At 70.2% G+C, this 113,030-nt stretch carries 100 protein-coding genes and 1 riboswitch (2 of these 101 cut by a window edge); of the genes, 39 read left to right on the top strand and 61 right to left on the bottom strand.

Features of this window, described 5'->3' with window-relative positions; genetic code table 11:
• The 5 genes from G8A07_RS03645 to G8A07_RS03625 all read right to left on the bottom strand — a co-directional run.
• Positions 1-311: the 5' portion of a helix-turn-helix transcriptional regulator gene (locus G8A07_RS03645; protein ID WP_213086227.1), read on the bottom strand. The gene continues 1 nt to the left of window position 1, outside the view; 311 of the gene's 312 nt are visible here — the first part of the coding sequence; the start codon lies at positions 309-311; the stop codon is cut by the window's left edge — 2 of its three bases fall inside, at positions 1-2.
• Between the two features lie 315 nt (positions 312-626).
• Entirely contained in the window at positions 627-1,007 is a 381-nt protein-coding gene (locus G8A07_RS03640; protein WP_195795760.1) for a hypothetical protein, read from the bottom strand.
• Between the two features lie 37 nt (positions 1,008-1,044).
• Complete coding sequence (locus G8A07_RS03635; protein ID WP_195795759.1) at positions 1,045-4,260, bottom strand: winged helix-turn-helix domain-containing protein; 3,216 nt, start codon at positions 4,258-4,260, stop codon at positions 1,045-1,047.
• An 11-nt stretch (positions 4,261-4,271) separates the two neighbouring features.
• A complete protein-coding gene (gene rpe, locus G8A07_RS03630) occupies positions 4,272-4,955 on the bottom strand; it encodes a ribulose-phosphate 3-epimerase (protein WP_195795758.1) in 684 nt (227 codons plus the stop codon).
• Positions 4,956-4,995: 40 nt separating this feature from the next.
• The gene (locus G8A07_RS03625; protein ID WP_195795757.1) at positions 4,996-5,616 is read right to left on the bottom strand and encodes a DNA-3-methyladenine glycosylase I; all 621 of its coding nucleotides are present in this window, start codon (positions 5,614-5,616) and stop codon (positions 4,996-4,998) included.
• Between the two features lie 88 nt (positions 5,617-5,704).
• On the opposite strand from G8A07_RS03625, the gene apaG reads away from it, so the two are divergent.
• Positions 5,705-6,079 (top strand): Co2+/Mg2+ efflux protein ApaG, encoded by a 375-nt coding sequence (gene apaG, locus G8A07_RS03620; RefSeq protein ID WP_195795756.1) that lies wholly within the window; start codon positions 5,705-5,707, stop codon positions 6,077-6,079.
• A gap of 10 nt (positions 6,080-6,089) precedes the next feature.
• Positions 6,090-8,123 (top strand): site-specific recombinase, encoded by a 2,034-nt coding sequence (locus G8A07_RS03615; protein WP_195795755.1) that lies wholly within the window; start codon positions 6,090-6,092, stop codon positions 8,121-8,123.
• Here the strand turns inward: G8A07_RS03615 and G8A07_RS03610 are convergent.
• Positions 8,113-8,250: a hypothetical protein gene (locus G8A07_RS03610; protein WP_195795754.1), complete on the bottom strand. Its 138-nt coding sequence runs from the start codon at positions 8,248-8,250 to the stop codon at positions 8,113-8,115. The two genes, G8A07_RS03615 and G8A07_RS03610, sit on opposite strands and share 11 nt — an antisense overlap.
• On the opposite strand from G8A07_RS03610, the gene G8A07_RS03605 reads away from it, so the two are divergent.
• From G8A07_RS03605 to G8A07_RS03595, 3 genes are read left to right on the top strand one after another with little or no spacing between them, the layout of a single operon-like run.
• The gene (locus G8A07_RS03605; protein WP_249937211.1) at positions 8,249-9,412 is read left to right on the top strand and encodes a murein transglycosylase A; all 1,164 of its coding nucleotides are present in this window, start codon (positions 8,249-8,251) and stop codon (positions 9,410-9,412) included. The genes G8A07_RS03610 and G8A07_RS03605 overlap by 2 nt on opposite strands.
• A 39-nt stretch (positions 9,413-9,451) precedes the next feature.
• On the top strand, positions 9,452-10,060 hold the full coding sequence (locus tag G8A07_RS03600) for a LysE family translocator (RefSeq protein ID WP_195795752.1): 609 nt from the start codon (positions 9,452-9,454) through the stop codon (positions 10,058-10,060).
• A 47-nt stretch (positions 10,061-10,107) separates the two neighbouring features.
• Positions 10,108-10,377: a hypothetical protein gene (locus G8A07_RS03595; RefSeq protein ID WP_195795751.1), complete on the top strand. Its 270-nt coding sequence runs from the start codon at positions 10,108-10,110 to the stop codon at positions 10,375-10,377.
• Here G8A07_RS03595 and G8A07_RS03590 read toward each other — a convergent pair.
• The 4 genes from G8A07_RS03590 to G8A07_RS03575 all read right to left on the bottom strand — a co-directional run bounded on the left by G8A07_RS03590 (position 10,313) and on the right by G8A07_RS03575 (position 16,681).
• Positions 10,313-13,390, bottom strand: a complete 3,078-nt coding sequence (locus G8A07_RS03590; RefSeq protein WP_195795750.1) for an EAL domain-containing protein — start codon at positions 13,388-13,390, stop codon at positions 10,313-10,315. The genes G8A07_RS03595 and G8A07_RS03590 overlap by 65 nt on opposite strands.
• Positions 13,391-13,544: 154 nt before the next feature.
• Positions 13,545-13,647: riboswitch (cyclic di-GMP riboswitch) on the bottom strand.
• A 104-nt stretch (positions 13,648-13,751) separates the two neighbouring features.
• Positions 13,752-15,410: a GDYXXLXY domain-containing protein gene (locus G8A07_RS03585; RefSeq protein ID WP_195795749.1), complete on the bottom strand. Its 1,659-nt coding sequence runs from the start codon at positions 15,408-15,410 to the stop codon at positions 13,752-13,754.
• Positions 15,407-16,396: a DUF2157 domain-containing protein gene (locus G8A07_RS03580; protein WP_249937210.1), complete on the bottom strand. Its 990-nt coding sequence runs from the start codon at positions 16,394-16,396 to the stop codon at positions 15,407-15,409. The genes G8A07_RS03585 and G8A07_RS03580 overlap by 4 nt, the downstream gene beginning before the upstream one ends.
• Positions 16,397-16,501: 105 nt before the next feature.
• Positions 16,502-16,681, bottom strand: a complete 180-nt coding sequence (locus tag G8A07_RS03575) for a hypothetical protein (protein ID WP_195795748.1) — start codon at positions 16,679-16,681, stop codon at positions 16,502-16,504.
• A 168-nt stretch (positions 16,682-16,849) separates the two neighbouring features.
• Between G8A07_RS03575 and G8A07_RS03570 the strand changes: the two genes are divergently transcribed.
• Positions 16,850-17,311: a GNAT family N-acetyltransferase gene (locus G8A07_RS03570; protein ID WP_195795747.1), complete on the top strand. Its 462-nt coding sequence runs from the start codon at positions 16,850-16,852 to the stop codon at positions 17,309-17,311.
• A 74-nt stretch (positions 17,312-17,385) separates the two neighbouring features.
• Entirely contained in the window at positions 17,386-17,946 is a 561-nt protein-coding gene (gene sodC, locus G8A07_RS03565) for a superoxide dismutase family protein (RefSeq protein WP_195795746.1), read from the top strand.
• Between the two features lie 39 nt (positions 17,947-17,985).
• Here sodC and G8A07_RS03560 read toward each other — a convergent pair whose 3' ends face one another.
• Positions 17,986-18,126 (bottom strand): hypothetical protein, encoded by a 141-nt coding sequence (locus G8A07_RS03560; RefSeq protein ID WP_195795745.1) that lies wholly within the window; start codon positions 18,124-18,126, stop codon positions 17,986-17,988.
• Between the two features lie 101 nt (positions 18,127-18,227).
• Here G8A07_RS03560 and G8A07_RS03555 point away from each other — a divergent pair, with 101 nt between their 5' ends.
• Together G8A07_RS03555 and G8A07_RS03550 are read left to right on the top strand one after the other, a co-directional pair.
• Positions 18,228-18,470, top strand: a complete 243-nt coding sequence (locus G8A07_RS03555) for a SlyX family protein (RefSeq protein ID WP_195795744.1) — start codon at positions 18,228-18,230, stop codon at positions 18,468-18,470.
• Positions 18,471-18,628: 158 nt separating this feature from the next.
• The gene (locus G8A07_RS03550; protein ID WP_195797996.1) at positions 18,629-18,826 is read left to right on the top strand and encodes a hypothetical protein; all 198 of its coding nucleotides are present in this window, start codon (positions 18,629-18,631) and stop codon (positions 18,824-18,826) included.
• Positions 18,827-18,892: 66 nt separating this feature from the next.
• On the opposite strand, the gene G8A07_RS03545 is transcribed toward G8A07_RS03550, so the two are convergent.
• Positions 18,893-19,900, bottom strand: coding sequence for an aldo/keto reductase (locus G8A07_RS03545; protein ID WP_195795743.1), 1,008 nt, complete (start codon positions 19,898-19,900; stop codon positions 18,893-18,895).
• Positions 19,901-19,965: 65 nt separating this feature from the next.
• On the opposite strand from G8A07_RS03545, the gene G8A07_RS03540 reads away from it, so the two are divergent.
• Both G8A07_RS03540 and G8A07_RS03535 read left to right on the top strand, forming a co-directional pair.
• Complete coding sequence (locus tag G8A07_RS03540) at positions 19,966-20,571, top strand: glutathione S-transferase family protein (RefSeq protein ID WP_195795742.1); 606 nt, start codon at positions 19,966-19,968, stop codon at positions 20,569-20,571.
• Positions 20,572-20,648: 77 nt separating this feature from the next.
• Positions 20,649-22,574, top strand: a complete 1,926-nt coding sequence (locus G8A07_RS03535) for a radical SAM protein (protein WP_195795741.1) — start codon at positions 20,649-20,651, stop codon at positions 22,572-22,574.
• A gap of 261 nt (positions 22,575-22,835) precedes the next feature.
• On the opposite strand, the gene G8A07_RS03530 is transcribed toward G8A07_RS03535, so the two are convergent.
• Both G8A07_RS03530 and G8A07_RS03525 read right to left on the bottom strand, forming a co-directional pair.
• Entirely contained in the window at positions 22,836-23,210 is a 375-nt protein-coding gene (locus tag G8A07_RS03530; protein ID WP_371816425.1) for a methylglyoxal synthase, read from the bottom strand.
• Between the two features lie 58 nt (positions 23,211-23,268).
• A complete protein-coding gene (locus G8A07_RS03525) occupies positions 23,269-24,144 on the bottom strand; it encodes a LysR family transcriptional regulator (protein WP_371816424.1) in 876 nt (291 codons plus the stop codon).
• Between the two features lie 115 nt (positions 24,145-24,259).
• On the opposite strand from G8A07_RS03525, the gene G8A07_RS03520 reads away from it, so the two are divergent.
• The gene (locus tag G8A07_RS03520; RefSeq protein WP_195795738.1) at positions 24,260-24,988 is read left to right on the top strand and encodes an SDR family oxidoreductase; all 729 of its coding nucleotides are present in this window, start codon (positions 24,260-24,262) and stop codon (positions 24,986-24,988) included.
• Positions 24,989-25,093: 105 nt separating this feature from the next.
• A complete protein-coding gene (locus G8A07_RS03515; RefSeq protein WP_195795737.1) occupies positions 25,094-26,446 on the top strand; it encodes a TAXI family TRAP transporter solute-binding subunit in 1,353 nt (450 codons plus the stop codon).
• A 357-nt stretch (positions 26,447-26,803) separates the two neighbouring features.
• On the opposite strand, the gene G8A07_RS03510 is transcribed toward G8A07_RS03515, so the two are convergent.
• Genes G8A07_RS03510 through G8A07_RS03490 form a run of 5 tightly spaced genes read right to left on the bottom strand, consistent with a single transcriptional unit; the run spans position 26,804 to position 31,967 of the window.
• On the bottom strand, positions 26,804-27,568 hold the full coding sequence (locus G8A07_RS03510) for an ABC transporter ATP-binding protein (RefSeq protein WP_195795736.1): 765 nt from the start codon (positions 27,566-27,568) through the stop codon (positions 26,804-26,806).
• Positions 27,565-28,413 carry an ABC transporter ATP-binding protein gene (locus tag G8A07_RS03505; protein WP_195795735.1) on the bottom strand — a complete coding sequence of 283 codons (849 nt, stop codon included), beginning with the start codon at positions 28,411-28,413 and terminating at the stop codon, positions 27,565-27,567. The genes G8A07_RS03510 and G8A07_RS03505 overlap by 4 nt, the downstream gene beginning before the upstream one ends.
• Positions 28,414-29,316: a nickel transporter permease gene (nikC, locus tag G8A07_RS03500; RefSeq protein ID WP_195795734.1), complete on the bottom strand. Its 903-nt coding sequence runs from the start codon at positions 29,314-29,316 to the stop codon at positions 28,414-28,416.
• The gene (locus tag G8A07_RS03495; RefSeq protein ID WP_195795733.1) at positions 29,313-30,356 is read right to left on the bottom strand and encodes an ABC transporter permease; all 1,044 of its coding nucleotides are present in this window, start codon (positions 30,354-30,356) and stop codon (positions 29,313-29,315) included. The genes nikC and G8A07_RS03495 overlap by 4 nt, the downstream gene beginning before the upstream one ends.
• Positions 30,357-30,383: 27 nt before the next feature.
• On the bottom strand, positions 30,384-31,967 hold the full coding sequence (locus tag G8A07_RS03490; RefSeq protein ID WP_195797574.1) for an ABC transporter substrate-binding protein: 1,584 nt from the start codon (positions 31,965-31,967) through the stop codon (positions 30,384-30,386).
• A 261-nt stretch (positions 31,968-32,228) separates the two neighbouring features.
• On the opposite strand from G8A07_RS03490, the gene G8A07_RS03485 reads away from it, so the two are divergent.
• From G8A07_RS03485 to G8A07_RS03475, 3 genes are read left to right on the top strand one after another with little or no spacing between them, the layout of a single operon-like run.
• A complete protein-coding gene (locus G8A07_RS03485) occupies positions 32,229-32,510 on the top strand; it encodes a DUF2164 domain-containing protein (RefSeq protein ID WP_195795732.1) in 282 nt (93 codons plus the stop codon).
• Between the two features lie 15 nt (positions 32,511-32,525).
• Positions 32,526-32,723 carry a hypothetical protein gene (locus G8A07_RS03480; protein WP_195795731.1) on the top strand — a complete coding sequence of 66 codons (198 nt, stop codon included), beginning with the start codon at positions 32,526-32,528 and terminating at the stop codon, positions 32,721-32,723.
• Between the two features lies 1 nt (position 32,724).
• Positions 32,725-33,282, top strand: a complete 558-nt coding sequence (locus tag G8A07_RS03475; RefSeq protein ID WP_195795730.1) for a GNAT family N-acetyltransferase — start codon at positions 32,725-32,727, stop codon at positions 33,280-33,282.
• A 129-nt stretch (positions 33,283-33,411) separates the two neighbouring features.
• Here G8A07_RS03475 and G8A07_RS03470 read toward each other — a convergent pair whose 3' ends face one another.
• Complete coding sequence (locus G8A07_RS03470) at positions 33,412-34,665, bottom strand: glycoside hydrolase family 18 protein (RefSeq protein WP_195795729.1); 1,254 nt, start codon at positions 34,663-34,665, stop codon at positions 33,412-33,414.
• A 53-nt stretch (positions 34,666-34,718) separates the two neighbouring features.
• Positions 34,719-35,387 (bottom strand): hypothetical protein, encoded by a 669-nt coding sequence (locus tag G8A07_RS03465; protein ID WP_195795728.1) that lies wholly within the window; start codon positions 35,385-35,387, stop codon positions 34,719-34,721.
• A 30-nt stretch (positions 35,388-35,417) separates the two neighbouring features.
• Here G8A07_RS03465 and G8A07_RS03460 point away from each other — a divergent pair, with 30 nt between their 5' ends.
• Both G8A07_RS03460 and G8A07_RS03455 read left to right on the top strand, forming a co-directional pair.
• Positions 35,418-36,353, top strand: coding sequence for an AraC family transcriptional regulator (locus G8A07_RS03460; protein WP_195795727.1), 936 nt, complete (start codon positions 35,418-35,420; stop codon positions 36,351-36,353).
• 79 nt (positions 36,354-36,432) lie between these two features.
• On the top strand, positions 36,433-37,221 hold the full coding sequence (locus tag G8A07_RS03455) for a fumarylacetoacetate hydrolase family protein (protein WP_195795726.1): 789 nt from the start codon (positions 36,433-36,435) through the stop codon (positions 37,219-37,221).
• A 71-nt stretch (positions 37,222-37,292) separates the two neighbouring features.
• Here G8A07_RS03455 and G8A07_RS03450 read toward each other — a convergent pair whose 3' ends face one another.
• The 6 genes from G8A07_RS03450 to G8A07_RS03425 all read right to left on the bottom strand — a co-directional run bounded on the left by G8A07_RS03450 (position 37,293) and on the right by G8A07_RS03425 (position 42,386).
• The gene (locus G8A07_RS03450; protein ID WP_195795725.1) at positions 37,293-37,970 is read right to left on the bottom strand and encodes a hypothetical protein; all 678 of its coding nucleotides are present in this window, start codon (positions 37,968-37,970) and stop codon (positions 37,293-37,295) included.
• Positions 37,967-38,842: an EamA family transporter gene (locus G8A07_RS03445; RefSeq protein ID WP_213086226.1), complete on the bottom strand. Its 876-nt coding sequence runs from the start codon at positions 38,840-38,842 to the stop codon at positions 37,967-37,969. Before G8A07_RS03445 ends, G8A07_RS03450 begins: the two co-directional genes overlap by 4 nt.
• A 116-nt stretch (positions 38,843-38,958) precedes the next feature.
• Entirely contained in the window at positions 38,959-39,615 is a 657-nt protein-coding gene (locus G8A07_RS03440; RefSeq protein WP_195795723.1) for a hypothetical protein, read from the bottom strand.
• 246 nt (positions 39,616-39,861) lie between these two features.
• On the bottom strand, positions 39,862-40,680 hold the full coding sequence (locus G8A07_RS03435) for a hypothetical protein (protein ID WP_195795722.1): 819 nt from the start codon (positions 40,678-40,680) through the stop codon (positions 39,862-39,864).
• The gene (locus G8A07_RS03430; RefSeq protein WP_195795721.1) at positions 40,677-41,735 is read right to left on the bottom strand and encodes a hypothetical protein; all 1,059 of its coding nucleotides are present in this window, start codon (positions 41,733-41,735) and stop codon (positions 40,677-40,679) included. Before G8A07_RS03430 ends, G8A07_RS03435 begins: the two co-directional genes overlap by 4 nt.
• Before the next feature lie 129 nt (positions 41,736-41,864).
• Complete coding sequence (locus G8A07_RS03425) at positions 41,865-42,386, bottom strand: Lrp/AsnC family transcriptional regulator (protein WP_195797573.1); 522 nt, start codon at positions 42,384-42,386, stop codon at positions 41,865-41,867.
• Between the two features lie 317 nt (positions 42,387-42,703).
• Here G8A07_RS03425 and G8A07_RS03420 point away from each other — a divergent pair, with 317 nt between their 5' ends.
• The 3 genes from G8A07_RS03420 to G8A07_RS03410 all read left to right on the top strand — a co-directional run bounded on the left by G8A07_RS03420 (position 42,704) and on the right by G8A07_RS03410 (position 48,991).
• Entirely contained in the window at positions 42,704-46,264 is a 3,561-nt protein-coding gene (locus G8A07_RS03420; protein ID WP_195795720.1) for an indolepyruvate ferredoxin oxidoreductase family protein, read from the top strand.
• Positions 46,265-46,421: 157 nt separating this feature from the next.
• Positions 46,422-47,312: a DUF2167 domain-containing protein gene (locus G8A07_RS03415; protein WP_371816423.1), complete on the top strand. Its 891-nt coding sequence runs from the start codon at positions 46,422-46,424 to the stop codon at positions 47,310-47,312.
• A gap of 128 nt (positions 47,313-47,440) precedes the next feature.
• Positions 47,441-48,991, top strand: coding sequence for a methyl-accepting chemotaxis protein (locus tag G8A07_RS03410; protein WP_195795719.1), 1,551 nt, complete (start codon positions 47,441-47,443; stop codon positions 48,989-48,991).
• On the opposite strand, the gene G8A07_RS27695 is transcribed toward G8A07_RS03410, so the two are convergent.
• From G8A07_RS27695 to G8A07_RS03360, 10 genes are all read right to left on the bottom strand, one after another.
• Positions 48,988-49,275 carry a hypothetical protein gene (locus G8A07_RS27695; RefSeq protein WP_213086225.1) on the bottom strand — a complete coding sequence of 96 codons (288 nt, stop codon included), beginning with the start codon at positions 49,273-49,275 and terminating at the stop codon, positions 48,988-48,990. The genes G8A07_RS03410 and G8A07_RS27695 overlap by 4 nt on opposite strands.
• 32 nt (positions 49,276-49,307) lie before the next feature.
• Positions 49,308-50,078: a DUF2189 domain-containing protein gene (locus G8A07_RS03400; RefSeq protein ID WP_195795718.1), complete on the bottom strand. Its 771-nt coding sequence runs from the start codon at positions 50,076-50,078 to the stop codon at positions 49,308-49,310.
• A gap of 67 nt (positions 50,079-50,145) precedes the next feature.
• Positions 50,146-52,044, bottom strand: a complete 1,899-nt coding sequence (locus G8A07_RS03395; protein WP_195797571.1) for a TRAP transporter large permease subunit — start codon at positions 52,042-52,044, stop codon at positions 50,146-50,148.
• A gap of 41 nt (positions 52,045-52,085) precedes the next feature.
• Complete coding sequence (locus tag G8A07_RS03390) at positions 52,086-52,709, bottom strand: TRAP transporter small permease subunit (protein WP_195797570.1); 624 nt, start codon at positions 52,707-52,709, stop codon at positions 52,086-52,088.
• 57 nt (positions 52,710-52,766) lie between these two features.
• Positions 52,767-53,894 (bottom strand): TRAP transporter substrate-binding protein, encoded by a 1,128-nt coding sequence (locus tag G8A07_RS03385; protein ID WP_195795717.1) that lies wholly within the window; start codon positions 53,892-53,894, stop codon positions 52,767-52,769.
• 200 nt (positions 53,895-54,094) lie between these two features.
• Positions 54,095-55,429 carry a hypothetical protein gene (locus tag G8A07_RS03380; RefSeq protein ID WP_195795716.1) on the bottom strand — a complete coding sequence of 445 codons (1,335 nt, stop codon included), beginning with the start codon at positions 55,427-55,429 and terminating at the stop codon, positions 54,095-54,097.
• Positions 55,430-55,439: 10 nt separating this feature from the next.
• The gene (locus tag G8A07_RS03375; RefSeq protein WP_249937208.1) at positions 55,440-56,045 is read right to left on the bottom strand and encodes a restriction endonuclease; all 606 of its coding nucleotides are present in this window, start codon (positions 56,043-56,045) and stop codon (positions 55,440-55,442) included.
• 37 nt (positions 56,046-56,082) lie between these two features.
• Complete coding sequence (locus tag G8A07_RS03370) at positions 56,083-56,484, bottom strand: GFA family protein (RefSeq protein WP_195795715.1); 402 nt, start codon at positions 56,482-56,484, stop codon at positions 56,083-56,085.
• A 399-nt stretch (positions 56,485-56,883) separates the two neighbouring features.
• Positions 56,884-58,887 (bottom strand): PAS domain S-box protein, encoded by a 2,004-nt coding sequence (locus tag G8A07_RS03365; RefSeq protein ID WP_256441099.1) that lies wholly within the window; start codon positions 58,885-58,887, stop codon positions 56,884-56,886.
• A complete protein-coding gene (locus G8A07_RS03360) occupies positions 58,884-59,195 on the bottom strand; it encodes a hypothetical protein (protein WP_195795713.1) in 312 nt (103 codons plus the stop codon). Before G8A07_RS03360 ends, G8A07_RS03365 begins: the two co-directional genes overlap by 4 nt.
• Before the next feature lie 46 nt (positions 59,196-59,241).
• On the opposite strand from G8A07_RS03360, the gene G8A07_RS03355 reads away from it, so the two are divergent.
• Together G8A07_RS03355 and G8A07_RS03350 are read left to right on the top strand one after the other, a co-directional pair.
• Entirely contained in the window at positions 59,242-61,962 is a 2,721-nt protein-coding gene (locus G8A07_RS03355) for a pitrilysin family protein (RefSeq protein ID WP_195795712.1), read from the top strand.
• Between the two features lie 208 nt (positions 61,963-62,170).
• Positions 62,171-64,774: an EAL domain-containing protein gene (locus G8A07_RS03350; RefSeq protein WP_195795711.1), complete on the top strand. Its 2,604-nt coding sequence runs from the start codon at positions 62,171-62,173 to the stop codon at positions 64,772-64,774.
• A gap of 39 nt (positions 64,775-64,813) precedes the next feature.
• On the opposite strand, the gene G8A07_RS03345 is transcribed toward G8A07_RS03350, so the two are convergent.
• Both G8A07_RS03345 and G8A07_RS03340 read right to left on the bottom strand, forming a co-directional pair.
• Positions 64,814-65,068, bottom strand: coding sequence for a hypothetical protein (locus G8A07_RS03345; protein ID WP_195795710.1), 255 nt, complete (start codon positions 65,066-65,068; stop codon positions 64,814-64,816).
• A 102-nt stretch (positions 65,069-65,170) separates the two neighbouring features.
• Positions 65,171-66,088: a LysR family transcriptional regulator gene (locus tag G8A07_RS03340; RefSeq protein WP_195795709.1), complete on the bottom strand. Its 918-nt coding sequence runs from the start codon at positions 66,086-66,088 to the stop codon at positions 65,171-65,173.
• Between the two features lie 179 nt (positions 66,089-66,267).
• Between G8A07_RS03340 and G8A07_RS03335 the strand changes: the two genes are divergently transcribed.
• From G8A07_RS03335 to G8A07_RS03325, 3 genes are read left to right on the top strand one after another with little or no spacing between them, the layout of a single operon-like run.
• Positions 66,268-67,119 carry an MBL fold metallo-hydrolase gene (locus tag G8A07_RS03335; RefSeq protein ID WP_213086285.1) on the top strand — a complete coding sequence of 284 codons (852 nt, stop codon included), beginning with the start codon at positions 66,268-66,270 and terminating at the stop codon, positions 67,117-67,119.
• Entirely contained in the window at positions 67,113-67,787 is a 675-nt protein-coding gene (locus G8A07_RS03330; RefSeq protein WP_195795707.1) for a DsbA family protein, read from the top strand. The genes G8A07_RS03335 and G8A07_RS03330 overlap by 7 nt, the downstream gene beginning before the upstream one ends.
• A gap of 24 nt (positions 67,788-67,811) precedes the next feature.
• Complete coding sequence (locus G8A07_RS03325; RefSeq protein WP_195795706.1) at positions 67,812-68,324, top strand: GNAT family N-acetyltransferase; 513 nt, start codon at positions 67,812-67,814, stop codon at positions 68,322-68,324.
• Here the strand turns inward: G8A07_RS03325 and G8A07_RS03320 are convergent.
• The 9 genes from G8A07_RS03320 to G8A07_RS03280 all read right to left on the bottom strand — a co-directional run bounded on the left by G8A07_RS03320 (position 68,288) and on the right by G8A07_RS03280 (position 82,959).
• Positions 68,288-68,746, bottom strand: a complete 459-nt coding sequence (locus G8A07_RS03320; protein WP_195795705.1) for a co-chaperone YbbN — start codon at positions 68,744-68,746, stop codon at positions 68,288-68,290. The genes G8A07_RS03325 and G8A07_RS03320 overlap by 37 nt on opposite strands.
• A gap of 66 nt (positions 68,747-68,812) precedes the next feature.
• Positions 68,813-69,685 (bottom strand): alpha/beta hydrolase, encoded by an 873-nt coding sequence (locus G8A07_RS03315; RefSeq protein ID WP_195795704.1) that lies wholly within the window; start codon positions 69,683-69,685, stop codon positions 68,813-68,815.
• Entirely contained in the window at positions 69,672-70,220 is a 549-nt protein-coding gene (locus tag G8A07_RS03310) for a GNAT family N-acetyltransferase (protein WP_195795703.1), read from the bottom strand. The genes G8A07_RS03315 and G8A07_RS03310 overlap by 14 nt, the downstream gene beginning before the upstream one ends.
• Entirely contained in the window at positions 70,217-71,902 is a 1,686-nt protein-coding gene (locus G8A07_RS03305; RefSeq protein ID WP_195795702.1) for an alkaline phosphatase D family protein, read from the bottom strand. Before G8A07_RS03305 ends, G8A07_RS03310 begins: the two co-directional genes overlap by 4 nt.
• Positions 71,899-75,978, bottom strand: coding sequence for an alpha/beta fold hydrolase (locus G8A07_RS03300; RefSeq protein WP_195795701.1), 4,080 nt, complete (start codon positions 75,976-75,978; stop codon positions 71,899-71,901). Before G8A07_RS03300 ends, G8A07_RS03305 begins: the two co-directional genes overlap by 4 nt.
• Positions 75,944-77,728 (bottom strand): hybrid sensor histidine kinase/response regulator, encoded by a 1,785-nt coding sequence (locus G8A07_RS03295; RefSeq protein WP_195795700.1) that lies wholly within the window; start codon positions 77,726-77,728, stop codon positions 75,944-75,946. Before G8A07_RS03295 ends, G8A07_RS03300 begins: the two co-directional genes overlap by 35 nt.
• 161 nt (positions 77,729-77,889) lie before the next feature.
• Positions 77,890-80,286: an EAL domain-containing protein gene (locus tag G8A07_RS03290; RefSeq protein ID WP_195795699.1), complete on the bottom strand. Its 2,397-nt coding sequence runs from the start codon at positions 80,284-80,286 to the stop codon at positions 77,890-77,892.
• Complete coding sequence (locus G8A07_RS03285; protein ID WP_195795698.1) at positions 80,279-82,096, bottom strand: PAS domain-containing protein; 1,818 nt, start codon at positions 82,094-82,096, stop codon at positions 80,279-80,281. The genes G8A07_RS03290 and G8A07_RS03285 overlap by 8 nt, the downstream gene beginning before the upstream one ends.
• 287 nt (positions 82,097-82,383) lie before the next feature.
• Positions 82,384-82,959 (bottom strand): HD domain-containing protein, encoded by a 576-nt coding sequence (locus tag G8A07_RS03280; RefSeq protein ID WP_195795697.1) that lies wholly within the window; start codon positions 82,957-82,959, stop codon positions 82,384-82,386.
• A 210-nt stretch (positions 82,960-83,169) separates the two neighbouring features.
• On the opposite strand from G8A07_RS03280, the gene G8A07_RS03275 reads away from it, so the two are divergent.
• The 9 genes from G8A07_RS03275 (at position 83,170) to G8A07_RS03235 (ending at position 90,104) form a co-directional block, all read left to right on the top strand.
• Positions 83,170-83,712, top strand: coding sequence for a cytochrome b (locus tag G8A07_RS03275; protein ID WP_195795696.1), 543 nt, complete (start codon positions 83,170-83,172; stop codon positions 83,710-83,712).
• A gap of 41 nt (positions 83,713-83,753) precedes the next feature.
• The gene (locus tag G8A07_RS03270; RefSeq protein WP_195795695.1) at positions 83,754-84,320 is read left to right on the top strand and encodes a YceI family protein; all 567 of its coding nucleotides are present in this window, start codon (positions 83,754-83,756) and stop codon (positions 84,318-84,320) included.
• A gap of 56 nt (positions 84,321-84,376) precedes the next feature.
• Complete coding sequence (locus tag G8A07_RS03265; RefSeq protein WP_371816421.1) at positions 84,377-84,955, top strand: YceI family protein; 579 nt, start codon at positions 84,377-84,379, stop codon at positions 84,953-84,955.
• 386 nt (positions 84,956-85,341) lie between these two features.
• Positions 85,342-86,787 (top strand): histidine kinase, encoded by a 1,446-nt coding sequence (locus tag G8A07_RS03260; RefSeq protein WP_195795694.1) that lies wholly within the window; start codon positions 85,342-85,344, stop codon positions 86,785-86,787.
• Positions 86,784-87,200: a hypothetical protein gene (locus tag G8A07_RS03255; RefSeq protein ID WP_195795693.1), complete on the top strand. Its 417-nt coding sequence runs from the start codon at positions 86,784-86,786 to the stop codon at positions 87,198-87,200. The genes G8A07_RS03260 and G8A07_RS03255 overlap by 4 nt, the downstream gene beginning before the upstream one ends.
• 22 nt (positions 87,201-87,222) lie before the next feature.
• On the top strand, positions 87,223-88,092 hold the full coding sequence (locus G8A07_RS03250; RefSeq protein WP_195795692.1) for a LytTR family DNA-binding domain-containing protein: 870 nt from the start codon (positions 87,223-87,225) through the stop codon (positions 88,090-88,092).
• A 108-nt stretch (positions 88,093-88,200) separates the two neighbouring features.
• On the top strand, positions 88,201-88,368 hold the full coding sequence (locus G8A07_RS03245; protein ID WP_195795691.1) for a hypothetical protein: 168 nt from the start codon (positions 88,201-88,203) through the stop codon (positions 88,366-88,368).
• Between the two features lie 124 nt (positions 88,369-88,492).
• Complete coding sequence (locus tag G8A07_RS03240; protein ID WP_195795690.1) at positions 88,493-88,972, top strand: ASCH domain-containing protein; 480 nt, start codon at positions 88,493-88,495, stop codon at positions 88,970-88,972.
• Positions 88,973-89,117: 145 nt separating this feature from the next.
• Entirely contained in the window at positions 89,118-90,104 is a 987-nt protein-coding gene (locus G8A07_RS03235) for a questin oxidase family protein (protein WP_195795689.1), read from the top strand.
• Between the two features lie 34 nt (positions 90,105-90,138).
• Here the strand turns inward: G8A07_RS03235 and G8A07_RS03230 are convergent, their stop codons facing one another.
• From G8A07_RS03230 to G8A07_RS03195, 8 genes are all read right to left on the bottom strand, one after another.
• Entirely contained in the window at positions 90,139-90,657 is a 519-nt protein-coding gene (locus tag G8A07_RS03230; protein ID WP_195795688.1) for a hypothetical protein, read from the bottom strand.
• Positions 90,614-91,324, bottom strand: coding sequence for a Rhs element Vgr protein (locus G8A07_RS03225; protein WP_249937206.1), 711 nt, complete (start codon positions 91,322-91,324; stop codon positions 90,614-90,616). Before G8A07_RS03225 ends, G8A07_RS03230 begins: the two co-directional genes overlap by 44 nt.
• A 102-nt stretch (positions 91,325-91,426) precedes the next feature.
• The gene (locus G8A07_RS03220) at positions 91,427-92,125 is read right to left on the bottom strand and encodes a lysoplasmalogenase (protein ID WP_195795687.1); all 699 of its coding nucleotides are present in this window, start codon (positions 92,123-92,125) and stop codon (positions 91,427-91,429) included.
• Between the two features lie 65 nt (positions 92,126-92,190).
• Positions 92,191-93,783, bottom strand: a complete 1,593-nt coding sequence (locus G8A07_RS03215; protein WP_195795686.1) for an ABC transporter substrate-binding protein — start codon at positions 93,781-93,783, stop codon at positions 92,191-92,193.
• A 123-nt stretch (positions 93,784-93,906) separates the two neighbouring features.
• The gene (gene alaC, locus G8A07_RS03210; protein WP_195795685.1) at positions 93,907-95,118 is read right to left on the bottom strand and encodes an alanine transaminase; all 1,212 of its coding nucleotides are present in this window, start codon (positions 95,116-95,118) and stop codon (positions 93,907-93,909) included.
• Positions 95,119-95,250: 132 nt separating this feature from the next.
• Positions 95,251-95,736, bottom strand: coding sequence for a hypothetical protein (locus G8A07_RS03205; protein WP_195795684.1), 486 nt, complete (start codon positions 95,734-95,736; stop codon positions 95,251-95,253).
• 100 nt (positions 95,737-95,836) lie between these two features.
• A complete protein-coding gene (locus tag G8A07_RS03200) occupies positions 95,837-97,930 on the bottom strand; it encodes an ATP-dependent helicase (RefSeq protein ID WP_195795683.1) in 2,094 nt (697 codons plus the stop codon).
• Between the two features lie 37 nt (positions 97,931-97,967).
• Complete coding sequence (locus G8A07_RS03195; RefSeq protein WP_195795682.1) at positions 97,968-100,244, bottom strand: VanZ family protein; 2,277 nt, start codon at positions 100,242-100,244, stop codon at positions 97,968-97,970.
• Positions 100,245-100,365: 121 nt separating this feature from the next.
• Between G8A07_RS03195 and G8A07_RS03190 the strand changes: the two genes are divergently transcribed.
• Together G8A07_RS03190 and G8A07_RS03185 are read left to right on the top strand one after the other, a co-directional pair.
• Positions 100,366-101,118 (top strand): ABC transporter substrate-binding protein, encoded by a 753-nt coding sequence (locus G8A07_RS03190; protein WP_195795681.1) that lies wholly within the window; start codon positions 100,366-100,368, stop codon positions 101,116-101,118.
• A 9-nt stretch (positions 101,119-101,127) separates the two neighbouring features.
• The gene (locus G8A07_RS03185; RefSeq protein WP_195795680.1) at positions 101,128-102,693 is read left to right on the top strand and encodes an alkaline phosphatase; all 1,566 of its coding nucleotides are present in this window, start codon (positions 101,128-101,130) and stop codon (positions 102,691-102,693) included.
• Positions 102,694-102,964: 271 nt separating this feature from the next.
• Here the strand turns inward: G8A07_RS03185 and G8A07_RS03180 are convergent, their stop codons facing one another.
• Positions 102,965-104,032, bottom strand: coding sequence for a hypothetical protein (locus G8A07_RS03180; protein WP_195795679.1), 1,068 nt, complete (start codon positions 104,030-104,032; stop codon positions 102,965-102,967).
• Between the two features lie 163 nt (positions 104,033-104,195).
• Here G8A07_RS03180 and G8A07_RS03175 point away from each other — a divergent pair, with 163 nt between their 5' ends.
• Together G8A07_RS03175 and G8A07_RS03170 are read left to right on the top strand one after the other, a co-directional pair.
• Positions 104,196-105,167 (top strand): AEC family transporter, encoded by a 972-nt coding sequence (locus tag G8A07_RS03175; RefSeq protein WP_195795678.1) that lies wholly within the window; start codon positions 104,196-104,198, stop codon positions 105,165-105,167.
• A gap of 39 nt (positions 105,168-105,206) precedes the next feature.
• Entirely contained in the window at positions 105,207-107,645 is a 2,439-nt protein-coding gene (locus G8A07_RS03170; RefSeq protein ID WP_195795677.1) for a S9 family peptidase, read from the top strand.
• Here the strand turns inward: G8A07_RS03170 and G8A07_RS03165 are convergent.
• The 4 genes from G8A07_RS03165 to hemE all read right to left on the bottom strand — a co-directional run.
• Complete coding sequence (locus G8A07_RS03165; protein WP_249937205.1) at positions 107,642-108,292, bottom strand: penicillin-insensitive murein endopeptidase; 651 nt, start codon at positions 108,290-108,292, stop codon at positions 107,642-107,644. The genes G8A07_RS03170 and G8A07_RS03165 overlap by 4 nt on opposite strands.
• Before the next feature lie 35 nt (positions 108,293-108,327).
• Positions 108,328-109,782 carry a dihydrolipoyl dehydrogenase gene (locus G8A07_RS03160; protein ID WP_195795675.1) on the bottom strand — a complete coding sequence of 485 codons (1,455 nt, stop codon included), beginning with the start codon at positions 109,780-109,782 and terminating at the stop codon, positions 108,328-108,330.
• Between the two features lie 177 nt (positions 109,783-109,959).
• A complete protein-coding gene (locus G8A07_RS03155) occupies positions 109,960-112,062 on the bottom strand; it encodes a primosomal protein N' (protein ID WP_195795674.1) in 2,103 nt (700 codons plus the stop codon).
• A 311-nt stretch (positions 112,063-112,373) separates the two neighbouring features.
• On the bottom strand, positions 112,374-113,030 hold the 3' portion of the coding sequence (hemE, locus tag G8A07_RS03150; protein ID WP_195795673.1) for a uroporphyrinogen decarboxylase. The gene runs 447 nt beyond the window's last position; only the last 657 of its 1,104 coding nucleotides appear in the window; the start codon falls outside the window, past its right edge — the gene reads right to left on this strand; it ends in the stop codon at positions 112,374-112,376.

The following is a 113,030-nucleotide window of genomic DNA, read 5'->3' as shown; positions in this document are numbered from 1 at the left end:
CAGTTAACCGATTCCGGCACCACCATCGCGGATTTTTCTTCGGGCCGGATCAGGGTTTGAACCGGCACATTGAAATAGCGGGCCAATTCCCGGGCCACGCGATAGATGACGGGTTTTCCGGTCTCGGCGCGCTTGATCGACGCGATCGAGACGCGGATTTTCTGATCGCTGCAGGCAAATGCCATTTCTTCCTGGCTCTGCAGTTTCCCGCCGCGCAGATCCTTCAATATCTCGGAAACCAGGAACACCCGCCCGGTTGCCGTCTTGCCGCCCGCCAGCATTGGCTGTGGCGGCTGCTGCTGCTCCTGCATGTCAATCGCCCCTCTTCTTTCCCTGTTCCGATCCTCGTGGGCGGGCACCTTGCGGCCCGCGCTGGTCCCGGCGCATCCGTCGGGTTGGGGAAAATGTAAGAAGAAGTGGCAAAAACAACCTTCCGGAAACCTTCCGGCGGGGCTGAAGGGGTCAAACCTAGCGCAAACCCCGAGATATGCCGGCAGCCATGGCCAGCCGGCATTGTGACCAGAACCGGTCAAGCGCATGGATGCACAACGGAAGCAGAACGGGATCAAGTGAGCCCGTAAAAATGCCCGCCGAAGAGCGGGCAGCACGGCGAATTCCGTGAGGGATCAGGTTTCGTCGTTCTTGACCTCGGGATCGGTGGTCGGGTACAGCGACTCGACCGCGCCGGGGCTCGAGAACATCAGCACCACACCCTTGGTGACCACGGTTGCCGTGGGCATCGGCACGGCCACGGTGTATTCGTCGTTCGCCGCGGCGAAGTTCTGGCTGTTCAGGGTCGGCGGCTGGCCCAGGGTCTTGAACACCGTACCGACCAGCACCAGGTCGGAATCGCTCACCTGCACGAAGCGGCAGACGCCGGCCGTCTTGCTGATCCGCAGCGGCTGGCTGGCAGGCTGGGTGCAGGCCGGATCCTTGAAATAGCTGGCATCGGCGTAATTGCCGGTCGTGTCGATCTTGGCCTTTACATAGAAGGTATCGATGGTCATGTTTTCATCCCTTTCCAACGGTTGGTCTTGATATGGATCAGGGTTTAAAAACCAGACGCTCGGCCATCCATCGACGCTCCGCTTCTATTTGGCTCTCCCTGTCCAGACACGAATATGCCTGGACCCAGGATTCGGTTATCTCGTAATGAACCATGAACAAGGGCCGCAGTTTCTCCAGCTCGGTGAGCACGGTCTCGCAATGCCGCCGGGCGAGCGGCCCGCGCGGCTGGGGGCCGGCCAGGGCCAGCCGGACCTTGGCGCGCTCGGCATGCAGGCGGAAATCATCGGGTTGCGCCTGCAGTGCAGCGGACAGGGTCGCCAGCAACGGGGTCCACAGGGTTTCGGCCTCGGCGGCACGCCCTTGCGCCCAGAGGTCGCGCCCCAGGGCCAGACTGAGCTGCACCTGCGTCGGCAGGCGGCGCGCGGCCGCGGTGAGGCTGGCGCCGCTGTTCAGGCGCTGCAACTCGCCCAGCAGCTCCTGCAAACGCCCCCCTGCCCCGCTGCCGGGCGGGCGCAGCCCCAGTTCCAGCGCCTCGACCCGCAGGCGGCCATGACGCCATTTGCGGTTGTCCGGTTCCTGGCGCAGCAGTTGCTGGAACAGGGCCAAAGCGGCGCGGAATTCGGCACGCGCCGATTCCTGCTGCCCCAGGCGCTGCCAGGCCAGGCCCAGCCAGCTGCGCGCCATCGCCTCGCTGTCCAGCCATTCCAGATCGTTGGGCGCCTTGGCGCGTGCCTGCTCGATGGCCGGCAAACCCTCGGCGAACAGCGCGCGCGCGGCCGCGAACTCGCCCTGCTGCAACAAGGCGGTGCCCAGCCAGGTCAGGCTGTTGGCCCACCAGGCCTTCAGCGCCATGTCCTCGGGTTTCAGCGCCATCGCGCGCTGCTTCAGCTCGATCGAGGCACGGAACTGCCGCACCGCAGCGGGCAGGTCGCCGGAGTCCAACATCAAGGTGCCCAGGCTGTTCTCCGCAAAGGACAGCTCGGCCATCGCATCGGGCTCGCCGGGCGCGCTCTCCAGCCATTGCGCCGCATGTTCGCGATAGGCCAGCCAGGCCTGGCGGGCCGGCCCGAACTGGCGCTTGGTGTAATGGGCATGGCCCAGCCAGAAGTCCGCCGTGCCCTGGGCCTTGCGCCAGCGCGGCAGCAGCGCCACATCGGGACGGCCTTCGGCCAGCAACGCCCGCGCATGCTCCAGCGGCTCGATCGCCGCATCCAGCTCGCGCTTGGAGACGCGCACTTCGCCGATCACCGTCAGGGCCTGGGCGCGCTGCAGGCGCGCCTGCGGCGAGGCGTCGACCGCTCCCTCGGCCAGATGGCTTAGCGCCTTGCCGCCCACGCTGTCCAGCAGTTCCAGCCGCCCGATCGGCCGCAGCTTGTCCGCGAAGTCGCCCAGCATGTAGCCCAGCAGGTCGTCGGCCTCGGCGCTGCGGCGGGTGGCGAGCTGCTCGGCGCGCTCGGCACGCCAGGTCTGGCCGACGCTCAGCAGCAGCAGCAGCGACAGGCCGGCCAACGCGGCGACCCGCAGCCGGTTGCCGCGGGCGGCGCGGCGCTGCGAGGCCGCGACGAAAGCCTGCTCGTCGGCGCTGAAGCCGAACTCGCTGCGCCCCAGAAGCTCGCCGGCCTCGACCAGCTGCTTGCCCTTGGGCAGCAGGTATTCGGCGGCACGCCCCTCGGCCAGCCAGCGGGCGACCTGCTGGCGCAGCCGGCTGCGCAGCTGCAGGGCCTGCTGGTGCGCGGCGATCCATTCGGTGACGCGCGGCCAGCGGCGCAGGATCGCCTCGTGCGCGACCCGGAAACCCGCCTGCTCGCCCTCGCCCAGGTCGCTGACCAGCAGCCGCGCATCGACCAGGGCCTGCACCAGCTCGCGCTCGGCCGGCGCATCCAGCTCGTCCCACAGCGCGCGGCGCCCGGTCGTGCCCTGGCCCTCGCCGGGCAGCATCACCAGCAGCGCCAGCACATGCGGCAGGGCCTGCTGCTGGATCGGCAGCAACGCCGCGATCTCGCTCTCGGCGCGGCGGCCAATCGCGCCGTCCAGCCCGCCCAGCTCGCGGTAGGCCTCGAAGCGCAGCTCGCCATGCGGGCCGCGGCGGCGGTACAGCTCCTCCAGCGTGTACTGCAGCAGCGGCAGCGCATCCGGGCTGGCGGCCGCGTCGTCGCAGAGCTGGTCGTCCAGCCGCGTGCGGGTCTCGGGATCGAGGCCGAAGCTCAGGCCGGCGGCGCGCGCCGGCAGCCGGATCATCTGCGCGATCTCGGCGCGCGTCGGCGGCACCAGGTCGAAATGCCCGCCCTGCGCCTTGTCGCGCATCAGGAGGCCATGCTCGGACAGGCGCGGGTAGAAATCGTTGCGGCAGGCCGCGACCACCAGCACATCGCCGCCATCGGCCAGCGCCTGCAGGGTGTCGAGGAAGAGCCGGCGCGCGAAGGCGTCGACATGGGGCGCGACGAACAGCGCCTCCAGCCGGTCGACGAAGAGCAGCAGCGGCGCCTCGTGGCCGGCGCGCGCGGCCGCGATCTCGGCCAGCACGGTGTCCGGCTGCAGCGCCAGGTCCTGCGCCAGGGTGTCGGCGCTGGCGCCGGGGAAGAGGCCGCGGCCGGCCGGGCCGATCTCCCAGTCCAGCAGCGCCGCCGCCAGCGCGGCCAGCGGCAGGTGCGCGCCGATGTCGCCCAGGTCCAGCTGGGTCGCGCCCAGGCCGCGCAGCGCCGGGAACAGCCCGGCCAGCACCAGCGAGGTCTTGCCCGAACCGCTGGGCCCCAGCAGCAGGGTGAAGGCGCGACGCTGCCGCCATTGCCCCTGCACCGCGGCCAGCAGCTGCTGCAGCGCCAGCTCGCGGCCGAAGAAAACCTCGGCATGGGCCGCGTCGAAGGCGCGCAGGCCGCGAAAGGGCGAACCGCCGCGCCAGCCGCCCTCGCGCGAGCGCGGTGCGGCGCCCGGCGCATCGGAGCGCACCGGCGCGACCACGCGGTAGCCGCGCTTGCGGATGGTCTCGATATAGCGCGGCTCGGTCGCGCTGTCTTCCAGCGCCCGGCGCAGCTGGGCCACGGTCTTGTGCACCGGGTTGTCGCCCAGTGCCGGGCCCTGCTCCTCCGGCCAGCAGCGCTGCAGCAGCTGCTCGGCGCTGAACACCTCGCCGGGGCGCTCGCTGAGCGCCTGCAGCACCTGCATCGCGCGCGGCTCGACCTGGCGGCGCTCCCCGGCCCGGCTCAGGCTGTTGCTGCCCGGGTCGACCGCCCAATCGCCGAGCAGGAAGCGCATCGAAGCGCCGCCTAGCGGGCCAGTTCGGCGCGCATCGCGTCGATCACGCTCTTGTAGTCGGGCTTGCCGAAGATCGCGGAGCCGGCCACGAAGGTGTCGGCGCCGGCGTCGGCAATCTGGCGGATGTTGTCGACCTTGACGCCGCCGTCGATCTCCAGGCGGATGTCGCGGCCGCTGGCGTCGATGATCTTGCGCGCGCGCTCCAGCTTCTTCAGCGCGCTGGGGATAAAGCTCTGGCCGCCGAAGCCGGGGTTGACGCTCATGATCAGCACCAGGTCGACCTTGTCGATCACCCATTCCAGCACATCCAGCGGCGTGCCCGGGTTGAACACCAGACCGGCCTGCTTGCCCTCGCCCTTGATCAGCTGCAGGGTGCGGTCCACATGGGCGCTGGCCTCGGGATGGAAGCTGACCAGGTCGGCGCCGGCCTTGCAGAAGGCCTGGGCCAGCGCGTCGACCGGCTGCACCATCAGATGCACGTCGATGGCGCACGGCGTGCCGTCGGGCTTGACGGCATGCTTCTTCAGCGCCTCGCAGACCATCGGCCCGAAGGTCAGGTTGGGCACGTAATGGTTGTCCATCACGTCGAAATGGACCCAGTCGGCGCCGGCCGCGAGCACGTGGCGGACCTCCTCGCCCAGGCGGGCGAAATCGGCGGACAGGATGCTGGGGGCGATGCGGTAGGTGGTGCTCATGATGCGGCGGCTCGGAAGAAGACGCGATTTTAGGGATTCGCTAGCGGGGCCGGACGAAATCGCGGCGCTGTGCGGCCACCTCGGCATGGGTCACGCAGATCGCCGCATGGTCGTTGATCAGGCCCATCGACTGCATGAAGGCATGCATGGTGGTCGGCCCGACGAACTTCCAGCCGCGCTTCTTCAGGTCCTTGGACAGCGCGCGCGAGGCCGGCGACTCGGTCTGGTTCAGATGCGCGGCCTCCTCGCCCGGGCCCGGCTCGAAGCGCCAGATATAGGCCGACAGCGAGCCCTGCTCGCGGATCAGCTCCAGCGCGCGCTGCGCGTTGTTGATCGCCGCCTCGATCTTGCCGCGATGCCGCACGATGCCGGCGTCCTGCAGCAGGCGCTCGACATCGGCCGCGCCAAAGGCCGCGACGCGCGCGATCTCGAAGTTGGCGAAGCCGGCGCGGAAGGCCTCGCGCTTGGCCAGGATGGTGCGCCAGGACAGGCCGCTCTGGAAGCCCTCCAGGCACAGCTTCTCGAACAGGCGCCGGTCGTTGGCGACCGGGAAGCCCCATTCGGTGTCATGGTAGTGCAGATAGGGCGGCCAGTCGGCGCCGGCGGCGCACCAGCGGCAGCGCGGCCGGCCGTCGGCGGCCAGGTAATGTGAGTCCGTCATCGTCGCGTCCAGGGTTGTCGGCCGGCGCGCCCCGCGGGGTCATGCCTTGCCCAGGCGGCGCAGCATAGCGCGGTGACTAGAATGCGCCATGGCACATCCGCGATTCACTTGCAGTGTGCAGGTCCAGCCCCTGCCCGAGCAAACCCAGGCCGATCAGGGCCTGTACGCCTTCAGCTACACCGTGACGATCGAGAACAGCGGCGACATCACCGCCCAGCTCGTCGCGCGCCACTGGCATATCGTCGATACCCAGGGCCAGGAGCAGGAGGTCAAGGGCCTGGCCGTGGTCGGCCACCAGCCGCTGCTGGCGCCGGGCCAGAAGTTCCAGTACAGCTCCTGGGCCCAGATCGGCACGCCGCAGGGCAGCATGCGCGGCCGCTACCTGTGTGTCACCGAGCAGGCCGAGGTCTTCTACGCCGAGGTGCCCGAGTTCACCCTGGCCGACAGCGGCACGCTGCATTGACGCTCACTTGATGGCGAAGAAGAACGCAGTACCCCGGGGCTGGGACCTGACCGCCCTGCTCAACGCCGCCGATCCCAAGGCCGAACTGGCGGCCCGCAACCTCTGGCTGGTGCGTCTGCTGGAATGGCTGCGCCACCCCAGCCCGCGCGGCGGCGAGGCGCCGCCGAACGCCGAGCCCGGCCGGCCGCTGCCGCTGCTGCGCCTGAAGCACCTGCTGAACGTGCTGGAGCGCAACCCCGAGCATGCGCAGGCCTTCGCCGAGGTGCTGGGCTCGGTCTGGCGCGACATCCAGGCCGAGGGCCTGTTCGCCGATGTCGGCTTCGCGCCGCGCATGGCGCTGTGGAGCGAGCTGCTGCACCGGCTGCGCCAGCGTGCGCTGCCCGACACGGTCGACACGCGCGAGCTGGGCGACCTGTTCGGCCTGCTGTTCCCGACCCCGGAGGACGAGCAATGGCTGGCCGCGCTGGACGATGAGTTGCTGGCGCGCCTGGCCACCCTGTTTGCCCAGGCCCTGCCCAGCGCCGACGCCTGGCGCGCGCCGATGCTCGACGGCCTGACCGTGCTGGTCAGCGCGGTGCATGCGGCCGGCCTGTCCGGCCCCTTGCGCCAGCGCATGGACCCCGGGCTGCTGGCGCACCGCCCCTTTGCCCAGCTGGCGCGCGCGGCCGAGCAGGTCGGCGACGCGCTGCAGGCCGGCGACGCCGCCGCGCTGAAGCCGGCGCTGCAGTACCTGCGCGTGCTGCTGGACAGCTGCCGCCGCGCGGTCGACAGCGTACCGGCCCATCTGGAGGAATACGGCGTCTCGGTCGACATCATGTTCGAGGTCGAGCAGCTGCGCGAGCGGCTGCGCCGCATCGAGGCCCTGCTGGACTGCCTGGTGACCGAGCATCCGCAGCGCGAGCTGGCGCGGCTGGCGGCCAGCCTGGTCGGCGTGGTGCAGGCGCGGCGCAGCGTGCGCACCCTGTTCGCGCGCCACTACTCGCTGCTGGCGCGCAAGGTGGCCGAGCGCAGCGCCGAGACCGGCGAGCACTACATCACCCGCGACGCCTCGGCCTACCGCGACATGCTGCGCCGCGCCGCCGGCGGCGGCATGGTGATCGCCGGCACCACCTTCGCGAAGTTCGCGGTGATGGCGCTGGCGCTGTCGGCCTTCTGGGCCGGCTTCTGGTCCGGCGTCAACTATGCGCTGAGCTTCGTGCTGATCCACCTGCTGCACTGGACCGTCGCGACCAAGCAGCCGGCGATGACCGCGCCGGCGATGGCCAGCAAGCTCGGCGACATCGGCGACGACGCGGGCCTGGAGGGCTTCGTCGACGAGGTCGCGCATCTGCTGCGCTCGCAGATGGCCGGCATCGTCGGCAACCTGGCGCTGGTGACGCCGCTGGTGCTGGGCGTGCAGCTGCTGGCCTGGGGCGTGTTCGGCGCGCCGCTGGTCGGCGCGAAGGAGGCGCAGTATGTGCTGCATTCGCTGACCCTGCTCGGCCCGACCCTGCTGTTCGCCGCCTTCACCGGCGTGCTGCTGTTCGCCTCCAGCCTGATCGCCGGCTGGGTCGAGAACTGGTTCGTGTTCTACCGGCTGGAGGCCGCGATCGCCTGGAACCCGCGCATCGTCGCGCGCCTGGGGCCGCAGCGCGCGCAGCGCTGGGCCGCCTGGTGGCGCGCCAACATCTCGGGCCTGACCGCCAACACCTCGCTGGGCATGATGCTGGGCCTGGTGCCGGCGCTGCTGGGCTTCTTCGCGCTGCCGATCGAGGTGCGCCACGTCACCCTGTCGACCGGCCAGCTGGCCGCGGCGGCCGGCGCCCTGGGCTGGGACGTGCTGCACAACAGCGCCTTCTGGTGGTGCCTGGCCGCGATCCCGCTGACCGGCCTGCTGAACCTGACGGTCAGCTTCACCCTGGCCTTCAAGGTGGCGCTGCGCTCGCGCGGCATCCAGCTGGCGGACCGCGCCCGCCTCAGCCGCGCGATCCTGCGCCGCCTGCGCGAGCAGCCGCGCAGCTTCTTCCTGCCGCCGCGCGACGGCGGCGGCGAACTCAGGCCTTAGGATCCTGGTCCGCGTCCCGATCCGCATCGGGACGCTCGCCGCCCTTGCGGCCCGAGAACATCGTCCACCAGACAATGAAGACCAGCAAGGCCAGCGCGCCCAGGGCTTCCAGCAACAAAATTCCCATGATCCTGCGTTCCTCGCTCGGCTTCTTTCTGGCGGCCGCGATTCTAGGGCTGCTGGCGGCCTGCTCGAGCACGCCGCTGCCGCCCGATCCGGCTCCCTCCCCGGCCCCGCGCGCCCTGCCGCCCGGGGCGGCCAACCCTTCCGTGTCGCTGCCATCGATGCCCGCGCGCGGCCGCGCGGTGCTGCAGCGCGAGCGCTCGCGCTGGGTCGCGGCCGACTGGGACGAGCTGCCCGGCTGGGGCGAGGACCGCGCGGCCGAGCTCTGGCCGGCCCTGCTGCGCGGCTGCGCAAGACCTGCCCCCGGCTGGGCCGAGCTGTGCGCGCGCGCCGCGCTGCAGCCGCCCACCGACGATCTCGAGGCCCATCTGTGGCTGATCAAGCATCTGCAGCCCTACCGGGTCGAAAGCCCCGACGGCGAGGCCCAGGGCCTGCTGACCGGCTATTTCGAGCCGCTGCTGGACGCGCAGCGCCGCCCGCTGGGCAGCTACCGCGTGCCGCTGCATGCCGCGCCGCCGGACCTGGCGCGGCGCCGCCCCTATTTCAGCCGCCAGCAGATCGAGACCGAACAGCGCGAGCGCCTGCGCGCCCAGGAGCTGCTCTATATCGAGGACCCGCTGGACGCGCTGGTGCTGCAGATCCAGGGCTCCGGCAGGGTGCGGGTGCGCGAGAGCGAGCACGCCGCGCCGGTGCTCAAGCGCCTGGCCTTCGCCGGCCACAACGAGCTGCCCTACCAGTCGATCGGCAAGCTCCTGATCGAGCGCGGCGAACTGCGCGCCGGCGAGGCCTCCTGGCCCGCGATCAAGGACTGGGCGCGCCGCAACCCGGCGCGGCTGCAGGAGCTGATGTGGCAGAACCCGCGCTATGTGTTCTTCCGCGAGGAGCCGCTGCCCGACCCCGAGCTGGGGCCGCGCGGCGCGCAGGGCGTGCCGCTGACGCCGGGCCGCTCGATCGCGGTGGACCGCGCCAGCATCCCCTACGGCACGCCGGTCTGGCTGGACGGCGGCAGCGGCGCGCTGCGCCGTATCGCGATGGCGCAGGACACCGGCAGCGCCATCGTCGGCGCGGTGCGGGCCGACTATTTCTGGGGCTGGGGTGCCGAGGCCGAGGCCCAGGCCGGCCGGCTGAAGGCGCCGCTGCGGCTGTGGGCGCTGTGGCCACGTTGATGCCACGCTGAAACCGCGCCGGGTGCATACTCGGCCGCCATGAGTACCAGCACCTTCGTCCTGTACCTGCTCGCCTGCCTGGCCGTCTGCCTGACGCCGGGCCCCACCACCCTGCTGGCGATGGCCAACGGCACACGCCGGCGCTGGGACCTGGCGGCGGCCGGCATCGGCGGCGCGGTGCTGTCGGACCTGATCCTGATCGGCGCGGTGGCGCTGGGCCTGGGCGCGCTGCTGGCGGCCTCCGAGACCCTGTTCGTGCTGCTCAAGTGGTGCGGCGTCGCCTACCTGGCCTGGCTGGGCCTGCAGCTCTGGCGCGCCGGCCCGGCCACCGCCGGCGCGGGCGCGCCGACGCCGCGCCAGGCCTTCACCCAATGCCTGGCGGTGGCGCTGACCAATCCCAAGGGCGTGCTGTTCTTCTCGGCCTTTTTGCCGCAGTTCATCGACACCTCGGCCGCGCAGGCGCCGCAGTACCTGCAGCTGGCGCTGGCCACCGCGCTGCTGGACCTGATGGTGCTGGCGCTCTACGCGGCCGGCGGCGCGCGCCTGGCCGCGCTGCTCGGCGGCGCCGCGCTGCGCAGGGTGAACAAGGCCTGCGCCGCGGCGATGTTCGCGCTGGCCGGCCTGCTGGCGCTGACGCGGCGGGCCTGAGCCCGCGCAGCCGCGACAATGGGCGCTTTGCACGCCCACCCCGCCTCGTGAAACGCTACCACTCCCATCTCGGCCGCGACATCTTCGTCACCGCCGGCACCGCCCGCGACCTGGCGCCGGGCAGCTTCGGCATCTGCGCGATCGGCGGCGGCGCCGAGGGCTGGTCGGTCGTGCATGTGGGGCCGGAGGGCGACGTGGCCGACCTGGGCGGCGAGTACTACTTCGCCGCGCCCGAGGAGGCGCTCGCCTTCGTCAAGGAGCTGATCGAGCTGATGCCGGCAGACGCTCAAACTCCCCCAGCGGCAGGGGTTGGCTGAACAGGAAGCCCTGGTGCGCGGCGCAGCCCTGGCTCAGCAGGAAGTCGCGCTGCGCCTCGGTCTCGACGCCCTCGGCCAGCACCTCCAGGCCCAGGCTCTGCGCCAGCGCGACGATGGTGCGCACGATCGCGGCGTCGTGCTTCTCGGTCAGCACATTGCGCACGAAGCTCTGGTCGATCTTCAGCTGCTCCAGCGGCAGGCGGCGCAGGTAGTTCAGCGATGAGTAGCCGATGCCGAAGTCGTCCAGCGCGAAGCCGACGCCGCAGGCCTGCAGCGCGTTCATCTTCGCGATCACGCCCTCGACATCCTCCATCAAGAGGCTCTCGGTCAGCTCCAGCTTCAGGCGCTGCGAGGGCGCGCCGCTGCGGTCCAGCGCGCGCTGCACCTGGGTGACGAAATCGGCCTGCTGGAACTGGCGCGCCGAGACATTGATCGACAGGTTCAGCCGCGCCATATCCGGCTGCACCGACCATTCGGCCAGCTGGCGGCAGGCCTCGTCCAGCACCCATTGGCCCAGCGGCAGGATCAGCCCGCTCTGCTCGGCCGCGGCGATGAACTCCAGCGGCGGCACCAGGCCGCGCTGCGGATGCTGCCAGCGCAGCAACGCCTCGGCGCCGGTCAGCGCGCCATGCTCGTCGACCTGGGCCTGGTAGAACAGGCGGAACTCGCCGCGCTGCAGGCCGCGGCGGATCTCGGCGTCCAGCCGCGCGCGCTCGCTGGCGGCGCTCTGCATCGCCGGGTCGAAGAAGCGGATCGCGTTGCGGCCCGCGGCCTTGCTCTGGTACATCGCCAGGTCGGCCTGCTTCATCACATCGTCCAGGCCCAGCGAGCCGGGGCCGAACAGCGCGATGCCGATGCTGGCGGTGCTGTGGTGCTCCAGGCCCGGCAGCTCGTAGGGCTGGGTCAGCTTCTTCAGCAGCTTGACGCCCACCGCCTCGGCCTCGGCCGCGGCGCAGGGACCGGCCTCGCTGAGCTCGTCCAGGATGATCACGAACTCGTCGCCGCCCAGGCGCGCCACCGTGTCGCTCTTGCGCACGCAGGGCAGCAGCCGGCCCGCCACCTGCTTGAGCAGCAGGTCGCCGAGGTCATGGCCCTGGGTGTCGTTGAGGGTCTTGAAATTGTCCAGGTCGATCAGCAGCAGCGCGCCATGGCGCTGGCCGCGCTGCGCCGCCGCCAGCGCGCGCTGCAGCCGGTCCAGCAGCAGGCGGCGGTTCGGCAGGCCGGTCAGCGGGTCGTAGAAGGCCAGGCGCTCGATCTCGGCCTCGGCCGCCTTGCGCTCGGTGATGTCGCTGAACAGGCCCACGCAATGGCTCAGCTCGCCCTGCGCATCGCGCACCGCCGACAGGGTCAGCCATTGCGGATAGATCTCGCCGTTCTTGCGCCGGCTCAGGATCTCGCCCTGCCAGCGGCCCTGGCGCGCCACCAGCGCGGCGATCTCCTCGATGTACTCGGGCGCATAGCGGCCGGAGCTGAGCAGGCGCGGCGTGTTGCCCAGCGCCTCCTCGGCCGAGAAGCCGGTGATCAGGCTGAAGGCCTTGTTGACGCGCAGGATGCGGCGCTCGGCATCGGTGATGAACATGCCCTCCTGCGCCTCGAAGGCGGTGGCCGCCAGGCGCAGCTCCAGCTCGGTGGCCTTGCGCGCGCTGATGTTGCTGCCGGTGCCGCGGTAGCCCTGGAAGGCGCCGTCCTCGTCGAACAGCGGCAGGCCGCTGATCTGGATCCAGCGCCGCTCGCCGTCCGGCAGGCTCAGGTCGAACTCGAACTGGCGGATCGGGCGGCGTCGCTCCAGGTCCTGCAGATGGGCGGCCCAGGCGGGATCGCTCTCGTGCTCCGGCAGCAGCTCGCACGTCGTGCGGCCCAGCAGGGATGCCGGCGCGCGGCCGGTCACATGCTCGACATTGGGAGAGACATAGCTGAAGCGCAGCCGCTCATCCAGCTCCCAGAACCACCAATCGCCGGCCGCGGTGGCGAAGTCGTGAAAGCGCTGCTCGTTGGCGCGCAGCGCGCGGTCGGCGCGCGACAGGGTGCGCGCCACATGGCGCACGCGCCAGTACAGGCCGGCGAACAGCGCCAGCCCCAGCACGCCGCACAGACCGCCGATCCAGCCCCAGCGCCGCGTCGCCGCGGCGCGGCTGGCGCTGATGTCGTCCAGGAGGGCCAGCGAGGCCAGCGCGCGGCCCTGGCGGTCGTGCACGGTCATCAGGCTGGCCAGCCAGCTGCGCTCGTCGCGCCGGTCGCCGGTGAGCTCCAGCACGCCGGGATCCTCGCCGCCGCCGGCCAGCTCCTGCCAGGGCTCCAGCAGGCCGCTCGGCAGCGCCGGCAGGCTGTTGTGCAGCAGGGCCAGTTGCGCATGCTCGTCCCATTGCCCGGCCAGGCCCAGCAGCTGCTTGCCGCGCGCAAAGTCGCGCTCCTTGCCATGGCGCTTGTGCACCGCGGCCACCACCTCCAGCGACAGCAGGTCGCCCAGGCGGCGCGCGAACCAGCCGAGCTCGGTGCCCAGCTCCAGATAGCCGATCAGCTGGCCGTCGACCCGCCAGGGCGAGACATGGCGCAGCACCGGCACGCCGGTGCTCGCCATCTCCCAGCCCTCGGCAGGCGCATCCAGCCGCGCCGCCTCGGCCAGCACCGGGCGCAGCACCAGCTCGCCGCCCCCGGCCTCGGGGTCGAGCAGTTGCAGCAGCGTGCGCTGCTGCGGCGTGATGAAGGCGACATGGCTGATGCCCGACTCGCGCCGCATCGCGCCGTACTCGCCGCGCGCCGCGAGCAGCAGGGCCGCGCGGTCGCCGGCGCGCATCGCGCGCTGCAGCGCCGGGTTCTCGCGCGCCTGCTGGGCCAGCCAGCGCAGGCGGCGCGCCTCGTCGTCGGCCAGGCGCAGCCACAGGCTCTGGGCCTGGCGCCGGATCTCGTTGCCCTGCTGCTGCTCGCTGCGCTGCTGCTGCTGGCGCGCCGACAGGCCCAGCAGCAGCGCGATCGCCAGCAGCACCAGCAGCACCGGCGCCAGGATCTGGCGCATCAGGTGGCGGCCGCTGAAACGCCGCGGCCGCGCCGTTGCCGGCTGCGGGGCGGGGAGCGAAAACGTCGGGGATCCGTTCATGGGCGGCCGGGCGGCACGGACGAACGGAAAAGGCGGGGTGGCGCATGCGGCAGGCGACCGGCCGATGCCGGAAGCTGGCAACCCCGCTGTCATGGCCGCGCGCTTTGAAAAAACGCGGGCGTTAGACCGGTGGCTTTGCGACCCCGCTTTTCAGACCGGGTGTGCCGAGTAGGTTCTTTGTTCTACATCGAGGCGCGGATACTACCCGTTACAGACTCGGCCGGTTCGGCGCCAGGCGCGCCTTTACATGTGCGCGCCGGCCGCCGCCAAGAATTCACGTTCAGGGCCGAATAGGGTGCAGGCTCGAATCGGCCATGCCGACCAGCAGCGCGCGGCCGTCGGGCAGCACGCGGAACTCGCCGAACTTCGCGGCCTCGAAGGCGGCGGCCTGCCCCTCCTCGAAGAACCAGGCATCGCTGACCAGCACCCAGCGCCCGTCCTTGGGCGTCAACTCCAGCAGCAGCTCGCCCTCGGCCAGCGGCTGGCCCGGCGCCTGCAGACGCATGCCGGTGGCGACGCCGCGCGGGTCCAGCCGCGCGGCTAGCAGCGGGCGCTGTGCGCCCGGCAGGCGCAGCAGCTCCTCGCCCTCCAGCCGGCCGGGCAGCGCGAAGTTCAGACGCATGAAGTCGCCCTGCATCAGCGAGCGCGGATCCACCGGCGCCAGCGAAACGAACACCGGCCGGCCGTCGCGGATCAGCGTCTCCTTCTGCCAGATCGCGCCGTTGGCCACCGCCAGCACCAGCAGCGCGCCGCCGCCCAGCAGCCAGCGTGCGGCGCCGGGGGCGGGGTCGGGTCTTGCCGCCGCCTCGGCCGGTCGGCGCGCCAGCCAGGCCAGCAGGCCCAGCAGCGCGCCGAGGCCGACCAGCAGCAGCGCCTTCTGCCCCAGGGTCCAGTCCAGCTGGTAGTAGAAGCCGCCGATGATCCAGGCCGCCGCGACGCCGGCCGCCGCCGCCAGGCGCCAGCGCTGGGTGGTCGCCAGCAGAGCCAGCGCGAACAGGGTGGCGCCCAAGCCGGGCAGCAGGAAGGCCAGCGCCGCCAGCGCGGCGGCCAGGCCCAGCAGCATCGGCCGCCGGCAGCCCGGCCAGCGCCGCCACAGCAGCCAGGCCGCCGCCAGGGCCAGCGCCAGCGAGCAGCCATGCAGCAGCAGCGGCGCCAGCATTTCACTGCGCGTCAGCGCGCTGCCGATCGCCAGCAGCAGCGAGCCGGTGCCGCCCTGCCCGCCGGCGAAGCCGCCGACCAGGAAGCTCATGCCGGACATCGCGCACAGCGCCGCCAGGCAGGCCAGCAGCCAGCCGGCCGCGAACTGCTCCAGCGGCGCGGCCCAGCGCAGCCACGGGCCGGCCAGTGCATGGCGCTGCTGCCAGGTCAGCGCCGCGGCCCACAGGCCCAGCAGCAGCTGCGGCGTCAGCCAGAAGAACAGGAAGCGGATCAGGTCGGCGATGGAATGCCGCCATTCCAGCGGCAGCAGCAGGAAGCCCGTCAGCCCCGCCGCGCTCGCGCCCAGCAGCACGCGCAGCCAGGGCCGCTCCAGCCAGCGCGCCAGCACCAGGGTCAGGACCAGCAGCGGCAGGGCCGCCAGCCGCCCCGGCAGATCGCGGAACGCGGCGAAAGCCAGCAGGCCCGCGCCCAGCAGCAGCAGCGGCAACACCAGCTGCTCGACGAAGACCGGCAGGTCGCGCCGGCGCAGCGCCAGCACGCCGCCGACCAGCAGGACCGTGCCGACCAGATAGCTGCCCGGCCCGCGATCCAGCCAGGCATAGCCGACCAGCGCCAGCAGCAGACCCAGCAGCGGCAGCGCCGCGATCCAGGCGCCGCAGGCGATCAGCAGCAGCACCGGCCAGGGCCGATGCTGGCCGGCCTCGTCCGTGGCCAGGCGGGTATCGGCCGGCAGCAGGCCCTCGGCCGCCGCGGCGCGCAGCCAGTCCGATGCGGGCCTCATGCCTGGACCTCCGCGCGACGCGCCAGCTTCAGGATCAGGGTCACCGAACCCGCCAGCAGGCCGGCGGCGAACAGGCTCAGCAGCAGGAACTCGCCGATCGGGTCGCCTCCTCCGCTGCGCCCATGGAAGAACAGCAGCCGCGTCAAGCCCGCGACCAGCAGCGCGTCCAGGCCCAGGGCCACCGCGCTGAGCCCGAACACGTCGAAGCCGCGCCGCGTCGCCAGGCCCGCCGCGGCCAGCGCCAGGAACAGCAGGCCCAGGCCGTACTGCGGCGCGATGCGCACATGGAACAGCCCGCCCACCGCGGCCAGCGACAGCGCGATCACCGCGAACAGCGCCACCAGGCGCAGCGACCACAGGCCCGCGCCGGTGAAGCGCCGCAGCGGCGCGGCCAGCGCGGCGCCCAGGGCCAGCATCGCGCCGAAGCCCAGCAGGTGCACGCGCAGATCGCCCGGCTCGACGCGCCAGCTGCGGCCGGTGTGGGTCTGGGTCCAGAGCGTGATCGCCAGCAGCGCCACCAGGGCCCAGGGCGCCCACAGCAGGTCGGAGCGCACGGCCAAGGCCAGCGGCAGACCCAGCGCCGCCCACAGCGCGAACAGCTGCCAGGCATCGGCGCCGGTCTGGTAGGTCTGGCCGAAATAGGCGAACAGCGCGCCGGTCGCGATGAAGGCCAGCAGGGCCAGCGGTGCGCGCGCCGCCGGACGCAGCGCCGCGGCCAGGCACAGCAGCAGGATCAGCCCCTGCAGCAGGCCAAAGCGCGCGAAGCGCCCCAGCTCGGCCCAATTGGCCGCCACCCACATCACCAACCCGAGCCCGCCCAGCGCCGCGGCCAGCACCGCCACCAGGCGCGGCAGCCAGCGCCGCAGGCCGGGCGGCTCCTCGTGCAGGCCGGCCAGCTGCTGCAGGCGCAGCGCCGCGGCGGGCGAAAGTTGATGACGGGCGCTGAGCTCGAACAGGTGATAACGCAGATCCATGGTGGACATCATGCCGTGGCTTCCTGGGCAAACAATGAGGCACACCCGCACCCAAGCCTCCCTCCGACGGGGGACCGGCGCGCGGTGGCCAGGATGTGGGGGCTAGGGGAGAAGGGCTCAGAGCAGCGCGAAGGCGAAGCCCAGCAGCGCGGTGCACAGCGGCAGCAGGCCCAGCAGCGCCTCGACGCGGCGGCCGCTCAGCCAGCCGGGCGTGGCGGCCGGCTCCAGCAGGAACTGCAGATCCTCGGCGAAGGCTTCGCTGCGGTAGGGCGGCTCGGGCGTTGGCTGCTGGGTCATGGCGGGCTCCTGGGAGGGCGGTCTGTGCTGCTACTGCTTCATCACGGCATGGCGCAACTGTCGCGGCCCGCCGTCGCAGCCGCATTTCCGGCCTGTCAGGCCTTTGTTTCGTTTGTTAAAGATGACGGGCGGCCCAGGGCTGGCATGCCCCTTGCCTACACTGCCGCCATGCAGATCCGACTCGAATCGCCCGCCCAGCCCGACATCGCCCAGTTGATCGCCGAGCTCGACGCCTACCAGCACGAGCTCTACCCGCCCGAGAGCGTCTACGCGCTGGACCTGAACGCGCTGCAGGCCGAGCGGGTGCGCTTCGCGGTGGTGCGCGATGCGGCCGGCCGCGCGCTGGGCTGCGGCGCGGTCGTGCTGGGCCAGGACTTTGCCGAGATCAAGCGCATGTATGTGCATCCCGACGCCCGCGGGCAAGGCCTGGCACGCCGGCTGCTGGCGCGGCTGGAGGACGAGGCGCAGGCGGCCGGCAGCCCCGCGCTGATGTTGGAGACCGGCCCCTACCAGACCGAGGCCCTGGCCCTGTACGAGGCCTGCGGCTTCGCGCGCCGCGGCCCCTTCGGCGACTACCGCGACGATCCCTACAGCGTCTTCATGCACAAGCCGCTGGCGTCCCACGCCTGAGGGACGGCCGGGCGCGGCGGCCCCGTCCAGAATGGTGCGCTCGTCATCGAGCAATCTTTCTGGAGTACCCCACCATGACCCGTCGTCGCCATCCTCATCTCCTCGCCGCCCTGCTGGCCACCGCCGCGGTGAGCACCCTCGCCTGCCTGCCGGCGCGGGCCGCGGAGGAGCGCAGCGTCACCTTGCGCGTCGTCACCGCGGACGGCGAGGGTGCCAGCATCGGCACGGTGCGCCTGGTCGAGACGCCCTATGGCCTGGCCTTCTACCCGGCGCTGCAGGGCCTGGCGCTGGGCCTGCATGGCTTTCATGTGCATGAGAAGCCCTCCTGCGCCAGCGCCGAACAGAACGGCGCGCGCGTGCCGGCGCTCGCGGCCGGCGGCCACCTGGACCCGGCCGGCAGCAAGAAGCATGGCGAGCCGTGGGCCGACGACGTCCACCTGGGCGACCTGCCGCCGCTCTATGTGGCGGCCGACGGCAGCGCGCGCCAGCCGGTGCTGGCGCCGCGCCTGAAGAAGCTGGCCGAGGTGCGCCAGCGCTCCCTGATGGTGCACGCCGGCGGCGACAACCATGCCGACCATCCGGCGCCGCTGGGCGGTGGCGGGGCGCGTGTCGCCTGCGGGGTGATCGGCGACTGAACCAGAAGCCCTGGCCGCCGCCGCCCGCTTGTCTGTTTGCTAACCGATCAAGCGGAAGATGCCGTAGAGAGACAAGGCCCCGGTGGCGACCAGCAGGGTGGTTTTCAGGGCGCGGCCGGCCACCAGGGCACCGACCAGGCTGCAAGCCAGGATGGCCGCGAGGACGTAGATCATTTTCATGGCGCGGATGCTAGAGGCCGCGCCGCCGCCCGCCGGCGAGCGGGCGTGGATTCCGTCACGCACGCAGCCCGTTGCGTGCTCTGCTGTTGTCCAATACGCCCATGGACGACATCGCCAACCCACCACATCAGCAGCAGCTGCTGGAGCAGCGCATCACCGAGCTGGAGATCAAGGCCAGCTTCGCCGAGGACCTGGTCGACCACCTGAACGAGATCGTGGCCCGCCAGCAGCAGCAGATCGAACTGCTGGCCAGGCAGTTGCAGGAACTCAAGCAGCAGGGCGGCTCGGGCGACGGCGGGGTGACGGTGCGGAGCTTGAGGGATGAGCTGCCGCCGCATTACTGATGGGGCCGGTGATGCAAAGCGCCAGAACGCGACTCGGCCCCAACCTTCACCCCGACCGACGCATCTGATCCGCTCCGTTTCGACGGGATCTGAGCCTGGGCAATGCGGCCAGGATTTGGCACAGTTCAATCCGCCAGCAAAGCGCTGCTCATTCATTCATGAGTCCGAGCCGGTCCGTGCGAATGGCGTCGACATTGGAGCTGGCGAGCCTCACGACAGGAAGTACTCAGAAGATGGATTGGATTCCCCTCGTCCTCGTCACGTTCAAGCTGCTCGTGTTCGGCACGGGCATGTTCTTCGCCATCAAGTGGCATTACGACAAAGAAAAAGAGAAGAACAAGGACAAGAAGAAGTAACGAGGCAAGCGGCGGCGCGCGCGCATCGACATGCGCGTCACGCAACGAGCCTCACACCCCGCCCCCTCAGCCGCGCCGTCCCTCGATCGGATAGGCCGGGTCCAGATAACCCGGCGTCGAGGGATGCCCGGGCGGCACCAGGCTGTCGACCAGGGCCTCGTCCTCGGCGCCGACCTCCAGGTCCAGCGCGCCGAAATAGTCGACCCATTGCGTCAGGGTGCGCGGCCCGGCGATCACCGAGCTGACCGCGCGGTGCGCCAGCACCCAGGCGGTGGCGAAATGGGCCAGGCTCCGGCCACCTGTTGCCTCGCAATGCTGCTTCAGGGTCTGCGCGATCACGAGCGACTCCTCGCGGAACTCGGTCTCCAGGATGCGCTTGTCGCCGCGGCCGGCGCGCGTGCCCTCGGCCGGGCGGCTGCCCGGTGCGTACTTGCCCGAGAGCACGCCGCGCGCGATCGGGCTGTAGGGCACGACGCCCAGGCCCAGCCGGGCGCAGGCGGCCAGGATCTCGACCTCGGGCTGGCGGTTCAGCAGGTTGTAATAGGGCTGGCAGGCCACCGGCGCCGGCATGTTCAGCGCGCGGGCCAGATGCACCGCCTCGGCGATGCGAAAGCCACGGAAGTTGGACAGCCCCCAGTAGCGGATCTTGCCCTGGTCGATCAGCGCCTTGAGCGCGCGCAGCGGCTCCTCCAGGTCCAGGCCCAGTTCGTCGCGGTGCAGGTAGTAGAGGTCGATGCGATCGGTCTGCAGGCGCCTCAGGCTGGCCTCGCACTCGCGCTGCACCCAGCTGCGCGAGTAGCCGCGCTCGTTGGGCCGCTCGGACATCTTGTTGCCGATCTTGGTGGCCAGCACCCAGTCGTCGCGCCGGCCCTTGAGCAGCTCGCCGACCATGCTCTCGCTGCGACCCAGCGAATAAACATCGGCGGTGTCGATGAAATTCACGCCATGCTCGGCCGCATGGTCGACGATGGAGCGCGCCTCGGCCAGCTCGGTCTGATCGGCGAACATCATCGTGCCCAGGCACAGGGCGGAGACTTGCAGCGGGCTCTTGCTGCCCAGCGAACGGTATTGCATCGGGAGGCCCCTTTCATCATGGCGACCTCGCTATCCTATGGCCTCCCCTATCTCGGAGTGCCCCCATGGAATTGATCGGCATGCTCGACTCGCCCTATGTGCGCCGCGTCGCGATCGCGCTGCAGCGCCTGGGCCTCCCCTTCACCCATCGCTCGGTCTCGGTGTTCCGCGGCATCGCGGAGTTTCGCCAGATCAATCCGGTGGTCAAGGCCCCGACCCTGGTCTGCGACGACGGCACGGTGCTGATGGATTCCACCCTGATCCTGCAGTATGCGGAAACGCTGGCGGGCCGGCGCCTGCAGCCGGCCGATGCGCGCTCGATCCGCCTGACCGGGCTGGCGCTGGCGGCCTGCGAGAAGAGCGTGCAGATCGTCTACGAGCACCATGTGCGCCCGCCCGAGAAGCTGCACGAGCCCTGGCTGGCGCGGGTCACCGAGCAGATGCGCACCGCCTACCGCCTGCTGGACGCCGAGCTGAAGGGCCGGCCGCCACAGCTGGACGATGTCGGCCTCACGGCCGCCACGGCCTGGTTCTTCAGCCAGCAGATGCATAGTCCGGAGCTGCTGCCGGCCGCCGAGCACCCGGCCCTGGCCGCGCTGTCCGCCTGGGCCGAGGCCCAGCCGGAGTTCCGCGCCGCACCGCATGGCGAGGGGGTCTACCCCAGCGCCTGAGCGGCAAAGCCCGCGCGGCGCGCGGCTGGCAAAATAGCGGGTGCTTCTCCCGCGCTTCGCGCTCCTCCCTGCCTGCCATGTCGTCCGCCGCCGTCACGCCGCTGCGCGTGCTCAGCGTCATCCCGCCGATGACGCAGCTGAACACGCCCTACCCCTCCACCGCCTACCTGACCGGCTTCCTGCGCTCGCGCGGCGTGCCCGCGGTGCAGGAGGACCTGGCGCTGGCGCTGATGCTGCGCCTGTTCTCGCGCGAGGGCCTGGCCCAGCTGCACGCGGCGGTGGAGGCCCTGCCGGAGGGCGCGCGCTCGGCGCGGGTGCGCAGCTTCGCCGCCCAGTACGAGCGCTATGCCGCGACCATCACGCCCGCGATCGCCTTCCTGCAGGGCCGCGACTCGACCCTGGCGCATCGGATCAACACCCGCGGCTTCCTGCCCGAGGGCCCGCGCTTCGAGACGCTGGAAGCCTATGTCGATGAGGACGGCGGCGGCGACCCGCTGGCCTGGGCCTTTGGCGCCCTGGGCCTGCAGGACCGCGCGCGGCATCTGGCCACGCTCTACCTGAACGACCTCGCCGACGTGCTGCGCGATGCGGTGGACGAGCGCTTCGAGTTCGTTCGCTATGCCGAGCAGCTGGCCACCGCCCAGCCCACCTTCGAGCCGCTGGCCGCCGCGCTGGCCGCCGCGCCGAACCTGGTGGACCGCATCCTGCAAGACCTGACCCTGGCCGCGCTGCAGCGGCACCTGCCGCAGGTCGTGCTGCTGTCGGTGCCCTTCCCCGGCGCGGTCTATGCGGCGCTGCGCATCGCCCAGGCGGTCAAGGCGCATGACCCGAGCATCCGGACCGTGCTGGGCGGCGGCTTCGTCAACACCGAGCTGCGCGAGCTGCGCGAGCCGCGCCTGTTCGACCATATCGACTACATCACCCTGGACGCCGGCGAGCGCCCGCTGCTGGCGCTGCTGGAGCATCTGGCGGGAAAACGCTCGCGGCAGCGCCTGGTGCGCACCTTCGTGCGCGACGAGGATGGGGCGGTGAAGTATGTGAACTTCGTCGAACCCGAGATCCCCTTCGACGAGGTCGGCACGCCGACCTGGGACGGCCTGCCGCTGGATCGCTACCTGTCCCTGCTGGACATGCTGAACCCGATGAACCGGCTGTGGAGCGACGGGCGCTGGAACAAGCTGACCGTGGCCCATGGCTGCTACTGGAAGAAGTGCAGCTTCTGCGACGTGTCGCTGGACTACATCTCGCGCTACGAGGCCGCCTCGGCCACCACCCTGGTGGACCGCATCGACGCGATCGTCGCCGAGACCGGCCAGACCGGCTTTCATTTCGTCGACGAGGCGGCGCCGCCGAAGGCGCTGAAGGCCCTGGCGATCGAACTGGAGAAGCGCGGCACCGCAATCAGCTGGTGGGGCAATATCCGCTTCGAGAAGACCTTCACGCCCGAGCTGTGCCAGCAGCTGGCCGACAGCGGCTGCATCGCGATCTCCGGCGGGCTGGAGGTGGCCTCGGACCGGCTGCTGCAGCTGATGAAGAAAGGCGTCTCGGTGGACCAGGTGGCGCGCGTCACCAAGGGCTTTGCCGATGCCGGCATCCTGGTGCATGCCTACCTGATGTACGGCTTCCCGACGCAGACGGTGCAGGACACGGTGGACGCGCTGGAGTATGTGCGCCAGCTGTTCGCCAACGGCTGCATCCACAGCGGCTTCTTCCACCGCTTTGCCTGCACTGTGCATTCACCGGTGGGCCAGAACCCCGATGACTACGGCGTGCAGCTGCTGCCGCTGCCGGACAGCCCCTTCGCCAAGAACGACGTCGGCTTCATCGACCCGACCGGGGTTGACCATGACCAGCTGGGCCGCGCGCTGAAGAAGGCGATCTACAACTACATGCACGGCATCGGGCTGGACGAGGATGTGCGCGCCTGGTTCGGCGGGCGGGTGCCGAAGACGACGGTGGGCCGGCATCGGATTGCGAAGGCGCTGGCTGCTAGCAGCGTCTGAACAGCGCGGTGCGACTTCATAGGCCCAGGCCGGGAGTTCGCCCCGGCGGGCGACCTACTTTCTTGCTGGTGCAAGAAAGTAGGCAAAGAAGCACCTTGAACTGCATTCGGCCGTTCTTCCATGCTCGCTGACGCTCGGTCACGGCCTCTGCAGCGATGCGGCAGCGCCCTTGATCCACGGATCGGCCATCGAGTCGCTCGCCGGGTACGGCTCGACTCCGCAGCCCTGAGCCTGCGAGCGCCGTGCAGCGTTTCCCTTGGTTCAGCCTGGGAAGGCCCAGGCTTCGAGCATCACCCGGGCGCCTGCGGCATTGGTGGCGCAGGGGATGTTGTGCACATCGCAGGCGCGCACCAGGGCGTTGATGTCGGGTTCGTGCGGCTGCGGGGTCATCGGGTCGCGCAGGAAGATCACGCCGTCAACCTCGCCCATCGCCAGGCGCGCGCCGATCTGCAGGTCGCCGCCCAAGGGGCCGCTCAGCAGGCACTCGACATGCTCAAGGCCCGCCTCGCTGCGTAGGCGGCCGCCGGTGGTGCCGGTGGCCATCAGGGTGCAGGTCTTCAGGAAGGGCGCGAACTCGGTGGCGAGTTCCACCATCGCGTCCTTCTTGTGGTCGTGGGCGATCAGGGCAAGTTTCATGGGCCGCATCTTAGGGCGACGCCGGTTACAGGCGAGCGTCGGTATGCGACTTGACCGATCAGCGTCCCAAGGTCTCCTCCAAAAATGAGATAAAGCTCTCCAGCTTGGGGGTGATCCTGGCGTCGGGCAGGCGCATCACATGAACCGGCCAGGTGGGAGCCTGCCAGTTGGCAAACAGGCGCACGAGCCGGCCGCTCTCGATGTCGTCCTTCAGCATCAACTCGGGTTGCAGGATCACGCCCAGCCCGGCCAGTGCGGCCTCGCGCAGCGCCATGCCGCCGTTCACATCAAGTCGTCCTCGCACGACGACGCGCTCGACACCTGGACCGTCGGGCCGAGAAAAGCGCCATTCGCGCTCGGGCCCGGCGGCGAACAGAAAAGCCAGGCAGTTGTGCTGCGCCAGGTCGGCGGGCACTTGCGGGGTGCCGTGGCGGGCGAGGTAGGCGGGGGAAGCGCAGGCGACGCGGGGCGATGGCCGCAGCGGTCGGGCGATCAGACCGGAGTCGGGCAGCTCGCCGACGCGGATCGCCGCATCGAAACCATCTGCCGCGAGGTCGACAAAACGGTCGTTGAGTGACAGCTCGACCTGCACATCGGGGTATCGATCCAGATAACTCGCCAGCACCGGCACCAGCGCCCGCGTCCCATAGGTGACCGGACAGCTGACGCGCAACTGGCCGCGCGGGCTGGCCTGCATCTCGCGCGCGTCGAGTTCGGCCGCCTCAAGCAGCCCCAGGATCTCGACGCACCGGGCGTGATAGCGCCTGCCCAGCTCGGTCAGGCTCTGGCGCCGCGTGGTGCGATTCAACAGCCGGCCATTGAGGCGCCGCTCGAGCTCGCGGATGTGGTTGCCAACCATGGTGGGCGTCATCGCGCTGCCTTCGGCCGCGGCGGCAAAGCTGCCACGCTCAACCACCCGCGCGAACATCGCCATGCTTGTGAAGCGATCCATTCGAAAATTTTGCTAATGAGTGATGGAAGCAGAAGGCCATTTATCAGTATTCATTAGCGAATGATAGTTGCGACCTTGTTCGACTCACCGCATCCTCATGAGCATCACAACTCTCCAGCATCAACGCGTCGTCCTGCTGGGCGGCACCTCGGGCATTGGCCTGGCAAGCGCCCAGGCGGTGCAGGCCGCGGGCGGCTCGGCGGTGGTGGTCTCCTCACGCGCCTCCAGCGTTGCCAAGGCCCTGGCCGCGCTCGGCGGGCGCGCCGAGGGGCATGCCGTCGATCTGACCGATGAGGCCGCCGTGCAACAGCTGTTCGAGCGACTTGGCCACTTCGATCACCTCGTCTACAGCGCAGGCGACTCGCTGCCGATGGGCCTGCTGGCCGAGACCGGCATCGACGCCATGCGCAAGGCCTTCGATGTGCGTGTCTTTGGCGCGATCGCCGCCGTCAGGCATGCGGTGCCTCACCTGCGTCCCGGCGGCTCGGTGGTGCTGACCGGTGGCGTGGCGAGCCTGCGGCCGCAGAAGGGCTGGACGGCGGCCGCCAGCGTCTGCGGCGCGATGGACGCCTTCACACGGGCCTTGGCCGTGGAACTGGCGCCGGTCCGCGTCAACCTCGTGAGCCCTGGCTTCGTGCGCACCCCGCTATGGGACAACATCGCCGAAGCCCAGCGCGAAGCCATGTACGCCGGCGTCGGCGCGGCCCTGCCGGTTGGCCGCGTGGGTGAGGCGCAAGACATTGCGCAGACCTATGTCTACCTGATGAGCAACCCGTATGCCACGGGCCAGGTCGTCGTCGTGGATGGGGGCGGCGTGCTGGTCTAGGGGACGACACCGGCTTACATCCGCCGCTCAAGCGCTGCGCCAAGCCGCCCTTATCCTTGCGGCCACGCACCCGAGATTCGGCGAGACGGAAGGAAAGCCCCGAACATGACCCCCATCCAGCAATGGCATGCCACCCGCCGCCTGCGGCTGCTGGTGCAGACGCTGCGCGACCTGGTGCTCTCGATGGGCCCGCTGCTGCTGCTGGGCGGAGGACTGCTGGTGGCCGCCTACTGGTGGCTGGACCCGCAGCCGCCGCGCCAGGTCCGGCTGGCCACCGGCCCGGCCGGCAGCGCCTATGCCACCTTTGGCGAGGGCTATGCCAAGGCCCTGGCCCGCGACCGCATCACCGTGGAGCTGATCGCCAGCGAGGGCGCGCAGGACGATCTGGCCCATCTGCGCTCCGGCACGGCCGATGTCGGCTTCGTGCGCGGCGGCATGGCCGATCCGCAGGCCGACACCGAGGCCGGCATCGTCTCGCTGGGCAGCCTGTTCTACGAGCCGGTCTGGATCTTCTACCGCCGCGACCTGGCGCGCCGCCAGCCGGGCGGAGAACTGCGGCGCATGGCCCAGCTGCGCGGCCTGCGCGTCAATGTGGACCAGGACGGCAGCGGCGTGCCGCAGATCATGGAGAAGCTGCTGGCGCTGAACGGGCTGAAGCCCGCCGACTTCCGGCTGAGCACCCTGGCGCCGGATGCCGCCGGCGCCGCGCTGCGCCAGGGCCGGCTCGATGCCGCGGTGCTGATCTCGGCGCCGCAGTCGGGCCTGATCCGCGAGCTGCTGCGCGACCCGGCGATCGCCCTGATGGCCTTCGAGCAGAACGAGGCCTATTCGCGGCACCTGCCCTTTCTCTCCACCGTGACCCTGCCGCGCGGCGTGGTGGATCTGGCCGCCGACCTGCCGCCGCGCGACGTGCCGCTGCTGGCCACCACCACCGCGCTGCTGGCGCGCGACAAGACCCACCCGGCGCTGCGCCAGCTGTTCGCCCAGGCCGCGCTGGGCCAGCACAGCGAGGCGGGTTGGTTCAACGGCGCGCGCGACTTCCCCAACACCCGCACCAGCGAGCTGCCGGTCAGCGCCGAGGGCGACCGGGCGATCAACGGCACCCCGCCGGCCTGGGCGCGCTACCTGCCCTTCTGGGCCGGCAATCTGCTGGAGCGCATGTGGCTGGTGGTCGGCGGCCTGCTGGTGCTGATGCTGCCACTGTCGCGCGTGATCCCGCCGCTCTACACCTTCCGCGTGCGCTCGCGCGTGTTCCGCTGGTATGCGCGGCTGCGCGAGGTCGAGGCCAAGCTGGAGACCGGCACCGGCGAGCGCGAGGTGTTGCTCAACGAGCTGGACGAACTGGACCGCGTGACGCATGGCATCGCGGTGCCGCTGTCCCATGCCGAGGAGCTCTACGCGCTGCGCAACAACATCTACGCCGTGCGCAAGCGGCTGTTGGCGCAGTCCGCGAAGTAGCGATACGCATCTGAGACGGCAGTGATGCGCGGGGGCGCAGGCTCGGCATGCGCCAAATCACGCTCGAGCGGCACGAGTCGCGCGGTGAGCCGGGCAGTTGCCGGGCGAATGCCAGGGGCTGAGCAGCACAGCGGCGCGGGGCAGCGCACGCCGGACGGCGTGCGCCTCCACAACTGACCGGGCGCGTCTGTCCGAGCGCAACGAGCACCGCGAGTGGAGCGAGTTCAGCGCCCGCCCCGCGACGCGAGCAGCGCAAGGCAGGCGGCCCGCTGGGCCGGCCCCCTGGCCTTGAGCCCCGCGGCTGCCCGGCTCGCCGTGCGACGCTCGGGGCAGTCGTCTGCCGGAACAACGGGCCGCTCAGGCCGCGCGGCGAAACCCCACCGAGGCCTGCATCAGCTTCTTCGTGTAGTCCTCGCGCACGCGGTGCGCGGCCAGCTCGGCGCTCTCCAGCTGCTCCACCATGCGGCCCTGCTGCATCACCAGCAGGCGCTCGCACATATGGGTGACGACGCCCAGGTCGTGGCTGACCATCAGGAAGGAGAGGCCGCGCTCGCGGCGCAGCGCCTCCAGCAGGTTCAGCACCTCGGCCTGCACCGAGGCGTCGAGCGCCGAGGTCGGCTCGTCCAGCAGCAGGATCTGCGGCTCCAGGATCAGCGCGCGCGCGATCGCGATGCGCTGGCGCTGTCCGCCGCTGAGCTGGTGCGGGTAGCGGAAGCGGAAACCCTGGCCCAGGCCCACCTCGTCGAGCGCGCGGCGGATACGCGCCTCGGCATCGGGCAGGCCATGGATGGCCAGCGGCTCGGCCAGGATGCGGTCCACCGTGTGGCGCGGGTGCAGCGAGCCATAGGGATCCTGGAACACCATCTGCACGCGGCGGCGGAAGGCCGCGCTGCCGGGCTCGGGCAGGCTGCCTTCGCCCGTCAGCCGGACCGTGCCGGCGCTGCGCGGCGCCAGGCCGCAGATCGCGCGCAGGATGGTCGACTTGCCGGAACCCGATTCGCCGACCAGGCCGAAGCTCTCGCCCGGCGCGAGCGTGAACGTGGCCTCGTGCACCGCGGTGAACTCGCCGAAGCGCACCTGCAGGCCCTGGACCTCGATGCCTAGACGACTGTTGCTGCTCATAGCTTCCAGCTCTCCTGGCGGTTCAGGGTCGGCAGCGGATGGCGCGACTCGCCCAGCCGCGGCAGGCAGTTCAAGAGGCCCTGCGTGTAGGGATGCTGCGCCTCGTGCAGCGCGCCGGAGCGCACCTCCTCGACCACCTTGCCGGCATACATCACCAGCACGCGGTCGCAGAAGCTCGACACCAGGCGCAGGTCATGCGAGACGAAGATCAGGCCCATGCCACGCTCTTTCACGAGCTTGTCGAGGATGGACAGCACCTGCAGCTGCACCGTGACGTCCAGCGCCGAGGTCGGCTCGTCGGCGATCAAGAGCTGCGGCTCGGCGATCAGCATCATCGCGATCATCACGCGCTGGCCCATGCCGCCCGAGACCTCGTGCGGGTAGAGCTTGTAGACGCGCTCCGGGTCGTTGATCGCCACATCGGCCAGGGCCTGCAGCACGCGCTGCTTCGCCGCCTTGGCCGACAGCCTGGTGTGCACGCTCAAGGTCTCCTCGATCTGCGCGCCGATGCGCATCACCGGGTTCAGCGAGTATTTCGGGTCCTGCAACACCATCGCGATGCTGCCGCCGCGCAGGCGCCGGCGCTCGGCCTTGCTGGCGCCCAGCAGGTCGCGGCCCTTGAAGGCCAGGCGCTTGGCGGTGATCTGCGCCTCGGGGGCGGACAGGCCCAGGATCGCGCGGCCGGTCTGCGACTTGCCGGAGCCGGACTCGCCGACGATGCCCAGCCGCTCCTGGCCCAGGGTGAAGGAGACGCCGCGCACGGCCTCGAAGACGCCGCCGTCGCGGGTCGGGAAGCTGACGCGCAGGTCGTCGACTTCCAGCAGAGGGGAAGTAGCGTCGCTCATTTATTTCTTGGGATCCAGCGCGTCGCGCAGGCCGTCGCCCAGCAGGTTGAAGGCCAGGCTGACGATGAAGATGGCAAGACCCGGCCCCGCGGCGACCCACCATTGGTCCAGCACATATTGCCGGCCGGCCGCGATCATCGCACCCCATTCGGGCAGCGGCGGCTGCGCGCCCAGGCCCAGGAAGCCCAGGCCCGCAGCGGTCAGGATGATGCCGGCCATGTCCAGCGTGACGCGCACGATCACCGAGGGCAGGCACAGCGGCATGATGTGGCGCAGCACGATGCGGCTGTGCGAGGCGCCGACCAGCTGCACCGCCGAGATGTAGTCGGCCTGGCGGATCGTCAGGGTCTCGGCGCGCGCGATGCGGGCATAGGGCGGCCAGGAGGTCAGCGCGATCGCCAGCACCGCGTTCTCGATGCCGGGGCCGAGCGCGGCGACGAAGGCCAGCGCCAGGATCAGGCGCGGGAAGGCCAGGAAGATGTCGGTGATGCGCATCAAGGCGCCGTCGATCCAGCCGCCGCGGTAGCCGGCCACGGTGCCGACGATCAGGCCGATCGGCGCGGCCAGCAGGGCCACCAGCACCACGACGAAGAGCGTGATGCGCGAGCCGTGGATGATGCGCGAGAGGATGTCGCGGCCCTGGTCGTCGGTGCCGAACCAATGCGCAGCCGAGGGCGGCAGCAGCCGCGTGGTGCTGAGGTCGCCGACATGCGGGTGGTAGGGCGCGAGCTGCGGCGCGAAGGCGGCCAGCAGCACCAGACCCAGCACGATGATCAGCCCGGCCAGCGCCAGGCGGTTGCGGGCGAAGGTGCGCCAGCCGGCATAGGCGCGGCCCAGCGCGGCCTGGCGGCGCGACTCGGGCCGCTCCGACATCAGCCAGTCGTGGAGACTTTGGGCACTCATCGCGCGCGGGTCCTCGGGTCAAGCAATCGGTACAACAAGTCGGACAGCAGGTTGAGCGCAATGAAGATCGAGCCCACCACCAGGGTGCCGCCCAGCACCGCGTTCATGTCGGCGTTCTGCAGCGAGTTGGTGATGTACAGGCCCAGGCCCGGCCAGGCGAACACGGTCTCGGTCAGCACCGAGCCCTCGAGCAGGCCGGCATAGGACAGCGCGATCACGGTGACCAGCGGCACCATCGCGTTGCGCAAGGCATGGCGCCAGACGATGCGCGCTTCCGAGAGGCCCTTGGCGCGCGCCGCGATCACGTATTCCTGGCTCAGCTCGTTGAGCATGAAGGAACGCGTCATGCGGCTGATATAGGCCAGCGAGAAATAGCCCAGCAGCGCACCCGGCAGGGCCAGATGGGCAAAAGCGTTGCGGAAGGCGTCCCAGCCATTGCCGTCCAGCGCGGACAGCGCGGTATCGACCAGCATCAGCCCGGTCACCGGGGTGATGCTGTACTCGAACGCGACGTCGATGCGCCCCGGCCCGGCGACCCAGTCCAGCTTGGCGTAGAACACCACCAGGGCCATCAGGCCGAGCCAGAAGATCGGCACCGAATAGCCGACCAGGCCCATCACCCGCACCGCCTGGTCCGCCAGGCCGCCGCGCCGCACCGCGGCCCAGACGCCCAGCGGCACGCCCAGGCCGGCGCCCAGGATGATGCCGACCGTGGCCAACTCCAGGGTGGCGGGGAAGACGCGGCCGATGTCCTGGATCACCGGGTTGGCGGTCAGGATCGAGGTGCCCAGGTCACCGCGGGCGACCTGGGTCAGGTAGATCCAGAACTGCTCCCAGAGCGGCTTGTTGAAGCCCATCTCCTCGCGCACGCGCTGGATCACATGCTCGGGCGCGCGGTCGCCGACGATGGCCAGCACCGGGTCGACCGGGATCACCCGGCCGATGAAGAAGGTGACGGCCAGCAGCCCCAGATAGGTCAGCGCGATCGTCAGCAGGAAGCTGCCCAGCGCCTTCGCGCCGGGCTTGAAACGCAACAACATCGAAACAGGTCCCCGCTCAGCTCGTCATCACTTCTTGCTGATGGTGAACATGTAGTTGCTGGAGAAGGTCGGGCCGAGCTTCAGGTTCTCCACATTGTTGCGATAGGCCGCCACCTCGGTCTGCTGGAACAGCAGCACGAAGGGGCTGGTCTTGCGCACCTCGGCCTGGATCTCCTGGTACAGCGCGGCACGCTTCTTGGCGTCGCGCTCCAGCGCGGCGGCGTCGCTCTTCTTGGTCAGCTCGGGGATCTCCCAGGCATTGCGCCAGGCCAGCGGCTTGTTGGTCGCGCCGTCGCTGTTGTCGGTGTTGCGCGCGAAGGTGTCGGCATTGGTGTGCGGATCCCAGTAGTCGGTGCCCCACTGGCCGATGTAGATGTCGTGCGTGCGGGCGCGGTACTTGGTCAGGGTCTGCTTGCCGTCGCCGGGGATGATCTCGATGTCGATGCCGGCGCGCTTGGCGGTCTGCTGGAAGTTCTCGGCGATGCCCTGCACCGGCTGCACCGTGCGCATGTCGATCGTCACCTTGAAGCCGTTCGGCAGGCCGGCCTTGGCCAGCAGGCCCTTGGCCTTGTCCACGTCCAGCTTGAAGGGGTTCTCGGTGCTGGCGCCCAGCAGGCCCACCGGCAGGAAGTTCTGGTGGATGCGGCCGATATGCTGGATCAGGGTCTTGCCGATGCCCTCATAGTCGACCAGATACTTCATGGCCTCGCGCACCTCGGGCTTGGCGAGGTTGGCGTTCTTCATGTTGAAGCTCATGTAGTAGACCGTGCCCTTGGGCTGGGTCGTGATCTTCACGTCCTTGCTGGCCGACAGCGCGGTCACGTCCTGCGGCGAGAGATTGCGCGCGATGTCGATGTCGCCCTTCTCCAGCAGCAGGCGCTGGGTGGCGGCCTCCTTCACATGGCGGTAGATCACGCGCGCCAGCGGCGCCTTGGCGCCCAGCGTGTAGTTGGCGTTGCGCTCCAGCGCGACGATCTCGTTGGCGCGCCATTCGCGCAGCTTGTAGGGGCCGGAGCCGGCGTAGTTGGTCTTGAGCCAGGCGTAGCCCATGTCGCCATTGGCCTCCTTGCTCTGCACCAGCTTCTTGTCCAGCACCGAGGCGACGTCGGCGGTCAGCGCGTTCAGCACCAGGGTGGTCGCGTAGGCCTTGTCGGTCTCGATCGTCAGCGAGAGCGGGCCGGTCTGCTTGATGCGGTCCTTGACCACGTCCTTCTTCAGGCCGAACTGGGTCAGGATGAAGGCGGGGGTCTTGTCCAGCAGCACCGCGCGCTGCAGCGAATAGACCACGTCCTCGGCGCTCAGCGGGTTGCCGGAGGCGAACTTCAGGTTGGGCTTGAGCTCGAAGCTGAAGGTCTTGCCGTCGGCCGAGACGGTCCAGCTCTTGGCGAGGTCGCCGACCTGTTGCGAGGGATCCTTGATGTCCAGGCGCACCAGGCGGTCATAGGTGTTGCCCATGATCTCGCCGGCGGACAGCTCGAAGGACTCGGCCGGGTCCATCGTGATGATGTCGTCGAAGGCGAAGGCCTGCACCAGGGTGTCCTTGGGCGTGGCGGCCTGGGCGCCGTTCAGGCCGTAGGCCAGCGCCAGGCTGGCGGCCAGCAGGCCATGCATCGCACGGCGGCTGACGGTGATCTTGTTCTGGATCGGCAGGACTTGTCTCATACGCTCCTCGACTGACAGAAAAAACGGTGGGGCATCTTAGCCCGCGGATTCTTGCCCGCCGCGGCGCCGCCGCCCTGGGTGGAAACCAGCAGCCGCAGCGATCCGGAGATAGCGCTTCGGGGGTCGGCCATAGCTGCAGGGTATGGCGCGTGCGCAGCTGGGTGCCGCTGCACAATGGCGGCGCAGCCCCACTCTCCACAAGCACCAGCGATGAGCATCGAACTCTCCAAGGAAGCCCGCCAGCGCGCGATCGATTCGATCCAGCGCTACTTCGACACCCAGATGGACGAGCCGATCGGCAACATCGCCGCCGGCGCGCTGCTCGGCTTCCTGCTGGAAGAGATCGGGCCCAGCATCTACAACCAGGCGGTGGCCGATGTGCAGGAGCGGCTGCAGCAGCGCGTCGCCGAGCTGGACCTGGAGGTGCACGAGGACGAGTTCGGCTACTGGCGCAAGCACGATGCGGCGCAGCGCAAGAAGAGCGCGCGCTGAGCTGAAGGGCCCACCATGCTGAAACTGCTGCTCTGGTGTCTGCTGTTCCTGCTGTGCTGGCCGCTGGCGCTGCTGGCCCTGCTGCTGTGGCCGCTGCTCTGGCTGGTCTCGCTGCCCCTGCGGCTGATCGGCGTCAGCGTCGAGGCGCTGTTCGCGCTGCTGCGCGCCCTGCTGATGCTGCCGGCGCGTCTGCTGGGCGGCAAGCCGCGCTGAGATGGCGGCCATCGAATTCGACACCGCACGGCTGCGCCTGCGCAACTGGCGGGAGAGCGATCGCGCGCCCTTTGCCGCGCTGAATGCCGACCCGGTCGTGATGGAGTTTTTCGCCAGCCGGCCGGACCGCGAGCAGAGCGACGCCAGCATCGATGCCTGGACGGAACAGATCGCCACGCGCGGCTGGGGCCTGTGGGCCGCCGAGACCCTGGAGGGCGGCGACTTCATCGGCTTCGTCGGCCTGGCGGTGCCGCGCTGGCCCCTGCCCTTCTCGCCCTGCGTGGAGATCGGCTGGCGCCTGGCCCGCCCCTTCTGGGGCCGCGGCCTTGCCAGCGAGGCCGCGAGCGCCGTGCTGGCCCTGGGCTTCGAGCGCCTGGAGCTGCCTGAGATCGTGTCCTTCACGACCCTGCAGAACCAGCGCTCGCGCGCGGTGATGGAGCGCATCGGCCTGCGCCTCGACCCGGCCGGCGAATTCGAGCATCCGGCCCTGCCCGAGGGTCATGTCTTGCGCCGGCATTGCCTGTACCGGCTGGCACGGGCCGACTGGCGGGCGGCCTGATCAACCACGGCCGGGGCGCCCGGGAAGAAGGAACGACCGCCACATCGGGTTGCCACCCTGATCAGATTGATGCGGCGGCCGCTCGGGTGACATAGTCGCCGCCGCGGCCCGGTGGCGGCTTGATCTGGCTCAGCGTTTGGGCTTGGCCGGTGCGATCAGCAGATTGCCCACGCCGGCGTTCATCGCGTTCAGGATGTCGCCGTTGTCCTGGCTCAGCTCCCAGGCGAACACGCCGGCCAGGCCGGCCTGCACCGCATAACGGCCCTTGGCCTGCACCGCGCGCGGATCGTCGTAGCCGATCCAGAGCTTGAGCTTGGGGTGGTAGAGGCTCCAGGCCTCGGTGGTGCTGTCGAAGCGGGCCTCGAAGCCGCGCTGGCCGCGGCCGCGCCGGTCCAGGTAGCGCGCGGCGATCTCGCGGTAGCTCAGCGCGCCCTCGCCGCCCGGATAGGCGCCGGTCTTGGCCGCGCCGGTGCTCGAGCCCGCCGCGCCGGCAAAGCCGCGGCCGTAGATCGCGACGCCGGCCACCAGCTTGGACGCCGGCACGCCGGCCGCCGTCATGTTGCGCACCGAGCGCTCCAGGCTGTCGTCGGCCTGCGGGGCGCTGCTCTTCAGGGTGGTGTGATGGCCGACGCTGTCGGACCAGCCGCCGTAGAAGTCGTAGGTCATCATGAACACCAGGTCCAGCGCACCGGCCGCCTGCTTGAAGTTGATGCGGTCGACGATGGCGCTGGTGCTGTTGATCGCGGTGCTCAGCTGGTAGAGCCGGCCGGTCTCGGCGGTCAGCGCGTTCAGCCCGGCGCGCAGCTCGGTCATCAGGTCCGCATAGCCCTGGCCGTCGGCCGGGGCGCCGAGCTGCACGCCATTGACCGCGCCGTTGCCGCCCGGATGCTCCCAGTCGATGTCGATGCCGTCGAAGCCCGGATGCTCGCGCAGGAAGCGCTGCGCCGAGGCGATGAAGACGGCGCGCCGCGCCGGATCATTGGCCAGGTGGAAGAAGGGGTCGGAGCCGCCCCAGCCGCCGACCGAGGCCAGCACCTTCAGATGCGGCTGGCGCGCCTTCAGCCGCGCGAAGGCCGCGTCGAAGCGCTGGTCCACCGGCCCGGTGCCGAGCTCGAAATCCTTCTTGCCCTGGCACTTGGGCGCGTCCACCGCCAGCTGGCCCGGGCCGCAGATGCGCAAGAAAGCATAGAGCAGATGGGTCAGGCTGCCGGGCTGGATGCGGTCCACCACCGCCTCGCTCTCCCAGTTCGGCACATAGGCACCGACCACCTTGCCGCCGCTGCGCTCCACCTCCAGCGGCCCGGCGCCGAACAGGGCCGGCGACTGGGCGTTGGCGAGCAGCGGGGACAGGGCAAGGGCGGCGCTCAGCAGCAGGGATCGCATCGGGGTTCGGCTCCAGGTTCGGAGCGCGAAGCCTAACACCAATCAAATACCAATCAAGGGGCAGGCTGCACCCGGATCTGCAGTTCGCGCATGCTCTGCGTCTCGGCGTCGCTGCTGCTGATCACGCCCGGCTGCGGGCTGCGGGCCACGCCGCCGCGGCGCGCCACCGTCATCCATTCGCCCAGCGCCACCTGCACGGTGGACAGGATCTCGGCCTCGCCCGCCGCGCCGGCCGGGGCCAGCGCGCGCAGCTCCACCCGCACCGGCTGGCGCCCGCCGGGCCAGGAGGGCGTCAGCGCGAAGCCGCGCCGGCGCTCGATGGGCAGGCTGCGCGACTGCGCATAGACCTGCGCCCGCGGCGGCGCCTGGCCCGGGCCACCGCCACCACGCAGGGCCACGCCATAGTCCAGCCATTGCAGCAGCTCGGTCTCGGCCAGCATCACGCTGGCGGTGGCGCCATTCAGCACCAGCACCTGCTGCTGGGCCTCGACGCCCTCCTCGACGCGGCGCGTCGACAGGCTGATGCCGCCGGGGCGCGGCGAGACGCTGCCCGCGGTGCCGACCACCACGCCGCCCTGGCGCGTGCCGGCGATCGCGGCGCCGCTGACGCCGGACTCGACCCAGCGCAGCTCCACCAGCAGGTTCTGGCGCGGCTGCGCCCAGGCCGGCGCCGCGCACAGCGCCAGGAGCAGCAGGGAGGAGAAAGGACGGCGGCCGATCATGGCCCGAGCATACATGGCAGGATGCGCGCCATGGCCAAGACGACGACGCCCCCGGTGCGTATCTACGGCATGGCGGAGCGCTCCGACCACCTGGACTTCGACATCCGCGACCAGGCCCGGCGCGCGCCGCTGACCCAGCCGCACAAGCATGAGTATTTCCAGATCCAGGTGAATCTGGCCGGCGAGACGCGCCAGCAGATCGGCGGCGCGCTGCGCCCCTTCCCGCCGCGCGCGCTGAGCTTCGTGCTGCCGCACCGCATGCACCTGGTGCCGCATCCGGCCGGCACCGAATGGCTGGTGGTGAACTTCAGCCCGCGCTTTCTGCGCCCGGACCTGGCCGCCGTCGACCCGCTGGACCTGGAGGATGTGCCGCTGAGCCTGGCGCCGGAGCTGGCGCCGTTCCAGTTCCAGGAGCATCTGGACTTCGTCTTCGATGCCGTGGATTTCGATGCCGTGCTGGCCCTGCTGGCGACGATGCGGCGCGAGAACGCGGCGCGCCAGCGCCTGGCCTCGGCCGCGGCGATCCGCGGCGCGCTGCTGCAGCTGCTGGCCCTGACCTGCCGGCGCTGGGAGAGCGAGCTGAGCGCGCTGGCCGCGGCCCAGGCGCAGCAGGGCGGCCGGCGCGCGGCGCTGGCGCGGGTGCTGCGCTATCTGCGCGAGCAACTGGCCGGCGAACCGACCCTGGCCGCGGCGGCCGAGGCCGCCTGCCTCTCGCCCAACTACCTGGCCCATCTGCTGAAGAAGGAAACCGGCCGCACCTTCACCGAGCTGCTGACCGAGCGCCGCCTGGCGCTGGCCCAGGAGCTGCTGCTGAGCGGCGGCCCGGCCACGCGCATCGGCGAGATCGCGCGGCGTTGCGGCTTCGCCGACGAGGCCTACTTCGCGCGGCGCTTCCGCCAATGGCATGGCCAGAGTCCCAGCGCCTGGCGCGCGGCGCGGCTGAATTCCGTCCAAGACAAGCGTTGATGCGTCCTGCCGGCCGCGCCGGCGCGCTCCTAAGCTGAAGGCGACAAACCAAGAACCTTCAGAACCGGAGACCAGCCCCATGGACCGTCGACATATGCTGATCAACACCACCGCCTCCGCCGCGGGCGGCCTGCTGGCCGCCGGCTGCGCCAGCGTCACCGCCACGCCCTCGCAACCCGCCCCCTTTGCGCTGCGCATCCCCGCCGTGCCTATTGCAGGGTCCAACGAGGTCTTCCCGGTGCACCGCATCTACTGCATCGGCCGCAACTACGCGGCCCATGCGCGCGAGATGGGCTCGGACCCGACCCGCGAACCGCCCTTCTTCTTCCAGAAGCCCAGCGACGCGGTGCAGTTCGTCGCCCCCGGGCAGACCGCCGAGCACCCCTATCCCGCGCTGACCAGGAACTACCACTACGAGGTGGAACTGGTCGCGGCGCTGAAGAGCGGCGGCCGCGACATCCCGCTCGACCAGGCGCTGTCCCATGTCTACGGCTACGCGATCGGCCTGGACATGACGCGGCGCGATCTGCAGCGCGCGATGGGCGACCAGAAAAAACCCTGGGAGATCGGCAAGAGCTTCGACCTCTCGGCCCCGATCGGCCCGATCCACCCGGTGGCCGCCACCGGCCATTTCCTGAAGGGCGCGATCTCGCTGGCGGTGAACGGCCAGCTCAAGCAGAGCGCCGATCTGAGCTACATGATCTGGAGCGTGGCCGAGCAGATCAGCCGGCTCTCCGAGGCCTTCGAGCTGAAGGCCGGCGACCTGATCTACAGCGGCACGCCGGAGAACGTCGGGCCGGTGGTCAGGGGCGATGTGATGCTGGCCAGGATCGAGGGGCTGCCGGAGCTAAGCCTGCGCGTCGTCTGAGCGTGGTCCTTGCGGCGGCCCGGCGGACTATTTCGAACTGGGCGAGCGCGTCCCGATGCGCCGGCCCTCCGTCAGCGCCGGCCGTTGAGCGCGCCGCAGCGCTGGATGTCGCAGGCGGTCGGCAGGCTGGCGCGGTATTCGGCATAAGCCTTCATCACCGCCGCGTCACGCGCGAAGCAGTGGTTGCCTCGGCCATCGTGGTAATAGGACATCACGTCCACGCAGCGCCGCGAATGCGCGACCAGGCCGAGGAAATGCCCCATCTCGTGCGACAGCACCAGCTGCAGGGTCGCATCGGCCGGATGCTGTGGGTTGCGCTGGCGCAGCAGCGCAAAGGCGGCCGGGCTCAGCGAAAGCCGGCGCCGGCCCAGGTCGGCCAGGCCGAAGCCGCCGCGCGCGCCGGCCTCGTCCCATAGCACCCGCACACGCGCCTGCGCCGGATCGGGCCGCTGCGCGGCGTCCAGCGCACGCACCTGGATCGGCAGGCCGCAGGGCGCCCAGGCGCCGGCCGCGCGCTCCAGCAGGCGCAACACCAGGGCCGAGTCGAGCCAGATCGGCGCACCGGCGCTTTCATACTCAAACAGCCAGGCCGCGCTGGCCGAGGGCCCGTCGCGGCCGTCGGGCCAGGTGCTCAGCTCGCCGGGCGCGCAATGGGCGATCTCCTGCGCGCGCAGGCCCTGCGGATCGAGCGCCCAGGCCGCCGGGACAAGCGCCATCAGTAGCAGCAGCAGCGCGCCGAGCCGCCTCATGCCGGCCGCAGGCGATGGCGCAGCGGCCACAGCAGGTTCAACGCCAGGCCGCTCATCACCAGCGCCGCCGCGCCCAGCTTCCAGGCCGGCAGCGGCTCGCCCAGGAACAGCGCGGCGCTGCCCATGCCGAACACCGGCACCAGCAGGGCCAGCGGCACGACGGTGGCCGCCGCATGGCGTGCCAGCAGCCAGCCCCACATGCCGTAGCCGAACAGGGTGTTGCCCAGCGACTGCCACAGCACCGCGGCCCAGGTGCCCGCATCGGCCCGGGCCAGACCCGCGGCGATCGCGGCCGGGCCCTCGACCAGCAGGGACAGCAGGATCAGCGGCGGCACCGCGAACAGGCTGGTCCAGACCATATAGGCCAGCATGTTCACCTGACCCGCGCGCTTGCCGACCATATTGCCGCAGGCCCAGGAAAAGGCCGCCAGCAGCACCATCGCCACGCCCAGCACCGTGGTGCTGCCGTCGGTGTGCAACGCGATCACGCCGATGCCGCTGGCCGCCAGCGCCAGGCCCGCCCATTGGTAGGCCTGCACATGCTCCCGGGCCAGGCGCACCGCCAGCAGCAGGGTGAAGAACACCTGGGTCTGCACCACCAGCGAGGCCAGACCCGGCGAGATCTGCGCGCGCATCGCCAGGTACAGCACGCCGAACTGACCCACGCCGATCAAAAGGCCATAGGCCGCCAGATTGCGCCAGGAGGTGGGCGGGCGCGGCAGAAAGAAGATCGCCGGCAGCACCGCGAAGGCAAAGCGCAGCGCCGCGAACAGCAGCGGTGGCAGCGCCCCCAGCGCCAGCTTGATCACGACGAAGTTGCTGCCCCAGATCGCGACGACGACCAGCGCGAGCAGCAGATGGCGGGCGGGCATGGCGACAGCGGCGGCAGAGCTCATGGACCGCAGCCTAGCCGATCCCGGCGCGCCGGGCTCATCGTCGATGCTTGCCGGGTTCGGTCCTCACACAAGGCCCTGCAAACCGAGGCCGCCTAGCGACGCCCGCGTCTCGCGGCCCGGCCACCGCGACTGCCTCTGGGCGGCGGCGCGGGCGGCGGCGGAGGAGCAGGCGGCAGCGGCGGGCACAGCCAGCGCGAACCCCAGAAGCCGCGCCGCAACTCGTCCAGCGCGTCCTGATGGGCCGCCAGCAGGTGGCGGCCGCTGAGTTTCTCGAAGCGGTGCAGGCCGATCAGATAGGCCAGGGCGCGGCCGCCGGGCATGGCACCGGCCCAGCCCAAAGCCAGCATCAAGGGCGCGATCAGGAACATGCCGAAATCCTCGTCCAGGCCCGCGAGTTGAAGCAGCGGGTACAAACACAGGAGCAGACTCAGCAGCAACCAGCCGCGGCGATCCATGAAGCCCGCCTGACTCAGCTCGGGCGGGACCTCAGCGCGCATGGCCCAGCGCCCCACATCCACCGCGGCCTGCAGCCAGGCCGCCTCGGCATGCACACCCTCCCGGCGCATGCGATCAATGGCTTGTAGCAGCCCCGCCAGCCATGGCAACCCCAGGCTTGCCAGCACGGCCAGCACAGCCCAGCCCAGCAGATCGGCCCGCTCAAGGGTGTAGACCACCAGGGCCCCTGCACAGCCCTGCGCAAATGACAGGTAGCCCAACTTGGCAAACAGCAGGCACGCAGCCAGTTGCAAGGGATTACCGAGGCGCGCCCGATACTTCAACCACAGCCCCAGACCATTCCGAGTAAGCCTACGGCCAGCCACAGGCGAGGCGCTGGCAGGCCCAGGAACGGCGCGAGCATCAGCAGGCCGAATACCGGAATCCCGGCCATCACGACCCAGATCGACCGGAAGACGGATGGGTGGAAACCAGATGGCTTCATTCGGCTAGTGCAAGACCGCGCACACGCCGGTGCACGCCCTTGCCCTCCGCGGCGCTCACCGAGCGGCTCGCCGCGTGGTCTGGCTGTCTCTTGCCGGAGTCGGTGGCAGCGGCGGGCACAACCAGCGGGAGCCCCAAAAGCCGCGACGCAGTTCGTTCAGTTCGCCCTCATACGCCGCCAGCAAATGGCGGCCGCTGCGCTTCTCGAGCAGAGACAGCCCGATCAGATAGGCCTGCATGCGCCCCAAAGGCTGCGCCCAGGCCCAGCCGAAGTACAGCAGCGCGGGCACGGCGAGGAACACGGCATAGTTCCGATCCATGCCGGCCAACTCGAGCACCAGGGGCAGGTTCAACCCAAGCCCGATCAGCGGCCACAAATATCGATCCACGAAGGACGGCACCTTCGCATCGTTTGCCGCCTTCGCCCGCATGGCCCAGCGGTCGACATCCACCATCGGAGGCAGCCAGGCGGCATTGACGTGGATACCCTCTCGCCTCATCCTGCTCCAGGCCTGCAACAGACCGATCAGCCAGGGCGACAGCAGGCTCAGCAGCAGCAGGGCACTGGTCCAGCCCAGCATCTCCGGCCTTGCCAGCAGTTGCTTCACCATCAGACCCGCGCCTCCCAGCGCGAACGAGAGGTAGGAGAGCGTGCCGAAAAGCAGAAACGCCGCCAACTGCAGGGGATTGCCCAGACGTGCGCGGTACTTCAGCCACCCGCCCCAGGACAACCCCAGCAGGCTCACCGTCACCCACAGGCCCGGCGCCGGCAAGCCGAAGAAAGGCGTCAACACCAGCAGGCTGGCCGCTGCCAACACCGGCATCGCGAGCCACAGCGCGTGCAAGCCGGCCGGATGAAATGACATCAAGGTCATCGCGCCAGCCCGCGCTCCATCAAGCCGGCACTTTTGTCGTCCATGCCGGTGGAGGTCCAGACCGCCTGGGCCACGATCCCCACCCCCAGCCCGATGATCAGCAGGGGCAGGCCGGCCACGCCGGCAGCAACGAGCACTGCCGTCACCGCGACCGACACCCCAAATCCCACCAGATTCCCCGACTGGCTCCGCGCCGAATCCACCGCGAAGCGCGGCATGTCGAAGTGCATGCCCTTGGCGTCGACCCGCGTCGCGTTGTAGGCGTCGATGGCCGCGGAGGGGGCGAAGGTCAGGATGCCGGCGCCGGGCATGCGCGAGGACCAGCCCAGCGGCGAGCGCGCGATGCGGGCCTCGCCGACCTGCTGACCCCAGACGCCCGCATGCCGCATCGCGCCGGCGGCCGGGGTGGTATAGGTCCCGCCGGCGGTGCGGCCGCGCCAGGCAGCGGCGCCGCCGGTCGCGTCGATCACCTTCATCGGCAGGCCCTTGATGCGCAGGCGCGGACGCGGGCGGCCGCGACCGGTCTTGTTGGCGTTGTAGACCTCCATGAACTCGTTGATGCGCACGCGCTGCGTGCTGCCCGAGCTGACGGCCGCGGTGGCGCGGGCCAGCGCCGGGCCGGTGGTGGCCTGGGCGCGGGCCTGCATGGCGATCTGGGCCGTGCCCGCGGCAGTGCCGAGGATGTTGCCCGGCCCGACCGTCGCCGCCTGGAGCTGGCTGCCGAAGCTCTTGTCCGGCGGCGAGCCGAGCAGGTAGTCGGAGATCCACTGGCTCGGCGGCGCCGGCTGCTGCACCGGCGCCTGGTAGGGCATGGGCCGCAGCGAGGGGCCACCGGCGCCCGGCGGCTGCGCCATCAGGCCCTGCAGCAGGGTCTGGGCGAAGGGCTCATCCAGATCGAAGTCGCCATCGAGCCGGTCCTGCGTGATGTTGTAGCCGTCGCGGTGGCACATGCCGATCTCGCCCACCGAGGGGCCCCGCTGCCCGCGCCTGCGCAGCTCGGCCGCAATCCGGGCCGCCTCCTGCTGCGCACGTTGTTGTGCCGCACTGTCTGCCATGGTTCTTGCACTCCCTGGGACATGGTTTTGTTTTGTCCGCGCCGAACTCTACCCGTGCGGGGTGCTCGGCAGGCAGCGTGGCAGCGGCCGCAGTTGTAAGCGCGTGTGTTTGCGCCGGGCGCCCGCTAGCTAGCCGGCCAGCCGCAGGTGCCCCAGCGGCATCGCCCCGCCGGCCTTGACCTCGCCCAGCGAGAAGCTGGTGTGGATGTCCTTGACGTTGGGCAGGTTCAGCAGGGTGTCGATCGAGAAGCGGCTGAAGGCGTCCAGGTCCGTGGCCATCACCTGCAGCTCGAAGGTGCCGGCGCCGGAGATGTAGTGGCAGGCCACCACCTCGGGCAGCGCGCGGATCGCCGCCTCCAGCTCGCGGGTCACGCTGCCGGCGCTGCGCTCGGTGTCCACCCGCACGAAGGCCAGCACGCCCAGGCCGATGCGGCGGCGGTCGATCTCGGCGCGATAGCCGGTAATGTAGCCCTGCTCCTCCAGCCAGCGCACGCGCCGCCAGGTCGGCGCGGCCGACAGGCCGATGCGCGCCGCCAGCTCGGCGTTCGAGAGCCGCGCGTCGCGCTGCAGCTCGACCAGGATGGCGATGTGATACCGGTCCAGGCCTTCGCCCGGCTCCTCGCCGGCGGCGGAGCCGGAATTGTTTCTAATGGTTTGCCCTGATACGGGCTTTTTGGAAGCCAATCTGAATTCCTAGCGGCATTGTCAGCAAGATTATTGCTCAAGCAGCCCGCTCGGCGCGTAAATGAGAAAGCACCGCGCGGGCCGCTTTCCCTACACTGCGCGGCGGGTCTACTCGGTTCTCTGCGCGCTCACACCATCGTCACAACCCGCCGCGGGCCACCAGCCCTGGCGAGCCAGGCTCAGAGCGCAGAGAACCCTCAAAGAGACCATACTTGTCGAACGGAAGGGCTGCCACAAGCGGCCCCGTCCCGCAGGTTCGACGCCCCATCAGGAGCCCAAAGCCAATGAATGCACCGCTGCCCGAACATATCCTGCGCGCCCTGGAAAAGGTCTCGCTGGACGACAAATACGCGCTGGACCATGGCCGCGCCTTCATGAGCGGCGTGCAGGCGCTGGTGCGGCTGCCGATGCTGCAGCGCACGCGCGACGCGATGGTGGGGCTGAACACCGCCGGATTCATCTCCGGCTACCGCGGCTCGCCGCTGGGCGGCTACGACCAGATGCTGATGCAGGCCAAGAAGCACCTGGCCAAGCAGAACATCGTGTTCCAGCCGGGCGTCAACGAGGAGCTGGGCGCGACCGCCGTGTGGGGCACGCAGCAGCTCGACCTGTTCCCCGAGAAGAACAAGTTCGACGGCGTGTTCGGCATCTGGTACGGCAAGGGCCCGGGCGTGGACCGCTGCATCGACGTCTTCAAGCATGCCAACATGGCCGGCACGGCCAAGCATGGCGGCGTGATCGCGGTGGCCGGCGACGACCATATCGCCAAGAGTTCGACCGCCGCGCACCAGAGCGACCATGTGTTCAAGGCGGTCGGCTTCCCGGTGTTCTTCCCCAGCAGCGTGCAGGACATCCTGGACATGGGCCTGCATGCCTTCGCGCTGAGCCGCTTCTCGGGCCTGTGGTCGGGCCTGAAGACGATCCAGGAGATCGTCGAATCGTCCGCCTCGATCAGCGTCGACCCGGACCGCGTCAACATCATCCTGCCGGAAGACTTCCAGATGCCCGAGGGCGGCCTGCACATCCGCTGGCCGGACCCGCCGCTGGAGCAGGAAGCGCGGCTGATGGATTACAAGTGGTACGCCGCCCTGGCCTATATCCGCGCCAACAAGCTGAACTACAACGTCGTCAGCACCCCCAACGACCGCTTCGGCATCATCGCCAGCGGCAAGGCCTGGAACGACACCCGCCAGGCGCTGCACGACCTGGGCCTGGACGACGACACCTGCCGGCGCCTCGGCATCCGGCTGCACAAGGTCAATGTGGTGTGGCCGCTGGAGGCCACGATCACGCGCGACTTCGCCCAGGGCCTGCAGGAGATCCTGGTGGTCGAAGAGAAGCGCCAGATGATCGAGTACCAGATCAAGGAAGAGCTCTACAACTGGCGCCCCGATGTGCGGCCGAACGTGCTGGGCAAGTTCGACGAGATTGAGGGCGACATGAGCGGCGGCGAATGGAGCCAGCCGAATCCGAGCAAGAACTGGCTGCTGCGCCCGCAGGCCGACCTGACCCCGGCCATCATCGCCCGCGCGATCGCCAAGCGCCTGAAGAAGCTGGGCGTCGACGCCGACGTGGCCGCGCGCCTGGATGCCCGCGTCGCGATCATCGACGCCAAGGAGAACGCGCTGAAGGCGGAGGAGAAGACCGCCGGCGGTGCCGACCGCACGCCCTGGTTCTGCTCCGGCTGCCCGCACAACACCTCGACCCGCGTGCCCGAGGGCTCGCGCGCGGTGGCCGGCATCGGCTGCCATTACATGGTCAGCTGGATGCCCGGCCGCAACACCGCCACCTTCACCCAGATGGGCGGCGAGGGCGTGCCCTGGGTCGGCCAGCAGCCCTTCACGACCGAGAAGCACATCTTCGCCAACCTCGGCGACGGCACCTACTTCCACTCGGGCCTGCTGGCGATCCGCCAGAGCATCGCCTCGGGCGTCAACATCACCTACAAGATCCTCTACAACGACGCGGTCGCGATGACCGGCGGCCAGCAGGTCGGCGAGCGCCCCGAAGGCCACAGCGTGATGCAGATCATGCAGAGCGTCACCGCCGAGGGCGTGACCAAGCTGGTGATCGTCACCGACGAACCGGCCAAGTACAACGGCATCTCGCTGCTGGCCGGCGTCACCGTGCACCACCGCGACGAGCTGGATGCGATCCAGCGCCAGTTCCGCGAGATCCCCGGCACGACGGCCATCATCTACGACCAGACCTGCGCCACCGAGAAGCGGCGCCGCCGCAAGCGCGGCAAGCTCGTCGACCCGGCCAAGCGCGTCGTCATCAACGAGCTGGTCTGCGAGGGCTGCGGCGACTGCTCGGTGCAGTCCAACTGCCTGTCGGTCGAACCGCTGGAGACCGATTTCGGCCGCAAGCGCCAGATCAACCAGAACACCTGTAACAAGGACTTCAGCTGCGTGAAGGGCTTCTGCCCCAGCTTCGTCACGATCGAGGGCGGCGAGCTGAAGAAGCCGAAGAAGGACAAGCGCGTCAGCCCCTTCGACGCCGCGCTGGCCCCGATCCCGCAGCCGCTGATCCCGAATGCCGAACAAGCCTGGGGCATCGTCGTCGCCGGCGTCGGCGGCACCGGCGTGATCACGATCGGCCAGTTGCTGGGCATGGCCGCGCATCTGGAGGGCAAGGGCGTGATCACGCAGGACGCCGCCGGCCTGGCCCAGAAGGGCGGCGCGACCTGGAGCCATATCCAGATCGCCAACGATCCCGAAGCCATCCACTGCACCAAAGTCGGCACCGCCGAGGCCGAGCTGGTGATCGCCTGCGATTCCATCGTCGCCGCCAACAAGAGCACGCTGGCCGTGATGCGCGAGGGCCGCACCTTCGTCGCGCTGAACACCCATGGCTCGCCGACCGCCAGCCTGGTGAACAACGCCGACTGGAGCTTCCCCGGCGCGGCCTGCGAGGCCGCCGTCGGCAAGGCCGTCGGGGCCGAGCACCTGGGCATGTTCGATGCCGAGGAAGTGGCCGTGAAACTGCTGGGCGACTCGCTCTACACCAACCCGCTGATGCTGGGCTACGCCTGGCAGAAGGGCAAGGTGCCGCTCTCCTATGCCGCGCTGATGCGCGCGATCGAGCTGAACGGCGTGCAGATCGACAACAACAAGGCCGCCTTCGAATGGGGCCGCCGCTGCGCCCAGGACCTGGCCGCGGTGAAATCGCTCTATGCGGCGCAGCAGGTCATCAACATCGTCAAGCGCCCCGGCGTCGACGAGATCGTCACCAAGCGCGTCGAGTTCCTGACCGACTACCAGAACGCCGCCTACGCCGAGACCTACAAGGCCTTCGTCGAGAAGGTGCGCGCCGCGGAGGCGCCGCTGGCCAGCACCCGCCTGACCGAGGCGGTGGCCCGCTACCTGTTCAAGCTGATGGCCTACAAGGACGAGTACGAGGTCGCGCGCCTGCACACCGACACCAAGTTCACCGACAAGATCAAGGCCCAGTTCGAGGGCGATTACAAGATCGTGCACCACCTGGCCCCGCCGCTCTTGGCCAAGAAGAACGACAAGGGCGAGCTGATCAAGCAGCAGATGGGCGGCTGGGTGCGCCCGGCCTTCGGCATCCTGGCCAAGCTGAAGGGCCTGCGCGGCACCGCCTTCGACATCTTCGGCCACACCGAGGAGCGCAGGACCGAGCGCGCGCTGATCGGCGAGTACCGCGCCAGCATCGACGCCATCCTGGCCAAGGGCCTGAGCACCGAGCGCCTGGCGCTGGCCGCCGAGATCGCGCGCATCCCCGAGGAGATCCGCGGCTACGGCCATGTCAAGCACCGCCACCTGGTGGCGGCGCGCGCCAAGTGGGAGCAGCTGATGCAGCAGTGGCGCCAGGCGGCCTGATCCCGGCCGTTTCCGCCAAGCCCGTCACGACCCGCAGTCCTCCTTTGGAGGGGGCTGCGGGTTTTTTCTTGGGCCGCGCGCGCACCCGACCGTAGACTCCCCCGGCCCCTCAGCGGGCGCAAAAAAACTACCACCCATCACAAGGGAGTCTCACATCGTGCATCCATTCATCCACAAGCTGCTGGCCCTTGGCCTGCTGGCCGGCAGCGCCCTGGCCTGGGCTCAGACCGGTAACGACAGCAGCAAGGCCTGGGACGAGGCCCGCCAGGCCGCCAAGGCCGGCCCGCAGGACATCGCGGTGGCCGGCCAGGCCACCCTGCATCTGCCCGAAGGGCGCGTCTTCATCCCGCAGCCGCAGGCCGGCCAGCTGCTGCGCGCGATGGGCAACCCGGGCGATCACCAGGACCTGCAGGGGCTGGTGTTCCCGCAGGACGAGAAGGGCGGCAGCGGCTGGTTCGCCACCCTGCGCTACGAGGCCTCCGGCTACATCAGGGACGGCGACGCCAAGGAGTGGAACGCCGACGATCTGCTGAAGAGCTATCGCGAGGGCACCGAGGCCGCCAACGAGGAGCGCGCCAAGATGGGCGTGCCGGCGCTGGAGATCACCGGCTGGGCCGAGAAGCCGGCCTACGCGGCCGACACGCAGCGCCTGGTCTGGGCGATGAGCTCGCGCCACAAGGGCGCGCCGGCCGGCGACGAACCGGGCGTCAACTACAACACCTATGCGCTGGGCCGCGAGGGCTATCTGAGCCTGAACCTGATCACCGACCTGAAGGACCTGCCCGCCCACAAGGGCGAGGCCCAGGCCCTGCTGGGCGCGCTGCAGTTCGACGACGGCAAGCGCTACGCCGACTTCAACAGCAGCACCGACAAGGTGGCCGAGTACGGCCTGGCGGCGCTGGTGCTGGGCGTCGGCGCGAAGAAGCTGGGCTTCTTCGCCGCCGCCCTCGCCTTCCTGGCCAAGTTCGCCAAGGTGTTCGCGCTGGCCGCCCTCGGCCTGGGCGGCGTGCTGATGAAGTTCCTGCGCCGCAACAAGCCGCAGACCTGAGGCGCCGCACAGCCGTGCGCTGGGTCGAGCGTGCGCAAGGCCTGACCCCTCCCGGAGGTTGACAGCGCAGCCGCTTGCGGCATTCAATCGTTGGCACCGGGCCGCCGCCGGCCCGGATGGAGACCACGATGGATCACAGCAAGCGCATGGGCATCTCCTTCCGGCTCTGGCTGCCGACCTTGATCACGGCGGCGGTGCTGCTGGCGGTCACGCTGATCTCGAGCTGGCGCACCCTCGGCTCGCTGGAGCGGGAACAGGCGGCCCAGACCGCCCAGCGCGACAAGCTGGAGATGGCGCTGCAATGGTCCGGCCAGACCCATGCCAACGCGGCGCGCACGATGGCCGGGCTGATGAGCGCGGATGGCGGCCTGGCCGGCCTGCTCAAGCCCGAGATGGACGCCACCTCGGCGCGCATCTCGGAGCTGCAGAAGCGGATCGACGCCGAGGCCACGGCCACCGACGAGAAGGCCGTGCTGGCCGAGATCGCCAGGACCCGCGGCGTCTACATCGCCGCGCGCAACGCGGCCGCCAAGGCGCGCGACGGCGGCGACATGGCGGCGCAGCTGGCCCTGGTGCGGCGCGAGCTGGGCCAGTATCTCGAGGCGCAGCAGCGCTTCGTCGACCTGCAGCACCAGCGCGCGGTCGACCTGGCGGCCAGCGTCGAGCGCCAGCGCAGCCTGGACATCGCGGTCACCGCCGCGGTGCTGGCGGCGGTGGTCGCGATGCTGCTGGTCTGCACCTGGCTGATGACGCGCTCCATCGTGCCGCCGCTGCAGCAGGCGCTGGCGGCGACCGAGAGCATCGGCGCCGGCGACCTGTCGGTGCAGGTGGCCGACCGCGGCCGCCGCGACGAGATCGGCGACCTGCTGCGCGGGCTCAACGCGATGGTGGTCTCGCTGCGCCGGCTGGTGCAGGACGTGCGCCACAGCGCCGAGAGCATCAAGGTCGCGGCCACCGAGATCGCCGAGGGCAACCAGAGCCTGAGCGAACGCACCGAGGAAACCGCCAGCAATCTGCAGGAGACCGCCTCGACGATGGAGCAGCTGACCGCCACCGTGCGCAACTCCTCCGACTCGGCCGCCACCGCCAACCAGCTGGCGGCAGACGCCGCCCAGGTGGCGCGCAGCGGCGGCGAGGTGGTGGGCCAGGTGGTCTCGACGATGGGCAAGATCCACGCGAGCTCGGGCCGCATCGGCGACATCATCGGCGTGATCGACGGCATCGCCTTCCAGACCAACATCCTGGCGCTGAACGCCGCGGTCGAGGCGGCGCGGGCCGGCGAGCAGGGCCGCGGCTTCGCGGTCGTCGCGGCCGAGGTGCGTACCTTGGCGCAGCGCAGCGCCGCGGCGGCCAAGGAGATCAAGGACCTGATCGGCGCGAGCGTCAGCGAGGTGGACGCCGGCTCGGCCCTGGTGGACCAGGCCGGCACGACGATGGGCCAGGTGGTCTCCAGCGTGCGTCGCGTCACCGATGTGCTCGGCGAGGTCAGCGTCACCTCGCGCGAGCAGAGCCAGAGCATCGCCCAGGTCAATATCGCGGTCAGCCAGCTCGACTCGATGACGCAGCAGAACTCGGCCCTGGTCGAGGAAAGCGCCGCCGCCGCGGCCAGCCTGCAGGAGCAGGCCCAGCGGCTGGCGGCGATGGTGGAGACTTTCCGGCTGGAGCGCGCGGCGGCTTAGCCGCTCGGCCGCCGCAGAGGTAGTTCGGCAGCCACAGGGTCAGGCCGGGCCACAGGTGCGATGGTCTTGGCGGTCAGGCACACCGCCTCCTTGGTCTTCTTGAAGTTCAGGCTGCCGGCTGCGCAAGCCCTCGGGAAGGCGCTGGCCACGCTGACCGCGGCCGACTCGGTGGCTGTCGTGATGCCGAACAGGATCACGCCCAGCCCCACCAGGGTCAGGGTGGCCAGCAGCAGGGCCACCGCAAGACTGGTCAGCACGAAGCCGCTGTAGCAGGTCGAGGGCACCGCCCACGCATGCGGCGCCTCGCCGGACGAGCTCAGCCTCCCTCATCGGGCTCTACCAGATCGCGATAGGCATGCCAGCTGGCATGGGCCAGCCAGGGGAAGATGAACAGCAGACCCAGCATCAGGCTTGCGAAGCCCAACAGGGTCAGGCCGGCCAGCAGCCCGGCCCACAGCAGCAGCGGCCCGGCATTGAGACGGCAGCAGCGCCAGCTGGTCAGCATCGCGGTGATCGCATCGACCGGCCGGTCCAGCAGCAGCGGCGCGCTGACCACGCCCAATGCGAACACCAGGACCGCCACCAGGGCACCGGCGACGCCGAAGGCCAGCAACAGCTCGATCGGCCATTGGGTCGGCCCCGGCGTCTGACCCTCGAGGAACAGCGCGAACACGATGGCGGCGATGCGCTCCCAGGCAATGTAGGCCAGGGCCAACATCAGGCCGAACAGCGCGATCGAGCCGGCATTGCCGCGCCAGGAGCGCAGTGCCGCGCCGGCATCGGGCGCCTGCCCCTGCTCCAGCTGGCGCGACAGCGCATAGAACACGATCGCCGCGAAGGGTGCGACCAGCAGGAAGCCGCCCAGCAGGGCCGGCGCCATGTAGGCGGCCTTCCAGCCTGCCCCCATCAGCAGCAGGCCTGCGGCGGCGATCAGCGTGCCAAAGCCCAGGCTGGGCCTCGCGGCGCGACGCAGGTCCTGCGCGCCGCGCTGCAGCCAGACCCAGGGCCTGGCGAGGTCGACCCGGCGCACGCGCGGCGCCGCGGTCGGCGGGGATATGTCTTGACCTGCATCAAGCGACCTCTCCATGGCGAACCTCCTGGGCGAAGCTGCATCAATGCTAGTCCCGCCCCGCCCCATGCGCCAGCGCTTGGCGTCACCGCCCGTACAGCAGCTGCGGCAACCACAGGCCGATCTGCGGCCAGAGATAGAGCAGCACGATCGCGATCACCTGGATGCCCATGAAGGGGATCATGCCGGCGAAGATCTGGTTCAGGGTGACATGCGGCGGGCTGACGCCCTTCAGGTAGAAGGCCGCCATCGCGACCGGTGGGCTCAGGAAGGCGGTCTGCAGGTTCAGCGCCACCAGCAGGCCGAAGAACAGCGGGTCGACGCCGAAGTTGTCCAGCAGCGGGATGAAGATCGGCATGAAGATCACGATGATCTCGGTCCATTCCAGCGGCCAGCCGAGGATGAAGATGATGAACTGGGACAGGACCAGGAACTCGGTCTTGCTCAGGTTCATTGACAGCACCCAGCGCTCCACCAGCTCCTGCCCGCCCAGCAGCGCGAAGGCGGCCGAGAAGATCGCCGAGCCGACGAACAGCCAGCACACCATCGCGCTGGTCTTGGCGGTCAGGAACACCGACTCCTTGACCACCTGGAAGTTCAGCTGCCGGTAGGCCGCGGCCAGCAGCAGGCCGCCGCTGGCGCCGACCGCCGCCGCCTCGGTGGGCGTGGCCAGGCCGAACACGATCGAGCCCAGCACCGACAGGATCAGCACCACCAGCGGGAAGAAGGAGGCCAGCAGCATCTTGAAGATCTCGAGCCGCTGGAAGCTCAGCAGCGCGTAGAAGGCAACAAGCGCCACGGCGCCAACGCCAAGGCCGATCCAGAAGCCGCGCGGCGCCTCGCGCGGGCCGGCCTCGGCGGCGGCGGCCGACGCGGGCGCCGAGGCAGCCGCCGCACCGGCCGGCGCGCTGGCCGCGTTCTCCTCGGCGCCGGGCGGCAGCGTCAGCGCGCCATCGGACTTGCCCTCCTCTTCCTCACCACTGCCCGGCGGCTCGGCCAGGCCGCCGGGCTCCTTCAGCCCGGTGCTGCCCTCGTCCACCGGCGCCTCCTCGGCCGGCTGGAAGGCGGCCTCCTGCACCGCCGGCGCGGTGACGTTGCGATAGCTCCAGGCTGCCACCGCGAGGAACAGCAGCAGCGGCAGCAGGGTCACGAACAACTGGCGCAGGATATGGCCGATGCCGACCTGCAGATTGCGCCGGCCCTTCAGCGCCGCCAGCAGGGCCGGCAGGGCGCGGCTGGAAATGCTGTCGGCGATGCGCTGCGTGCCCGGCGGCAGCGGCACGATGCGCGCCTCGGGCGCCAGCGGCGGCATCAGGTTCGGCTTCAGCTTGGCCAGGATGATCACGTAGGCGATGTACAGGCCCGCCAGCATCAGGCCCGGGAAGAAGGCGCCGGCATAGAGCTGCACCACCGAGACGCCGGCGGTCGCGCCGTAGACGATCAGCATCACCGAGGGCGGGATCAGGATGCCCAGGCAGCCGCCCGCGGTGATCGCGCCGGCCGAGACGCGCACGTCGTAGCCGGCCTTCAGCATCTGCGGAAAGGCCAGCAGGCCCATCAGCGTGACCACCGCGCCGACGATGCCGGTTGCGGTGGCGAACACCGCGCAGGTGAACAGGGTGGCGACCGCCAGCGAGCCCGGCACCCGCGCCATCGACAGGTGGAGCGAGCGGAACAGCTTCTCGATCAGGTTGGCGCGCTCGACCAGATAGCCCATGAACACGAACAGGGGGATCGAGATCAGCACGTCGTTGCCCATCACCTTGAAGGCGGACTGCACCATCAGGGTCAGGGTCTTGGTGGTGTCGCGCTCATAGGCCAGCCAGGTGAAGATCATGCCCATGCCCATCAGCGTGAACGCCGTGGGAAAGCCCAGCATGATCGCCACCACCACCAGGGCCAGCATCAAGAGGCCGAGGTGGCCGCGCGTGATCTCGGGCGAGAGCAGCAGCATCGCCGCCACGCCCAGCAGGATCAGCCCCATCAGGATGAAGCCGAACCAGAGCTCCTTGCGAATCTTGTGGATCACTTGCGCGTCTCCGTCGGCGGCACCAGGTACTTGTCCAGCGCGGCGATGTCCTCGTCCTTCACCTGCACCATGGCCTTGAGCTTGTCGACGTCGACCTCCTCCACGTCCTCGCCGCGCGAGGGCCAGGCGCCGTCGCGGATGCAGCGCAGGCAGCGCACGATCTCGACCAGGCCCTGCAGCAGCAGCATCGCGCCGGCCACCGGGATCACGAACTTGAAGGGATACAGCGGCAGCGGCTCGGCAGAGAAGGTCTGCTCGCGGATCGCCAGCGCCTCCTGCGCATAGCCCCAGCCGGCCCAGGTCAGCGCGACGATGCCGGGCAGGAAGAACAGCAGGTAGAGCACCAGGTCCACCCAGGCCTGGGCGCGCGGGCTGAAGAAGCTGTAGAGCACGTCGCCGCGCACATGGTTGTTCTTGGCCAGGGTATAGGCGCCGGCCATCATGAACAGGGTGCCGTAAAGCATGATCTGCGCATCCAGCACCCAGGCATGGGGCTTGTTCAGCACATAGCGGGAGAACACCTCCCAGGTGATCAGGCCGGTGAGCAGCACGATGGACCAGGCGAACAGCTGCCCCAGCCAGGTCGACAGCTTGTCCACCGCCAGCAGAAAACCTTGCAGCATCAACGACGTCCTTGTTGTTGGAAGGAGCGGCCGGCTTCGGGCCGGCCGCGGGCCTCAGCCCTTCTTGCCGAAGTAATGGTTCCAGGCCATCTTGAAGTCGACCATGTAGTCGTTCTGCCATTGGCCGGCGCGCTGCGCGAAGGCGCGCTGCGAATCGAGCACCTTCTTGAACAGCGCGTTCTCGCCGGCCTTCTTCTCGATCACCTTGTCCCAGGCCGCCAGCTGGGCGCGCAGGATGGCGTCGGGCGTCTTGTAGAAGTTGACCTTGTCCTTGGTCTTGAGCTCGATGTAGTCCTGCGAGTTGCGCTGGATCGCCTTCCAGCTCATGTCGGCGCTGGCGGCTTGCACCGCGTAGTCAATGATGGCCTTCAGCTCGGCCGGCAGCGCGTCGTACTTGCCCTTGTTGAACAGGATCTCGAACTGCTCTCCGCTCTGGTGAAAGCTCTGCAGCATGCAGTTCTTGGCCACGTCGGGGAAGCCCAGCACGCGGTCGCTGGAGGCGTTGTTGAACTCGGCCGCGTCGATCAGGCCACGGTCCAGCGCCGGCACGATCTCGCCGCCGGGCAGCGGATTCACCGCGGTGCCCAGCTCGGTGAACACGTCCACCGCCAGACCCACGGTGCGGAACTTCAGGCCCTTCATGTCGGCCACCTTGGCCACCGGCTTCTTGAACCAGCCCAGCGGCTGGGTCGGCATCGGGCCGTACAGATAGGACACCACGTCCATGCTGATGGACTTGTAGATCTCCTCCAGCAGGGCCTTGCCGCCGCCGTAGTTGTGCCAGGCCAGCACCATGTTCGGATCCATGCCGAAAGCCGGGCCCGAGCCCCACAGCGCCAGCGCCGAGTTCTTGCCGTAGTGATAGGCGACGACGCCATGGCCCCCGTCCAGGGTGCCCTTGTTGACCGCGTCCAGCAACTGGAAGGCCGGCACCACCGAGCCCGCGGGCAGCACCTCGATCTTCAGCCGCCCGCCGGCCATGTCGTTGACCTTCTTGGCAAAGTCGTTGGCGTACTCGTGGAAGATGTCCTTGGCCGGCCAGGTGGACTGGAAGCGGAAGCTGGCGGTCTGGGCCGTCGAGATCATCGGCGCGGCCAGCGCGCCAGCGGCGGCGGTGCCGGTGGCGGCCTTCTTCAGGAAGCGCCGGCGCCCGGCCGGAACCTTGTCGGGGGTATCGCTCATCTCGGTCTCCTAGCTGTGATGGAAGAGGGGTTCACATCGTCTTCGCGCCGGATTCGGATTCGCCTGGGCTTCTTCAAGACTGCAACAAGGCCCACGGGTCTCTGTCGGACCTGACCGCCTGCGCCGGTTCGAATATCGAAGCGGCGTTCGCCCGCGGCAACTGGGTCAAACCCGCGCCGCACCCCTGATCCGGTGGTGGCTCAGGGCCGCTGGCGCGGCGCCACGCGGGTGTCGAGCGCGGCCGGCCGGTAGTCGGGCCGGAAGCGGCAGTGGGAGGGGAAGGCCTGCTGCGCCGCAGCGCAGGCCTCGGCCACCGCGGCCGGCGTGGGCTTGCGGCCCTCGCGCAGCCAGGCCTTCAGCGCTTGCAGCAGGGCCACATAGGTCGCGTCGCTGAGGTAGCTGTGCTCGCTGTCGTCGGTATAGGTCTGCACCAGCGCGTCGGCGCGGCCGGCCCGGGCCATCGTCTGGCCGAAGCTGTGCTGCATCTCGACGAAGGCGGCCGGGTCGTGGATGCCATGCACCGTCAGCACCGGCACCGGAATCTGGCCGTCGGGATCGGCGTCGGCGCCGAAGCGCGCCACCGCGGCCGGGTCGGCGGCGTAGCGCAGCACGCCGGCATTCAGCGCGGCATCGTCGTCCGAGCCGATGTAGCGCGCGCCGATATTGCCGAACACATTGGCGCCGCCGCTGCGCCGCTCGGCGATGTCCTGGAAATGGAAGGTGGCCCAGTTCAGATGGCTCTGGATGCTGCGCGGCGGGATGTGCAGCACGTCGACCAGGGTCTTCACCCTGCGCGCCTGCTCGGCGCTGCGTTCGGCGGCCGGCTTGTTCAGCGCCAGGCAGTCGTTGACGCGACGCGCCAGTTCGGACCGGGTCATCGTGCTGCCGACCGGCAGGCCCTGCCACAGCGGGTATTGCGGCTCATCGGCGCGCGGATGGTTGCCGCACAGGTACTGGTAGATCACGCGCAGGTCGAGCCGCATGTCGTAGGCCCGCGTGCCGCCGGCCAGCACGCCGCTGCTCAGCAGCACGCCGTCGTAGGGCTTGTTCTCGGCAAACATCTCGGCGCCCTTGGCGGCGACGCTGGCGCCCCAGGACTGGCCGTGCAGGATCGTCAGCGTCGGTCGGCCGACATGGGCGACGAAGAGGCGGCGCAGGCGCTCGGTGTCCTCGGCCGCGGCGCGCACCGCCACCCCGCCCTGCCGATAGCTGGAGCCGGCCCAGGCATAGCCGGCGCGCGGCATGATGGACCAGCGCTGCAGGTCCTCCTCGACGCGCCGCAGGTTCGGCGCGCCGAGGAAGGGGCCGCCATGGCTGTGCAGTACCAGCTCGCCCTGCCAGCCCGCGGGAATCGCGATCAGGTAGAAGGCGCCGGCGCTGTCCCGGCCGCCCAGGCAGCGGGTGTCGGCCGGCAGGCCAGCGGGACAGGCGCGGGTTTGCGGCGGCGCTTCGGCGCTGCGGTCCGGCGCTACCGGCGGCCGAGCGCAGCCGGCCAACAGGGCCGCGGCGGCCAGGCACAGCATCAGCGCCCGCATCGGCAGCGCCTCAGCGCCGTTCGGTCGCCGGCAGCGGCAGGCCGCGCAGCGCATGGGCCAGCTCGGGGGCCTGCCAGAGCGTGATGCGCTGCTCGGCGGCATAGGGCCGGGCGTTGTCGCTCAGCGCGGCCAGGCCGATGTACAGCGCCTCGTCGGCCTGCCTCACCTCGCGCGCGCCCTGCAGCGCGCGCAGGGCCTCCAGCCCGGTGCGGGCCGACTTCCAGCGCCGCGCGCTGACCAGCATGCGCCGGCCCTGGCGCTCCAGCTCGAAGTCGAAGGCCGCATCGGCGCCGCCCTTGCCTTGCGGTACCAAGGTGTAGCCGTCGCGCCGGAAGGCCTGCTCCAGCAGGGCCGCGAAGGCCGGCCAGGCCATCGTGGCCAGGGCCTGCTGCGTCTGCTCGATGCGCGCGGCGCTGGGCAGATGCCATTGGCGCCGCGCCGCGATCAGGCTGATCACGATGAAGGGGAAGCCCGACAGCGCGCCCACCACGCGCAGATGCTCGGGCAGCAGAGCAAAACTCAGCAGGCCCAGCAGCAGGCCGATCAGCAGGCTGATCCACCAGGACGAACGCAGCAGGATCGCGAACAGCGAGTTCTTCGCCATGGTCAGCTTCAAGAGACGGCTCCGGAGAAAAGTAGAGACAAGGGCCGGCTCAGGCGCCGGCCTCGCCATCGGATTGGACATGCCACCATTTTGGCCGCGGCGAGACATAGGAATGCGAGCTCGCCGCCAGCTCCTTGCGGTTGGCGGAGTCGAAGCCGCCCAGCAGCAGGGCGACGACCGGCGCGTCGTCGATCGCGCCGATCGAGCTGCCGCAGGTGGGGCAGAAGGCGCGGCTGGACCAGGCCGAGGAGCGCCAGGTCGACGGCCGGCCACCCGGTCCCACCCAGGCCACGCCGGCCGCCGGGAACTCGACCCAGGCGGCCGTCAGCGCGCCGGTATGGCGCTGGCACAGCTTGCAGGAGCAGGTATGCGGCTTCAGCGCGGGCCCGGTGGCGATGAAACGGATGCCGCCGCACAGGCAGCCGCCTTCGTAGGTTTTTTGTTTTGGCATGGAACACCCCCTCTCTTCCAGACGCCGGCTTGAGCGCATACGGCGAAGACGGGCACGCGCGGCCCGCCGGTTTGCATCGGGCATTGTCACCGGATCGCGCATCAGTCAGCCTGGCCTCGCCACCCGTCCCCGCCACAACCCGGGAGGTGATGCCCCATGACGGCGGGTATCGAGCCCGCCCTTCACCCGAGCAATCGCCAGATAGGCGTCCTCAAGCCGCGGCCAGCGATGTGGAGCGGGAATTCTTGCTCCGCGATGCGGACATCACCTTGCGCTGCAAGCTGCGCATGACTTCGACAACGACAGCACCAAACTGCTCGACGCACGAGTCCTGGAGGTCGGCGCGCGCAATCATCCGCCGCACCATGCCGTGCCACGTTCGGGCGGCTTACATCGGTGTCAAACGCGGCTCGCCATCGGCTCGACCGCCAGGATGCGGTCAATCGCCAGCAGGAATTCGGTGGCGCTGGATGGTTTGGGCAGGAACTCCCGGAAACCGCTGCGAATGGCGCTCTCCACGTCCTCGACGCCGGTATCGGCAGAGAACGCAATGCAAGGGATCCGGCACAGCTCCGGATCGTCCAGGATTGCGCGCAGGACCTCGTGACCCGACATGTCCGGCAGACGCATGTCGATGAGAATCAGCGCCGGATGCAGCCGGCGCGCCGCCGCCAGCCCGCTGCGACCATCCTCGCTGCAGACCAGCGTCACGTTGGGTCGGGCCTCGAGATAGGCTTCGACGAGCACCCGATTCACCGCGCTGTCCTCGATGTAGAGAAGAGTCCCACCAACCCCGCTCTCGACCTCGCTCGGAGCCGGCCCGAGCGGCGCCTGACGCAGCTGCGACGAGCCGCCCTCGGCGCGCGCCAGGGTCACAAAGAAGGTCGATCCGACACCGAACTCGCTTTCGGCATGGATGGCGCCGCCCATGGCATGCAGCAGGGACTTTGCAATGGCCAGGCCCAAACCGGTGCTGTCCTGATCGAGCTGGCTATCCTCCGGCTGAGGCCCCAGGACGCGATAGAAGGGTTCGAAGAGTCGCTCAAGATGCTGGGCGGCAATCCCGATTCCGGTATCCGTCACCGCGATCGCGACCGAATCCGCACTCAGCGCCATGCAGCGAACCGACACCCGTCCGTTCGCCCGGTTGTACTTGATGGCGTTGCCGACCAGGTTGATCAGTACCTGGATCAGGCGCCGTCGATCCGCGTAGGCGAGCAGCAGCTCCGAACGATTCTCCATCGCCAACGCAATGCCGCGCCTGGCCGCCACCGGCTCCAGCATCGCCAGCACTTCCTCCACGACATCGCGCAGCGGCACCAGCTGCAAGTCCAGCGGGATCCGTCCGTCATGCAGGCGCGCGAGATCCAGCATGTCGTTGACCAGCAGCAGCAGATGCTGTGCCGATGCCCGGATATGCCCGAGGCCACGCTTGGAACTGGGCAGCAGGCTGTTCCCCTCGGCACGTTCCACCAGATCGGCGAACCCGAGCAGCGCATGCAGCGGTGTGCGGAGTTCATGGCTGATACGCGAGAGCGTCTCCATCTGCGTCTTCGCCGCTCGGTCGAGCAACTCCTTCTCACGAACCAGTTGCTCGGCCTGCTTTCGTTCCGTGATGTCCTGCACCGCGAGTCGGCATACCGCCGAGTCCCCCTCGCTCGCACGCTCCAGCATGCCGTGCAGATGCACCCATTTCACCCGGCCGGCCCGGGTGATCACCCGGTGCTGAGACTCGTAGGGACCGCCGGCCTTGACGGCCTGCTCGTAATTGAGCCTGACCAGGGACCGATCGTCCGGATGCGTGTAAGCCATCAGGCTCTCGTAGCTCGTATCGATGTCCTCGCCAGTTGCATCGAGAATGCGATAGATCTCCTCCGAGCATTGCACGCTGCCCGAGGCGAGGTCATGTTCCATATTGCCCAGCTTGGCGATCCGCTGAGCCTCACGCAGCGTTCGAAGCATGCGGGCGGCCTCGATTTCTCGATGCTTGCGCTCGGTGATGTCGCTCTGGATCGCCACATACTCCACCACTTGCCCGCCCTCATCGAGGATGGGATCGATGCTCAAGGACACCCAATAGGGCTCACCGGACTTGCGGTAGTTCAGCATCTCTGCATCGCGCACCGGCAGGCCCTTGCGCAGCCGGCTGCCGATCCGCGATGCTTCCGCCAGGCTGGTTCTGGGACCGTGCAGGAAGCTCCGCGGGTTCTTTCCCTTGATTTCCTCAAGGGTCCAGCCGGTGGCCTTGGTATAGGCCGGGTTAACCCACTCGATCTTCCTCTCGCCGTTGGTGACGATCACCATGTTCGTGGTGTTCTCCACAATCAGTTCGAGTCTTCGCTGGTGCTCGTGCGACAAGGTTCTTGCGGGTGCCTGCTCTGCATCCCGGTCAGGTGTTCTCATGTTTGCCTTTGTTCTTTGACGTGGAGGCATCGCGGGCAGCCGCCAGAAGAAACATGATCCGCCGGTCTGCTTACTTCTGCCTTGACAGCACGCATCGCGATGCGAAAACGCCGCAGCCAGGCGTTCTTGCGAGAGCCTTGATGCGCATCAAGGTCGACAGCCCTGAACAGGTGCAGCGCCGCAAGGATCGGCCTCACGGCGATCGGATTCTCTTGTAAACATGCCTGTCCGGGTTCGACGGCGGCGCGGCCGGACCTGCCGGGATCCGCCATCAACGCCCCACAGGCTTTCTCCTTGCCACCCGCCATGCTGCTACCCTGTGCGCCGCGCATCCCTACACAGGAGCAAGAACGCATGCAATTGATCATCACGATCCGCCGCGCCGCGCTGGTCGTCGGCCTGGTGGCCGCGGCCGGCGCCCACGCCCAGGCGCCGCTGAAACCCGTCACCAGCGTCGAGGGCATCACCGAGTACCGGCTGGCCAACGGCCTGCAGGTGCTGCTGGCGCCCGACAACTCCAAGCCCAGCACCACGGTCAACGTGACCTACCGGGTCGGCTCCAAGCAGGAGAACTACGGCGAGACGGGCATGGCCCATCTGCTGGAGCACCTGATCTTCAAGGGCACGCCGACGCACAAGAACGTCTGGGCCGAGTTCGAGAAGCGCGGCCTGCGCGCCAACGGCAGCACCTGGCTGGACCGCACCAACTACTTCGCCAGCTTCGCCGCCAACGACGCGAACCTGCAGTGGTACCTGGGCTGGCAGGCCGACGCGATGGTCAACAGCTACATCGCGCGCAAGGACCTCGACTCCGAGATGACCGTGGTGCGCAACGAGATGGAGATGGGGGAGAACAACCCCGGTAACATCGTGTTCGAGCGCCTGATGGCCACGATGTACCAGTGGCACAACTACGGCAAGAGCACGATCGGCGCCCGCGCCGACGTCGAGAACGTCGACATCCCGCGCTTGCAGGCCTTCTACCGCCAGTACTACCAGCCGGACAACGCGACCCTGATCGTCTCCGGCAAGTTCGATCCGGCCAAGGTGCTGGGCTGGGTGCAGCAGAGCTTCGGCAAGCTCAAGAAACCGGCGCGCAAGCTGCCGCATCTCTACACGATCGACCCGGTGCAGGACGGCGAGCGCGAGGTCACGGTGCGCCGCACCGGCGGCGTCGCCAGCGCCACCGCGGCCTACCATGTGCCGCCCGGCCCGCATCCGGACTATGCGTCGGTCGAGGTGCTGAACCTGATCCTGACCGAACCGCCGGCCGGGCGCCTGCACAAGGCCCTGGTCGAGGAGGCCAAGACCGCCGCCTCGGTCAGCGCCTTCGCCGCGCCGCTGCACGACCCCGGCTTCACGATGATCGGCGCCGACCTGGCGCCCGGCGCCTCGCTGGAGGCGCTGAACCAGCGCATGCTGCAGGTGATCGAGGGCCTGGCCGCCGCGCCGATCTCGGCCGATGAACTCAAGCGCGCCCAGACCCGCTGGCTGAACCGCTGGGAGCAGCAGTTCACCGATCCCGAGCAGGTCGGCACCGCGCTGTCGGAGACCGTCAGCCAGGGCGACTGGCGCCTGTTCTTCCTACTGCGCGACCGCATCAAGGCGCTCAAGCTGGCCGATGTGCAGCGCGTTGCCAACGAGCGCCTGATCGCGGCCAACCGCAGCGTCGCGCTCTACATCCCGACCGACAAGCCGCTGCGCGCGCCGACGCCAGCGATGGTGGACGTGGTCGCCGAGATGAAGGGCTTCGTGCCCGCTGCGGCCCAGGGCCCGGTGGCCGCCTTCGATGCCTCGCCCGCCAATATCGACAAGCTGACCCGCGGCGCCACGCTGGCCAACGGCATGAAGCTGGCGCTGCTGCCCAAGCCGACGCGCGGCCAGGCCGTGCAGGGCATGGTCACGCTGCGCTGGGGCGATGCCGAGGCGCTGAAGGGCCAGCGCGCCGCCGCCGACGCCACCGCCGCGCTGCTGGACAAGGGCACGCAGCGCCTGGACCGCCAGCAGCTGCGCGACCGGCTCGACGCGCTGAAGGTCGAGCTGCAGGTGATGCCCGGCCCCGAGGGCGTCAGCATCGCCTGGGTGACGCGCCGCGAGCATGCGGCCGAGGCGCTGGCGCTGATCGGCGAGATGCTGCGCCAGCCGCGCCTCGCGCCGGAAGGCCTGGACGAGGTGCGCGCCCAGGGCCTGGCCGCGCTGCAGGCACAGCGCCAGGAGCCGCAGGCGGTGGCCGCCAACGCGATCGCGCTGGCCTTCAACGGCCCCTACGCGCGCGGCGACGTGCGCCATGCCCGCAGCTTCGACGAGATCGCCGCCGACATCCAGGGCGTCAAGATCGAGCAGACGCGCGAGTTCCACCGCCGCTTCTACGGCGCCTCCAACGCCCAGCTGGGCCTGGTCGGCGACTTCGACCTAGCCGCGGTGCAGAAGGCCGCCGAGACCGCCTTCGGCGACTGGAGGTCGCCGGCGCCGTTCGCGCGCGTGCCGCGGCCCAATGTCGCGGTGCCGGGCAAGCTGACCCTGCTGGCCACGCCGGACAAGCAGAACGCGGTGCTGGCCGGCCGCATGCCGCTGGCGCTGAACGACGAGCATGCCGACTATGCCGCGCTGCTGATGGCCAACTACCTGCTGGGCGACGGCGGCGACTCGCGGCTGTGGAAGCGCATCCGCGAGAAGGAAGGCCTGTCCTACGGCGTCTGGTCCTATGTGCAGTGGAGCGCGCAGGACGAGAACTCGCCCTGGAACCTCGGCGCCATCTTCGCACCGAGCAACCGCGGCAAGGTCGAGACCGCGCTGCGCGAGGAAGTGGCGCGCGCGCTGAAGGACGGCTTCACGGCCGACGAGGTGAGCGCCGGCAAGCAGGCCGTGCTGAGCCAGCGCCGCCTGCAGCGCGCCCAGGACCCGGGCCTAGCCCAGGTGCTGGCCAGCAACCTCTACCTGAACCGCACGCTGGCGCGCAGCCAGCAGGTCGATGACGCGCTCGCCAAGCTGACGCCCGAACAGATCAATGCGGCGCTGCGCAAGTATCTGAAGATCGAGGACTTCCAGCTGATCTTCGCCGGCGACTTCAAGTAGTCGATCCAGCACAAACACCGCTGCGGCCCAGGCCGCAGCGCGCACCCTCCACACGGCCCGCGGGCCGTGTTTTTGTTGGTGGGTCGCGCTCGCCCTCTATCATCGGTAACGACGTGAAACTGAGCGCAACGAGGCGCCAGCCGTCGCGAATTGACCTAGATCAAGCCGCATCCGTCCCAACGACGGCGGCCAGCAGGAGAGTCGAGCGATGTCCGAGGGATGGCAGGAGGCGGCACCCGCCGCAAGGGAGCTGGCGCAGCTGCGCGCGCTGGACCGGGTGATGGCGATCGCGGAGTTCGATCCGGACGGCGTGCTGCGCCGAGCCAACGACAACTACCTGTCCCTGCTCGGCTACAGCCGCGACGAGGCGCTGGGCCGCCACCATCGCAGCTTCTGCCCGCCGGCCGTGGCCGAGAGCGCGGACTACCGCGAGTTCTGGTCGCGCCTGCGCGGCGGTGCCGCCCATTCCGGGCCGGCCGAGCGGTTGCGCCGCGACGGCGCCAGCTGCTGGCTGGAGGCCACCTACACCCCGGTGCTGGACGCGCGGGGTCAGGTCTTGCAGGTGCTGAAGATCGCCACCGACGTCAGCGAGCGCCTGCGCCGCGAGCGCGCGCAGCAGGAGCATCTGCAGCGCCTGTCGCTGGTGGCGGATGCCAGCGACACCGCGGTCGTCATCAGCGACGGCGCCTCGCGCATCGTCTATGTCAACGCCGGCTTCAGCCGCATGTTCGGCTGGAGCCTGGAGGAGGTGGCGGGCCAGGCGCCGATCGCGCTGCTGGCGCCGCAGCTGGACCAGGCCTTCGTCGACGACTACCGCGCCGCGTTGCGCGCCGGCCGCCCGGTGGCGCGCGAGGAGATCGTGGTGGGCCAGAGCGGCCAGCGCTACTGGGCCAAGGTGATCAGCAATCCGGTCGCCGACCCGGGCGGCGACTGGCGCTACACGGTGACGATGCTGACCGACATCACCCGCGCCAAGATGCACGAGGCGCTGCAGCACCGCGTGCTGGAGGCGATGGCGCGCGAGCAGCCGCTGGTCGAGGTGCTGGACCTGGTGTGCCGCGAGGTCGAGCGCATCGCGCCGGAGGTGGCCGCCACGATCCTGGAGGTCGACGCCCAGGGCCTGCTGCATCCGCTGGCCGCGCCCAGCCTGCCCGACAGCTACTCCCAGCTGCTGGAGGGCCTGGCGATCGGACCGACCACCGGCTCCTGCGGCACCGCCGCCTGGCGCAACGAGGCGGTGCGCGTCGACGACATCGCCCGCGATCCGCTGTGGGCCGACTACAAGCACCTGATCCTGCCGCTCGGCTATGTCGCCTGCTGGTCCACGCCGATCCGCAACAGCCAGGGCCGGGTGATCGGCAGCTTCGCCTTCTACTACCGCGAGCCGGTCGGCGCCGCGCCGCAAAGCTTCCACCAGCAGCTGGTCGACGCCTGCACCCATCTGTGCATGCTGGCGCTGGAGCGCGAGCATGCGCGCCAGCGCATCCGCCAGCTGGCCTTCTACGACGGCCTGACCGGCCTGCCCAACCGCAGCCTGCTGCAGGCCAAGGCGGACCAGGCGATCGCCTCCGCCACCCGCAACGACGAGCAGCTGGCGGTACTGTTCCTCGACCTGGACCGCTTCAAGCAGGTCAACGATTCGCTCGGCCATCCGGCCGGCGACGAGCTGCTGCGCCAGGTGGCGGCGCGGCTGCAGCGTGAGCTGCGCGCCTCCGACATCGCCGGCCGCCTGTCGGGCGACGAGTTCGTCGTCGTGCTGCCGCAATGCGACGCCGACCATGCGACCGACACCGTCGAGCGCCTGCAGCTGCTGCTGGCCGAGCCGATGACGGTCGCCGGCGCCGCGCTGGCGATCTCGGCCAGCGTCGGCATCGCGATGTTCCCGGTCGACGGCCGCGACATGGAGACCCTGGTGCACCGCGCCGACATGGCGATGTACCAGGCCAAGAGCGGCGGGCGCGGCTGCTTCAGCTTCTTCAGCAGCGAGATGAACCGGCTCGCGCAGGAGCGGCTGGCGCTGGAGACCGCGCTGCGCCAGGCCCTGCAGGCGCGCCAGCTGCGCCTGCATTACCAACCGCAGATCGACCTGGAGAGCGGACGGCTCTACGGCGTGGAGGCGCTGGCGCGCTGGACCCATCCGGATCTGGGGGAGATCCCGCCGTCGCGCTTCATCCCGCTGGCCGAGGAATGCGGCCTGGTCGCCGACCTGGGCCGCTGGGCGCTGCGCGAGGCCTGCCGCCAGCTGGCCGACTGGCGCGCGCGCGGCCTGGCGGTGCCGGCCGTCTCGGTCAACCTCTCGCCGACCAGCTTCCACAACCTGGACCTGCCGCGCATGATCGCCGACACGCTGGAGCGCAACGCGCTGGCGCCGCAAGACCTGACCCTGGAGCTGACCGAGAGCGTGCTGCTGGACACCAACCCCAGCACGATGAAGACCATCGCCGAGGTGCATGCCCAGGGCGTGCGCCTGTCGATGGACGATTTCGGCACCGGCTACTCCAGCCTCAGCTACCTGCGCCGCCTGCCGGTCAGCGAGCTGAAGCTGGACCGCAGCTTCGTCGCCGACCTGGAGACCGACGCAGCCGCCCGCGCCCTCAGCGGCGCCATCCTGGGCATCGGCAGGAGCCTGCGCCTGACCGTCGTGGCCGAGGGCGTCGAGACCGACGCGCAGAACCTGATGCTGCGCGAGCAGGGCTACCCGGTCGCGCAGGGCTATCTGTTCGCCCGGCCGCTGGCGCCGCAGGACCTGGAGCGCTGGCTGGGCGAGGCGATGGTGGCGGCGCCGCCACCATCATCATCTTCTTCCAGTTGATGCATCACCGGCCACGATGATCGGTGGCTGCTGCTGAGCTCAGCCGCGCACCGCCGATGCCGGCGCGCCGCGCAACGCGATGCCGACGAACATCAGCCCCGCCAGCAGGTGCGCGGCGGCGGAGAAGCCGCGCCCATCCTGCAACAGCTCCAGCAGCCCCGAGCCGGCGCTGGCCCCGGCCGCGAACAGGAAGCCGGCGCGCCACCAGGCGGGTCGATGGCGCAGGGCGCCGTAGAGGGCGGCAAGAAAACCGAGCGCGGCGAGCGCCGCAAACAGCAGCAATGAAGCGTCCATAGAAGCGGGGCCGGTTCAGCGGCCGAACGATGGTTGAGATCGGCCCGCAGTGTTGACGCCGATCCTTAAGCGCCGGTTAACCGGCCGCGCCGGCCGCCCGGCTCAGCCCGCGTCCCAGTAAGGCCGCTCGGGATCGAAGCGCTCCGCCAGGAAATCGACGAAGCGGCGCAGCAGCAGCGGCTGATGCCGGCGGCTGGTGTAGACCGCATGGATGCCCAGCAGCTCCGGCTCCCAGCCGGGCAGCAGGCGCACCAGGCTGCCATCGGCCAGGGCCGGGCCGACCAGATAGGTCGGCAGCAGCGCGATGCCGGCGCCGGCCAGCGCGCCCTGCAGCAGCACCGTGGCCTCGTTGGCGCGCAGGCGCGGTGGCGCCGGCAGCGGCACCCGCTCCTCCGCGCCGGCCTCTTCGTGGCGAAGACGCCATTCCTCGCTGCCGTAGCGCGCATGGCCCAGGCAGGCATGCTCGCGCAGTTGCTGCGGCGCCAACGGCGTGCCGCGCGCCGCCAGATAGGCCGGCGCGGCACAGACCACCGAGCGGCAGACGGTCAGCCGCCGCGCGATCAGCGCCGGGTCCAGCTCGTTGCTGATGCGCAGCGCCAGATCGATCCGGTCCTCGACCAGGTTGACCGCATGCTCGGAGGCCAGCAGCTCGATCTGCGTCTGCGGATGTGCGCTCAGGAACTCCGCCACCGCCGGCGCCAGATGCTGCTGGGCAAAGGACATCGAGGCGCTGAGACGCAGCAGCCCGCTGACCTCCTGCTGGCGCGCACCGGCGGCCAGGCGCGTCTCCTCGGCCAGCTCCACCAGCTGGCGGCAGCGCGGCAGCGCCTCCAGGCCGGCATCGGTCAGGCTCAGGCGACGGGTACTGCGCTGCAGCAGGCGCGTGCCCAGCCAGCGCTCCAGCGCCTCCAGCTGGCGCGTCGCCATCGCCCGCGAGATGTCCAGCGCCTCGGCCGCCGCCGTCAGGCTGCCGCGCTCCACCACCTCGACAAACACCTTCATCGCCTGCAGACGGTCCATTTGCTCGAATCATGCAACAAATACGTCCGAAGCCGGTTATTTACCGCCTTGATCCGGACAAATAAAGTGCAGGGCATCGAATCGCAACCTTTCCCTCCCCGGAGATCCCGACCATGAATCCTCTCTCGATCGCTCCCGCCCTGCCCCGCTTCCTGCGTCGCCTGGGCTTCGCCGGCCTGATGAGCCTGGGCATGCTGGCCCAGGGCCAGGCCCAGACGGCAGCACCCGCCGCCCCGCTGGAGCTGAAGGTCATCAACCATGGCGCCGCCAGCTTCCATGTCAACTCGGTGCTGGTGCTGGGCGCCAAGGAAGCGGTGCTGCTGGACAGCGGCTTCACCCGCGCCGATGCGCTGCGCGTCGCCGCCGCGGTGCTGGACAGCGGCAAGACCCTCAGCACCATCTACGTCTCGGCCGCCGATCCCGACTACTACTTCGGCCTCGAGGTGCTGAAGCAGGAGTTCCCGGCCGCCCGCATCCTCGCCACCGCGCCGACCCTGAAGAAGATCGAGGCCTCGCTGCCGACCAAGCTGAAGGTCTGGGGCCCGCGCCTGGGCGCCAATGCGCCGCGCCAGCCGCTGCTGCCGCAGCTGTTGGAAGGCCATACGCTGAGCCTGGAAGGCCAGACCCTGGAAGTGCGCGGCCTGAACGATGCGCTGCCGCATCGCAGCTATGTCTGGATCCCCTCGATCAAGGCCATCGTCGGCGGCGTCAACAGCTTCGCCGGCCTGCATGTGTGGACCGCCGACACGCAGAGCGCCGCCGAGCGCGCCGCCTGGCTGGCCAAGCTGGACGAGCAGCTGGCGCTGCAGCCGGCCATCGTCGTGCCCGGCCATATGGCCAGCGGCAGCGCGCAAGACGCTTCGGCGCTGCGCTACACCCGCGACTACCTGCAGCGCTTCGAGGCCGAGCTGCCGCGTGCCGCCAACGGCGCCGCACTGATCGACGCGATGAAGGCCGCCTATCCGCAGGCGGGCATGGGCATCGCGCTGGACATCGGCGCCAAGGTCAACAAGGGCGAGATGAAATGGTGAGGCCGGGTAGCGGAGGCGGCAGCGACCGCCTGCACTATGTCTACGACCCGCTGTGCGGCTGGTGCTACGGCGCCGCCCCGCTGCTGCGCGCTGCGCTGGACGAGCTGCCGGACCTGCAGCCGGTGCTGCATGGCGGCGGCATGTTCGCCGGCGCGGCGCGCCGCCCGGTGACGCCGGAGCTGCGCGCCTATGTGCAGCCGCATGACCGCCGCATCGGCGCCTTGACCGGCCAGCATTTCGGCAGCGGCTACACCGACGGCCTGCTGAAGGATCCCGGCGCGATGCTGGACTCCGAGCCGCCGATTACCGCGGTGCTGGCCGCCACCGAACTGGCCGGGCCGCGCGCCGGCTTCGCGCTGCTGGAGGCCGCGCAGCGGGCCTATTACGTCGAGGGCCGGCGCATCGCCGAGGCGCAGACGCTGCGCGCGCTGGCGCTATCGCTGGGGCTGGACGCCGCGGCCTTCGACGCGGCGCTGCAACGCCAGTCGGGCCCCGCGACGCAGGCCCATCTGACCGCCTCCCGCGGCCTGCTGCAGGCCCTGGGCGCGCAGGGCTTCCCGACCCTGGCGCTGGAGCGCGCCGATGGGAAACTGCAGCGCCTGGACGCCGCGCGCTTCTACGGCCAACGCCAGGCCTGGCTGATGCACCTGCGGCAACAACTTTCCTGAGACTCGTTGGGCACAATCAGGCCGATGCCGGAACTACGACTGCTGCAAGCCGATCCCTGCGGCGCCGACGCGCTGGGCCTGTTGCAGGAGGCCACGCGGGATGCGCGGGCCCTCTACCCCGAGCTGTTCGCGCCCGACGCCCCGCCGCCCGGCAATGCGCCTACGCCGCCCGGCGGCCTGTATCTGCTGGCCTATCTGGACGGGCGGCCGGTGGGCAGCGGCGCCTTCCGGCCGCTGGAGCAGGGCGCGGTGGCCGAGCTGCGGCGCCTATTCGTCAGCACCGAGGCACGCCGCCGTGGCGTCGCCTGGGCCCTGCTGGAGCAGCTGCAAGACGAGGCGTGCTCGCTCGGCTATCGCTGCCTGCGCCTGGAGACCGGCCACAAGCAGCTGCCGGCGATGGCGCTGTACGAGCGTTTCGGCTTCCGGCCGATCCCGCCCTTCGGCGCCTATCGCGACGATCCGACCAGCCGCTGCTTCGAGAAATGGCTGGACGCCGCCCCTCAGCTGCCGGCGACGACCTTCGAGAAGAACTCGTAGATGCCCTGGTCGCCCAGCTTGCGGGCGCTGCTCAGCTCGCCGCCATTGGTGACGTAGACAGGCTTGCCCTGGGTGGACAGCACGGCCACCGCCGGGATGCCCTTCTTCAGGGTCACGCCGTACTGTTCGGCGATGTCGACGTTCTTCACGAAGCGGCCCACGTCGATCTTGACCACCTTGAAATGCTTGGCGATCAGCGGCGCGGCGGCGCCCTCCTTGAAGGACTGGTCCAGCATCTTGCAGTCGCCGCACCAGTTGGCGCCGAACACCAGCAGCACCGGGCGCTTCTCCTGCTGGGCCGCGGCCAGCGTGGCCTGGATGTCGGCGCGCGCATCGGCGGCCTCGTCATAGGATGCGGACGGACTGGCCAGAGCCGCGGTGGCGGCGGCGCTCAGCAGGAACGCAGCGAACAATCGACGCATGGTAATTTTCCTTCCCGGTGGTGGAGGCGCCGATTATCGGCAGCGGCGCCTAAAGATGACCTAAACCTAGTCCGGCGGGCGCAGATGGCGGGCCAGGAAGGCCGCGACCTTGGTCTCGTAGGCGCGCGGGTTGAAGCGGTGCAGGTCGACATGGCCGGCGCCCTCCAGCACCCACAGCTCCTTGGGCTCGTGCGCCGCGGCGAACAGCCGCACCGCCGCGGCCAGCGGTGTGTGCCGGTCCATCGAGCCGGCGGCCAGCAGCAGCGGCGCGCCCAGTTCCGGCAGTCGCTCGATCGGCCGCAGTTGCTCGGCCGACACGCCCAGGCGCAACGGCAGCTGCCACAGCAGCAGCGGCGCCAGCGGCGCGGCCCAGTCGCCCAGGTGCAGGCGCAGCCGGTCCGCCACCGCCTCCTCGATCGCGGGGTACATCGATTCCAGCACCACCGCGGCCGGCGCCGGCCGCGGCCCACGCGCCAGCACCAAGGACGCCGCGCCCAGCGAGACCCCGATCACCCCGACCCGCTCGGCCGGCAGCTCGCGCGCCAGCCAGGCCAGCGCGGCGCGCACGCCCTCGGACTCCTTCACCCCGAAGCTGAGGTGCTCGGCCGGGCTCTCGCCATGGCCCGGCAGGTCGATCAACAGCAGCGAGTAGCCGAGCCGCTGCAGGAAGGCTGCGCGGCCCAGCATCTGGCGCCGGTCGCTGCGCAGCCCATGCAGCAGCAGCACCACGCCCGCGCCCGGCCGGCCGCGCATCAGCCAGCCGGAGACCGGCTGCCCTTGATCGGTAGGCGGCAGCAGCACCGCGCTCGCACCCGGCGGCGGCGCGCCCACCCGGCCCGGCACCGGCCGGCTCAGACGCTCGCCAGCGAGGCCCGCGGCCAGCGCGAGCAGGGCCAGCGGCAGCAACAGCAGCAGGGCAAGGCGCCTACGGCCGCCCATCGGGATGCCAGTACCAGAACAGCGCGATCTCGCGCGTGTGCGGGTCCAGCCCGCGGTACAGCCCCGCGTCGAAGCCGCGCAGCTCGAAGCCCTGCGCCGCATAGAGCCGGCAGGCCGCGGCATTGTTGTGCTGGGTCTCCAGCATCAGGCCGGGCAGGCGCTGCTCGCGGCACCAGTCGAAGGCGCGCCGCAGCAGCGCCGCCGCCACGCCGGCGCGGCGGCAGTCGCGGTCCACCACCAGGTTGTCGACCCGGCCATAGCCGTTCCAGGCCGGCGAGAGCTCGATCAGCCCGGCCGCGCGCCCGTCCAGATGGGCGACGAAGCGCGCGCCGCCCTCCTCGTCCGGTTCCTCATCCTCCGGCTCGTCCGCATAGCGCTTGCGATAGGGCTCGACCGGCACGACGTCATAGGCCAGCGCGCCGTCCACGCCCAGGCGCAGGCGCAGCTCCTGCTCGACCAGGAAGCCGCCATCGAGCCGCAGCGCGGGCAGATCGCCGGCCGCGAGCGCCGCGATGACGATGCGCCCGGCGTTCATGGTTCGCCCGCCCCCAGCTCGAACTCGCCGTCCGGCAGCGGCCAGACGGCCTGCTGCGCCTGCAGCGGCCGCGCCGCGCGGTCGAACCACAGCTCCAGCCGGCGGCCCTGCGCGTCGCAGCGCAGCAGCGCGAAGCCGTCGCCGGGGAAATCGGTCCAGGCGCTGACCGTGCAGCGCAAGGCCTGACCCCCGGGGCCGGCGAACTCAAAGCGCTCCGGCGCGGCGAAGTCGCCCGGCCGCGTCACCGCGAAGGGCCAGGGCGTGTACAGGCCCGAGCTGTGGATGCTGGTCAGGCGCACCGCCGGGCCGCTGCCGTCGGCCGGCGCGATCTCGGCAGTGACGAAGCCGGAGCGGTGCTCGTCGCCGGACAGCAGCACCACGTTGTCGGCGCGCTGCGCCCACAGGGTGCCGAGCAGCCAGTGCAGGCTGGCGGGGTAACCGTCCCAGGCATCGGAGCGCAGCGCGCTGGCCGGATGCTCGCGCGTCGCGCGCCGGCGCGGCAGCGGCAGCGAGCCGCTCAGCACGAAGCGCGGCCGGTCCGCCCGCTCGGCCAGCCAGGCCTCGAAGGCACGGCGCTGCGCGGCTCCAAGCATCTGCGCCTCGTTCAGGCGGGCCACATGGCGCGGCTCGCGCTCGGTGCGCGCGTCGGCGATGAAGAAGGCCGCGCCGCGCCAGTCGAAGCGATGCCAGAAATGCTCGTGCACGCCCTCACGCTCGCCCGCCTCCCAGCGCGCGGCCCAGGCCGCGGCCAGCGCCGCGTCGACCAGCGGGCCGCGCCGCTGCCCGCCCAGTGCCGCGGGATCGGCCACCGGCTCCCAGTTGTCGACGATCTCATGGTCGTCCGGTGCATGCACGATGCGCGCCAGGCTGGGCGGCAGATGCCGCACCAGGCCGGCCTTGAACTGCTGGTAGGGCCGCGCATAGCGGTCCACGCTGTTGCGGCCGTCGGCCAGGCCGCCGGTCGCGTCGGCATAGATCTGGTCGCCGGCCAGCAGCAGCAGCGAGGTCGCGCGGCCCTGCGGCGTGCCGCGCGCGAAGGCCAGCAGCCGCGCCAGCGCGGCCTGGCCCGGGCCGGCCCGGGCCGGGTCGCGCTCGGCGCCCGGGCTGACGTCGAGCATCTGCGGCGGGTACTGGCAGGCGGCCAGCACCAGGCTCAGGCCCTCGCCCGGGCGCGCCGCGGCCTCGTCCTCGGGCGGCAGCGGCGTGAAGGCATGGCGCAGCGCCAGCGGCCCGCTGGCCAGCGCGAGGCGCAGCGCCTCTTCCAGGCTGGCCTCGCCGGCCTCGCCCTCGCGCTGCTGCTGGCGCAGGTCGGCATAGACGAACAGGCATAGCAGGCCGCAGCGCCGCCCCAGCTCGTCGCGCGGCGGCGGGAACCAGTCGGCCGGCAGCGCGCCGCGCAGCGCGTCGCCGGGCAGCTGGGCAACATCCGGATGCTCGAAGGGCTGCAGCAAGACCTGGCCCTCGAGCGGCCGATCCGGCACCAACGGATGCAGCGCGCCGCCCTCGGCATCCTCGTCGATGCGCACCGGCAGCCAGGCCCAGTGGCGCGGCCAGCCACGCTCGGGGCGCAGCGCGGTCAGCACCCGCACCTCGTCGACGCCGGTCTCCGAGCGCGCGCGGGCGCGCTCGACGCGGTGCAGCGGCGGGAACACGCTGCAGAGCTCCTGCAGATGCCGCCTCATTGCAGCCCCTCCTGCAGGAAGGCGATCACGGCGGGGAAGACCTTGGTCTCGAGGTCGCGGCCGATCAGGCAGTCCTGGTGGCCATGCTCGGGCACCACCACATGGCGGTAGCGGCCGGGCGCGACGCGCTCGTAGAGATCGCGGGTCAGCTCGCCGCTCTCGGCCTGGCACAGGCCGTTGTCCTGGCCATGCACCGACAGCACCGGGAAGGCCTGCAGCTGGGCCAGGCTCTTGGCCATGTCGTCCAGGTAGAGGCTGGCGCCGCGCCAGTCGCTGATCTCATGCTGGCGCGCGAAGTGGATGGCCTGGGCCACGGTGTCCATATTGAGCGGGCCGAAATGGTCGTCGATGAAATCGAACACCGGCTGGTCGACGTTGCGGATCGCGAAGTCGCGCCCGTACAGCAGGTCCATGCGGTGCCGGGTCGCGGTCCAGGGGGTCTTCCTGATGCTGGGGAAGGGCGGGTTCTCCAGGTCGAACTCCTCGTCCGGATAGGGCAGGCTGGCCAGCAGGCGGTCGATCAGCTGGTCCAGCAAGCCCAGCGGCGCGCTCTGCTCGCCGCCCGGGCGGAAGCTGTACTCGTCCAGCGGCAGATAGGGCCGCAGCCATTGCATCAGGTAGGCGCGCAGGGTGTTGGTCGGCGAGTAGATCATCAGCGGCGTGACCTGCGAGATCACCAGGCGCCGGATCACCCCGCCCTTCATCAACCGCTCGCGCAGCGGGAAGAAATGCTCGCAGGCCTGGGCCTGCGGCTGCAGCAGGGCCATGTGCAGCATCGCCGAGCCCATGCAATGGGCCAGCACGTCGACCTGGGCGCGACCGGTGGCGCGCAGCACCTGGTCGATCGCGACCGGGATGTCGTTCAGCGCGCATTCCTCGAAGGTCCAGGGCAGCTTCGCGGTCGGCAGGCCGGCGCTGGTGCGCATGTCCAGCACCCAGACGTCGAAGCCGGCGTCCCACAGCAGTTTGGCCGGCCCCGGCTGCACCGAATGATGGGCGAAGGTGGTGCCGCTGGCGCTGTAGCCATGGATCATCAGGATCGGCTGGCCATGGACGCCGCCACGCGCGCGGTAGCGCGTCAGGCGCACCAGTACCGGCTGCTCGTCGTCCTGGTGGCGCTTGCGGTCCACCGGCGCGCGCGAGGCGCCGGCATCGCCCCAGCGCCCGGTCGCGATCTCGCTGACCTCCGGCGCCGGCAGGCCCGGCACGAACTCCGGCAGGCGCCGGATCTCGCGCGGCGGCGCGGCATCGGGCTTGCGGAAGGTCCAGACATGCACCTCGATCATCAGGCGCAGCAGGTAGGCCAGCAACGAGCCGATATCGCGGATCGCGCTGGGCAGGTCCTGCGCCTGGGTGATGCGCAGCAGCGGCTGGCGCTGGCGCTCCAGGTAGAACAGGTCCAGCTCCAGCTCGGGCCGACCGCCCCCGTCGATGGCCTCGAAGGGGCCGTTCTCCAGGCGCATGCGGCTGAGCTGCTTCCAGGGATTGCCGCGGCGCGTGTAGCTGATGCGCTTCAGGCCCTGCAGCCGCAAGCCTTCGAGCGACGGCACGCCGGCCGCGCCGCACCCAGCGCCGACGCGCATCTCATATTCCATCAGCCGCAGCTGGCCGCCATGGCTGGCCAGGGCCAGCGCATTGCGGGCGCGCGACTTCACCGTCTGCCAGGCCGAGGGCGCGCCGGGCTTGGCGGCCTCATTGCCGTTCAGGTAGGCGATCGCCGACTGCCAGCTGTCGCGCCAGCCGCGGTTCATGAACCAGGCCTTCAGCGCGCGACAGCGGCGCTGGCGCGGCGTCGAGGCGGCGCGGTGGAACACCGCCAGGCTTGCCTGCTCCAGCGGCGCGACCCACAGCGCATCGGCGTCGTCCGGTTCGGCATGCATCCAGAGCTTGCCCTGGCCGCGCGCACTGCCGGCCTTGACCACCATCCAGCGGCCCGGCGAATCCGGATCCGGCGCCGCCTCGAACAGGCGCAGCCGGCAGTCCGGCCCACCGATCAGGCGGCGCTGCGGCCCGGCCACCAGCAGGCGGCGCACCGGTAGCGGCTCGTAGACGAACGTGCACTCCAGGTAGCAGGGCCGCCCATCCAGGCGCACGAAGGCGCCCAGGCGCTCACGCACCTCAACCAGGGTCGGCAGCTGCGGCTCGGCATGCTCGGGGTCGACGACGCGGTAGACCGGGCGCGGCCCCGGCTTGGGCAGCGGCAGCGCCGCCGCGTCGCGCAGGCCCCAGCGGCGCTGCAGGCCGTCCAGCGCGCGCAGCGACAGCGCGGTGATCGTCAGCGCCGGGTTGATGCCCAGCGCCGCCGGCAGGATCGCGCCGTCCAGCACCGCCAGACCCGGGTGCACCAGCTTGCCGGTGCGGCCGTGAAAGACCTGACCCCATTCGTCGACCACGCCGCGCGCCGCATCGTCGGCCATCGGGCAGCCGCCCAGCGGATGCACGGTGATCATCGGGCCGCGCTGGTCGCCCAGCAGGAACTCCATGTCGGCCGGCAGCAGGCGCCACAGCGGGTTCGCCAGCAGCTTGGCGCCCTGCGCCTGCAGGCGCTGCTCCAGCCAGGCATGGCGGCGCTGCACCTCGGGATCGCGGCGCGCCTCGGGCCAGTCGACCCAGAGGCTGCCCGGTTCTCCCTCATCGTCCTCGTCGTCGGGTTCCGGCAGGCGCAAGCGGCCCAGCGCCGCGTCCAGGCCCATGATCGCGACCGGCAGCAGATGCGCGCCGCGCTGCGGCCGCACCGACAGCGGATCCTCGAAGTCGACGCCGCCGCGATGTTTGCTGTCGTCCGGCCGGGCCAGCGCGTCCAGCGACTCGGCCAGCGCGAAGCTCTCCTCCAGCGACCAGCGCAGCCCGGCCGGGATCGCCAGATCCTGCACCACAAAACCGGAGGTTTCGCCAAAGCCGCCGGCATCGCGCGCATCGAGCATCGCGGTGATCGTCGGCCCGACCTGGCGCGCCGCCGGCGCGACCGCCTCGTCGGCCAGCGCGCGCAGCGGCTCGCGCGCATCCAGGCCCAGGGCCAGCACATCGCCATTGCCGCTGAACTGATGCCCCAGCCGGTCCGACAGGGCTAGGCCGGCCTGCTTGGAGCGCAGCAGGATCTCGGTGCTGCCCAGGGTGCCGGCGGCCAGCACCACCTGGCGCGCGACCAGGCGCAGCGGGCGCGCCGGTTCGCGCTCGTGCAGCAGCTCGTCGGTATAGCGCAGCAGCACCGACCAGCCGGCCTCCCCGGCCGGTTCCAGGCGCAGCACCGTCGCACCGGTCACCAGGCGCACGCCGCGCTGCCGCGCCTGCAGCAGCAGATTGGTGTCGAGCGACTGTTTGGCCCCATGGTTGCAGCCGGTCGCGCAGTCGCCGCAGGCAACGCAGCGGTTCAGGTCCAGGCCCGCGGGGCTCAGCGGCCGCTCGTCCAGCGCCACCGTGATCGGCACCGTCTTCGCGCGCGCCGGGTCGAGCCTGTGCATGAACTCGGCGCGGCGCGGCGCATAGACCGGCGCGAGCCGCTCGATCGTGTTCGGCGCGCCGTTCGCGTCCAGGCTGCCCAGCGCGCGGCCGGCGCGCTCGTACCAGGCCGCCATCTGGCCGGGGTCGCGCCGGATGCCTTCGGGCCAGGCGCCGCCGGCGAACACCTCGGGGCGCGCCGGCTCCATCACGCCGGCATTGATCAGCGATCCGCCGCCCAGGCCGCTGGCCAGCGCGACGCACATATCGGGGCCGACGCGGAAGTCGAACAGCGACTCGCGATAGCCGCGCACCGCGCCCGAACCGGAGCTCGCGAAGCGCACATGGCCCGGCAGATCGGCCATGCGCTCCGGGAAGGCGCCGGGCAGGTACTCGCGCCCGCGCTCCAGCACCGCGATCCGCAAGACCTGACCCTCGGGGCCGCGGCAACGCGAGAAATGCTCGGCCGCAGCCGCGCCGCCATAGCCGCTGCCGATGATCAGGATGTCGAATTCGGTCTGGCCATCGGCCAGCAGTTGCTCAAGAGGCTCGGACAGCCAGCGCAGGGCGGTCGCCGGCGACGATGGATCTGATGACGATGGCTCAGCCGATGGCGCCGGCCTCTCCCCGAATGACATTGCTGATACTCCCTCGTTCCGCGATGGCCGCCTGCATGGCCGCCACCAGTTGTTCCGCCGAGACCGGCTTGTGCAGCAGGGTCAGGCCGGCCGCATGGGCCTCGCGCAGGCGCTCGGGCGCCGTGTCGCCGCTGATCAGCACCGCCGGCAGGCGCGGATGGGCCGAACGCAGCGAACGGATCGCCGCCAGCCCGTCGTCCGCGCCGCGCAGGCGCAGATCGCACAGCACCAGATCCGGCACCTTGGTCAGGCCCTTGACCATGGCCTCGCGGGTGCTGCTGGCCAACTCGACCTCGCAGCCATAGCTGGCCAGCAGGGTCGACATCGCGACCCGCACCTGGTCCTCGTCGTCGATCACCAGCACGCGCAGATTGTTCAGCCGCGCGCCCAGTTCGGCGTCCGACACGGTCGCCACATGGCGCGGCTCGGCCGCGCTGATGCTGAGGCTGAAGCAGGAGCCGACACCATGCTCGGACTCCATCTCCAGATGCAGGTCCAGCAGGTCGACCAGGCGGCTGACGATCGACAGCCCCAGGCCCAGGCCCTTGGCGCGGTCGCGCTCCGGATTGCCGATCTGGTAGAACTCCTCGAACACACGCGCCTTCTCGTCCTCGGCGATGCCGATGCCGGTGTCGCGCACCGCAACCCGCCACAGCTCGCCCTGGCGCTGCGCGCTGATGTAGATCGAGCCCTTCTGGGTGTACTTGATCGCGTTGTCGATCAGATTGCGCACCACCCGCTCCAGCAGCACCGGGTCGCTCTCGACCCAGGCCTGCGGCGGGCAGTCCAGATGCACCGACAGGCCCTTGCCATGCGCGGCCGGCACGAATTCCTGCTGCAGGCGCGACAGCCAGCCGGCCAGCGAGAACACCTCGTTGCTGACCTGTACCACCTGGGCGTCGAGCTTGGAGATGTCCAGCAGCGCATCCATCTGCGAGGCCAGCGAGCGCAGCGCCATGTTCATATTGCGCGCGATCTCGGCGCTCGCATCATCCAGCGGCCGCATCGTCAGCGCCGCGCCGAACAGGCTCAGGGTGTGCATCGGCTGTCGCAGGTCATGGCTGGCCGAGGCGAAGAAACGCGTCTTGGCACGGATCGCCGATTCGGCCTGCTGCAGCGCCAGGCGCAGCTGCTGGTTGTTCTTCAGCTGCTGGGCGCGGATGTTGACCGACTCGACGAAGACCCGCCAGGCATCCCGCGCCAGGCTGGCCAGGATCCAGGCGAAGCCGAGGATCAGCGCGCCCAGCACCCATTCGATCCAGGTCACCGCATGCACGCCGCCGCCGCTGACCCAGGCCAGGCTGTTGGCCAGCGAGACCGGGATCAGAAAGGCCAGGAACACGCGCGCATTGCCGGCGGTGGTTGCCACCGCGCCGGCCGCCAGGCCCAGCAGCAAAATGGTTTGCACCATGCGCTGGTAGTCGCTCAGATAGGGTGCGAAGAACAGCGAGAGGCTGAACACCACGCCGTTCAACGCGCTTAAGGCCACCGCCCATTGCAGGCGGCGCTGCAGCGAGAACTGCTCCAGACGCGGCAGCCGGCCCAGCGCCCACCAGCGCAACGCCAGCACCGCGAACACCAGGCCGACCCAGGCGATGCACAGCCAGGGCGCGATGCGGTCGGCCGCCAGCACCGCGATCACCACCGCGCTCAGGCCCACCGGATAGGGCACGCGCCGGCCCTGCTTGGCCAGCAGCTGCAGCAGCGCGGCGTCGACGTCGATCTGCTCGCGGCGTTCGGTGCTGTTCACGTCGCCATCCCGCTATAAATGTCGATGATCAAGGGCCTGCGCATGGATCCCGTTCCGCAGTCACAGATCGCGTCCGTCCGCAACGTCAATGCCAATTTTGTAAAGCGCGCAACCATAACACCGCACGGGCGCGCCGCCGCGGGATTCCTCCTCTTTTGTGATCACTTGCCGGCCGGGGCCTGCAGCAGGGTTTCCAGCGCGGCGGCCGGCATCGCCGGATGGAACAGCCAGCCCTGTGCGCCCCGCGCACCGAGCTCCAGCAGGATGCGGCGCTGCGCCTCGGTCTCCACCCCCTCGGCCGTCAGCGCCAGGCCCAGGCTCTGCGCCAGCGTGACGATGGTCTGCGCGATCGCCAGGCCGCGCCCGCCGCTGTCCAGCTCGGCGACGAAGCTGCGGTCGATCTTCAGCCGGTCCAGCGGCAGGGTCTGCAGCTGACCCAAGGAGGAATAGCCGGTGCCGAAGTCGTCCAGCGCGATGCGCACGCCCAGCGCGCGCAGCTCGTCCAGCATCGGGCGCAGCGCCGCGGCGTTGCCGAACAGGCTTTCGGTCACCTCCACCTCCAGGCAATCGGGCGCCAGGCCATGGCGCTCCAGCGCGCTGCGCACCCGCCCCGGCACATCGTCCTGCTCGAACTGGCGCACCGAGACATTGACCGCGATGCGAAAGCCCGGCCGCTGCCGCGCCCAGGCCGCCGCTTGCGCGCAGGCCTGGTCCAGCACCCAGGCACCGATCGGCACGATCAGGCCCAGGGTCTCGGCCACCGGGATGAAGCGCGCCGGCGAGACGCGCCCGAGCTGCGGATGCTGCCAGCGCAGCAGCGCCTCGGCGCCCAGCAACGAGCCGTCGGTCATGTCGACCACCGGCTGCCATTGCAGGCTCAGCTGGCGCCGCCGCAGCGCCTGGCGCAGCGCCTGCTCGATGCGCAGCTGCTCGTCGGCCTCCTCGGACAGCGCCGGCGCATAGACCGCGCTGCGATTGCGTCCGCGCGCCTTGGCCACATACATCGCCGCGTCCGCCGCCTTCAGCAAAAGCTCCGGGTCCGGCACCTGCTCGGGGTACAGCGCCAGGCCGATGCTGGCGGTCACCTGCACCGGCTGGCCGGCCAGCTGCACCGGCGTGGCCAGCGCGGCCAGCAGCTTGGCCGCGACGCGCTGCGCGTCCTCCACCCGGCCCGGCTCGCGCAGCAGCACGACGAACTCGTCGCCGCCCAGGCGTACCGCCAGATCCTCGCGGCGCAGCTGGGTGCGCAGGCGCCGCGCCAGCACCTTCAGCAGCTCGTCGCCACGGTCATGGCCCAGGGTGTCGTTGATGGTCTTGAAGCCGTCCAGGTCGATGAACAGCAGGCCCAGATGCATATCGCGGCGGCAGGCATGCAGGGCCTCCTGCAGATGCAGGCGGTTGCCCAGCCCGGTCAGCGCGTCGTGCAGCGCCAGATGCTGCAGCTTGAACTGGGTGTCGCGGATCTCGCTGATGTCCGAGAAGCTCAGCACATGATGGGTCGCTCGCCCCTCGGCATCCGGCACCGCGCACAGATGCTCCAGCGCCGGGAAGGTACGGCCGTCGCGCTTGCGGCAGGTCACCTCGCCATGGCGCCGGCCCTGCTGCGGCTCGCGCTGCTGGCGGTCGCCCTGGCGGCGTGCGTACAAAAAGCTCTGCGGCCGCCGGCCCCGCACCTCGACCTCGCGCCAGCCGGTCAGCCGGGTGAAGGCGGGGTTCGCGCTCAGCACCCGTTCCTCGGCATCGAGGAAGAGGATGGCCTCGTCGGTGGACTCGAACACCACCAGAGCCTGACGCAGCCGCGCCTCGTTCTCGACGCGGTCGCTGACGTCGCGCACCATGCCCATCACCAGGCCCTCGCGCTCAAAGCGCCTGGCATGGATCTCCAGCCAGCGCGGCGCGGCCGGCGCATTCGCCCAGCGGCACACCAGGTCCAGCGGCAGGCCCCGCTCGATCAGCGCCTGCAGCGCCGCCACCGCCTCGGGCTCCAGGCGCTGGCGCAGCTCCTCCAGGCTCAGCGCCTGGCCCAGCGGCGCAAGCTCGCCGCCCAGGCCATGGCCGCTCCAGCGCAGGCGGCCGTCGCCGTTGTCCAGCTCCAGCACCGCCAGGCGCGCCGCCTCCAGCGCCAGCAGCAGGCGGCGCTCGGCCTTCTCGGTCTTCACTTCCTCATGGCGTCGCGCCATCGCCATGCGCACCGTCGCATTCAGCTCGCGCAGCTCGAAGGGCTTCAGCAGATAGCCATAGGGCGCGGCCTCGGCCGCGCGCTTGAGCACCTCGGGCTCGCCATAGGCGGTCAGGAACACCACCGGCACCGCCAGGCGCTCGCGGATCTGGCGCGCCGCGCTGATGCCGTCGCTGCCCTGGTCCAGATGGATGTCCATCAGCACCAGGTCCGGCACCGCCTGTTCGGCCAGGGTCAGCGCATCCGGCTCGTTGGCCGCGATGCCGACCACCTGGAAGCCGAGCTGCTCCAGCCCGCTGCGCAGGTCCAGCGCGACGATGCGTTCGTCCTCGACGATCTGCACCCGCAGCGGTCGCGCCTCGTCGTCGCGCTCAAACATGGGCCAGACCCTCCAGGTGCAACAGCATACGGGTACCGCCGCCCAGGCCGCGCTGCAGCTCGAGCCGGCCGCGGCATTGCTCGGCCAGCAGCGGCAGCAGCTGCAGGCCCAGGCTGCGACCCTGGCCAAGCTCCAGCCCCTCGGGCAGGCCGACGCCGTCGTCCGCCACCTCGACCACCCCCAGGTCCGGCCACAGCCGCACCAGGATCTGGCCGCTACGCCCACCCGGGAAGCCATGCTTGATCGCATTGGTCACCAGCTCGGTCACCAGCAGGCCGCAGGGCACGGCTCGCTGCAGGTCGAGCCGGCAGCCCTCCTCCGGCGCCTCTACATGCAGCACGATGGCGCTGGCCGCGCCGCCCAGGTAGGTGTCGCGCATCAGCGTGGCCAGGCGGTACAGGAAGGGGCCCAGCTCGAGCGCGCTGAAGTCGCGGCGCTCGAACAGCAGCTGGTGCATCAGCGCCATCGAGCGCACCCGGCTCTGACTGTCGCGCAGCGCCGCCTGCACTTCGGGCGCGGCATTGCGCGACTGCAAGCTCAGCAGGCTGGAGATCACCTGCAGATTGTTCTTGACGCGGTGATGCACCTCGTTGAGCAGCACCGTCTTCTCGGTCAGCGCACGCTCGATCTGGATCTGCGCGGCGCGCCGCGCCGAGACATCGCTGATCGTCGCCAGCACCTGCTGGCCGGCGCTGCCCGGCAGCGGGTTCAGGCCGATCTCGACCGCGAACTCGCTGCCGTCCTGCCGCAGCGCATACAGCTCCTGACGCTTGGCCATGTAGCGCAACGCCGGCTCGCGCATGAAATGCTGCACATGCTCGACATGCTGGCCGCGCTGGCGCTCGGGCACCAGCTGGTGCACCGCCATGCCGGCCAACGCCATGCGGGTGTAGCCAAACATCTGCGCCATGCTCTCATTGGCCAGCAGGATACGGCCGCTGGCGTCGATCAGGCCCATGCCGACCGTGGCACCCTCGAAGACGCGCCGGAAGCGCTCCTCGCTGGCCTGCAGCGCCTGCTCGCTGGCGCGGCGCGCGCTGATGTCGATGCCCGAGGGGATCAGGTGGGTGACACGGCCGCGCTCGTCGCGCAGCGGCGCCAGCATGAAGTCCACCGCCATGCGGCTGTCGCCGAGCATGCGCGCGACGATGTCGCGCCGCACCGTCTCGCCAGCGGCGGCACGGCGCACCGCGTCGCGCAGCCACAGCTGCTCCTCGGGATCATGGCTCCACCAGTAGGTCTCCCACAGCGGCAGGCCCTTGACCTGGTCCAGACTCAGGCCGCCGGCTTCCAGCGGCGCGCGGTTCGACTCCAGCAGGATGCCCTCCGGGCTCAGCACGCCGACGAACACGAACAGACTGTCCAATACGCGACGCAACTGCTGCTCGCTGCGCAGCTGCTGCTGGCGGGTCTGGCGCTCCAGGCTGCGGTTCAGCGCCTGCACCAGCACGCCCACCACCGGAGAGTCCGGCCCGCTCCCCTCGTGGATCGGCAGATAGCTGGCCTCCCATTCGGACAGCTCGCCGGGCAGGCTCGGCACTTCGGCCTCGACGCGGAAATTGCGGCGCGCCCGGCCGGTCGCGAGCACCTCGCGCAGCAGCGGCACCAGGGTATCGGCCGCGGCGGGCAGCACCTCGGCGACGCTGCGCCCCAGATGGTCGTTGATGCCGACGCCATTGGCCTCGGCCAGGGCCCGGTTGATGTGGCGGTAGCGCAGGTCCTGGTCCAAGACGGCCAGTCCGACGGGCACATCGCTGTCCAGCAAAACCCTCAGCGCGGCAGTGTCCAAGACGGACCCTGGCTGCAACATGGCGCCTCCCTTGGCGAGCCCGCCCGGCCGGCCGCCCGCGCGGGCCACCTTGTTACCGGGATGTTGCGGGTTTTATATCAAGCTGGCGCAGAAAATGCACGCTCAGTTGTGCCATGCACAAAAAACTATGCCGGCAGGCAAACCCTTGCGGTATTTGCGTTGCCGGCATAGCACTCCTCCCCTCGACCGCCACGCTGAGGTCCAGGCAGCGCAACGGTCGAAAAGCAGTATCCGACTCGACCCGAGGCTCGGCCATCCCCCTCAAGTGGGAGAAGATTAAGAGCGCCTTAAGCGATCGCGACCCGGCGCGGGCGGCGGCTGCGCTGCAGCTCGTCCTCCAGCAGTGCCAGGTAATAGGCCAGCGGCGGCGTACGCTTGCCCGGCAGCTTGGCCAGATCGTCCCAGCGGCGCAGTTGCAGCGCCGCGCTGGCGTGCGGATGGGCCATGAAGATCAGCTGCTCCTCGGCTTTCATGCGCCCGCCCTGCAGGGCCAGACTGTGGCGCGAGGCGGGGGACAGGCCGGCCTCGTAGTTCGCATCGGTGCTGACCAGGTAGCGCTTGGCCAGCACATGCAGGCGGATCGGCTCCAGCACGTCGGGGCCGAAGCCGGTGGCCAGCAGCGGCAGTGCGCGCTGCTCGTGGCGGTCGTCCTGCAGCTCGTCCTGCGGGCCGCCGTCCATCAGCTGGCCCAGGTCATGCAGCAGTGCGGCCGCCACCTGGCTGTTGTCGGCATGGGCCCATTCGGCCAGCTGCGCGCATTGCAGCGCATGCTCCAGCGCGGTGACGCCCTCGCGGCGCTCGCCGGCATAGCGGCAGGCGCCCCGGCGGGCAAACAGGGCATCGATCTTGGCGATCAGGTCCATTCAGCGGTCCTCCTCAGGCTGACGGCGCGAATCTTGGGCAGGCGGCATGACCGGGGCATGACGCGATTCGAAACCAATGGTTACTCGGCCTTTTCAAGCGGCCGAGCCGGTCGCCATTCAAAATCTGTGAACCATGGGCTCAAGCCGCATGAACCGCCCCCCGCCCGCGGCCATGCACACTGCCCTCCCAGGATCAGCCACCGCGCCACCATGCCCAACCGCAACGCCACCCGCTACGACCCGATCGCGATCGCCTTCCACTGGCTGCTGGCGTTGGCCATCGTCGGCGCCTTCGGGGTCGGTCTCTATATGGTGGGGCTGCCCTTCTCGATGAGCCGGCTCAAGCTCTACAACTGGCACAAATGGGCCGGCATGACGATCCTGGCGCTGTCGGCGCTGCGCCTGCTGTGGCGCCTGACGCATGCGGCCCCGGCCGACCTGCCCGCGCCGGCCTGGCAGCAGCAGGTCGCCCGCTGGGCGCATCGCCTGCTCTATGTGCTGTTCTTCGCCGTACCGCTGGCCGGCTGGACCTACAGTTCGGCCGCCGGCTTCCCGATCGTCTGGTTCGGCCTGCTGCCGCTGCCCGACCTGGTCGCGCCGGACAAGGCCCTGGCCGAGACGCTGAAGGGCCTGCACCAATGGCTGGCCTATGGCCTGGCCGCGGTGGTCGTCGCCCATGTGGCGGCGGCACTGAAGCACCAGTTCGTCGATCGCGACGGCCTGATGGCGCGCATGCTGCCCGGCCGTTCCTGAACCAAATTTTTTTCTTCACCGTTCTTCGAGGATCCATCGCCATGCATCGTCGTCTCGTCGTCACCGCCGCCCTGCTGGCCGCCAGCGCCTTGCAACTGGCACAGGCGCAGGCCCAGCTGCAGCCCGCCCAGAGCGAGCTGAACTTCACCAGCCGCCAGATGGGCGTGCCGGTGGACGGCCGCTTCAAGCGCTTCGACGCCCAGCTGAACTTCGACCCCAAGAAGCCCGAGGCCGGCAAGGTCGGCTTCACGATCGACCTGGGCAGCGTCAGCCTGCCGGCGCCCGAGCTGGACGTCGAGCTGGCCAAGCCGGCCTGGTTCGACAGCAAGAAGCTGCCGCAGGCCCAGTTCCAGAGCACCGCGATCAAGGCCACCGGCCCGGGCCGCTACGACATCGCCGGCAAGCTGACGATCAAGGGTCAGAGCCGCGACATCACGGTGCCGGTGACCCTGGCCCAGGCCGGCGGCCTGTCCACCGCGACCGGCGGCTTCGTGCTCAAGCGCCTGGAATACAAGATCGGCGACGGCGAGTGGAGCGACACCTCGATGGTCGCCAACGACGTGCAGGTCAAGTTCAAGCTGGTCTTCAAGGGCGTCGCCGCCCTCTGAATCCGGCCCTTCATCCCCCTCCTTCTTTTCCAACACCACCCACCACGGGAAGCAACATGATGATTATTAAGAAAGCCCTGATCGCCGCCGCCGCCCTGGGTCTGAGCGCCTTTGCCCAGGCCCAGACCGCCAACTACGCGATCGACCCGACCCACACCTTCGTGACCTACGAGATCGGCCATTTCGGCACCTCGACGAACCGCGGCCGCTTCGACAAGAAGGAAGGCACCGTGGCCCTGGACAAGACCGCCAAGACCGGCAAGGTCGAGATCACGTTCGAGATCGCCTCGGTCAACACCGGCGTGGCGCCGATGAACAAGCACCTGCTGGGCGACGATTTCTTCTCGGCCGAGAAGTTCCCGACCGCCAAGTTCGTCGGCGACAAGTTCGTCTTCAACGGCGACAAGGTCAGCGAGGTCAACGGCCAACTGACCCTGAAGGACAAGACCAACCCGGTCACCCTGAAGGCCACCAACTTCAACTGCTACCAGAACCCGATGCTCAAGCGCGAGGTCTGCGGCGGTGACTTCGAGGCCACGATCGACCGCACTCAATGGGGCATCGACTACGGCCTGGCCTGGGGCTTCCCGAAGAACGTCAAGCTGGTGATCCAGGTCGAGGCCGTGCGCCAGTAAGGGCGCAACGGAAGCGCTCGCTTACAAATTCGCCCCGGAATCCTACAGATTGGGGAGACCGGGGCGGCCAGGTCTCGTTCTATGATGCACCGCAACATAGGGAGAGAAGCCGTGTTTCAACAACGCAGCGTACAACTGGCAATGGCGGTCCTGCTATTGCTGATCCTGGTGCTCCAGTCCTGGATGAGCTGAGCGAGCAAGCACCACCGCACCCCATCGAGCCCCGCCGCGCGCGGGGCTTTCTCTTTTCTGGCGCATGACAGGGCGGTGACGGACTGTCGCTTCTTGGTGCAGCTGGGGCCGGGCGGGCCGCAGTGCATCGCGCCGCCATGGGCGGCCCCGGCGGGCTTGCGTACAGTCCGCACCATCCAAGAGGTCCCGCCCAGATGAACGCTCCCGCATCCGCCCCCCGACAGCCCGACACGGTCTACGCCCGCTGGCAGGCCCTCAGCACCACCCTGATGCGCGCCTTCCGCACCTATGCCAACTGGCTGGTCGGCATCAGCTGGAAGCGCTTTGCGATGTTGTCCCTGCTGCTGCTGGTCGGCGCCAATGTGCTGCAGGCCATTCCACCCTTCACCTGGCGCGTGACCGAGCGGATTGAGGAGGCGCCCACGCGCAAGCCGGTCAAGCCCGCCAAGCCGGCACCTGCAGCCCCGGCGGCGCCACCGGCCCCGGCCGCCAAGCCGGCACCGACCTCCGGCGAGGGCGTGCATTACGAGGTGACGATCGACGAACGCGGCGTGCGGGTGGTCCCGCGCAGCACGGCGGCTTCGGCCGCCGCCTCTGCCGCCCCGGCCAGCAGCGCCGCCAGTGCCCTGCCCGCGATCGAGATCCGCCTGCCCGAATCGGCCAGCCGGTCCGCCGAGGTGCGCGATGCCATCGCCGAGGCCAAGGAGGCAATCCAGGAGGCCGTCCGCAATGCCGAGCAGGCCCGGCACGATGCCGAACAGGCCAAGCATGACGCCGAGCAGGCGCTGCGCGATGCGATCGGCCGCGAGGATGAAGAGCCGCGGGTGCGGGTGCGCGTGGTGCACCTGGGCGACTTCCTGATGGACCTGGCGGTGTTCATCGTGATCGCCTCGGCCATCATCAAGATCACCTACAAAGGCCGCATCCAGGCCGAGGTCAAGGCCGCCCAGGCCACCGAGACGGCCGAGGCCGAGTCGCTGAAGCGCCAGGTGGTTGAGGCCCGGATGGCCGCGATGCAGGCCCAGGTGGAGCCGCATTTCCTGTTCAACACCCTGGCCTCGATCGACCACCTGATCGAGACCGACCCGCCGCGCGCCTCGCAGATGCAGAAGAACCTGATCGCGCTGCTGCGCGCCTCGATGCCGACGATGCGCGAGGCCAATGCCAACGGCGGGCGCGACCTGGGCCGCGAGCTGGCGGTGATTCGGCCCTATCTGGAAATCCTGAAGGTGCGCATGGAGGAGCGGCTGCAGACCGAGATCCTGGTGCCCGAGGGCCTGCTGTCGGCCGAGTTCCCGCAGATGATGATCCAGGGCCTGGTCGAGAACGCGATCAAGCACGGCCTGGAGCCCAAGGCCGAGGGCGGCAAGCTGACCGTCAAGGCCGAGATCGTGCACGGCAAGCTGGCCGTCACCGTGGCCGACACCGGCCTGGGCTTCGGCCGCGCCGCCACCTCCGGCACCGGCGTGGGCCTGGCCAATATCCGCGAGCGCCTGATGCTGCTGTACGGCCCCAAGGCCGGCGTCACCGTCAGCGAGAACCAGCCCTCCGGCACCGTCGTGACGATCACCGTGCCTTACCGCAGCCGCAGCGAGGACCCCGCCGCGCCGGCCAATACCCAGCAAGGAGCCACCGCATGAAACGATTCCTGAAAGCCATCCTGCTGCTCAGTCTGCTGCTGACCGTGCTGGCGGTGGCCGGCGGCTTCGCGATCTGGCATGAGCTGGTTGCGCAGCCCGGCATCAGCGTCAGCGTCAACGGCGAGGACCTGGGCCTGCACGAACTGCACGCGATGCACTGGAGCGGCCTGCTGTTCGGCGGCCTGGTCACCGCCCTGGTGCTGCTGGTCGTGCTGCCGCTGGCCCTGGTGCTGGGCCTGGGGCTGCCGCTGCTGATCGTCGCCAGCCTGCTGGGCGTCGCGCTGCTGGCCATGGTCGGCGTCGGTGGCCTGCTGCTGTCGCCGCTGCTGCTGGCCGGGCTGCTGCTGTGGGTCTTGCTGCGTCGCCGCAAGACCCCGGAGAAACCCCAGGGCGCCGCGGCCGCGCAGCCCTGAGGGCGCGGCTAGCATTGCGCCCATGAATGAGACGACGACAACAAGTACCCCATCTCGCATCCGGGCCGTGCTGGCCGACGACGAACGCCTGATGCGCGAACAGCTGCGCAGCCGCCTGACCGAGGTCTGGCCCGAGCTGGACATCGTGGCCGAAGGCAAGAACGGCCTGGAAGCGGTCGATCTGGTGCGCGAGCACAAGCCGGACCTGGTGTTCCTGGACATCCGCATGCCGGGTCTGACCGGCGTCGACGCCGCGCGCCAGATCGCCCAGTTGCCCGACCAGGGCGACGACGACGAGTGGCTGGTGCCCGAGATCGTCTTCATCACCGCCTACGACCAGTACGCGGTCGAGGCCTTCGAGCAGGGCGTGGCCGACTATGTGCTGAAACCCGCCGAACGCGAGCGCCTGCAGGTCACGGTGCAGCGCATCAAGAAGCGCCTGGCGCAGCGCCAGGACAACGCCGACGCCGCCCCCGAGTCGGGCGGCGGCGGCAACAGCAACGCCGCGCCGCTGCAGCAGCTGCTGCACAAGCTCTCGGCCCAGCTGAACCCGGGCGGCAAGCCGGCCTACCTGCAATGGATCCAGGCCACCGTCGGCCAGGCGATCCAGATGATCCCGGTCGAAGACGTGCTGTTCTTCATCAGCGACGAGAAGTACACCCGCGTGCAGACCGCCACCCTGGAGGCCCTGATCCGCAAGCCGATCAAGGAGCTGGTCGACGAACTCGACCCGGCCCTGTTCTGGCAGATCCACCGCTCGACCCTGGTCAACGTCAAGGCCATCGCCGGCGTGACGCGCGACTTCCGCGGCCGCCAGCTGGTGGGCGTGAAGGGGAACAACGAGAAGCTCGAGGTGAGCCGGAGCTATACGCATTTGTTCAAGGGGATGTGAGGGGCGGGCTGCCACGCAGCCGGAGCGGGCTCCTGTTTCGTATCCACTTCACATTGACCTCACCCATGCAATGCATGCTTGGCGCCTGACAAGCGACAAAGGCATGAGATGAAGAGGCTGCTGATACCGACGGCAATCGGTCTGGTTTCGTGGTTCGGCGCAACTGCATTCCTTCTTGAGCTACTGCTGCCGCCAACCTGCAAGGGCTGCGAGGACGACTTCGGCACCGGGGTGATCGTGATGTCGATCAGCGCTTACACCCTCTGGCCACTGTGATCGCGGTGGCCGCTTTCAACGTGATTGCCTGGCTTCGAGGGCGCAGCTCGGATCACTGACTGTCGACTCCGCGTTCTTTCCCCCCCACCCACGTCCATTTCCAACTTGGGTTGCCAAGCTCACCATGCCCATCCCTCCACACCTGTCCACCGTCTGGCACGCCTTCGCCGCCTCCACTGCCAGCGGCAGCGTCGATGCCGAGCACTTCTACGAGGCCTTCGCCTTCGGCGACAGCGAAGCGCTGGCCAACGAGCTCGCCGCGCTGGTGCTGCAAGGAGCTAAGCGCGCGACGGCGAGTTCGGCCTGGTCCTTCGAGGTGGAGGGCCGGCGTCCACCGCGGGTCGGCGACCTCAGCATCGTCACCGACTGGTCCGGCGAGCGGGCGCTGTGCATCATCGAGACGCAGGCGGTCGACGTCGTGCCCTTCGATGAGGTGTCGGCCGAGTTCGCGGCCCTGGAGGGCGAAGGCGACGGCTCGCTGGAATTCTGGCGGCAGGGCCACCGGGCCTACTTCGGCCGCGAATGCGCCAGGGCCGGGCGCGAGTTCTCGGAGCGCATGCCGGTCGTCTGCGAACGCTTTGCGCTCGTCTACCGGCCAGGCTGATCGATGGAGCCCTCGCGCTTGACATCAAGTTAGCTTGAGCTTCTATCGTGAGACCCATCTGATCTCTCACGACGAAGCCATGACAACGACGATGACGCCAAGAGCGGGCAAACCGAGCGAGCCCGCGGACGCTGTAGCAGCCCCCATGGCCACGCTGCACGAGCTGCTCGACGCAGGCCTGGGCCTGGACCCCGAGTACGAGGACCAGCTCAGCTCGCACCTGCCGATGGCGCTGGACGCGCTGCAGGATCTGGGCGCCGACGCCGCACGGCTGCGCGAGTTCCAGCGTCGCTACGGCGCGCGCTTGAGCCCCGTGCCGCAGCAGCCAACACAGGGCTCGGCCCGCCCCGCGCAACTCGGCCGCATCGAGGACTACCCGGCCTGGTTCGCGCATTACCGCGCGGCGCTGCAGACCCAGGGCCGCGACGCGCTGCTGCGCCGGGAGCTGCCGGCGCTGATGACCGGCGTCGGCGGCGCGGCCTTCCATGGCCTGATCCGCGTCGGCCATGCCCTGCGCCATGGACACGCCGGCGAACTGGCCGCCGCGCTGGCCTACTGGGCCAGCCGCCATCTGCCGCTGGCATCCGGCGAACGCACGCCCTCGACGCCGCTGAGCTTGCCCGACTGGCTCGCAGCGCTGAGCGCGCTGCCCGACCAGGAGGCCATGCCGCAGCGCCGCCTGATCTTCCAGCGCATGGTCGACTGGAGCCGGCGCGAGGACTGGCGCGCCCTCGCCGGCCGCCTGCCCAGCGGCGAGCTGCCCGCGCTGGCCCGCCATGCGGCCGCGCTGTATGTCCACACGGGCGATTTCACCGTGCTGCACCTGGTCACGGCCAGCGCAGCGCTGCTACTCATGCTCAAGCCCTGGCTTGAGGCGCAAGACCTGGCCCCCTTCGTGCCGGCGGTGGCCGCGGCGCTGCTGTCCGGCAGCGCGGCGGCCCGCAGTGCGATGGCCGATCCGCTGCCGGTCGGCGAACCCGTGCAGGATTGGCCCGCACTCGCCAGCGCGGCGGTCGCCCAGCACAACGACCATGCGATCAAGCTGGTCGCTGCCTGCCGCATGCTGGACCGGGTGGATCCCGCGCCGGTGTGGCGCGCCGCGGCGGCCCGGGCGCTGAGGGGGCTGATTTAGCCAACGTGGGGAGCGGACATCAGGCCGCCCCAAATCAGCGACAGACGCCTTCGGTCCGCGCCCGGCTGCCGAACTCCACAGGCATCAGCCGCCGGCCACCCGCCTCATCGGCCACCAAGCAGAACTTGGCGATGTAGCCCTGTGTCGGGTCCGACGGATCCGAGCGCCGCCCATTGAGAAAGACTTCGTACACCCTACCCGTCTTGAGTTCCGGGGCAGGTGCCGCTTCGGCTCCGGTCGGGATCTGGCCATAGGCCATGCAACTGGCGGGCGACAGTGGAGCCGAACGCATGGGATCAAGGCTCATCGACCACACATCGGTTACCGGCTTGGATGAAAGGTCTGAGATCACCAATGCCTGCAAGCGGACCGTTGCGCCTCGTTTCGCTTCCTTGGCGCTGAGCGTGAAGCAAGGCTGCCCATCCTGCAACCGCACCTCGGCTTCGCCCATGCGCGAGTAGGCGCAAGCCGTGCCGAGCATGGCACACAGGCCCAAGACGGTCAGGGCCTCACGGCAGGTTCGTGGTGTCGGCTGGATCACGGAGGAAAGCATTGAGTACCTCTTCGAAAAGGGTCAGATCCTTGGCGTGCTGCTTTTGCTGCATCACAGTCGGCGCATTCAAATGCCTCAGCGCAAAGTAGTCGGCCAGCAGGTCGCCCTGCGCTTCCATGTTGTAGCGACCAAGCGTCCTACCCGTCTTCAGCTCGTAACCATAATCCAGGCCGATGCGGATCGCGCCGCGCAGCCGTACCGGGTAACCGAGCTGGTACTGCCACACATGCACCATTTCATGCATGAACCAGCGCTTGCTGCGATTGCTCTCCTGCGAAAAGTCCTCCTTGAAATGCGCCGGGTTGAAATAGATCTCGCCATTGGGCGCCATCGCGGTGTCGTCCGGCTGCAAGCCGAAGGGCAGGTACTCGTCGTTGTGTACCTTGACGACGGTGTAGTCGAGCGCGTCCTTGAACAGCTTGCGGGCCATCGCCACTTCACCGGCGGTGAGCGAGCGTTTCCCGCCCTCGGGCGTGGCCGCAGGCTGCTGGGGCACCGGTTCTGCCGATGCGGCAGCTGATGGCGCTGGCACGGAATCCTCGCCGGATACCGTGATCAGCCCCACCGGACCGGGCAGTGGCGAACGACCGCGCCACAGCGTGCCCGCATCGGGCGGAGGCTGGGGGATGTCCAAGCCCAGCGGCCCTGGAAGAACGGAATAGGCCATCAACAAGACCTTTCTTGGATCGGTGCATGCCGTGGAGCCGCCTGCTGACAGGCAGTCCCGGCATCGTGCCGATCGGTCTGGCCGAACGCAAATGACTCTTGGCTATTTCTTTCCTTCGCTGGCCTGACCCTGAGCCTGCCATGCCTGAGGCGCCGCCAGCCAGCTCGCGATGCACCATTGTGCCGCCCAGTAGGTGATCAGCACCCACAAGGAGGCCCGCGGCAACGGTCCCGCGAACTTGTTGGTTGCCAAGATCGCGTCCGACACGACGAACAGCAGGCCGCCCAGCGCCAGCACGAAAGATGCCGCGCCACCCTGGCGCCGCCACAGCGCCGCGGCCTGCGCGCCCATTGCGGCCAGGCACGCCACATAGGCGATCACCGGCGGGCGCAGCTCCGCCGGCACGCCGGGCCACAGGCGGCTCAGGATCAGGCCGGCCAGCAGCGCATAGAACAGGAAGCTCCAGGGCCAGGCACGGAAGAAGCGCTCGACGCGGGTGAATGCCCAGAGATAGCTCAGATGCGCCAGCAGGAAGGACAGCAGGCCGACGATGAAGAAGTTCTCGCCGGGCCACATCAGCGCAATATCGCCGGCCAGCGAGCACAGCAGGCCCAGCAGCACCCAGCGCCGCACCGCATGCCCGCGGCCGCGCGGCCAGGCATGGGCCAGGATCAGCAGGGTGGTCAGCGGCTTGAAGAGATAGAGCAGCCATTGCTGGCCGCTGAGGCTGCCGAGGATGGCAAAGGCCGCGCTGCAGAAGGTCAGCGCGGCAAGCAGAGGGGTCGAGACGGGCAGCAGCATGATGGCGGCGCATCTTGGCAGAAGCGCGGCCGCCCGCCCCTCATGGTTCGCCCGAAGGCGCTGGCTCAGTCAATACGGATCCAGCGCACGTCGATGTGGTTGTTGGCGCGATGCACCACCTGCACATTGCTGCGCGCGGCCCAGGGGATCACCTGGTGGTGCAGCGGGATCACCGCCACATCGTCCTGCACGATCTTCAGCGCCTGCTGCAGCTGGCCGCGGCGCTTGGCAACATCGCCCTCGACCTTGGCGGCATCGATCAGCGCATCCAGCTTGGGATTGGCATAGCGGCCGTAGTTCCAGCTGCCGTCCTGGCCCACCGGGCTGTGCACCAGGGCCTGCAGCGAGTACAGCGCGTCGAAGGTGGCCACGCCCCAACCCAGCAGGTGCAGATTGCTTTCCTTGCGCTGCAGCTTGGGGAAGTAGACGCTGGAGCCCTGGCTGGCCAGCTTGGCCTGCACGCCGACCTTGGCCCACATCGAGGTCAGCGCCTTGCAGATCTCCTCGTCGTTGACATAGCGGTCGTTCGGGCAGTCCAGCTGCACCGAGAAGCCCTCCGGGTAGCCGGCCTCGGCCAGCAGGGCCTTGGCGCGCGCGGCGTCGAAGGGCAGGCGGCGCTCGCCCTCGGCGGTCCAGCCATCGGCCTGTGGCGCGACCAGCGAGCCGGCCGGCTGCGAGAGGCCGCGCATCGTCACGCGCTTCAGCGCCTCGATGTCGATCGCCTGGTACAGGGCCTGGCGCACGCGCAGGTCCTTGAAGGGGTTGCGGCCCTTGACGTTGCTGCTGGACAGTTCCTCGCTGGCCTGGTCCAGGCCCAGGAAGATGGTGCGGAACTCGGCGCCCTCGATGATCTTCACGCCCGGCGTGCTGCGCAGCTTGGGCACGTCCTGCGGCGCGGGATCGAGCACGAAGTCCAGCTCGCCCGACAGCAGCGCGGCCAGGCGGGTCGCGTCCGAGGTGATCGGCGTGTAGACGATCTGGCTGACATTGCCCTGCAGCTTGCCCCACCAGTTCGGATTGACCGCCAGCTCGGTCTTGATGCCGGGCTGGCTGCTCTTCAGCACAAAGGGGCCGGTGCCGTTGGCATTGCGCACCGCATGGGTCTCTTCCTTCTGCGCGAAGTTCTGCGGCTTCTCGATCTTGTGCTTCAGCGACCAGTCCTTCGACATGATGCGCACGCCGCTGATCTGGCGCAGCAGCACCGGGTTCGGCGCCGAGAGCTGGATCTCGACGCTGCCGGCCGACAGCTTCTTCACGCCGCTGACGCCCTGCAGCAGCACCTTGAAGTTGGAGCTGGGCGCCAGCGCGCGCTCGAAGGAGAACACCACGTCGTCGGCCGTCAGCGGCGTGCCGTCGTGGAACTTCACGCCCGGGCGCAGCTCGAAGCGCCAGCGCGTCGGCTCCACCTGGGTCCACTTCGAGGCCAGCGCCGGCTCGATCGTGAACTGCTGGTCGTAAGCCACCAGGCCCTCGTAGACGAAGGCGTTGAACTGGTTGTTCAACGCGCTGTTATAGGCATGCGGGTCGAAGCTCTGCACATCGCCCTGGCTGGCCCAGCGCAGCGGCTTGGCCTGGACCGCCGTCGTCGTGGCGGCGGCGCCCAGGGCCAGCAGGGCGGCGAGGGCAAGGGAGGTTCGGAAGGGGCTGCGGCGTCGCATGGGGCAGGGGTCTCGGTCTTCTCGTGGAAAACCCTGAATGCTGCCCGCTTCCGCGGGACCGGGCAAATACCCAATCCCCATAAGCTTCTGCCGCCGGCGGGCGCACAGCGCCCCTCCACCCGTTCAGCCCATCAGGCCGTCGGCCTTGAACATCGCCTTGATGCCGCGCACCGCCTGGCGGATGCGCGACTCGTTCTCGATCAGCGCGAAGCGCACATGGCCGTCGCCATGGTCGCCGAAGCCGATGCCGGGCGAGACGCTGACCTTGGCCTTGGCCAGCAGCTGGCGCGCGAACTCCAGCGAGCCCAGCTCGCGGTAGGGCTCGGGGATGCGGGCCCAGATGTACATGCTGGCCTTGGGGCAGTCGACCGCCCAGCCGGCCTCGGTCAGGCCCTTGTAGAGCACGTCGCGGCGGCGCTGGTAGCTGGCCGCGATGTCCTTCACGCATTGCTGGTCGCCCTCCAGCGCGGCGATCGCCGCGACCTGCAGCGGCGTGAAGGTGCCGTAGTCGTGATAGCTCTTGATGCGCGCCAGCGCGGCCACCAGATCGGCATTGCCGACCATGAAGCCGACGCGCCAGCCGGCCATGTTGTAGCTCTTGCTCAAGGTGAAGAACTCGACCGCCACGTCCTTGGCGCCGGGTACCTGCATGATCGAAGGCGCCTGGTAGCCGTCGAACACGATGTCGGCATAGGCCAGGTCGTGCACCACCAGGATGTCGTGCTTCTTCGCCAGCGCGACGACGCGCTCGAAGAAGCTCAAATCCACGCATTGCGCGGTCGGGTTCGACGGGAAGCCGAACACCATCATCTTGGGTTTCGGATAGCTGCCGCGGATGGTCCTCTCCAGCTCGGCGAAGAAGTCCACCTCGCTGGAGACGGGAATCGCGCGGATGTCGGCACCGGCGATCACCGCGCCGTAGATGTGGATCGGGTAGCTGGGGTCGGGCACCAGCACCGTGTCGCCGCGGTCCAAGGTGGCCAGCATCAGGTGCGCCAGGCCCTCCTTGGAACCGATCGTGACGATGGCCTCGCTGTCCGGATCGATCGCGACGCCGTAGCGCCGCTCGTACCAATGCGAGATCGCGCGGCGCAGGCGCGGGATGCCCTTGCTGGCCGAGTAGCCATGCGTGTCGGGCCGCAGCGAGACCTCGTTGAGCTTGGCGACGATGTGCGGCGGCGTGGCCCCATCGGGGTTGCCCATGCTCATGTCGATGATGTCCTCGCCCCGCCGCCGCGCGGCCGCCCGCAGCTCGGCGGTGATGTTGAAGACGTAGGGGGGCAGGCGATCGATGCGCGCGAAGCGGCGCTTGCTGCCGGAAGAGGCAGAAGTCATGTGGTGTGTCTCACGTAAGCGCCCGGAACCGTCCGAGCGACGTGGCCGGCAATGGCACCGGACCGGGGTGGATGCTAGCCGAAAACTCCGGCCCCACCGCCCCACCGCCCCATCGATCAATCGATCGCTCGCTCAGAGCCCGCCGCTGGACCTCGATTTGAGCGACTTGATCTTCAGGCCGGTCAGCGTGCGCACGACGACAAGCTCGTCCTCGCCCTTCACCGTCATGGCCGGCAGACCGTCCGCCTGCACCGTCATGCGCTGGCTGTAGCTGACCCGCGCGCTGGTCCAGGGGAAGCCCTCGCGCACGATGCGGATCTCGTCGAACTCGGAATGGGTGCGCGCCTGCAGCACCGTGAAGGCCGCGGCCGCCTGCTTCAGGTAGCCGCACATCTCCTCCTTGCCACCCTCCACTTCCCATTTGCCGCGCCGGCCGTCGGCGATCAGGTTCACCTCCACCTGGTCGACATAGTCGTCGCAGGCCGCGCTGTCGCCGGACATGGCCCTGGCCGAATGCTGGACCAGCCAAGACGCCACCTTGGGTTCGGCGAACGACAAGCGCGCATGGGCATAGAAGGCGGCCAGCGCCGCGAGCGTGAGCAGGATCGGTCTTTTCATCGTTGTGGGCTCCCAAATGAGCCGCCGCATTCTCCGGCGGGAATCCGCCCGGGCGGTCCCCGCCTTGGTGGGTGTTTCCCCTCAGCCCACCGACAACGCCCTACTCGCCCTGCTTCTGCGCCGCCGCGCTCACCGCCGCCTTCGCGGCCAGCTGCTCGCGCATGCGCTTGAGCTTTTCGCGCGGGTCTTCCTTGACGCCGCCGCTCTCGTCCAGCTTCATCTCCTTGATGAAGCGGCTGGGAATGCCCATCACGGTCTCGCGGCCCTTCTTGCGCCGGCGCAGGGTCGAGACGGCCAGGGTCTTGCGCGCGCGGGTGATGCCGACGTACATCAGGCGCCGCTCCTCCTCCAGGCGGTGCGCGGTCATCTCCTCGTCGTCGGCCTTGAAGGGCAGCAGGCCCTCGTTGACGCCGGCCAGGAAGACATGCGGCCATTCCAGGCCCTTGCTGGCATGCAGCGTGGTCAGCACCACCTGGTCCTGCTCGTCGCCGCGCTCGGCCAGCGAGAGGATCACGCTGATGGTCTGTGCCACGTCGAGCACCGATTTCTTCGGCTCCTCGAAGGTGGCGCCGCCGTCCTGGGTGATCTCGCCGCCGCAGCGCTTGGCCACCCAGTCGACGAAGTCCAGCACATTGCCCCAGCGGGCCGCGGCCACCTTCTCGTTCTCCTCGTTGTCCAGCAGATGCTGCTCGTAGCCGATGTCGGTCAGCCATTCCATCAGCAGCGGCTTGGCCTCCTCGGCGCCGACCGCATGGCGGGCGCGGTACTCCAGGTCGTTCAGGTAGCGGCCGAACTCGTGCAGCGAGCCGATCGCCTTGCTGGACAGGGCCGTGCCCAGGCTCTCGGCGAACAGGGCCTCGAACATGCTGCATTTCCAGCGCCCCGAGAACTGGCTCAGCGCCGCCAGGGTCTGGTGGCCGATGCCGCGCTTGGGCGTGGTGACGGCGCGCAGGAAGGCCGGATCGTCGTCCTGGTTCACCAGGAGGCGCAGCCAGGAGCACAGGTCCTTGATCTCGGCGCGGTCGAAGAAGCTCTGGCCACCCGAGACCTTGTAGGGGATCTGCGCGCGGCGCAGCGCCTGCTCAAACACGCGGGCCTGGTGATTCGCGCGGTAGAGGATCGCGAAGTCGCTGAAGTTCACCGCGGCCACGCCCTCGCCGCCGCCGCTGACCGTGCCGCCATTGGCGCGGATCGCCTGGATGCGCGCCACCGCGCGCTCGGCCTCATGGTCCTCGCCGTCCGATTCGATCAGGCTGACCGGCTCGCCCTCGCCGAACTCGCTCCACAGCTTCTTCGGGAACAGCTTGGGGTTGCCGCCGATCACATTGTTGGCCGCGCGCAGGATCGCGCCGGTGGAGCGGTAGTTCTGCTCCAGCGGGATCACCTTCAGGTTCGGATAGTCGACCGGCAGGCGCTTCAGGTTCTCGATCGTCGCGCCGCGCCAGCCGTAGATGCTCTGGTCGTCGTCGCCCACCGCGGTGAACATGCCGCGCTCGCCGACCAGCTGTTTCAGCAGCTCGTACTGCACCGCGTTGGTGTCCTGGTACTCGTCGACCAGCACATAGCGCAGGGTGTCCTGCCATTTGCCGCGCGCCTCGGCGTCGTCCTGGAACAGGCGCAGCGGCAGCGAGATCAGGTCGTCGAAGTCCACCGCCTGGTAGGCCGCCAGGCGTTCCTGGTAGCGCTCCATCACGATCGCGGCGGCGCGCTCGTCGTCGTCCTTGGCGATCGCCAGCGCCTGCCTGGGCGTCAGATTCTGGTTCTTCCACAGCGAGATGGTCCATTGCCAGCGCTGCGCCTGCTTGGCATCCACCGTGCCGCCGGCATCGCGCAGCACGCCCAGCACATCGTCGCTGTCGAGGATCGAGAACTGCTCCTTCAGCCCGACGCGCGAGCCCTCGCTGCGCAGGATGCGCACGCCCAGGGAGTGGAAGGTGGCGATCACCAGGTCCTTCGCGGCGCGCGCGCCGATCAGCTTCTTGGCGCGCTCGCGCATCTCCTGCGCGGCCTTGTTGGTGAAGGTGATGGCCGCGATGTTCTTGGCCTGGTAGCCCGACTGCAGCAGGCGCGCCAGCTTCTGCGTGATCACGCTGGTCTTGCCCGAGCCGGCGCCGGCGATCACCAGACAGGGGCCGTGCAGGTGATGGACCGCCTCCATCTGGGCGGGGTTCAGGGAATGGGACGCGTTGGCCATGGGAAATCGGGGGCAGGGGCGCGAATGATACCGAGCCTCACTTACCCGCCCGCAGCGCCTGGCGCCAGCTCAGCGCCTGCAGCAGCGCCAGCCCCAACACCAGCACCGCCAGCGCCAGCGCGCCGCGCAGCGCCAGCTCGCGCGCCGGCGCATAGTGCTGGCGGTCGGCGCTGAGCAGGAACTGCAGGGCCGAGAACACCCGCCCGTACTTGACGATCATCGCCTCGGTGCCCAGCCAGCTCAGCGCCGCGCCGCCGCCCGCCGCCAGCAGGGCCAGCAGCCCGAAGCCGAGGCTGCGCCGCCAGGCCGCCATCAGCAGCGCGCCGGCCGCCAGGCAGATCAGGCACAGCGCCGCGGCCAGCACCGCCGCGGCCGCGAAGCTGGCGTTCCAGGCCATCAGCTCGACCAGGTTGTCGGTCGCGGCCTGCACCACGATCAGCTGGTACAGCGGCCAGGCCAGCAGCGCGCTGGCGCCGATCCAGTACAGCAGATCGGCCAGCGCGCCCGCGCGCTGCAGCAGCAGGCGCAGCAGCAGCAGCGCACCCAGCACCTGGTTCACCAGGGCCAGGTGCAGCAGCAGATAGCGCCCCAGCAGCTCCAGCACCGGCGGCCAGTCCAGCACCGGCGCGCCCAGGATGTCGTGCAGGCTCTCCAGCGGCACGCTGATCCTCAGCAGCAGGAACACCGCCAGCGCCTGCGCCACCAGGCCGAGCGGGAACAGCAGCAGCGCCGCACGCCAGCGCGGCCGCAGCAGCAGAAAAGGCCCGTTGGCGCAGAGGTAAGCCGCCCCGGCCAGGCCCAGCGCCGACAGGGTCGAGCCCCAGCCCGGCAGCAGCAGCTCGCGCAGGTTGTAGGGCACCATCGGCAGGCGCAGCCCCAGGTCCAGCAGCAGCGCCAAACCCAACCAGGCCAGCAGATGCGGCCGCCAGGCCGGGCCGCTCGGCGCGGCCGACGTCCGCGGCGCGGGGGCGGCGACCGCAGGGGCGACAGGAGCAACGGTCGTGGCGGCAGCGGCCGGTGCCGCCCGCAGCCAGCGCGCGATCAAGAGGCCCGCCAGGCCGCCCGCGCTCTCGATCAGCACATCGCTGAGATCGGCCACCTTGTCGACCAGCCAGAGCTGGCCGCCCTCCACCAGCAGCGCCACCAGCACCAGCGCGCCCAGCGGCCGCCCCAGCCCGCCGCCCGGCCGCAGCCGCGCGCCGGCGATCAGCCCGCCGGGCAGGAACAGCGCCAGCTTGCGCAGCAGCTCGTTGACCGCATTGAACTCGCTGCCCTGGTAGTAGTTGAACAGCAGCGGCTGGCTCAGCGCCGCCCACAGCTCGGCGCCGCTCGGCACCCGCAGCTCGAAGGGGAACCAGAACAGCGCCAGGGTCAGCAGCAGCCAGCCCCACCAGAGCCGGCCGCCGTGGCGCGCCAGCAGCGCCTGCCAGCGCGCCGCAGGCCAGCCCAGCAGCGGGCGCAGCGCCCAGCCCAGGCTCAGGCCGACGACGCTGCTCAGCACATCGTTGATATCGCTGACCCGGCTGTAGACCGGCAGCTGCAGAAGCTCCAGCGCCAGCGCCAGGCCCACACCCCAGGCCAGCACCCGGCCCAGGCTGCGCCGGCCCTGGCGCACCAGCAGCAAACCCACCGGCACCCAGACCAGCACATCGGTGAAGACCTCGTACAGCAGGTCCCAGCCGCTCTTCGAGCCGACGAAGGGCCAGAGGATCACCCGCCCCTCGCGCCACTTGTGATACAGCTCGACCGGGCTCAGGGTCAGGTCCAGCGGCAGCAGGCTGAAGCTCAGCAGGATCGCCAGATAGGCCTGCAGCAGCCGGCGCTGCCGGTCCTGGCGCCCCGCCTGCGCATGGAAAAAGCCCAGCAACCATTGCCGCGCCTGTGGCCCGCGCCAGCGCGCCAGCGCCAGGCCGATCAGCCCGCCCAGGGTCTGGGCCAGCACATCGCTGGCCGAGGCAGTGCGCGGCGGAAAGAACAGCTGCGCCACCTCCACCGCGCAGGACAGCACGAGGCCCGCCAGCACGATGACCAGCACCCGCGGCGCCAGCGCCGCGCCGCGCCGCGCCGGCCAGGCCGCCAGCGCCAGCGGCGTCAGCGGCACGAACAGCAGCAGATTGGTGGCCCAGTCGGTGCGCGAGGGCGCGCCCACCGCCAGGGCCCGCGCGAAGGCCTGCTCCAGCGCCGCGCCGTCGAGCGGCGTGTAATGCAGCGGCACCAGGCTGCCGTAGATCACGAACAGCACATAGGCCAGCAGCAGCCAGCGCAGCAGGCGCTGGGCCTGCACCCCAGCCGGGTCCGGTGTCCTCCGCTCCATCTGCACGCCCCTCGGGCAAAAGCCAAATTCTGCGCATGATAGCCAGCCCACCCCGGTGCGCCCCGGGGTGCCGGCCACGGCGCCAGCGGCTACATTCGGCGACAGGATTTCCGCCACCCCGATGCTTCGCCGCCTCCTGCTTACCCTGTGCCTGGCCCTCGGCCTGGCGGGCGGCGCGCAGGCGCGCGAGCTGCTGGTGGTCGGCACCGCCTTCCCGCGCATCTTCGAGCTCGATGCCGAGGGCCCCAACGGTCTGGGCGTCGAGCTGCTGCGCCGCGCGGCGGCACGCCTGGGCCATGGCCTGCGCTTCGAGATCTACCCCTGGCTGCGCGCCCAGGCGATGGTGGAGCAGGGCCAGGCCGACATCCTGGTCGGTCCCTACCGCACGCCGGAGCGCGAGCAGCGCTTCCTGTTCTCACCCCAGGCCTTCTACGAGGACGCGCTGGTGTTCTACGCCCGGCGCGGCCGGGCCTCCGCCTGGCAGGGCGACTATGCGGCGCTGGTCGAGCTCAGCGTCGGCCAGGTGCAGGGCTGGGCCTATGGCGAGGCCTTCGAGCGCGAGCGCGGCCGGCTGCAGCGCCTGAGCACGGTGCGCGACGTCGCCACCGGGCTGCAGATGCTGCGCCTGGGCCGCCTGGACCTGCTGGCCAGCAACGAGCGCAACACCGAACCGGTGCTGCAACGCCTGGGCCTGGCGCGCGAGCTGCAGCCGCTGGCGCCGCCGCTGGGCCAGCTGCGCGGGCATTTCGCCTTCCCGCGCCATGCCGAGGGTCAGGCCTTGCGCGACGCGCTGGACCAGGCGATGAGCGAGATGCGCACGCGCGGCGAGCTGCGCGAACTGGGCCGACGCTGGAACGTCAAGATTCCGGAGTAGCCTGCGCGCATGCTGCGCGACACGCCCCACCTTCCGCCCTTAGCCTCGATCCCCCGCCGCGGCCTGCTTCAGGCGGCCCTGCTCGCCGGCTGCGCGCCGGGCCTGCTGCTGCGCCATGCCGATGCCGCCGACGCGCCGCTGTTCCCGCTCGGCGTGGCCTCCGGCAGCCCGACGGCCGAGAGCCTGGTGCTCTGGACCCGGCTGGTCGGCGCGGCGCTGCCGGCCGAGGTACCGGTGGCCTGGGAGCTGGCCGAGGACGAACAGTTCCGGAGCATCGTCGCGCGCGGCAGCGAACGCGCCATCGCCGCCGATGCGCACAGCGTGCATGCCGAGCCGGCCGGACTGAAGCCCGGGCGTTGGTACTGGTACCGCTTCAGCGCGCTGGGGCAGCGCAGCCCGGTGGGCCGCACCCGCAGCGCGCCGGCCGCCACCGAGACGACGACACGGCTGCGCTTCGCGATCGCCTCCTGCCAGCGCTGGGACCATGGCGAATACGCCGCCTGGCGCGACATGGCCGCGCAGGAGCTGGACCTGGTGCTGTTCCTGGGCGATTACATCTACGAGACCATGACCCCGGCCGACAGCCGCGCGCGCCGCCGCCACGAGGGCGGCCTGTGCCGCACGCTGGACGACTACCGGCGCCGCTATGCGCAGTACAAGAGCGACCCGCAGCTGCAGGCCATGCATGCGCGCGCACCCTGGATCGCGATCTGGGACGACCATGAGGTCGACAACGACTGGGCCGGCGCGCAGTCGCAGACCCTGGACCCGGCAACCGAATTCCTGCAGCGCCGCGCGGCCGCGGCCCAGGCCTATTGGGAACACCTGCCCTTCCCGAAGTCGGCGCGCCCGCGCGGGCCGCAGATGCGGCTCTACGGCAGCCATGACTGGGGCGGCCTGGCCCGCATCATCACCCTGGACGACCGCCAGTGGCGCGATCCGCAGGCCTGCCCGCGGCCCGGCCGCGGCGGCTCCAACACGGTCGACCTGAAGGATTGCGAGACCCTGCTGGAGCCGCGCCGCACCCTGCTGGGCGCCGCACAGGAGGACTGGCTGCGCGACCGCTGGGACAAGACCCGACCCTGGAACCTGTTGGCCCAGCAGACCCTGATGGCGCGGCTGAACTGGCAGGATCCGGCCGAAGGCCCGGGCCGGCATTGGACCGACGGCTGGGACGGTTACCCGGCGGCGCGCCAGCGCCTGCTCGGCGGCATGCTGGCCGCGGGCGCGCGCAACCCGGTGGTGCTGGGCGGCGATGTGCATGCGCATTACGTCGCCGACCTGAAGCTCGACTATGCCGACGCCAAGGCCCCCGTCGTCGCCAGCGAGTTCTGCGGCACCTCGATCAGCAGCCATGGCATGGCGCAGGAGCGCATCGACAAGGTGCTGCCCTTCAACCCGCATATCCGCCTGGGCCGCAGCGACCGGCGCGGCTATATGCGCTTCGAGCTCAGCGCCGAGCGGCTGGAGGCGGAGCTGCGCGGGGTCGACGATCCCTGGTCGGCGGCGAGCCCGGTCGCGTCGCTGGCGAAGTTCGTCGTCGAGGCGGGGCGGCCCGGCGCGCAGCCGGCCTGACCGATTAGGGCCTGTTAACGCTACGGCAGTAGGTCGCGAAGGCCCGCCCCCAGAGGCCAATCTAGGCGCAGCACGCCGCCCGCACTCGCGTGCGGGCCAGCGTTGCAACGACGAGTGGCCCCTGGGGACGGGCCTTCCCGAAGGGTTGTGACCAGAAAGACCGCATGCGGCGTTGCAAATCCTCGCCGGGTGTCCAACCCGGCTGCGGTTTGCGCCTTGCCTGCGGCCTTTCTGGTCACAACGCGGCCTGCTGCCGTAGCGTTAACAGGCCCTAGTTCACCAGCAGGGGCCAATGCTGATGGGCGGCCCAGCCGCCGACGGTCAGCAGCACCAGGCCGGCGCTCAGCAGCAGGCCGCGCCAGCGGCGGCGCGGCTTGGCGGCGCTGGCTTGCGCCGGCGCCATGGCGACCTCGGTCAGCACCGGCGGCGGGGCCGGTTCCGGCATCGGCTCCAGGCTCAGCGCCGAATGGTTCTGGCCGGCCAGCCAGGCGCGCAGGTCCTCGCCCAGCTCGCGGGCCGAGGCATGGCGCTGCGCCGGCGATTCGGCCATCGCCTTCAGCAACAGGGCCTCGAGGCTGAAGCGTTCGGCGGTGTGCAGGGCGGCCATGCGGCTGGCAGCGGGCAGCAGCACGCCGTTGGCATCGGGGCGCGGCATGCGGCCGTTGATCAGCCAGCAGGCCAGCAGGCCCAGTGCCCAGGCCTCGCTGGCCAGGGTCGGCGGGGCGCCGTCGCGCAGCTCGGGCGCGACAAAGGGCAGGGCCGCGGGCGTGTAGCGCGGCCTCGATTCCGGCACCGCGCCCAGCTCGGCCAGGCCCAGGCTCAGCAGGCGCAGCTGCGGCCCCGCACCCAGCCACAGCAGGCCGGGGTCCAGCTCGCGCAGCAGCAGACCCTCGTCATGCGCGGCCTGCAGCGCATCGCACAGCGGCAGCAGCAGCTGCAGGCGCTGGCGCAGCGGCAACGCATAGGCGCCGGGGCCCAGCAGCGGCTGGCCCTGCTCGGGCCAGGCCATCACCAGATAGGGATGACCGGCCGGGGTCAGGCCGCTGTCCAGCGGCGCCACCATGGCCGGATGGCGCAGCGCGGCCAGCTGCGGCACCTGCTCGGCCAGGCGCAGCAGCATGGCCTGACCATCCTCGCTGCGCTGGTAGACCAGCAGCGCCGCGGGCTCACCCTGGGCCAGCTGATGCTCGACCCGGTACCAGCGCCCGGTGTCGCAGCCATGCAGGGGCTGGACGATGCGCCAGACCCCCAGGCGCTCGCCCGCGACCAGCGGACCGGCGGCAGCGGGGGCGGCCTGGGTCGGCGCGGGGAAGGCGGCGGAAAAACGGGCGGCAGGCATCGTTGAACAACAGAACTTGGCCCGGCCATCCTAGGCGCTGCGTCCCCGCGACCGGCGCTCGCGCCCCCCGCGAAAACGGGGGGTGGCGCGCAATCGCTCACGCTCGGCGAGAACTTGTGCACGGCGTTCGCCGGCGCCACGGCGCTTGCGATACTGCGCCCCCATGCAAGCCATCCTGGCCGTCACCCTGCCCTTCTTCGCCCTGGTGCTGTGCGGCTATCTGGCCGCGCGTGCCGGCGTGCTGCAGGAGAGCGCGATCCCGGGGCTGAACGGCTTCGTGCTGTTCTTCGCCCTGCCTTGCCTGCTGCTGCGCTTCGGCATGAACACGCCGGTGGCCGAACTGCTGGATCCGGCGCTGCTGGGCCTGTACCTGCTGGTGGCGCTGCTGATGGTGGGCGCGACGATCGCGGCCACCCTGTCGGCGCGGGTGCGGCTGAAGGACGCGGCCTTCGGTGCCCTGGTCGCGGCCTTCCCCAACACCGGCTTCATGGGCGTGCCGCTGCTGGTGGCCCTGCTCGGGCCGGCGGCGGCGGGCCCGGTGATCTGCACCGTGCTGGCCGACCTGTTCGTCACCAGCTCGCTGTGCCTGGGTCTGGCGCGCGCGCATGACGCCGGCCCCGGCAGCGCCGGCCGCGCCGCGCGGCAGGCCCTGCGCGGCGCGCTGTCGAACCCGCTGCCCTGGGCGATCGCGCTCGGCGCGCTGGCCTCCAGCACCGGGCTGCGCCCGCCCGGGCCGCTGGACGCGGTGATCAAGATGCTGGCCGACGCGGCCACGCCGGTGGCGCTGTTCACGATCGGCGCGGTGCTGTGGCGCGCCGGCCGCCATGCGCACAGCCGCACGCCGGTGGCGCTGTATCTGCCGGTGGCAGCCTTCAAGCTGCTGCTGCATCCGGCCCTGGTCTGGGGCCTGGGGCGCGCCGCGCAGGCGCTGGGCCCCGGCATCGGCCCGAGCGACTTCCAGCTGCAGGTGCTGACCCTGGCCGCAGCACTGCCCAGCGCCAGCAATGTCTCGCTGCTGGCCGAGCGCTACGGCGCCGACAACGGCCGAGTGGCGCGCATCATCATGGCCTCGACCGCGCTGGCCTTCCTGAGCTTCTCCGGCCTGGCCTGGCTGCTGGGCGCCCAGGGCGGCTGACGGGCCTGCTATCGTTGCGGGTCCGCCCACCCTTGCTTCATGTTGCCGCGCCGCCGTTCCCTCCTGCCGTCCGCCGCCCTGCTGCTGCCGCTCTGCACCCTGCTGGCCCAGGGCGGCGCCACGGCCCAGCCCGCGGCGCAGGGCTACCAGCAGCCCTCGGCCGCGATCCGCGAGGTGCTGGACGCGCCGGCGCTGCCGCGCCTCCTGGTCGCGCCGGACCGCCAGACCCTGGCCCTGCTGGAGCTGAAGCGCTTCAACAGCCTCGAGGAACTGGCGCGCCCGACCCTGCGCCTGGCCGGCCTGCGCTTCGATGCCGCGACCACCACGCCGCAGCCGCTGGCCACCGTGCAGCGCCTGCGCCTGCGCAGCCTGCTGCAGCCGGATGCGCCGGAGCGCGTGGTCGAGCTGCCGGGCAGCGGTTTTCACAGCTTCGCCTGGGCACCGGACGGCCAGCGCTTCCTGCTGGAGCGGCGCGCCGACCTGGCCAACGAGCTGTGGGTCGGCGACACCGCCAGCGGCCGGCTGCGCCAGATCCCCTTCGTGCGCCTGAACAATGCACTGGGCCAGGGCGAGCAGGCCTGGCTGAACCCGCGCGAGCTGGTGGTGCTGACGATCCCGAAGCGCCGCGGCGCGCCGCCGCGCCCGGTGGTCAGCCCGGCGGTGCAGGAGAACCTGGGCCGCGCCTCGCCGGAGCGCACCTATCCTGATTTGCTGAAGTCGCCCTATGAGGAAGCGCTGTTCGAGCACCATGCGCGCTCGCAGCTGACCCTCGTCGACCTGGCCGGCGGCCAGGCGCGCGACCTCGGCGAGCCGGGGCTGTTCTCGGCCGTCAGCAGCGTCGGCGACCAGGGCCAGTACCTGCTGACCGAGCGCGTCGTGCGGCCCTTCAGCTACCACCTGACCTGGGATGACTTTCCGCTGGTGGTCGAGGTGCGCCAGCGCGACGGCCGCGTGCTGCGCGAGCTGGCCAAGCTGCCGCTGAAGAGCGGCGTCGCGATCGACGGCGCGCTGCCGGGGCCGCGCGTGTTCTACCCCTCGCCGACCAAGGACGCCTCGATCTACTGGGTCGAGGCGCTGGACGGCGGCAACCCGAACGCGCGCGTCGCCTTCCGCGACCGCGTGATGCGCCTGGACCCGCCCTTCAGCGGCGAGCCGCTGGAGGTGCAGCGCATGCCGCACCGCTTCACGCGGCTGCGCTTCCTGGACGACGGCCAGCATGCGCTGCTGACCGAGACCGACCGCGCGCGCGCCTGGACCCGCAGCTACCTGCTGCCGCTGCGCGGCAGCCAGAGCAAGCCGCTGTTCGAGCATTCGGTGCGCGAGCGCTACCGCCATCCGGGCAACCCGCTGATGCGCACCCTGCCGAACGGCCAGCAGGTGATTCAGACCACGCGCGAGGGCGAGATCTTCCTGATCGGCGCCGGCGCCGGCCCGCGCGGCGAGCGGCCCTTCCTGGACAAGCTGTCGATCCGCGACCAGAGCGTGCAGCGCCTGTTCCAGTCCGGCGAGGCCGCCTACGAACTGCCGCTGGCGCCGCTGGACGAGAAGCGCCTGCTGCTGCAGCGCGAGAGCCCGGTCGAGCCGCCCAATCTCTATCTGCGCGAACTGGGCAATGGCGGCGCGCCGCCGCAGGCCCTGACCCGCATCAAGGACCCGAGCCCGCAGCTGCGCCGGGTCAAGCGCGAGCTGGTCAGCTTCAAGCGCGCGGACGGCGTCGAGCTGTCCTTCTGGCTCTACCTGCCGCCCGATTACAAGGAGGGCGAACGCCGCCCGGCCCTGGTCTGGGCCTATCCGTTGGAGTTCAACGATGCCTCCGTCGCTGGCCAGCTGAGCGGCGCGCCGAGCCGCTTCCCCAGCTTCGCCGGCATCAGCCCGCAGCTGCTGGCGCTGGAGGGTTTCGTGGTGCTGAACGACGCGACGATGCCGGTGGTCGGCGACCAGCGCAGCATGAACGACGGCTTCATCGAGCAGATCACGATGAACGCTCGCGCGATCATCGACAAGGCCGAGGACCTGGGCGTCGTCGACCCGAAGCGCCTGGCGATCGGCGGCCACAGCTACGGCGCCTTCATGGCCGCCAACCTGCTGGCGCACACGAAGCTGTTCAAGGTCGGCATCGCGCGCAGCGGCGCCTACAACCGCACCCTGACGCCCTTCGGCTTCCAGAGCGAGCGCCGCTCGCTGTGGGACGCGCGGGACACCTACCTGAAGCTCTCGCCCTATCTGTTCGCCGACCGCATCAAGGAGCCGCTGCTGCTGATCCACGGCGAGGCCGATGCCAATTCCGGCACCTTCCCGATGCAGAGCGAACGCCTGTTCCAGGCCCTCGCCGGCCTGGGCGGCACGGTGCGCTACGTCGCCCTGCCCTACGAGGGCCATGGCTACACCGCGCGCGAGTCGGTCGGCCAGGTGCAATGGGAGATGAGCCAGTGGCTGCGCACCTACCTGGGCGATCCGCGCAACGGCAATGATCGCTAGAGCGGCCGGCAGGGCACGGCAAAGTCGACGTGGTAATGCTCGTCGTGCCGCACCCAGGCCTGGCGCTGCATGAACCTGAGGTGCTGGCGCAGATGGGCGCCGCGCGGGGTCGCGAACAGGCGCGGCAGGTAGCGGGTGTCGAAGATCACCAGCGCGATGCCGGCGCCCTGGCGCTGTGCGGCACGGTGCAGCTGGTACAGATGCTCGGCCAGCGCTTCGAAGTCGATCCGGTAGTCGCCGTAGCGGGCCTGCGCATCGAACTCGATGTCATAGCCGAAGCGCTGCCGCAGCGGCGTGGGCAGCGGCACCGAGGCGCCGGCGGCGTCGCGCACCGGCACGAAGAAGTCCACCGACAGGCCGTTCTGATGGGTGCGATGCGGGCGCAAGCGCCCGCCCTCGGCCCAGCCGGTCTCGCCGTAGACGAAGCGCAGCGAGGGATCGTCGCGCTGCAGCGCGGCGAAGGCCTCCAGCACGATCGCAGCCACGCGCGAATGCACATGGGTGCGGCCGGCCAGGGCCGCGCTGCCGCTGTAGGCAACGAAGTTCTCGCCGCGCTGCGGCAGCTTGACCCCGCCCTCCAGGCGGCCGCGGGACACCGAGCCATAGCATTGACTCTCGCCCGCCCGGGCCGCGCCAGCGAGCAGCATGGCCGTTGCAGCTCCGATCCAGACGCGCCGGCGCATCAGGCGCCGGGGCCGCAGTCGAGGCAGCGCTCCACCGGCACCGGGCCCATGCGCAGCTTGCGCTGCAGCTGGCGCAGCGCGGTGCGCAGGCCCTCCTCGACGACCGGGTGGTAGAAGGGGCTGTCCAGCATCTGCTGCACGGTGTCGCGGCGCTGCGCGCACCAGGCCAGCAGATGACCCAGGTGCTCGGCCGAGGGGCCGATCATCTCCGCGCCGAGAAAACGGCCGGTCTCGCGCTCGCCGTAGACGCGCAGCGCGCCGCGATTCTTCAACATCACGCGGCTGCGGCCCTGGTCCTCGAAGGACACCTCGCCGGTCTCGAAACGCGTGCCGGCCTCGATCAGCTCGGCATGGCTGGCGCCGGCCAGCATGATCTGCGGATCGCTGAACACCACCGAAAGCGGCGCGCGGCGCGGCCGCACCCGCACGTCCGGATGACGGCCCGCGTTGTCGCCGGCGATGCGGCCCTCGTCGGCGGCCTCGTGCAGCAGCTGGCGCTCGTCGAGCACATCGCCGGCGATGAACACGCCGCTGTCGCCGATCTGGCCGGTGCGCCGGTCCGCCTTCGGCACGCCGCCCGGCCCGAGTGGCAGGCCGGCCTGCGCCAAGTCCAGGCTCGCGACATTCGGGCCGCGACCCATCGCGGCCAGCACATAGTCATAGCGCTCATCGATCGGCCCGCCCTGCGGGCAGGTGCAGCGCAGCCGCACCCCAGCCCCTTCATCCGCGCCCTCGCGCTCCAGCTGGATGTCGCGTGCCTCCAGGCTCAGCGGCAGCTCGGCCGCCACCAGCGCGGCGGCCAGCGGCTGCAGCGCCGGATCCGTCAGCGGCCCGACCTTGCGGCTGCGGCCCAGGAGGCGCACCCGCACGCCCAGCCGGTGCAGGGCCTGCGCCAGTTCCAGCCCGATCACGCCCGTGCCGATCACCGCGACCGAGGCCGGCAGGTCCTGCCAGTCGAACACATCGTCGTTGACGATCAGGCGCTCGCCCAGCGCCTCGCGCCAGCCGGTGGGCACGACCGGGTGCGAGCCGGTCGCGATCACGATGCGCTTGGCGGCCACCTGGGTGTGGTCGCCGACCTGCAGCCGCCCCGGCGCGATGAAGCGCGCCATGCCCCAGAGCTTGTGCGCGGCCGGCCAGTCGTCCACCGAGGCGGTGACGAAGCCGACGAAGCGGTCGCGCTCCTCGCGCACCCGCCGCATCACCGCGCGGCCGTCGATCCCGTTCAGCTGCGCGCGCACGCCGAAAGCGTCGGCCGCGCCGATCGCATGCGCCGCCTCGGCCGCCGCGATCAGCAGCTTGCTGGGCATGCAGCCGACGCGCGCGCAGGTGGTGCCGTAATGGGCGCCTTCGATCAGCAGCACGCTCGGGGTGTGCTGCAGCGCGGCCCGGTAGGCCGACATGCCGGCGGTGCCGGCGCCGATGATGGCGACATCGCATTCGAGCTGTTTCATCGCGGATCTCCTTGCCGGCCATCCTAGGGCCGGTCGGCGCGCTCTGCCATCGCCTGACGGATAGACCCCTCGCGTCAAACCGCCGGCCCAGCGGCGCCCGAGGATCCGGCTTCGCCGGGCCAAGGGGCGCGCCCCCTTGAGGGGGCCGGCGAAGCCGGTAGGGGGTGGGCCGTGACCTCAAATCGCCAGCGGATCCACGTCCACCGCCCAGCGCGTCAGCCCCTTGTGCTCGCGCTTCAGCGCATGCAGCTCGGGCATCCACAGCCACAGCAAGCGCTGCAGCGCGCCGCGCGTCGGCGCCTCGATCAGCATCTGCATGCGCTCGACATTGGCGACGCGGGCGATGCTCATCGGCACCGGCGGGTAGACCAGCAGCTGCGCGGCCTCCGGCTGCGCCTGGGCCCAGCGCATCGCGGCCGTCAGGAAGGATTGCGCGGCCTCGGCCGTGCGCCCCTCGGCGCGCAGCAGGGCCAGGTGTGAATAGGGCGGCAGGCCGGCGCTCTCGCGCTCGGCCAGCTGGCTGGCGGCGAAGGCCTCGAAGTCATGCGTCAGCAGCGCGCGGTACAGCGCATGCTGCGGGTGCCAGGTCTGAACCCACATCTCGCTGCGCGCGGCCTGCTCGGCATCGCGTCCGGCACGGCCCGCGGCCTGCATCAGCAGCGCGAACAGGCGCTCGGGCGCGCGGAAATCGCTGCTGAACAGCGCGCCGTCCGGATTCACCGCGGCCACCAGGGTGATGCGGCGGAAGTCGTGGCCCTTGGTGACCATCTGGGTGCCTACCAGGATGTCGACCTCGCCCTCATGCACGGCGGCCAGCTGGCTTTCCAGGGTGCCCTTGAGCTTGGTGGTGTCGGCATCGATGCGCGCAACCCGGGCTTCGGGCAGGGCCGCGGCCAGCTGCTCCTCCAGTTTCTCGGTGCCGCGACCCAGCGGCGCAATGTCCTGGTTGCCGCAGTCCGGGCATTCATGCGGCACGCGCTGCGCAAAGCCACAGTGATGGCAGCGCAGGCTGCGGTCGGCCTTGTGGAAGACGCGGTAGGCGCTGCAATGCGGGCATTCGCTCTTCCAGCCGCACTCGGTGCAATGCAGCACCGGCGCATAGCCGCGCCGGTTCAGGAACACCAGGCTCTGCTCGCCGGCCTCCAGGCGCTGGCGCAGCGCGGCCAGCAAGGGTGGGCTCAGCGCCGTGGTCACGCCCTTCTGGCGCGGCAGCGCGTTCATGTCGAACAGGCGCACGCGTGGCAAGGCGCCGCCGCCGATGCGTTGCGGCAGCGCCAGGCGCTGGTAGCGGCCGCTGTTGGCATGCTGCCAACTCTCCAAGGAGGGCGTCGCGGAGCCGAGGATCACCGGCACCTTCTCCAGCCGCGCGCGGTAGACCGCCAGGTCGCGCGCCGAATAGCGCGCGCCGTCCTGCTGCTTGTAGGAGGGGTCATGCTCCTCGTCGACCGCGATCAGGCCCAGCCTGGGCAGCGAGGCGAACACCGCCAGCCGCGTGCCCAGCACCAGGCGCGCATGGCCCAGATGGGCCGACAGCCAGTTGGCCAGGCGCTGCGCCGGCGTCAGGCCGCTGTGCAGCGAGACCATCGCGGTGCCCGCGAAGCGCTCGGCGAAGCGCGCCTCCAGCTGCGGCGTCAGGTTGATCTCCGGCACCAGCACCAGCACCTGGCGGCCGGCCGCCAGCGCATGCTCGGCGGCGCGCAGATAGACCTCGGTCTTGCCGCTGCCGGTGACGCCGTAGAGCAGCACCGGGGGCGGCGCCTGCGGTGGCTCGGCCGCCCCGCTCGCGTCATTCAGCAGCAGCGCGTCCAGCCGCGCCAGCACCTCGGCCTGGGCCGGGCTGAGCGTCGGGCGGGCGGGCGGCACGGCGGGGTCAGGGCTTGCCTGGGCCGCGGCCTTGGCCAGTTTCTTGTCCAGCTTGACCAGGCGGGCCTGCAGCTGCTCCGGCGAGAGCTCGCGCAGCTGCGGCGGCAGCACCGACAGCGCCACCTCGCCGATGCCGCGCTGGTAATAGCTGGCCGCGAACTCGACCAGCTCGCACCAGCGCGCCGACAAGGGCGGCAGCGCATCGAGCGCGGCGGCGACCGGGCGCAGCTGGGCCTCGTCCAGCTGCTGTTCGGCCTCGGTGGCGCCGGGCCAGACGATGCCGGTCAGCTCGCGCCGACCCAGGGGCGCGCGCACCAGCGTGCCGGGCGCGAGCGGGCGCTCACTGAGGTAGTCCAGCGGACCCGAAATGCCGCTGTGCTGCGGCGCGTCGACGGCCACGCGCAGGCGCTGGCTCACCGCGGCCTCCGATCAAGCGCCATCTCAACTTTCCCCGCCAAGTCGATGATTCGACGGGCTTTTCCCCAGAACCTCGAATTCTGTGGATAACTTTGTGGGTTAGTTGCTAACAGCGGCCGTTCCGGGCGCCACGACGCCCCGGGACCATTGCAAAAGCCGTTCCCCCCCAAATCGGTGCAATCCATATGAATCAAGCACTTAGCCGTCCATCGGGGAAACACCAAGGCACCGGAGGACTTTGTCGGTCGCCCTGGCTCGCCGGCTACAAATTGGGGATAAGTCAAAACCTGAGTGCTTACTTACCGCGCAGCTCAGGCCACCGCGGCGGCACGCTGCAGGCGCGAATAGCGATGCACTTCCTCGACCAGGGCGGACACGCTGTCGGGCGGCGTGAACTGGCTGATGCCATGGCCCAGGTTGAAGACATGGCCGTCCCAGCCGCCGTCGGCGCGCTGCGGGCGGCCGAAGCTGTCCAGCACCGCGCGGGCCTGCTCGCGCACCGCCTCGGGCGGCGCGAACAGCACATTGGGATCGAGGTTGCCCTGCAGCGCGACCTTGGCGCCGACGCTTGCGCGCGCCTGACCCAGGTTCGCGGTCCAGTCCAGGCCGACGACATCGGCGCCGGCCGCGGCGATCTCGTCCAGCCACAGCGCGCCACCCTTGGTGAACAGGATGCGCGGGATGCGCCGGCCCTCATGCTCGGTCTTCACTTGCGCCAGCACGCGCTTGGAATAGTCCAGGCTGAAGCGCTGGAACATGCCGTCGGCCAGCACGCCGCCCCAGCTGTCGAAGATCATCACCGCTTGCGCGCCGGCCTCGATCTGGGTGTTCAGGTACTGGGCCACCGCGTCGGCATTGACGGCCAGGATGCGGTGCATCAGGTCGGGGCGCGCATACATCAGGCTCTTGACCTGGCGGTAGTCGTCGGAGCCGCCGCCCTCGACCATGTAGCAGGCCAGGGTCCAGGG

This window comes from Roseateles sp. DAIF2 (assembly GCF_015624425.1).
GTDB lineage: Bacteria > Pseudomonadota > Gammaproteobacteria > Burkholderiales > Burkholderiaceae_C > Kinneretia.
The sequence above is the reverse complement of the archived record's forward strand: the minus strand, read 5'-3'. Positions and strand labels throughout refer to the sequence as shown.

Bases quoted from the DNA above. Each gene is read 5' to 3' on its own strand.
- G8A07_RS03640 (WP_195795760.1), bottom strand. From the start codon at position 1,007: ATGACCATCGATACCTTCTATGTAAAGGCCAAGATCGACACGACCGGC.
- G8A07_RS03635 (WP_195795759.1), bottom strand. From the start codon at position 4,260: ATGCGCTTCCTGCTCGGCGATTGGGCGGTCGACCCGGGCAGCAACAGC.
- rpe (WP_195795758.1), bottom strand. From the start codon at position 4,955: ATGAGCACCACCTACCGCATCGCCCCCAGCATCCTGTCCGCCGATTTC.
- G8A07_RS03625 (WP_195795757.1), bottom strand. From the start codon at position 5,616: ATGACGGACTCACATTACCTGGCCGCCGACGGCCGGCCGCGCTGCCGC.
- apaG (WP_195795756.1), top strand. From the start codon at position 5,705: ATGGCACATCCGCGATTCACTTGCAGTGTGCAGGTCCAGCCCCTGCCC.
- G8A07_RS03615 (WP_195795755.1), top strand. From the start codon at position 6,090: ATGGCGAAGAAGAACGCAGTACCCCGGGGCTGGGACCTGACCGCCCTG.
- G8A07_RS03605 (WP_249937211.1), top strand. From the start codon at position 8,249: ATGATCCTGCGTTCCTCGCTCGGCTTCTTTCTGGCGGCCGCGATTCTA.
- G8A07_RS03610 (WP_195795754.1), bottom strand. From the start codon at position 8,250: ATGGGAATTTTGTTGCTGGAAGCCCTGGGCGCGCTGGCCTTGCTGGTC.
- G8A07_RS03600 (WP_195795752.1), top strand. From the start codon at position 9,452: ATGAGTACCAGCACCTTCGTCCTGTACCTGCTCGCCTGCCTGGCCGTC.
- G8A07_RS03590 (WP_195795750.1), bottom strand. From the start codon at position 13,390: ATGCGCCAGATCCTGGCGCCGGTGCTGCTGGTGCTGCTGGCGATCGCG.
- G8A07_RS03585 (WP_195795749.1), bottom strand. From the start codon at position 15,410: ATGAGGCCCGCATCGGACTGGCTGCGCGCCGCGGCGGCCGAGGGCCTG.
- G8A07_RS03580 (WP_249937210.1), bottom strand. From the start codon at position 16,396: ATGATGTCCACCATGGATCTGCGTTATCACCTGTTCGAGCTCAGCGCC.
- G8A07_RS03575 (WP_195795748.1), bottom strand. From the start codon at position 16,681: ATGACCCAGCAGCCAACGCCCGAGCCGCCCTACCGCAGCGAAGCCTTC.
- G8A07_RS03570 (WP_195795747.1), top strand. From the start codon at position 16,850: ATGCAGATCCGACTCGAATCGCCCGCCCAGCCCGACATCGCCCAGTTG.
- sodC (WP_195795746.1), top strand. From the start codon at position 17,386: ATGACCCGTCGTCGCCATCCTCATCTCCTCGCCGCCCTGCTGGCCACC.
- G8A07_RS03560 (WP_195795745.1), bottom strand. From the start codon at position 18,126: ATGAAAATGATCTACGTCCTCGCGGCCATCCTGGCTTGCAGCCTGGTC.
- G8A07_RS03555 (WP_195795744.1), top strand. From the start codon at position 18,228: ATGGACGACATCGCCAACCCACCACATCAGCAGCAGCTGCTGGAGCAG.
- G8A07_RS03550 (WP_195797996.1), top strand. From the start codon at position 18,629: ATGAGTCCGAGCCGGTCCGTGCGAATGGCGTCGACATTGGAGCTGGCG.
- G8A07_RS03545 (WP_195795743.1), bottom strand. From the start codon at position 19,900: ATGCAATACCGTTCGCTGGGCAGCAAGAGCCCGCTGCAAGTCTCCGCC.
- G8A07_RS03540 (WP_195795742.1), top strand. From the start codon at position 19,966: ATGGAATTGATCGGCATGCTCGACTCGCCCTATGTGCGCCGCGTCGCG.
- G8A07_RS03535 (WP_195795741.1), top strand. From the start codon at position 20,649: ATGTCGTCCGCCGCCGTCACGCCGCTGCGCGTGCTCAGCGTCATCCCG.
- G8A07_RS03530 (WP_371816425.1), bottom strand. From the start codon at position 23,210: ATGAAACTTGCCCTGATCGCCCACGACCACAAGAAGGACGCGATGGTG.
- G8A07_RS03525 (WP_371816424.1), bottom strand. From the start codon at position 24,144: ATGGCGATGTTCGCGCGGGTGGTTGAGCGTGGCAGCTTTGCCGCCGCG.
- G8A07_RS03520 (WP_195795738.1), top strand. From the start codon at position 24,260: ATGAGCATCACAACTCTCCAGCATCAACGCGTCGTCCTGCTGGGCGGC.
- G8A07_RS03515 (WP_195795737.1), top strand. From the start codon at position 25,094: ATGACCCCCATCCAGCAATGGCATGCCACCCGCCGCCTGCGGCTGCTG.
- G8A07_RS03510 (WP_195795736.1), bottom strand. From the start codon at position 27,568: ATGAGCAGCAACAGTCGTCTAGGCATCGAGGTCCAGGGCCTGCAGGTG.
- G8A07_RS03505 (WP_195795735.1), bottom strand. From the start codon at position 28,413: ATGAGCGACGCTACTTCCCCTCTGCTGGAAGTCGACGACCTGCGCGTC.
- nikC (WP_195795734.1), bottom strand. From the start codon at position 29,316: ATGAGTGCCCAAAGTCTCCACGACTGGCTGATGTCGGAGCGGCCCGAG.
- G8A07_RS03495 (WP_195795733.1), bottom strand. From the start codon at position 30,356: ATGTTGTTGCGTTTCAAGCCCGGCGCGAAGGCGCTGGGCAGCTTCCTG.
- G8A07_RS03490 (WP_195797574.1), bottom strand. From the start codon at position 31,967: ATGCATGGCCTGCTGGCCGCCAGCCTGGCGCTGGCCTACGGCCTGAAC.
- G8A07_RS03485 (WP_195795732.1), top strand. From the start codon at position 32,229: ATGAGCATCGAACTCTCCAAGGAAGCCCGCCAGCGCGCGATCGATTCG.
- G8A07_RS03480 (WP_195795731.1), top strand. From the start codon at position 32,526: ATGCTGAAACTGCTGCTCTGGTGTCTGCTGTTCCTGCTGTGCTGGCCG.
- G8A07_RS03475 (WP_195795730.1), top strand. From the start codon at position 32,725: ATGGCGGCCATCGAATTCGACACCGCACGGCTGCGCCTGCGCAACTGG.
- G8A07_RS03470 (WP_195795729.1), bottom strand. From the start codon at position 34,665: ATGCGATCCCTGCTGCTGAGCGCCGCCCTTGCCCTGTCCCCGCTGCTC.
- G8A07_RS03465 (WP_195795728.1), bottom strand. From the start codon at position 35,387: ATGATCGGCCGCCGTCCTTTCTCCTCCCTGCTGCTCCTGGCGCTGTGC.
- G8A07_RS03460 (WP_195795727.1), top strand. From the start codon at position 35,418: ATGGCCAAGACGACGACGCCCCCGGTGCGTATCTACGGCATGGCGGAG.
- G8A07_RS03455 (WP_195795726.1), top strand. From the start codon at position 36,433: ATGGACCGTCGACATATGCTGATCAACACCACCGCCTCCGCCGCGGGC.
- G8A07_RS03450 (WP_195795725.1), bottom strand. From the start codon at position 37,970: ATGAGGCGGCTCGGCGCGCTGCTGCTGCTACTGATGGCGCTTGTCCCG.
- G8A07_RS03445 (WP_213086226.1), bottom strand. From the start codon at position 38,842: ATGCCCGCCCGCCATCTGCTGCTCGCGCTGGTCGTCGTCGCGATCTGG.
- G8A07_RS03435 (WP_195795722.1), bottom strand. From the start codon at position 40,680: ATGACCTTGATGTCATTTCATCCGGCCGGCTTGCACGCGCTGTGGCTC.
- G8A07_RS03430 (WP_195795721.1), bottom strand. From the start codon at position 41,735: ATGGCAGACAGTGCGGCACAACAACGTGCGCAGCAGGAGGCGGCCCGG.
- G8A07_RS03420 (WP_195795720.1), top strand. From the start codon at position 42,704: ATGAATGCACCGCTGCCCGAACATATCCTGCGCGCCCTGGAAAAGGTC.
- G8A07_RS03410 (WP_195795719.1), top strand. From the start codon at position 47,441: ATGGATCACAGCAAGCGCATGGGCATCTCCTTCCGGCTCTGGCTGCCG.
- G8A07_RS03400 (WP_195795718.1), bottom strand. From the start codon at position 50,078: ATGGAGAGGTCGCTTGATGCAGGTCAAGACATATCCCCGCCGACCGCG.
- G8A07_RS03395 (WP_195797571.1), bottom strand. From the start codon at position 52,044: ATGGGGCTGATCCTGCTGGGCGTGGCGGCGATGCTGCTGCTCTCGCCC.
- G8A07_RS03385 (WP_195795717.1), bottom strand. From the start codon at position 53,894: ATGAGCGATACCCCCGACAAGGTTCCGGCCGGGCGCCGGCGCTTCCTG.
- G8A07_RS03380 (WP_195795716.1), bottom strand. From the start codon at position 55,429: ATGCGGGCGCTGATGCTGTGCCTGGCCGCCGCGGCCCTGTTGGCCGGC.
- G8A07_RS03370 (WP_195795715.1), bottom strand. From the start codon at position 56,484: ATGCCAAAACAAAAAACCTACGAAGGCGGCTGCCTGTGCGGCGGCATC.
- G8A07_RS03365 (WP_256441099.1), bottom strand. From the start codon at position 58,887: ATGAGAACACCTGACCGGGATGCAGAGCAGGCACCCGCAAGAACCTTG.
- G8A07_RS03360 (WP_195795713.1), bottom strand. From the start codon at position 59,195: ATGGCGGGTGGCAAGGAGAAAGCCTGTGGGGCGTTGATGGCGGATCCC.
- G8A07_RS03355 (WP_195795712.1), top strand. From the start codon at position 59,242: ATGCAATTGATCATCACGATCCGCCGCGCCGCGCTGGTCGTCGGCCTG.
- G8A07_RS03350 (WP_195795711.1), top strand. From the start codon at position 62,171: ATGTCCGAGGGATGGCAGGAGGCGGCACCCGCCGCAAGGGAGCTGGCG.
- G8A07_RS03345 (WP_195795710.1), bottom strand. From the start codon at position 65,068: ATGGACGCTTCATTGCTGCTGTTTGCGGCGCTCGCCGCGCTCGGTTTT.
- G8A07_RS03340 (WP_195795709.1), bottom strand. From the start codon at position 66,088: ATGGACCGTCTGCAGGCGATGAAGGTGTTTGTCGAGGTGGTGGAGCGC.
- G8A07_RS03335 (WP_213086285.1), top strand. From the start codon at position 66,268: ATGAGCCTGGGCATGCTGGCCCAGGGCCAGGCCCAGACGGCAGCACCC.
- G8A07_RS03330 (WP_195795707.1), top strand. From the start codon at position 67,113: ATGGTGAGGCCGGGTAGCGGAGGCGGCAGCGACCGCCTGCACTATGTC.
- G8A07_RS03325 (WP_195795706.1), top strand. From the start codon at position 67,812: ATGCCGGAACTACGACTGCTGCAAGCCGATCCCTGCGGCGCCGACGCG.
- G8A07_RS03320 (WP_195795705.1), bottom strand. From the start codon at position 68,746: ATGCGTCGATTGTTCGCTGCGTTCCTGCTGAGCGCCGCCGCCACCGCG.
- G8A07_RS03315 (WP_195795704.1), bottom strand. From the start codon at position 69,685: ATGGGCGGCCGTAGGCGCCTTGCCCTGCTGCTGTTGCTGCCGCTGGCC.
- G8A07_RS03310 (WP_195795703.1), bottom strand. From the start codon at position 70,220: ATGAACGCCGGGCGCATCGTCATCGCGGCGCTCGCGGCCGGCGATCTG.
- G8A07_RS03305 (WP_195795702.1), bottom strand. From the start codon at position 71,902: ATGAGGCGGCATCTGCAGGAGCTCTGCAGCGTGTTCCCGCCGCTGCAC.
- G8A07_RS03300 (WP_195795701.1), bottom strand. From the start codon at position 75,978: ATGTCATTCGGGGAGAGGCCGGCGCCATCGGCTGAGCCATCGTCATCA.
- G8A07_RS03290 (WP_195795699.1), bottom strand. From the start codon at position 80,286: ATGTTTGAGCGCGACGACGAGGCGCGACCGCTGCGGGTGCAGATCGTC.
- G8A07_RS03285 (WP_195795698.1), bottom strand. From the start codon at position 82,096: ATGTTGCAGCCAGGGTCCGTCTTGGACACTGCCGCGCTGAGGGTTTTG.
- G8A07_RS03280 (WP_195795697.1), bottom strand. From the start codon at position 82,959: ATGGACCTGATCGCCAAGATCGATGCCCTGTTTGCCCGCCGGGGCGCC.
- G8A07_RS03275 (WP_195795696.1), top strand. From the start codon at position 83,170: ATGCCCAACCGCAACGCCACCCGCTACGACCCGATCGCGATCGCCTTC.
- G8A07_RS03270 (WP_195795695.1), top strand. From the start codon at position 83,754: ATGCATCGTCGTCTCGTCGTCACCGCCGCCCTGCTGGCCGCCAGCGCC.
- G8A07_RS03265 (WP_371816421.1), top strand. From the start codon at position 84,377: ATGATGATTATTAAGAAAGCCCTGATCGCCGCCGCCGCCCTGGGTCTG.
- G8A07_RS03260 (WP_195795694.1), top strand. From the start codon at position 85,342: ATGAACGCTCCCGCATCCGCCCCCCGACAGCCCGACACGGTCTACGCC.
- G8A07_RS03255 (WP_195795693.1), top strand. From the start codon at position 86,784: ATGAAACGATTCCTGAAAGCCATCCTGCTGCTCAGTCTGCTGCTGACC.
- G8A07_RS03250 (WP_195795692.1), top strand. From the start codon at position 87,223: ATGAATGAGACGACGACAACAAGTACCCCATCTCGCATCCGGGCCGTG.
- G8A07_RS03245 (WP_195795691.1), top strand. From the start codon at position 88,201: ATGAAGAGGCTGCTGATACCGACGGCAATCGGTCTGGTTTCGTGGTTC.
- G8A07_RS03240 (WP_195795690.1), top strand. From the start codon at position 88,493: ATGCCCATCCCTCCACACCTGTCCACCGTCTGGCACGCCTTCGCCGCC.
- G8A07_RS03235 (WP_195795689.1), top strand. From the start codon at position 89,118: ATGGCCACGCTGCACGAGCTGCTCGACGCAGGCCTGGGCCTGGACCCC.
- G8A07_RS03230 (WP_195795688.1), bottom strand. From the start codon at position 90,657: ATGCTTTCCTCCGTGATCCAGCCGACACCACGAACCTGCCGTGAGGCC.
- G8A07_RS03225 (WP_249937206.1), bottom strand. From the start codon at position 91,324: ATGGCCTATTCCGTTCTTCCAGGGCCGCTGGGCTTGGACATCCCCCAG.
- G8A07_RS03220 (WP_195795687.1), bottom strand. From the start codon at position 92,125: ATGCTGCTGCCCGTCTCGACCCCTCTGCTTGCCGCGCTGACCTTCTGC.
- G8A07_RS03215 (WP_195795686.1), bottom strand. From the start codon at position 93,783: ATGCGACGCCGCAGCCCCTTCCGAACCTCCCTTGCCCTCGCCGCCCTG.
- alaC (WP_195795685.1), bottom strand. From the start codon at position 95,118: ATGACTTCTGCCTCTTCCGGCAGCAAGCGCCGCTTCGCGCGCATCGAT.
- G8A07_RS03205 (WP_195795684.1), bottom strand. From the start codon at position 95,736: ATGAAAAGACCGATCCTGCTCACGCTCGCGGCGCTGGCCGCCTTCTAT.
- G8A07_RS03200 (WP_195795683.1), bottom strand. From the start codon at position 97,930: ATGGCCAACGCGTCCCATTCCCTGAACCCCGCCCAGATGGAGGCGGTC.
- G8A07_RS03195 (WP_195795682.1), bottom strand. From the start codon at position 100,244: ATGGAGCGGAGGACACCGGACCCGGCTGGGGTGCAGGCCCAGCGCCTG.
- G8A07_RS03190 (WP_195795681.1), top strand. From the start codon at position 100,366: ATGCTTCGCCGCCTCCTGCTTACCCTGTGCCTGGCCCTCGGCCTGGCG.
- G8A07_RS03185 (WP_195795680.1), top strand. From the start codon at position 101,128: ATGCTGCGCGACACGCCCCACCTTCCGCCCTTAGCCTCGATCCCCCGC.
- G8A07_RS03180 (WP_195795679.1), bottom strand. From the start codon at position 104,032: ATGCCTGCCGCCCGTTTTTCCGCCGCCTTCCCCGCGCCGACCCAGGCC.
- G8A07_RS03175 (WP_195795678.1), top strand. From the start codon at position 104,196: ATGCAAGCCATCCTGGCCGTCACCCTGCCCTTCTTCGCCCTGGTGCTG.
- G8A07_RS03170 (WP_195795677.1), top strand. From the start codon at position 105,207: ATGTTGCCGCGCCGCCGTTCCCTCCTGCCGTCCGCCGCCCTGCTGCTG.
- G8A07_RS03165 (WP_249937205.1), bottom strand. From the start codon at position 108,292: ATGCTGCTCGCTGGCGCGGCCCGGGCGGGCGAGAGTCAATGCTATGGC.
- G8A07_RS03160 (WP_195795675.1), bottom strand. From the start codon at position 109,782: ATGAAACAGCTCGAATGCGATGTCGCCATCATCGGCGCCGGCACCGCC.